Origin of the sequence: Pseudomonas fluorescens, assembly GCF_001902145.1 — a bacterium.
GTDB classification, from domain to species: Bacteria; Pseudomonadota; Gammaproteobacteria; order Pseudomonadales; family Pseudomonadaceae; genus Aquipseudomonas; species Aquipseudomonas fluorescens_BV.
Map to the genome: position 1 here is coordinate 337,205 of NZ_MRST01000027.1, position 111,441 is coordinate 448,645.

Annotated in this window: 105 protein-coding genes, 1 tRNA gene and 6 pseudogenes (2 of these 112 only partly in view); 41 read left to right on the plus strand and 71 right to left on the minus strand. The window is 60.2% G+C overall.

Features of this window, described 5'->3' with window-relative positions:
- The 7 genes from BUE92_RS24465 to BUE92_RS24495 form a co-directional block, all read left to right on the plus strand.
- On the plus strand, window positions 1-483 hold the final stretch of the coding sequence (locus BUE92_RS24465) for a branched-chain amino acid ABC transporter permease (RefSeq protein WP_073526791.1). The gene continues 528 nt to the left of window position 1, outside the view; only the last 483 of its 1,011 coding nucleotides appear in the window; the start codon falls outside the window, past its left edge; it ends in the stop codon at window positions 481-483.
- The gene (locus BUE92_RS24470; protein WP_073526793.1) at window positions 480-1,229 is read left to right on the plus strand and encodes an ABC transporter ATP-binding protein; all 750 of its coding nucleotides are present in this window, start codon (window positions 480-482) and stop codon (window positions 1,227-1,229) included. Before BUE92_RS24465 ends, BUE92_RS24470 begins: the two co-directional genes overlap by 4 nt.
- Window positions 1,229-1,924: an ABC transporter ATP-binding protein gene (locus tag BUE92_RS24475; protein ID WP_073526794.1), complete on the plus strand. Its 696-nt coding sequence runs from the start codon at window positions 1,229-1,231 to the stop codon at window positions 1,922-1,924. The genes BUE92_RS24470 and BUE92_RS24475 overlap by 1 nt, the downstream gene beginning before the upstream one ends.
- A gap of 13 nt (window positions 1,925-1,937) precedes the next feature.
- Window positions 1,938-3,206 (plus strand): Zn-dependent hydrolase, encoded by a 1,269-nt coding sequence (locus BUE92_RS24480; protein ID WP_073526795.1) that lies wholly within the window; start codon window positions 1,938-1,940, stop codon window positions 3,204-3,206.
- On the plus strand, window positions 3,203-4,606 hold the full coding sequence (locus BUE92_RS24485) for an amidase (protein ID WP_073526796.1): 1,404 nt from the start codon (window positions 3,203-3,205) through the stop codon (window positions 4,604-4,606). The genes BUE92_RS24480 and BUE92_RS24485 overlap by 4 nt, the downstream gene beginning before the upstream one ends.
- Before the next feature lie 868 nt (window positions 4,607-5,474).
- Window positions 5,475-6,338, plus strand: coding sequence for a LysR family transcriptional regulator (locus BUE92_RS24490; RefSeq protein WP_073526797.1), 864 nt, complete (start codon window positions 5,475-5,477; stop codon window positions 6,336-6,338).
- A gap of 58 nt (window positions 6,339-6,396) precedes the next feature.
- A complete protein-coding gene (locus BUE92_RS24495; RefSeq protein ID WP_073526798.1) occupies window positions 6,397-7,401 on the plus strand; it encodes a LacI family DNA-binding transcriptional regulator in 1,005 nt (334 codons plus the stop codon).
- Here the strand turns inward: BUE92_RS24495 and BUE92_RS24500 are convergent.
- The 6 genes from BUE92_RS24500 to BUE92_RS24525 form a co-directional block, all read right to left on the minus strand.
- Window positions 7,398-8,123 (minus strand): SDR family oxidoreductase, encoded by a 726-nt coding sequence (locus BUE92_RS24500; protein WP_073526799.1) that lies wholly within the window; start codon window positions 8,121-8,123, stop codon window positions 7,398-7,400. The two genes, BUE92_RS24495 and BUE92_RS24500, sit on opposite strands and share 4 nt — an antisense overlap.
- 139 nt (window positions 8,124-8,262) lie before the next feature.
- Complete coding sequence (locus tag BUE92_RS24505; protein WP_073526800.1) at window positions 8,263-9,795, minus strand: FGGY-family carbohydrate kinase; 1,533 nt, start codon at window positions 9,793-9,795, stop codon at window positions 8,263-8,265.
- Window position 9,796: 1 nt separating this feature from the next.
- Complete coding sequence (locus BUE92_RS24510) at window positions 9,797-10,876, minus strand: alcohol dehydrogenase catalytic domain-containing protein (RefSeq protein WP_073526801.1); 1,080 nt, start codon at window positions 10,874-10,876, stop codon at window positions 9,797-9,799.
- A gap of 25 nt (window positions 10,877-10,901) precedes the next feature.
- On the minus strand, window positions 10,902-11,894 hold the full coding sequence (locus tag BUE92_RS24515; RefSeq protein WP_073526802.1) for an ABC transporter permease: 993 nt from the start codon (window positions 11,892-11,894) through the stop codon (window positions 10,902-10,904).
- Window positions 11,860-13,368, minus strand: coding sequence for a sugar ABC transporter ATP-binding protein (locus BUE92_RS24520; RefSeq protein WP_073526803.1), 1,509 nt, complete (start codon window positions 13,366-13,368; stop codon window positions 11,860-11,862). Before BUE92_RS24520 ends, BUE92_RS24515 begins: the two co-directional genes overlap by 35 nt.
- 63 nt (window positions 13,369-13,431) lie before the next feature.
- Entirely contained in the window at window positions 13,432-14,355 is a 924-nt protein-coding gene (locus tag BUE92_RS24525) for a substrate-binding domain-containing protein (protein WP_014719049.1), read from the minus strand.
- A 328-nt stretch (window positions 14,356-14,683) separates the two neighbouring features.
- Between BUE92_RS24525 and BUE92_RS24530 the strand changes: the two genes are divergently transcribed.
- Window positions 14,684-15,388 carry a sterol desaturase family protein gene (locus BUE92_RS24530; protein WP_073526804.1) on the plus strand — a complete coding sequence of 235 codons (705 nt, stop codon included), beginning with the start codon at window positions 14,684-14,686 and terminating at the stop codon, window positions 15,386-15,388.
- A 5-nt stretch (window positions 15,389-15,393) separates the two neighbouring features.
- On the opposite strand, the gene BUE92_RS24535 is transcribed toward BUE92_RS24530, so the two are convergent.
- The 4 genes from BUE92_RS24535 to BUE92_RS24550 form a co-directional block, all read right to left on the minus strand.
- On the minus strand, window positions 15,394-16,839 hold the full coding sequence (locus tag BUE92_RS24535; RefSeq protein ID WP_073526805.1) for a hypothetical protein: 1,446 nt from the start codon (window positions 16,837-16,839) through the stop codon (window positions 15,394-15,396).
- 167 nt (window positions 16,840-17,006) lie between these two features.
- On the minus strand, window positions 17,007-18,071 hold the full coding sequence (locus tag BUE92_RS24540) for a lipocalin-like domain-containing protein (RefSeq protein WP_073526806.1): 1,065 nt from the start codon (window positions 18,069-18,071) through the stop codon (window positions 17,007-17,009).
- Window positions 18,061-20,523, minus strand: coding sequence for an ABC transporter permease (locus BUE92_RS24545; protein ID WP_073526807.1), 2,463 nt, complete (start codon window positions 20,521-20,523; stop codon window positions 18,061-18,063). The genes BUE92_RS24540 and BUE92_RS24545 overlap by 11 nt, the downstream gene beginning before the upstream one ends.
- A 1-nt stretch (window position 20,524) precedes the next feature.
- Window positions 20,525-21,193 (minus strand): ABC transporter ATP-binding protein, encoded by a 669-nt coding sequence (locus BUE92_RS24550; protein ID WP_073526808.1) that lies wholly within the window; start codon window positions 21,191-21,193, stop codon window positions 20,525-20,527.
- A 274-nt stretch (window positions 21,194-21,467) separates the two neighbouring features.
- Here BUE92_RS24550 and BUE92_RS24555 point away from each other — a divergent pair, with 274 nt between their 5' ends.
- The 3 genes from BUE92_RS24555 to BUE92_RS24565 all read left to right on the plus strand — a co-directional run bounded on the left by BUE92_RS24555 (window position 21,468) and on the right by BUE92_RS24565 (window position 25,531).
- On the plus strand, window positions 21,468-22,148 hold the full coding sequence (locus tag BUE92_RS24555) for a histidine phosphatase family protein (protein ID WP_073527214.1): 681 nt from the start codon (window positions 21,468-21,470) through the stop codon (window positions 22,146-22,148).
- Window positions 22,149-22,329: 181 nt separating this feature from the next.
- Window positions 22,330-23,985, plus strand: coding sequence for a lipid IV(A) 4-amino-4-deoxy-L-arabinosyltransferase (gene arnT, locus BUE92_RS24560; protein ID WP_073526809.1), 1,656 nt, complete (start codon window positions 22,330-22,332; stop codon window positions 23,983-23,985).
- A gap of 28 nt (window positions 23,986-24,013) precedes the next feature.
- Complete coding sequence (locus tag BUE92_RS24565) at window positions 24,014-25,531, plus strand: ArnT family glycosyltransferase (RefSeq protein ID WP_073526810.1); 1,518 nt, start codon at window positions 24,014-24,016, stop codon at window positions 25,529-25,531.
- 56 nt (window positions 25,532-25,587) lie between these two features.
- Here BUE92_RS24565 and BUE92_RS24570 read toward each other — a convergent pair whose 3' ends face one another.
- A complete protein-coding gene (locus tag BUE92_RS24570) occupies window positions 25,588-26,496 on the minus strand; it encodes a LysR substrate-binding domain-containing protein (protein ID WP_073526811.1) in 909 nt (302 codons plus the stop codon).
- Window positions 26,496-27,344 carry an EamA family transporter gene (locus BUE92_RS24575; RefSeq protein WP_073526812.1) on the minus strand — a complete coding sequence of 283 codons (849 nt, stop codon included), beginning with the start codon at window positions 27,342-27,344 and terminating at the stop codon, window positions 26,496-26,498. Before BUE92_RS24575 ends, BUE92_RS24570 begins: the two co-directional genes overlap by 1 nt.
- A 374-nt stretch (window positions 27,345-27,718) precedes the next feature.
- Between BUE92_RS24575 and BUE92_RS24580 the strand changes: the two genes are divergently transcribed.
- A complete protein-coding gene (locus BUE92_RS24580; protein WP_073526813.1) occupies window positions 27,719-28,030 on the plus strand; it encodes a DUF6124 family protein in 312 nt (103 codons plus the stop codon).
- A gap of 384 nt (window positions 28,031-28,414) precedes the next feature.
- Here BUE92_RS24580 and BUE92_RS24585 read toward each other — a convergent pair whose 3' ends face one another.
- Entirely contained in the window at window positions 28,415-29,128 is a 714-nt protein-coding gene (locus BUE92_RS24585) for an ATP-binding cassette domain-containing protein (RefSeq protein ID WP_073526814.1), read from the minus strand.
- Complete coding sequence (locus BUE92_RS24590; protein ID WP_073526815.1) at window positions 29,128-29,871, minus strand: ABC transporter permease; 744 nt, start codon at window positions 29,869-29,871, stop codon at window positions 29,128-29,130. Before BUE92_RS24590 ends, BUE92_RS24585 begins: the two co-directional genes overlap by 1 nt.
- Window positions 29,872-30,322: 451 nt before the next feature.
- On the opposite strand from BUE92_RS24590, the pseudogene BUE92_RS24595 reads away from it, so the two are divergent.
- Window positions 30,323-30,560: pseudogene (locus BUE92_RS24595) on the plus strand (DUF6124 family protein).
- A gap of 245 nt (window positions 30,561-30,805) precedes the next feature.
- Here BUE92_RS24595 and BUE92_RS24600 read toward each other — a convergent pair.
- Window positions 30,806-37,075 (minus strand): non-ribosomal peptide synthetase, encoded by a 6,270-nt coding sequence (locus BUE92_RS24600; RefSeq protein WP_073526816.1) that lies wholly within the window; start codon window positions 37,073-37,075, stop codon window positions 30,806-30,808.
- Window positions 37,076-37,565: 490 nt separating this feature from the next.
- Between BUE92_RS24600 and BUE92_RS24605 the strand changes: the two genes are divergently transcribed.
- Together BUE92_RS24605 and BUE92_RS24610 are read left to right on the plus strand one after the other, a co-directional pair.
- Window positions 37,566-38,360: a helix-turn-helix transcriptional regulator gene (locus tag BUE92_RS24605; RefSeq protein WP_034128181.1), complete on the plus strand. Its 795-nt coding sequence runs from the start codon at window positions 37,566-37,568 to the stop codon at window positions 38,358-38,360.
- On the plus strand, window positions 38,360-39,829 hold the full coding sequence (locus BUE92_RS24610; protein WP_143170027.1) for an efflux transporter outer membrane subunit: 1,470 nt from the start codon (window positions 38,360-38,362) through the stop codon (window positions 39,827-39,829). Before BUE92_RS24605 ends, BUE92_RS24610 begins: the two co-directional genes overlap by 1 nt.
- On the opposite strand, the pseudogene BUE92_RS24615 reads toward BUE92_RS24610, so the two are convergent.
- Window positions 39,756-39,950, minus strand: a pseudogene (locus BUE92_RS24615) (helix-turn-helix domain-containing protein); the annotation flags it as partial. The gene BUE92_RS24610 and the pseudogene BUE92_RS24615 overlap by 74 nt on opposite strands.
- On the opposite strand from BUE92_RS24615, the pseudogene BUE92_RS24620 reads away from it, so the two are divergent.
- Window positions 39,940-40,659: pseudogene (locus tag BUE92_RS24620) on the plus strand (aldehyde dehydrogenase family protein); the annotation flags it as partial. The pseudogenes BUE92_RS24615 and BUE92_RS24620 overlap by 11 nt on opposite strands.
- Before the next feature lie 111 nt (window positions 40,660-40,770).
- Here BUE92_RS24620 and BUE92_RS24625 read toward each other — a convergent pair.
- Window positions 40,771-41,175, minus strand: a complete 405-nt coding sequence (locus BUE92_RS24625; RefSeq protein WP_073526818.1) for a RidA family protein — start codon at window positions 41,173-41,175, stop codon at window positions 40,771-40,773.
- 574 nt (window positions 41,176-41,749) lie between these two features.
- Here BUE92_RS24625 and BUE92_RS24635 point away from each other — a divergent pair.
- Window positions 41,750-42,025, plus strand: coding sequence for a DUF6124 family protein (locus tag BUE92_RS24635; protein ID WP_073526820.1), 276 nt, complete (start codon window positions 41,750-41,752; stop codon window positions 42,023-42,025).
- A gap of 180 nt (window positions 42,026-42,205) precedes the next feature.
- Entirely contained in the window at window positions 42,206-42,733 is a 528-nt protein-coding gene (locus tag BUE92_RS24640) for an Sbal_3080 family lipoprotein (protein ID WP_256674002.1), read from the plus strand.
- A 178-nt stretch (window positions 42,734-42,911) separates the two neighbouring features.
- Here the strand turns inward: BUE92_RS24640 and BUE92_RS24645 are convergent, their stop codons facing one another.
- The 4 genes from BUE92_RS24645 to BUE92_RS24660 form a co-directional block, all read right to left on the minus strand.
- On the minus strand, window positions 42,912-43,844 hold the full coding sequence (locus tag BUE92_RS24645; protein ID WP_073526822.1) for a pyridoxamine 5'-phosphate oxidase family protein: 933 nt from the start codon (window positions 43,842-43,844) through the stop codon (window positions 42,912-42,914).
- 79 nt (window positions 43,845-43,923) lie between these two features.
- Entirely contained in the window at window positions 43,924-44,808 is an 885-nt protein-coding gene (locus BUE92_RS24650) for a LysR family transcriptional regulator (RefSeq protein WP_073526823.1), read from the minus strand.
- A complete protein-coding gene (locus BUE92_RS24655) occupies window positions 44,808-45,728 on the minus strand; it encodes a LysR family transcriptional regulator (protein WP_073526824.1) in 921 nt (306 codons plus the stop codon). The genes BUE92_RS24650 and BUE92_RS24655 overlap by 1 nt, the downstream gene beginning before the upstream one ends.
- 16 nt (window positions 45,729-45,744) lie before the next feature.
- The gene (locus BUE92_RS24660; protein WP_073526825.1) at window positions 45,745-46,377 is read right to left on the minus strand and encodes a glutathione S-transferase family protein; all 633 of its coding nucleotides are present in this window, start codon (window positions 46,375-46,377) and stop codon (window positions 45,745-45,747) included.
- Between the two features lie 215 nt (window positions 46,378-46,592).
- Here BUE92_RS24660 and BUE92_RS24665 point away from each other — a divergent pair, with 215 nt between their 5' ends.
- A complete protein-coding gene (locus BUE92_RS24665; protein WP_073526826.1) occupies window positions 46,593-47,669 on the plus strand; it encodes an aldo/keto reductase in 1,077 nt (358 codons plus the stop codon).
- 351 nt (window positions 47,670-48,020) lie between these two features.
- The gene (locus tag BUE92_RS24670) at window positions 48,021-49,226 is read left to right on the plus strand and encodes a DUF1835 domain-containing protein (RefSeq protein WP_073526827.1); all 1,206 of its coding nucleotides are present in this window, start codon (window positions 48,021-48,023) and stop codon (window positions 49,224-49,226) included.
- Between the two features lie 3 nt (window positions 49,227-49,229).
- Here BUE92_RS24670 and BUE92_RS24675 read toward each other — a convergent pair whose 3' ends face one another.
- A complete protein-coding gene (locus BUE92_RS24675) occupies window positions 49,230-49,649 on the minus strand; it encodes a chemotaxis protein CheY (protein WP_073526828.1) in 420 nt (139 codons plus the stop codon).
- 171 nt (window positions 49,650-49,820) lie between these two features.
- On the opposite strand from BUE92_RS24675, the gene BUE92_RS24680 reads away from it, so the two are divergent.
- The gene (locus BUE92_RS24680) at window positions 49,821-50,657 is read left to right on the plus strand and encodes a 5'-nucleotidase, lipoprotein e(P4) family (protein ID WP_073526829.1); all 837 of its coding nucleotides are present in this window, start codon (window positions 49,821-49,823) and stop codon (window positions 50,655-50,657) included.
- A gap of 87 nt (window positions 50,658-50,744) precedes the next feature.
- A complete protein-coding gene (locus tag BUE92_RS24685) occupies window positions 50,745-51,527 on the plus strand; it encodes a hypothetical protein (RefSeq protein WP_073526830.1) in 783 nt (260 codons plus the stop codon).
- A gap of 3 nt (window positions 51,528-51,530) precedes the next feature.
- Here BUE92_RS24685 and BUE92_RS24690 read toward each other — a convergent pair whose 3' ends face one another.
- The 18 genes from BUE92_RS24690 to BUE92_RS24780 form a co-directional block, all read right to left on the minus strand.
- Complete coding sequence (locus BUE92_RS24690) at window positions 51,531-51,953, minus strand: RidA family protein (RefSeq protein WP_073526831.1); 423 nt, start codon at window positions 51,951-51,953, stop codon at window positions 51,531-51,533.
- 11 nt (window positions 51,954-51,964) lie between these two features.
- Window positions 51,965-53,548, minus strand: coding sequence for a flavin monoamine oxidase family protein (locus BUE92_RS24695; protein ID WP_073526832.1), 1,584 nt, complete (start codon window positions 53,546-53,548; stop codon window positions 51,965-51,967).
- 10 nt (window positions 53,549-53,558) lie between these two features.
- Entirely contained in the window at window positions 53,559-54,482 is a 924-nt protein-coding gene (locus BUE92_RS24700; protein ID WP_073526833.1) for an ABC transporter substrate-binding protein, read from the minus strand.
- 18 nt (window positions 54,483-54,500) lie between these two features.
- Window positions 54,501-55,274 (minus strand): amino acid ABC transporter ATP-binding protein, encoded by a 774-nt coding sequence (locus BUE92_RS24705; protein WP_073526834.1) that lies wholly within the window; start codon window positions 55,272-55,274, stop codon window positions 54,501-54,503.
- On the minus strand, window positions 55,267-56,238 hold the full coding sequence (locus BUE92_RS24710) for an amino acid ABC transporter permease (RefSeq protein ID WP_073526835.1): 972 nt from the start codon (window positions 56,236-56,238) through the stop codon (window positions 55,267-55,269). The genes BUE92_RS24705 and BUE92_RS24710 overlap by 8 nt, the downstream gene beginning before the upstream one ends.
- A gap of 19 nt (window positions 56,239-56,257) precedes the next feature.
- Window positions 56,258-58,651 carry a TonB-dependent receptor plug domain-containing protein gene (locus tag BUE92_RS24715; RefSeq protein WP_073527215.1) on the minus strand — a complete coding sequence of 798 codons (2,394 nt, stop codon included), beginning with the start codon at window positions 58,649-58,651 and terminating at the stop codon, window positions 56,258-56,260.
- 910 nt (window positions 58,652-59,561) lie between these two features.
- Window positions 59,562-61,688 (minus strand): type II secretion system secretin GspD, encoded by a 2,127-nt coding sequence (gene gspD / locus BUE92_RS24725; protein WP_073526836.1) that lies wholly within the window; start codon window positions 61,686-61,688, stop codon window positions 59,562-59,564.
- Window positions 61,689-61,693: 5 nt separating this feature from the next.
- A complete protein-coding gene (locus tag BUE92_RS24730) occupies window positions 61,694-62,194 on the minus strand; it encodes a general secretion pathway protein GspN (protein ID WP_073526837.1) in 501 nt (166 codons plus the stop codon).
- On the minus strand, window positions 62,191-62,793 hold the full coding sequence (gene gspM / locus BUE92_RS24735; RefSeq protein ID WP_073526838.1) for a type II secretion system protein GspM: 603 nt from the start codon (window positions 62,791-62,793) through the stop codon (window positions 62,191-62,193). Before gspM ends, BUE92_RS24730 begins: the two co-directional genes overlap by 4 nt.
- Window positions 62,768-63,760, minus strand: a complete 993-nt coding sequence (locus BUE92_RS24740; RefSeq protein WP_073526839.1) for a type II secretion system protein GspL — start codon at window positions 63,758-63,760, stop codon at window positions 62,768-62,770. The genes gspM and BUE92_RS24740 overlap by 26 nt, the downstream gene beginning before the upstream one ends.
- A complete protein-coding gene (locus tag BUE92_RS24745) occupies window positions 63,757-64,458 on the minus strand; it encodes a general secretion pathway protein GspK (RefSeq protein ID WP_073526840.1) in 702 nt (233 codons plus the stop codon). The genes BUE92_RS24740 and BUE92_RS24745 overlap by 4 nt, the downstream gene beginning before the upstream one ends.
- A complete protein-coding gene (locus BUE92_RS24750; RefSeq protein ID WP_073526841.1) occupies window positions 64,455-65,063 on the minus strand; it encodes a prepilin-type N-terminal cleavage/methylation domain-containing protein in 609 nt (202 codons plus the stop codon). The genes BUE92_RS24745 and BUE92_RS24750 overlap by 4 nt, the downstream gene beginning before the upstream one ends.
- Window positions 65,060-65,392, minus strand: coding sequence for a type II secretion system protein (locus tag BUE92_RS24755; RefSeq protein ID WP_073526842.1), 333 nt, complete (start codon window positions 65,390-65,392; stop codon window positions 65,060-65,062). The genes BUE92_RS24750 and BUE92_RS24755 overlap by 4 nt, the downstream gene beginning before the upstream one ends.
- The gene (locus BUE92_RS24760; RefSeq protein ID WP_073526843.1) at window positions 65,389-65,814 is read right to left on the minus strand and encodes a prepilin-type N-terminal cleavage/methylation domain-containing protein; all 426 of its coding nucleotides are present in this window, start codon (window positions 65,812-65,814) and stop codon (window positions 65,389-65,391) included. Before BUE92_RS24760 ends, BUE92_RS24755 begins: the two co-directional genes overlap by 4 nt.
- Before the next feature lie 7 nt (window positions 65,815-65,821).
- Window positions 65,822-66,232 (minus strand): type II secretion system major pseudopilin GspG, encoded by a 411-nt coding sequence (gene gspG / locus BUE92_RS24765; RefSeq protein ID WP_143170029.1) that lies wholly within the window; start codon window positions 66,230-66,232, stop codon window positions 65,822-65,824.
- Between the two features lie 20 nt (window positions 66,233-66,252).
- On the minus strand, window positions 66,253-67,449 hold the full coding sequence (gene gspF, locus BUE92_RS24770) for a type II secretion system inner membrane protein GspF (protein WP_073526845.1): 1,197 nt from the start codon (window positions 67,447-67,449) through the stop codon (window positions 66,253-66,255).
- The gene (locus BUE92_RS24775) at window positions 67,446-69,113 is read right to left on the minus strand and encodes a GspE/PulE family protein (protein WP_256674003.1); all 1,668 of its coding nucleotides are present in this window, start codon (window positions 69,111-69,113) and stop codon (window positions 67,446-67,448) included. Before BUE92_RS24775 ends, gspF begins: the two co-directional genes overlap by 4 nt.
- A gap of 256 nt (window positions 69,114-69,369) precedes the next feature.
- Window positions 69,370-70,410, minus strand: coding sequence for a LacI family DNA-binding transcriptional regulator (locus tag BUE92_RS24780; protein ID WP_073526846.1), 1,041 nt, complete (start codon window positions 70,408-70,410; stop codon window positions 69,370-69,372).
- A 199-nt stretch (window positions 70,411-70,609) separates the two neighbouring features.
- Between BUE92_RS24780 and BUE92_RS24785 the strand changes: the two genes are divergently transcribed.
- Complete coding sequence (locus BUE92_RS24785) at window positions 70,610-72,802, plus strand: TonB-dependent receptor (protein WP_073526847.1); 2,193 nt, start codon at window positions 70,610-70,612, stop codon at window positions 72,800-72,802.
- Between the two features lies 1 nt (window position 72,803).
- Complete coding sequence (locus tag BUE92_RS24790; RefSeq protein ID WP_073526848.1) at window positions 72,804-74,129, plus strand: LLM class flavin-dependent oxidoreductase; 1,326 nt, start codon at window positions 72,804-72,806, stop codon at window positions 74,127-74,129.
- A 170-nt stretch (window positions 74,130-74,299) separates the two neighbouring features.
- Here BUE92_RS24790 and BUE92_RS24795 read toward each other — a convergent pair whose 3' ends face one another.
- From BUE92_RS24795 to BUE92_RS24805, 3 genes are all read right to left on the minus strand, one after another.
- Window positions 74,300-75,682 (minus strand): MFS transporter, encoded by a 1,383-nt coding sequence (locus tag BUE92_RS24795; protein ID WP_073526849.1) that lies wholly within the window; start codon window positions 75,680-75,682, stop codon window positions 74,300-74,302.
- 89 nt (window positions 75,683-75,771) lie between these two features.
- A complete protein-coding gene (locus BUE92_RS24800; protein ID WP_073526850.1) occupies window positions 75,772-77,352 on the minus strand; it encodes an aldehyde dehydrogenase (NADP(+)) in 1,581 nt (526 codons plus the stop codon).
- Between the two features lie 126 nt (window positions 77,353-77,478).
- The gene (locus BUE92_RS24805) at window positions 77,479-78,429 is read right to left on the minus strand and encodes a LysR family transcriptional regulator (RefSeq protein ID WP_073526851.1); all 951 of its coding nucleotides are present in this window, start codon (window positions 78,427-78,429) and stop codon (window positions 77,479-77,481) included.
- A 115-nt stretch (window positions 78,430-78,544) separates the two neighbouring features.
- Between BUE92_RS24805 and BUE92_RS24810 the strand changes: the two genes are divergently transcribed.
- From BUE92_RS24810 to chrA, 4 genes are all read left to right on the plus strand, one after another.
- Entirely contained in the window at window positions 78,545-79,726 is a 1,182-nt protein-coding gene (locus BUE92_RS24810; protein WP_073526852.1) for a fumarylacetoacetate hydrolase family protein, read from the plus strand.
- A gap of 50 nt (window positions 79,727-79,776) precedes the next feature.
- On the plus strand, window positions 79,777-81,561 hold the full coding sequence (locus BUE92_RS24815) for an IlvD/Edd family dehydratase (RefSeq protein ID WP_073526853.1): 1,785 nt from the start codon (window positions 79,777-79,779) through the stop codon (window positions 81,559-81,561).
- Window positions 81,562-81,855: 294 nt separating this feature from the next.
- Window positions 81,856-82,800 carry a chromate resistance protein ChrB domain-containing protein gene (locus BUE92_RS24820; RefSeq protein WP_073526854.1) on the plus strand — a complete coding sequence of 315 codons (945 nt, stop codon included), beginning with the start codon at window positions 81,856-81,858 and terminating at the stop codon, window positions 82,798-82,800.
- Window positions 82,793-84,151, plus strand: coding sequence for a chromate efflux transporter (gene chrA, locus BUE92_RS24825; protein ID WP_073526855.1), 1,359 nt, complete (start codon window positions 82,793-82,795; stop codon window positions 84,149-84,151). Before BUE92_RS24820 ends, chrA begins: the two co-directional genes overlap by 8 nt.
- A 14-nt stretch (window positions 84,152-84,165) precedes the next feature.
- Here the strand turns inward: chrA and BUE92_RS24830 are convergent, their stop codons facing one another.
- On the minus strand, window positions 84,166-85,035 hold the full coding sequence (locus tag BUE92_RS24830; protein WP_073526856.1) for a nickel/cobalt efflux protein RcnA: 870 nt from the start codon (window positions 85,033-85,035) through the stop codon (window positions 84,166-84,168).
- Window positions 85,036-85,041: 6 nt separating this feature from the next.
- Window positions 85,042-85,341: pseudogene (locus BUE92_RS24835) on the minus strand (metal-sensing transcriptional repressor).
- 274 nt (window positions 85,342-85,615) lie between these two features.
- Here BUE92_RS24835 and BUE92_RS24840 point away from each other — a divergent pair.
- Window positions 85,616-87,109: a trypsin-like serine peptidase gene (locus tag BUE92_RS24840; RefSeq protein ID WP_073526857.1), complete on the plus strand. Its 1,494-nt coding sequence runs from the start codon at window positions 85,616-85,618 to the stop codon at window positions 87,107-87,109.
- 147 nt (window positions 87,110-87,256) lie between these two features.
- Here the strand turns inward: BUE92_RS24840 and BUE92_RS24845 are convergent, their stop codons facing one another.
- From BUE92_RS24845 to BUE92_RS24855, 3 genes are all read right to left on the minus strand, one after another.
- On the minus strand, window positions 87,257-87,817 hold the full coding sequence (locus BUE92_RS24845; protein ID WP_073526858.1) for an HNH endonuclease: 561 nt from the start codon (window positions 87,815-87,817) through the stop codon (window positions 87,257-87,259).
- Window positions 87,818-87,991: 174 nt separating this feature from the next.
- The gene (locus BUE92_RS24850) at window positions 87,992-88,255 is read right to left on the minus strand and encodes a hypothetical protein (RefSeq protein ID WP_073526859.1); all 264 of its coding nucleotides are present in this window, start codon (window positions 88,253-88,255) and stop codon (window positions 87,992-87,994) included.
- A 240-nt stretch (window positions 88,256-88,495) separates the two neighbouring features.
- Window positions 88,496-88,732 carry a transcriptional regulator gene (locus BUE92_RS24855; RefSeq protein ID WP_073526860.1) on the minus strand — a complete coding sequence of 79 codons (237 nt, stop codon included), beginning with the start codon at window positions 88,730-88,732 and terminating at the stop codon, window positions 88,496-88,498.
- 97 nt (window positions 88,733-88,829) lie between these two features.
- Between BUE92_RS24855 and BUE92_RS24860 the strand changes: the two genes are divergently transcribed.
- The 3 genes from BUE92_RS24860 to BUE92_RS24870 all read left to right on the plus strand — a co-directional run bounded on the left by BUE92_RS24860 (window position 88,830) and on the right by BUE92_RS24870 (window position 90,378).
- The gene (locus BUE92_RS24860; RefSeq protein WP_073527217.1) at window positions 88,830-89,228 is read left to right on the plus strand and encodes a hypothetical protein; all 399 of its coding nucleotides are present in this window, start codon (window positions 88,830-88,832) and stop codon (window positions 89,226-89,228) included.
- Between the two features lie 585 nt (window positions 89,229-89,813).
- Window positions 89,814-90,101, plus strand: coding sequence for a type II toxin-antitoxin system Phd/YefM family antitoxin (locus BUE92_RS24865; RefSeq protein ID WP_073526861.1), 288 nt, complete (start codon window positions 89,814-89,816; stop codon window positions 90,099-90,101).
- Window positions 90,091-90,378 (plus strand): type II toxin-antitoxin system RelE family toxin, encoded by a 288-nt coding sequence (locus BUE92_RS24870; RefSeq protein ID WP_073526862.1) that lies wholly within the window; start codon window positions 90,091-90,093, stop codon window positions 90,376-90,378. The genes BUE92_RS24865 and BUE92_RS24870 overlap by 11 nt, the downstream gene beginning before the upstream one ends.
- Window positions 90,379-90,429: 51 nt before the next feature.
- On the opposite strand, the gene BUE92_RS24875 is transcribed toward BUE92_RS24870, so the two are convergent.
- On the minus strand, window positions 90,430-90,663 hold the full coding sequence (locus tag BUE92_RS24875; RefSeq protein WP_073526863.1) for a hypothetical protein: 234 nt from the start codon (window positions 90,661-90,663) through the stop codon (window positions 90,430-90,432).
- A gap of 61 nt (window positions 90,664-90,724) precedes the next feature.
- On the opposite strand from BUE92_RS24875, the pseudogene BUE92_RS29095 reads away from it, so the two are divergent.
- Window positions 90,725-90,874: pseudogene (locus BUE92_RS29095) on the plus strand (tyrosine-type recombinase/integrase); the annotation flags it as partial.
- A gap of 318 nt (window positions 90,875-91,192) precedes the next feature.
- On the plus strand, window positions 91,193-91,546 hold the full coding sequence (locus tag BUE92_RS24885; RefSeq protein ID WP_073526865.1) for a hypothetical protein: 354 nt from the start codon (window positions 91,193-91,195) through the stop codon (window positions 91,544-91,546).
- On the opposite strand, the gene BUE92_RS24890 is transcribed toward BUE92_RS24885, so the two are convergent.
- Window positions 91,538-91,747: a hypothetical protein gene (locus tag BUE92_RS24890; RefSeq protein ID WP_073526866.1), complete on the minus strand. Its 210-nt coding sequence runs from the start codon at window positions 91,745-91,747 to the stop codon at window positions 91,538-91,540. The genes BUE92_RS24885 and BUE92_RS24890 overlap by 9 nt on opposite strands.
- A gap of 83 nt (window positions 91,748-91,830) precedes the next feature.
- Between BUE92_RS24890 and BUE92_RS24895 the strand changes: the two genes are divergently transcribed.
- Both BUE92_RS24895 and BUE92_RS24900 read left to right on the plus strand, forming a co-directional pair.
- Window positions 91,831-92,511 carry an SOS response-associated peptidase family protein gene (locus BUE92_RS24895; protein ID WP_073527218.1) on the plus strand — a complete coding sequence of 227 codons (681 nt, stop codon included), beginning with the start codon at window positions 91,831-91,833 and terminating at the stop codon, window positions 92,509-92,511.
- Window positions 92,512-92,595: 84 nt separating this feature from the next.
- Window positions 92,596-93,153 carry a hypothetical protein gene (locus BUE92_RS24900; protein ID WP_073526867.1) on the plus strand — a complete coding sequence of 186 codons (558 nt, stop codon included), beginning with the start codon at window positions 92,596-92,598 and terminating at the stop codon, window positions 93,151-93,153.
- A gap of 8 nt (window positions 93,154-93,161) precedes the next feature.
- Here the strand turns inward: BUE92_RS24900 and BUE92_RS24905 are convergent, their stop codons facing one another.
- The 7 genes from BUE92_RS24905 to BUE92_RS24935 form a co-directional block, all read right to left on the minus strand.
- Entirely contained in the window at window positions 93,162-93,710 is a 549-nt protein-coding gene (locus tag BUE92_RS24905) for a lysis system i-spanin subunit Rz (RefSeq protein ID WP_073526868.1), read from the minus strand.
- Window positions 93,710-94,135 (minus strand): cell wall hydrolase, encoded by a 426-nt coding sequence (locus BUE92_RS24910; protein WP_073526869.1) that lies wholly within the window; start codon window positions 94,133-94,135, stop codon window positions 93,710-93,712. The genes BUE92_RS24905 and BUE92_RS24910 overlap by 1 nt, the downstream gene beginning before the upstream one ends.
- A gap of 59 nt (window positions 94,136-94,194) precedes the next feature.
- The gene (locus tag BUE92_RS29195; protein ID WP_073526870.1) at window positions 94,195-94,755 is read right to left on the minus strand and encodes a tail fiber assembly protein; all 561 of its coding nucleotides are present in this window, start codon (window positions 94,753-94,755) and stop codon (window positions 94,195-94,197) included.
- Between the two features lie 2 nt (window positions 94,756-94,757).
- Window positions 94,758-94,895, minus strand: a complete 138-nt coding sequence (locus BUE92_RS28570) for a hypothetical protein (RefSeq protein WP_178380747.1) — start codon at window positions 94,893-94,895, stop codon at window positions 94,758-94,760.
- Complete coding sequence (locus BUE92_RS28575; protein ID WP_178380748.1) at window positions 94,895-95,512, minus strand: hypothetical protein; 618 nt, start codon at window positions 95,510-95,512, stop codon at window positions 94,895-94,897. Before BUE92_RS28575 ends, BUE92_RS28570 begins: the two co-directional genes overlap by 1 nt.
- 46 nt (window positions 95,513-95,558) lie before the next feature.
- Window positions 95,559-96,239 (minus strand): hypothetical protein, encoded by a 681-nt coding sequence (locus BUE92_RS24925; RefSeq protein WP_073526872.1) that lies wholly within the window; start codon window positions 96,237-96,239, stop codon window positions 95,559-95,561.
- A gap of 340 nt (window positions 96,240-96,579) precedes the next feature.
- Window positions 96,580-97,017 carry a phage tail tip fiber protein gene (locus BUE92_RS24935; protein ID WP_256674004.1) on the minus strand — a complete coding sequence of 146 codons (438 nt, stop codon included), beginning with the start codon at window positions 97,015-97,017 and terminating at the stop codon, window positions 96,580-96,582.
- Between the two features lie 209 nt (window positions 97,018-97,226).
- Here BUE92_RS24935 and BUE92_RS24940 point away from each other — a divergent pair, with 209 nt between their 5' ends.
- The gene (locus tag BUE92_RS24940; RefSeq protein WP_073526874.1) at window positions 97,227-98,102 is read left to right on the plus strand and encodes a hypothetical protein; all 876 of its coding nucleotides are present in this window, start codon (window positions 97,227-97,229) and stop codon (window positions 98,100-98,102) included.
- 327 nt (window positions 98,103-98,429) lie between these two features.
- On the plus strand, window positions 98,430-98,837 hold the full coding sequence (locus tag BUE92_RS24945; RefSeq protein ID WP_073526875.1) for a hypothetical protein: 408 nt from the start codon (window positions 98,430-98,432) through the stop codon (window positions 98,835-98,837).
- Between the two features lie 117 nt (window positions 98,838-98,954).
- Here BUE92_RS24945 and BUE92_RS29105 read toward each other — a convergent pair whose 3' ends face one another.
- Both BUE92_RS29105 and BUE92_RS24955 read right to left on the minus strand, forming a co-directional pair.
- Window positions 98,955-99,245, minus strand: coding sequence for a hypothetical protein (locus BUE92_RS29105; protein ID WP_256674005.1), 291 nt, complete (start codon window positions 99,243-99,245; stop codon window positions 98,955-98,957).
- A gap of 254 nt (window positions 99,246-99,499) precedes the next feature.
- The gene (locus BUE92_RS24955; protein ID WP_256674006.1) at window positions 99,500-99,904 is read right to left on the minus strand and encodes a hypothetical protein; all 405 of its coding nucleotides are present in this window, start codon (window positions 99,902-99,904) and stop codon (window positions 99,500-99,502) included.
- 646 nt (window positions 99,905-100,550) lie between these two features.
- Between BUE92_RS24955 and BUE92_RS24960 the strand changes: the two genes are divergently transcribed.
- Window positions 100,551-100,787 (plus strand): hypothetical protein, encoded by a 237-nt coding sequence (locus BUE92_RS24960; RefSeq protein ID WP_073526878.1) that lies wholly within the window; start codon window positions 100,551-100,553, stop codon window positions 100,785-100,787.
- A gap of 10 nt (window positions 100,788-100,797) precedes the next feature.
- Here the strand turns inward: BUE92_RS24960 and BUE92_RS24965 are convergent, their stop codons facing one another.
- From BUE92_RS24965 to BUE92_RS24975, 3 genes and pseudogenes are all read right to left on the minus strand, one after another.
- Window positions 100,798-101,037, minus strand: a complete 240-nt coding sequence (locus tag BUE92_RS24965) for a hypothetical protein (RefSeq protein ID WP_073526879.1) — start codon at window positions 101,035-101,037, stop codon at window positions 100,798-100,800.
- A 25-nt stretch (window positions 101,038-101,062) separates the two neighbouring features.
- A complete protein-coding gene (locus BUE92_RS24970) occupies window positions 101,063-101,827 on the minus strand; it encodes a C40 family peptidase (RefSeq protein ID WP_073526880.1) in 765 nt (254 codons plus the stop codon).
- A 2-nt stretch (window positions 101,828-101,829) separates the two neighbouring features.
- Window positions 101,830-102,495 (minus strand): annotated as a pseudogene (locus tag BUE92_RS24975) (phage minor tail protein L); the annotation flags it as partial.
- On the opposite strand from BUE92_RS24975, the gene BUE92_RS29110 reads away from it, so the two are divergent.
- Together BUE92_RS29110 and BUE92_RS24980 are read left to right on the plus strand one after the other, a co-directional pair.
- The gene (locus BUE92_RS29110; RefSeq protein WP_232458773.1) at window positions 102,495-102,881 is read left to right on the plus strand and encodes a hypothetical protein; all 387 of its coding nucleotides are present in this window, start codon (window positions 102,495-102,497) and stop codon (window positions 102,879-102,881) included. The pseudogene BUE92_RS24975 and the gene BUE92_RS29110 overlap by 1 nt on opposite strands.
- Complete coding sequence (locus tag BUE92_RS24980) at window positions 102,767-103,930, plus strand: tyrosine-type recombinase/integrase (RefSeq protein ID WP_256674012.1); 1,164 nt, start codon at window positions 102,767-102,769, stop codon at window positions 103,928-103,930. The genes BUE92_RS29110 and BUE92_RS24980 overlap by 115 nt, the downstream gene beginning before the upstream one ends.
- Before the next feature lie 79 nt (window positions 103,931-104,009).
- Here the strand turns inward: BUE92_RS24980 and BUE92_RS24985 are convergent.
- The 9 genes from BUE92_RS24985 to thrS all read right to left on the minus strand — a co-directional run.
- Window positions 104,010-104,086, minus strand: a tRNA-Pro gene (locus BUE92_RS24985).
- 90 nt (window positions 104,087-104,176) lie between these two features.
- Window positions 104,177-104,533 (minus strand): MerR family transcriptional regulator, encoded by a 357-nt coding sequence (locus BUE92_RS24990; RefSeq protein WP_003174972.1) that lies wholly within the window; start codon window positions 104,531-104,533, stop codon window positions 104,177-104,179.
- Entirely contained in the window at window positions 104,514-104,816 is a 303-nt protein-coding gene (gene ihfA / locus BUE92_RS24995) for an integration host factor subunit alpha (protein WP_002553164.1), read from the minus strand. The genes BUE92_RS24990 and ihfA overlap by 20 nt, the downstream gene beginning before the upstream one ends.
- A gap of 3 nt (window positions 104,817-104,819) precedes the next feature.
- Entirely contained in the window at window positions 104,820-107,198 is a 2,379-nt protein-coding gene (gene pheT / locus BUE92_RS25000; protein ID WP_073526882.1) for a phenylalanine--tRNA ligase subunit beta, read from the minus strand.
- 26 nt (window positions 107,199-107,224) lie between these two features.
- Window positions 107,225-108,241, minus strand: a complete 1,017-nt coding sequence (gene pheS / locus BUE92_RS25005; RefSeq protein WP_073526883.1) for a phenylalanine--tRNA ligase subunit alpha — start codon at window positions 108,239-108,241, stop codon at window positions 107,225-107,227.
- Between the two features lie 109 nt (window positions 108,242-108,350).
- A complete protein-coding gene (gene rplT, locus BUE92_RS25010; RefSeq protein ID WP_003192488.1) occupies window positions 108,351-108,707 on the minus strand; it encodes a 50S ribosomal protein L20 in 357 nt (118 codons plus the stop codon).
- Between the two features lie 29 nt (window positions 108,708-108,736).
- Window positions 108,737-108,931 (minus strand): 50S ribosomal protein L35, encoded by a 195-nt coding sequence (gene rpmI, locus BUE92_RS25015; RefSeq protein ID WP_002553160.1) that lies wholly within the window; start codon window positions 108,929-108,931, stop codon window positions 108,737-108,739.
- 59 nt (window positions 108,932-108,990) lie between these two features.
- Complete coding sequence (gene infC / locus BUE92_RS25020) at window positions 108,991-109,542, minus strand: translation initiation factor IF-3 (RefSeq protein WP_015884933.1); 552 nt, start codon at window positions 109,540-109,542, stop codon at window positions 108,991-108,993.
- Window positions 109,542-111,441: the 3' portion of a threonine--tRNA ligase gene (gene thrS, locus BUE92_RS25025; protein ID WP_073526884.1), read on the minus strand. The gene runs 23 nt beyond the window's last position; 1,900 of the gene's 1,923 nt are visible here — the last part of the coding sequence; its start codon lies beyond the right edge, outside the window; it ends in the stop codon at window positions 109,542-109,544. The genes infC and thrS overlap by 1 nt, the downstream gene beginning before the upstream one ends.

The window sequence follows — 111,441 nt, forward strand, 5'->3', positions numbered from 1 at the left end:
TTCCTGCTGATCTTCATCGGCGCACGCCGGGTGATCGCCTCACCGTTTGGCAGCACGCTGATGGCGATTCGCGAAAATGAAACCCGCGCCTCGGCCATCGGCTACGACACGCGCCACTTCAAGATCCTGGTGTTCGTGCTGTCCGGCGCGGTCACGGGGATTGCCGGGGCGCTGTACGCCATGCTGCTGCACTTTGTGCCGCTGTCGAATATCGACCTGGCGATGTCCGAGAACATACTGATCATGACCATCGTCGGCGGCACCGGCTCGCTGTTCGGCTCTCTGCTGGGCGCCGGCTCCATCGTGCTGCTGGGCGACTTCCTTTCCGACCTGTGGCCGCGCTGGCTGATGCTGCTGGGGGTAATCCTGATCCTGGTGGTGATCTTCATGCGCGGCGGTTTGTGGGGCGGCCTCGCATCGCTGTTCGAGAAGCTGCGCGGCACGCGCAAAACCGCAGTCGTCGCCAAGGAGGACGGGCTATGAGTATCCTGCTGGAAACCACAAACCTGGAGCTGGCCTACGGCGCGTTCCATGCGGTCAATGGCGTCAACCTCAAGGTCGAAGCCGGCACCATCCACACCATCATCGGTCCCAACGGCGCGGGCAAGACCAGCCTGTTCCACTGCCTCACGGGTGAACGCCAGGCCACCGCCGGGGCGATCCATTTCGACGGCAAGAACCTGATGCGCAAGCCCGCCCACGGCCGCGTCGGCCTGGGCATGGCGCGCTCGTTCCAGCTCACCAGCCTGTTCCAGAACCTCAGCGTGCGCGAAAACCTGCGCCTGGCCGCCCAGGGCCGCGATGGCTCGCGTGCCTTGAACTTCTGGCGTCGGGTGGACAGCAAGCGCGAACACCTGGAGATGGCCGACCAGGTGCTGGAACGCCTGCAACTCATGGCCCGCGCCGACACCCTGGCCGGTGAGTTGTCCCACGGCCAGCAACGGGTGCTGGAGGTGGGCATGTCGATCTGCTCCAAACCCAAACTGTTGATGCTCGACGAGCCCACCTCGGGCATGGGCATCGACGATATCCCGATCATGACCCAACTGATCAGCGACCTTGGCCGCGACCATACGGTGCTGTTGATCGAACACAACATGAGCATCGTCATGTCCATCAGCCAACGCATCACGGTGATGAGCCATGGGCAGATCCTGGTGGAAGGCACGCCGGAGTTCGTGCGCGCCGATGAACGTGTGCGCACTGCCTATCTTGGGGAGGCTGCCTGATGCTGATCGTCGAGAATATCCATTCCTACTACGACAAAAGCCATGTGCTGGAGGGCGTGTCGCTGAGCGTCAACCCTGGCGAACTGGTGACCCTGCTCGGCCGTAACGGTGCCGGCAAGACCACCACCCTGCGCAGCATCCTCGGCATCATCTGCCCGCGCCAGGGCCAGATCCACTTCAACGGCCAGGCGTTGGTGGGGCAAAAGATCTTTGAAATTGCGCGCCAGGGCTTGGCGCTGGTGCCGGAAAACCGCGGGATTTTCCGCCTGCTGACGGTGGAGGAAAACTTGCGCATCGCCGCCCGCAAGCACAGCCGCTGGCAACTGGAAGACGTGTACGCCATGTTCCCGCGCCTCAAGGAGCGGCGCAAAAACGCCGGCCATGCGTTGTCCGGCGGCGAACAGCAGATGCTCGCCATCGCCCGCGCCCTGCTTAACGACCCCAAGCTGCTGATCCTCGACGAACCCACTGAAGGCCTGGCCCCGGTGATCGTCGACGAGCTGGTGAAGATCCTGCGCAAGGTCAAGGACGAGGGCCTGCCGGTGTTGCTGGTGGAACAGAACCTGATGGTCTGCGACAAGCTCGCCGACCGCCATTACGTGCTCGAACAGGGCCGCGTGGTGTACGAAGGCAGCGCCGCTGACTTGCGCGCCGACCCGACGATCAAAAACCGTTACCTGGCCTTGAGTGCCTGAGTGGAGATTCCTGATGAATAGTCTTGCGCAACCGCTCCAGAGCAACGCCCCGCTGATCAACCGCGACCGCTTGTGGCAGTCATTGATGGACCTGGCCCAGCTCGGCGCCACGGCCAAGGGCGGCGTGTGTCGCCTGGCCCTCACCGACCTGGACCGCCAGGCCCGCGACCTGTTCGTGCAGTGGTGCGAAGCCGCCGGGTGCAGCGTCAGCGTGGATGCCATCGGCAATATTTTCGCGCGGCGCCCTGGGCGCAACCCCGCCCTGCCCCCGGTCATGACCGGCAGCCATATCGACACCCAGCCCACCGGCGGCAAGTTCGACGGCTGCTACGGGGTAATGGCCGGGCTGGAAGTGATCCGCACGCTCAATGACTTGCAGATCGAAACCCAGGCCCCCATCGAAGTGGTGGTGTGGACCAACGAAGAAGGCTCGCGCTTCCCGCCGTGCATGATGGGCTCCGGGGTATTTGCCGGGAAGTTCGACTTGCAGGACACCCTCGACAAGCGCGACGACCAGGGCCTGTCGGTGGGCAGCGAATTGCAGCGCATCGGCTATGCCGGTTCGCGTGCGGTGCTGGGCCATCCGGTGGGCGCTTATTTCGAAGCGCATATCGAGCAAGGCCCGGTGTTGGAGGACCAGGCGATTACCCTGGGCGTGGTGATGGGCTGCCTGGGCCAGAAATGGTTCGACCTGACCCTCACCGGCGTAGAGGCGCATGCGGGCCCTACGCCCATGCACCTGCGCAAGGATGCCTTGGTGGGCGCTGCCGAGGTGGTCAGCGCAGTCAACCGTATCGCCCATCAGCATCAGCCTCACGCCTGCGGCACCGTCGGCTGCCTTAACCTGCACCCTGGCTCGCGCAACGTGATCCCCGGCCAGGTGCACATGACCATCGACCTGCGTCACCTGCACGCCGACGAGCTGCAATCCATGGTCGATGAAGTGAGCGCAGTGATCGAAGACGCGGCCGCCCGTCACGGCTTGACGTTTGAACTGACGCCCACCGCCGACTTCCCGCCGCTGGACTTCCACCCGGCCTGCGTCAACGCCGTGCGTGAAGGTGCCAAGGCACTGGGCTTGAGCCATATGGACATCGTCAGTGGCGCCGGGCATGACGCGATTTTCGTCGCTGAACTGGGCCCGGCCGGGATGATCTTCGTGCCTTGCGAAGGCGGCATCAGCCATAACGAAATTGAAAACGCCGCGCCGGATGATCTGGCCGCAGGCTGCGCGGTGTTGCTGCGTGCCATGGTCAACGCGGCGCAGGGAGTTCAAGCATGAGTGAGATCGGCCAATTGACGGCGGTGCAACTGCTGCAGCATTTTCGCGACAAGACCTTATCGCCCGTGGAGGTCACCGAAGACGCGTTGCTGCGCATCGAACGCTATAACCCGGTGGTGAATGCCTACTGCCATGTCGACCTGCAAGGCGCACTGGACGCTGCGCGGGCGTCGGAACAACGCTGGCTCAAGGGCGAACCTTGCGGCGCGCTGGATGGCGTGCCGGCGTCGATCAAAGACCTCACGTTGACAGTCGGTATGCCCACGCGCAAAGGCTCGCGCACCTCATCCGCCGAGGGCCCATGGAACGTAGACGCGCCATTCTCGGCCTTCGTGCGCAAGGCCGGCGCGGTGCTGCTGGGCAAGACCACCACCCCGGAATTCGGCTGGAAAGGCGTCACCGACAACCCGCTGTACGGCATCACCCGCAACCCGTGGGACACGCGCACTACCGCCGGTGGTTCGTCCGGGGGCGCCGGTGCGGCAGCGGCGTTGAACCTGGGCGTGCTGCACCAGGGCAGCGACGCCGGCGGCTCGATCCGTATTCCCTGTGCGTTTACCGGCACCTTCGGGATCAAGCCGACCTTCGGCTATGTGCCGCAATGGCCGGCCAGCTCCATGACGATCCTGTCGCACCTGGGTCCGATGACGCGCACCGTGGAAGACAGTGTGCTGATGCTGCAAGCCGTGGCGCGGCCGGATGCACGGGACGGCTTGATCGGCGCGCCGCGAACCACGCCCTGGCTCGCTCCAGGGGCAGACTTGAAAGGGCTGCGTGTCGCCTACAGCCCCACGTTCGGCTATGTGAAAGTCGACCCGCAAGTCGCCCAGGTAGTGGATCAGGCTGTGCAGGGCCTGGTGCAACTGGGCGCCCATGTCGAACAAATCGACCCCGGCTTCAGCGACCCGCTGGACGTCTTCAGCACCTTGTGGGCCGCCGGTGCCGCTCGCCTGACCGGTGCCATGAGCGAAGCGCAAAAGCAACAGCTCGACCCCGGATTGCTGCGCATTGCGCAACGGGGCGAGCGTTTGAGTCTGGATGATTTCAATGCGGCCCTGGAAGCGCGAGCGGCGCTGGTCGCGCGGATGGCAGCGTTCCATGAGCATTACGATGTGCTGGTGTCGCCGATGATGCCGATCACCGCGTTCGAAGCCGGGCACAACGTACCGCCAGGTTCGGGAATGGCTGAATGGATGGAGTGGACGCCGTTCACCTACCCGTTCAACCTCACCCAGCAACCGGCCGCCTCGGTGCCGTGTGGGTCGGCGACGAATGGCTTGCCGGTGGGCTTGCATGTGGTGGGTGCGCGGTTTGCCGATGAGCAGGTGTTGAGGGTGTGTCACGCGTACGCACAGGCATTCCCCACAGAGCACTTGCACACACCGAGAAACCCGACCTGAAATACACATAACTGTGGGAGCTGGCTTGCCTGCGATGGCGGCGGTTCAATCGACAAAGATGCCGAACGTTCCGCCCCAGGTAACCACGATGCGAAGCGAGCCGCTCTTGATCTTGATCTGCTTTTGATCTCAGGCGCCCCGTTAAACCACGCTGGCCGGAATTCGACAGGGATTTGGGGGGTAAACCGGCAGGGACGCCGGTTTAGCCGCCCCGCGCCATGGATGGCGCGTGGCGGCGGCCCCCCAAATCACTGGCGGATTACGGGCACACCGAGCCTAGGCGAGGTGCCGAGTGGTGGGGCAAGAGCCCTTTGGTTACTTTGGGGCTTTTCCAAAGTGACCCGCCGTCAGGGCGGAACCCTAAGTGGCCGTTACCGCAGAAATGGATATGTACTCGGTATAACAGTGTCGCCTGTCAGGTCGTCATCGCAGGCAAGCCAGCTCCCACATTTGGACCGCGGGGCGTCAGGTCGATAGAGGTCGGCTGTCAGGCCGTCTTCGCAGGCAAGCCAGCTCCCACATTTGGACCGCGGGGCGTCAGGTCGATAGAGGTCGGCTGTCAGGCCGCCTTCGCAGGCAAGCCAGCTCCCACATTTGGACCGCGGGGCGTCAGGTCGATAGAGGTCGGCTGTCAGGCCGCCTTCGCAGGCAAGCCAGCTCCCACATTTGGACCGCGGGGCGTCAGGTCGATAGAGGTCGGCTGTCAGGCCGCCTTCGCAGGCAAGCCAGCTCCCACATTTGGACCGCGGGGCGTCAGGTCGATAGAGGTCGGCTGTCAGGCCGTCTTCGCAGGCAAGCCAGCTCCCACATGGATCGCATTCCAATCCTGCATCGCTCTACAATACCCCCATTCATCCCCGGGGGCTTCATGGACATCGAACTGGCACGCACCTTCCTCGAAATCACCCGCTGCGGCAGCCTGGCCGCAGCGGCCGAGAAACTGCACGTCACCCAGACCGCTATCACCGCTCGTGTCAAAAACCTCGAGAACCAACTCGGCTGCACGCTGTTCGTGCGCAACCGTGCCGGTGCGCGGCTGACCGCCGACGGCGAGGCCTTCGTGGTGTACGCCAACCAGTTGCTGCAAACCTGGGAAGCCGCCCGCCGTGACCTGCCATTGCCGGACGGCTATCGCAATGTCCTGCATATCGGCGGGGAGGTCAGCCTGTGCAACCCGTTGATGCTCGGCTGGGCCAAGGCGCTGCGCGAGCAGATACCGGGGCACGCGCTGCGTACCGAAGTGCGTGAAGGCGAGTACCTGCTGCGCCAACTGGAGCTGGGTGTGCTGGATGCCGCCTTGGTGTTCCAGCCGCAATACTGGCCGGGCTTGCAGGTGGAGCAGGTGCTGGAAGAAAAACTGATTCTGGTGCAACTGGCGAGCAAACCCTCGCCCTACGTGTATATCGACTGGGGCCAGGGTTTTCGCCAGCAACACGACGCCGCCCTGCCCGACCGTGCGCGTGCCGCGCTGAGTTTCAACCTGGGGCCGCTGGCGTTGCAGTACATCCTGGAGAATGGCGGGGCTGGCTACTTCCGCACGCGGGTGGTGCAGAGCTACCTGGACAGCGGCGTGATGCAGCGCGTGCCCAAGGCGCCGGAATTCAGCTTTCCGACCTACCTGGTGTATTCGCGGGCGCGGGATTCAGCGGTGTTGCAACAGGCCCTAGAGCTGCTGCGCGAGGTGGTGAAGGCCGAAGGCGACTGGTCGCAACGCTGGGACCCGCTGATTTGAATCACTCTACGCCTGCGCGCATGCTAGCCTGCTGGTGTTTCCCCTCGCAGCCTTACCGATGAACAAGAAAAAGTCCGTCACCATCAGCGACATTGCCAAACGGGTCGGCATGACCACCATTACAGTGTCCAGGGCCTTGAGCAAACCCGACCTGGTCAAACCCGCCACCCTGGCGCGCATCCTGGAAGTGGCACGCGAGCTGGACTACGTGCCCAACGCCTTCGCCCGTGGGCTCAAGCGCAGTGAAAGCCTGATCATCGGGGTCATCACCGCATCGGTAGACAACCCGTTCTACAGCGAGATGATCAAGGCGATTTCCCGCGAGGCGAAAAAGCACGGCTACACCATCATGCTGGTGGACACCGATGAGCTGGAAGAACTGGAAAGCAAGGCGGTCGATACTCTGCTGGGCTATCGCGTGGCCGGGATCATCCTGTCGCCGGTCTCCGACGAGCCGAGCTACCAGCCCGACTACCTGGAGCGCCTGGGCAACGGCAAGACCCCGGTGGTGCTGCTCGATCGCACGATCCACGACAGCCCGTTCAGCCGCGTGGTGCTCGACAACTACCACAGCGGCCTGCAAGCCGCGCACTACCTGTTACGCCAGACGCCGAACCTCAAGCGTCTGCTGGTACTGACCGGCCCCGAGCACTCGCGCATCAGCGTGGAGCGCCTCAAGGGCCTGCGGGAAGTGCTGGCAGAACATCCCGACATTCAGGTCCAAGTGCAGGCTGGCGACTACACGCTGATGCCGGCTTACCTGCATACCCTCGATTACCTGGCCGCACACTCGGCACCGGACGCGATCATGGGTTTCAACCAGTTGATTACCCTGGGCGCCCTGCGTGCGTTGCGCATGCACAACATCGCCCATGACAGCCTGACCATCTGCGGCATCGACCGCCTGCCCTTCGCCGATATCTTTGGCGTGCCCATCGCCTGCGTGGCCCATGACGCGTCCCTGGCCGGCAGCAGTGCCGTACGCCTGCTGCTCGACCGCCTGCAAGACCCGCACAAGCCACGGGACAAGGTGGTCATCGCCGGGCAGTTGGAGAACGGCTAGCGGCTGGTGTAGCCGCCGTCCACCGGCAGGCTGACGCCACTGATCATGCTCGCCGCATCGCTAAGCAAGAACAGCACCGGCAGCGCCACTTCCGCCGGTTGCGCAAAACGCCCCAACGGAATCGCAGCCAGCGCCGGGTCGCGCTTGGCCGGGTCGGACCAGGCCATGGCTGCCATCGGCGTCAAGGTCACGGTGGGGTTGACGCTGTTGACGCGTATGCCAAAACGGCCCCACTCGGCGCATTGCACGCGGGTGATCGCATCCAGTGCAGCCTTGGAGGCGCAGTAGCTCAGGTGATCGTCCAGCGCCACCAACGACGCCTGGCTGGAGACGTTGACGATGCTGCCGGCCATGTTCGCCTCGATCATCTTTGCCGCGACCCGGCTGGCCACTTGCGCAGCGGCGCGGGCGTTGACGCTCATGACCTGGTCGAAGGCGTTGGCGCTGATGGCAGCGGCGGGCTCCAGGCGTGAGATACCGGCGCAGTTGACCAGGCCGTGCAAGGGCGGCAAGTCTTGCAGGGCTTTGTCGAGCGCGATGCTGTCAGCGATGTCCACGCACAAGGTGTGGCAACCCAATGCCGCCAACGCCTGGGCGTCGCGACCGAGAGCGAAGACTTCAGCGCCGCTGGTGATCAGTTGCTGGGCAATTTCGCGACCGATGCCGCTGCTGGCACCGGTGACGAGGATGCGCTGGTGCGAGAAGTCGAAGGTGGTAGTCATAAATAAAGATCTCAAAACCAATGAAGACCCACTGTGGGAGCTGGCTTGCCTGCGATAGCGGAGTGCCAGTCTCCTTATCGGGTGCTGATACACCGCTATCGCAGGCAAGCCAGCTCCCACAGTTTTGGACAGTGTTGAATCAGGTAGCTTGCAGGTTGTGCATGACCGGTTTCAGAGCCGGGTACAGCTTCAGGTACTCGGCAAACGCTCGGTCATAGGTCATGACATTCTCCCGCTTGGGCTGCGCCCGCAATTGCAACTGCACCCAGCCGGTGTCCATCTGCCCATCACTCACCAACCCCACCGTATGTGCCGCCAGCAACGCCGCGCCCAGGGCCGCCTCCACCTCCTGCACAATGGTGTAGACCGGGTAGCGCGTGACATCGGCAATGATCTGCATCCACAGGTCCGAATGGCTCGCCCCGCCCACCACAATCAGGCGCGGGTCCAGGGAATGCGCGCCCTGGGTGCCCGCTTCGATATTGTGGCGCAGGGCAAAACTCACACCCTCCAGCACTGCGCGGTACAGGTGAACGCGACTGTGGTACAGGTTGAGCCCGACAAAACTGCCGCTGGCGCGGTCATCCCATACCGGGCTGCGCTCGCCCATCAGGTAAGGCAAAAACACCACGCCTTCGCTGCCTGCCGGAACCTTCATCGCGCTCTGCTCCAACAGTGCCAGGCTGTCTTGCCCCGTGGCCTGGGCCTGCTGTTCTTCGGCCTGGCAGAACTGCTCGCGAAACCAGCTGACCGAGGCCCCGGCGGTGATCGCACCGCCGAAGATGTACAGGTCGCGGTGGCCGTTGTACACGTGGGGCATGCTCACCAAACCGTGGCGTGCATCCACCTGTTGGTTCAGATAGCCCCAGCACATGCTGGTACCGATCATCGCCACATGGTTGCCCGGTTGGGTGACACCCGCGGCCAAGGTCGCCATGGCCGCGTCCACGCCACCGGCCAGGATGGGCGTGCCCGCCTGCAAGCCCAGGCGTGCGGCCCAATCTGCGCGCAAACCACCCACTACCTCACCGGAATACACCAACCGCTCGGGCATCATCGACTGCGCGATACCCAGCGCATCCAGCATCTCGCCTGACCAGTTGCGCGCCGCCACGTCGTACACACCGCCGATATTGCCGGCGCTGCTGTGGTCCACCGCCAACTCGCCGGTCAGGCACCAATTGATGTAGCTATTGGGCGGCAGCAGGTAGCGGGTATTCGCCCACACCTGGGGCTGGTGCTGCTTGAGCCAGAGCATCTTGGTGAAGCCGTAGTAGCTGTCCACCGAGTTGCCGGTGATGGCGAACAAGCGCTCCAGGTCCACCTGTTCACGCACCCAGGCCACCTGCTCGCCAGCGCGCCGGTCCATCCAGATCAGGCACGGGTGCAGCGGCGTCATCTGCGCATCCACGGCGATGCCCGAACCACCGTACAAACTGCTGATGCACAGCGCCTTGACCTGCGGCGCCGGCACCGCAGCCTTGGCCATGCACTGGGCCACGCAGGTCTGGACGGCATCCAGCCACACCTGCGGCCACTGCTCGGCCCAGCGCACTTTCGGGGTGCCCACCCGGTAGCCGTGGCTGTGCTGGGCGATGATCGTGCCCTGGGCATCCACCAGCAGCGCCTTGGTGCTCTGGGTGCCAATGTCTACACCGATGACGTAGTCCATCTCAGAGCACCGGCTTCAACAGCACCTTGATCGACTTGGTCGAATTGGCCAGTTCAAAAGCCTCGGCCCAGTCGTCCAGCGGGAAATCATGGGTGACGATGCCTTTGGAAGTGACCAGGCCACGCTCGAACAGGTCGATGGCGATCGGGTAGCAATACGGGCCCAGGTGCGCGCCGCGCACGTCGAGTTCCTTGCGGTCGCCGATGATCGACCAGTCCACGCTGGTCTCGGCGCCAAACACGCTGAACTCGACAAAGCGCCCCAGCTTGCGGATCAGGTCCAGGCCCTGGGTGACGCCGGCCGGTACGCCGGTGGTTTCGATATAGACGTCACAGCCGTAGTTGTCCGTCAGCCCGTTGATGATCTCGCGAGCGTTGTCACGGGCGGGGTTGATCACCACATCGGCGCCGAACTTTTTCGCCAGTTCCAGGCGCTCGTCGACCATGTCGATCACCACCAGTTTTTTCGGGGTCTTCAGCGCGGCGACCTGGACCATGCACAGGCCCAGGGTACCCGCGCCGGCAATCACCACCACGTCGTCGAGCTGGATATCGCCACGGTTGACGGTATGGATCGAGCAGGCCATCGGCTCCACCAGCGCCGAGTCTTCCAGGGACACCGACTCAGGGATCTTGTGCACGATGGCGGTCTTGGGAATGCGCATGTACTGGGCCATGCCGCCTTCGGCCACTTCGCGCTGGAAGCCGAAGATGTTGTGCACTTCGCACATCCAGTATTTGCCCGATTTGCAGAAGCGGCACTTGCCACACGGCACGATCTGTTCGGCGATGACCTTGTCACCCACCTTGACCTCAAAGTGCTCCTCGGCGCCCTCGCCGGCTTCGACCACGTAGCCGAAAAATTCGTGGCCCGGTACTACCGGCGCCTTGACCCAGGGGTTGTCGCCGCCCCAGAACATCGCCGCGCCCGAGTGGCACTTGCAGTCACTGGCGCAGATGCCGCAGGCGGCGATACGGATCACCAGCTCATTGGCACGCGCCTGGGGTTTGCCGATGCGCTCCAGGCGGTAATCTTTCGGGCCGTGGCAGACGACGGCTTGCATGTGAGTGTGCTTGTCCATGTGTTCGGTCCTGTGTGGTGAGGTATTAACGATGGCGCTGACGGCTGATGAAAATCGCCAGCAAGATGATCCCGCCCTTGATCACGCTCTGCACGTAAGGCGACACGCCAAGCATGTTCAAACCGTTGTTCAACACGCCCAGCAGCATGGCGCCGAGCAAGGTGCCGATGATCACTCCGCGGCCGCCGGCAATCGACGCGCCACCCAGTACCACGGCGGCAATCGCATCCAGCTCGAACGACACACCGGCATTCGGCTGGCCGCTCATCAAGCGCGAGGTGAGCACCAGCCCGGCAATCGCGGCGGTGAAGCCGCTGATGCCATACACCAGCAGCTTGAAACGCGCCGCTCGCACACCGGACAAGCGCACCGCTTCTTCATTGCCGCCGATGGCGTAGATGTAGCGGCCGATACGCGTGTGCTGCAGCAGCACATAGGCCGCGAGATAAGTGACCAGCATGATCAGGATCGGCACCTGCAGGCCAAACACACTGGCGCGACCGAAGAACGCGAACCACTCTGGCAAGCCGGAAATCGGGTAGCCGTCGGTGTACATCAGCCCGAACCCGCGCGCGATGCCCATGGTCGCCAGGGTCACGATGATCGGCGGCATATGCAGGTACGCCACGAACAGCCCGTTGCCGATGCCGAAGGCCACGCCCACCAGCAGCCCGGCGCCAATTGCCAGGCCCGGCGGCAACCCGGCGACCATCAGCCCGGCGGTCAAGGTGCCGGACAACGCCATCACCGGCCCCACCGACAAGTCGATGCCACCGGTGAGAATCACGCAGGTCATGCCCACCGCGATGATCGCGTTGATCGACACCTGGCGGGCGATGTTGGAGAGATTGCTGGCAGTGAGGAAGGTGTCACTGGCGAGGATCATCACCAGGGTCACCACCACCAGCCCGACAAAGGGATAAAACGCCGGCGAACGCAGCAGTCGCGCCAGGTTCAGGCGCAACCGGCCGGTGCCGGCGGTGTTAATGGACGTATTCACTTGAGCCCCCTGTTGCATGGCGCATGACCTCTTGAGGATTGACGGCGGACGCTTCCAGTACCTTGACGATCGCGCCCTTGTGGAACACGGCGACGCGGTCGCACATGCCGATGACTTCGGGCAGCTCGGAGGAAATCATGATGATGGCGTAGCCCTGTTCGGTGAGGCTGCGCATCAACGCGTAGATCTGCGCCTTGGCACCGACGTCGATGCCACGTGTGGGTTCGTCGAACACCAGCACGTCGCAGTGGTGGTTGATCCAGCGGGCGATCACAACTTTTTGCTGGTTGCCGCCGCTGAGGTTCACCACAAGGCTTTCGCCGCTGGGCGCCTTGATCGACAGCTGGCGCATCAGGGCTTCGACGCTGGCGCACTCGCGGGCCTTGTCAATCAGGCCCGAGGCGTTCTGATACTTGGGCAGGTTGTTCAGGGAGATGTTTTCGCGAATGCTGAAGGCGGTGATCAGCCCTTCGCTCTTGCGGCTTTCCGGAAGCAGGCCGATGCCGTGGGCCAGGGCTTGGGCCGGATCATCGAGGCTGACTTTTTCCCCGCGCAGCCACACGTCTTTGCTCACCGTGGGCAGCGCGCCCATCATGCCCAGGGCCAGTTCGGTGCGGCCCGAACCCACCAGGCCGGCGAAGCCCAGGATCTCGCCTTTGTGCAAACTGAAACGGTTGTGGGGGCCATTGCGCACCAGCTGGATGTCCTTGACCTCCAACAGCAAGGGGCCGCGTGCGGTAGTGGGTTTAGGCGGAAAACTGCACTCCAGGCGGCGGCCGACCATCATCTCGACCAGGTGATCGATATCGCTGTCAGCCACCTCGGTGACGCCTGCATTGCCGCCGTCGCGCAGTACGCTGATGCGGTCGCAGACCTGGAAAATCTCCTCCAGGTGGTGCGAGATAAAAATCACCGCCACGCCCTGGCGCTTGAGTTCGCGCATGATGTCGAACAGCAACTCGGCTTCACTGGGGGTCAGTGTCGCGGTCGGCTCATCGAGCACCAGCAGGCGTGCATCCAGGGCCAGGGCCTTGGCGATTTCGACAAACTGCTGCTCGGCCACGCTCAGGTGCTTGACCGCGCAGTGCAGGTCGATGCTGACCCCGAGGCGCTCGAACAACGCCTGCGCGGCCTCGGCCATTTCGTGCTTGCGCAACAGGCCGAAGCGGTTGCTCAGCTCATGGCCGAGGAAGATATTTTCTACCGCCGTGAGGTAGGGAATCAGGCTGAATTCCTGGAACACAATGCCAATCCCGGCGGCAATCGCATCCCGATAGGTCGCAAACTGTCGAGCCTGGCCATCAATCAAAATCTGCCCTTCGTCCTGATGTTCGACGCCACCGAGGATTTTCATCAGGGTCGATTTTCCCGCGCCATTTTCCCCGAGCAACGCGTGGATTTCGCCGCGCTCCACTTGCAGGTTGATGGCCTTGAGGGCCTGTACCCCCGGGTAACGCTTACAGATGTTTTCCAGCTTCAGAAGACTGCTCATACCGCCGACCTCACGCTCAGAAGGAAGACCTGGGCCCCACGAACTGCGTGGGGCCTGGGGGGTTTACCAGCTGAAATCCTTGGCCTTGGCCTGGTCGATCAGGGTGATGTCGACCGGCACGCTGGCCGGTACTTGGGCGCCCCACTTCTTGGCCAGGGCAATGCCCAGGGCGAGGCGGATCTGATCGCGGGGGTATTGGGCCGAGGTGGCGATGAAATGGCTGCCGGGTTTCTGGATCGCCTTGATCGCTTCCGGCGCGCCGTCGACGCTGACCAGCTTCACGTCCATGCCGCTGGCTTCGATGGCCGACAGTGCGCCGAGGGAGCCGTTGTCATTCACGCTGAAAATACCCTTGAGGGTGGGCTGGGCCTGCAACATGTTTTCGGTGACGGTCAGGGCCTGGTCACGCTCCTGCTTGCCGTTCTGGATGCTGACAATCTTGATGTCCGGGTGCTTGGCCACCGCCTCTTTGCAGCCGCGCACACGTTCGAGGATCGGCACCACGGCGATGCCGTCGAGGATGGCGATATTGCCTTTGTCACCAATGGTTTTTGCCAGGTACTCACAGGCCTGGAAACCGGCGTCGAAGTTCTTCGACCCCACGAACGAATCCAACGGACCATCCGCCTGGGCATCCACCGCCACCACTACGACGCCGGCAGCATGGGCTGACTTGACGGCCGATTGCACGCCGACCGAATCAGTGGGGTTGATCAGCAGGATATCGATGCCTTTTTGCAGCATGTCTTCGACGTCACTGACCTGCTTGGACACGTCGTGGCGGGCGTCGGTGATGATCAGCTTCGCACCGATGGTCGCGCCGGCTTCTTCCAGGGCGTTTTTCATGGTGACGAAATACGGGTTGTTGATTTCCTGGAACGAGGCGCCGATACGGATGGGCTTGGCAGCGTCGGCAAACGCGGGGGTCGCGCTGCCCAGGGTGATGCTTGCGGCCAGTAAACACAGGGTTTTTGGGAGCATTTTCATGGCGTGGGTCTCTGTTTTGTTTTTATTTTTAGAGCAAATGTTATCGTTAACATTTTGCCAGAAACTAACAAGTAATTCAGACCTGTGCAAGCCTCCACTGGTCGGTCTCGGGTAAAAATGTGGGAGCTGGCTTGCCCTCCTGCTGTAGGAGCGAGCTTGCTCGCGAAAAACTCACAGGCGCCGCGTTTATTCAGGAAGCCCGCGTTATCGTTGACATTTTCGCGAGCAAGCTCGCTCCTACAGGGGGCAAGGGTTGCCAGTAAAACTCGCACATCCGCCTAAGCCAACTAAGCTCAGCCTCAAATAAAAACACAGCGAGCAGCCGGCCATGTCCCATCCCACCGAGACCTTCCGCGCCCGTTACCGCGCGGGCGTCAACCGGCATTACAACCCCTGGCTGCACGCAGCGTTCGTGCTTGGCTATGGGATTGTCTGCATCACGCTGGCCTGGTCCTCCACCGCCGATATCACCGCCCTGCAGTGGCTGACTGTGCCCCTGACCCTGCTGTTCTTCAACCTGTGCATCTACCTCGTGCACCGCCACCTGGGCCATCACAAACATGCATTCGCCCGGCTGTTCTACGCACGCCACACTGGCGATCACCACAGCTTCTTCACCCCAGGTCACATGACCTACGACAGCCCCCGGGACTGGCGCGTCATCCTGTTTCCGGCCTGGCTGATCGTGCTGCACAGCCTGGCCATCACCCTCCCCGCCTGGTGGCTGCTCAGCCAACTGAGCCCCAACGTTGCCGGGCTGTTTGCCGGGTGCATGATCCTCGGCTACATGCTCTACGAAGTGTTCCACGCCTGTGAACATCTGCCTGCCGGACACCCGGTGGCGCGCCTGCCGTGGATTCGCCAGATGCACCGCCTGCATGCCTTGCATCACCGTCGCGAGCTGATGCAGGGGCGTAATTTCAATATCGTGCTGCCGCTGATGGACTATCTGTTTGGCACCTTGCATTGGGAGCCGGCGTCATCCCAAAAAAAGGGGCAGCCCAATGGACTGCCCCCTGCTTCACTCAAGTAAATCTATCAGCGCACGATGCGTTGGCTGCAGATATGACCCATGCTGACGGTCTGCACGATGTTGCCGCCTACCCCAACGCCCGGGAACTCTTTGAGCTCAATGCGCCAGCCCCCTTCGTTGAACCAGGTCTCCCAGTTGTAGGTCTGGCCCGACCCACTGTCCGGGTAGACCACACGGTAATCACCAGAGCAGGTGCCCAGGTCGACGTTACCCGAAGCTGCACCAGTGATGCCGGTCCTGGCCTCGTAGTTGGTGAAGTTGTAGGGGCCATTGAAGTGCTTATCGACCCTGAGGACCGGAGTGACACCCCGCAACGGCTCGCCTGTGCTGTCGGACCACTGGGTGCTCCAGCTCAGGCTCCGGGCCGCCTGGGTGGCCAGCTGCGCGATTGAACTGGGAATGCGCACCACGTTGTCGCCGTTCACGTTGTGCTGGTTCAGCCGTGGTGCCGAGCCCAGGGTCAACTTGTATTGCGCCTGGGGGTTGAGCGCCACGTCCGGGTTGGCACGCACGCGGACCTTGACGGTATAGCCTGGAGTCAGGCTTGGGTAAGTAGACGTCGTTTGCGGCGGGATCACTACCCATTTGGTGCCATCGAAGCGCTCGAAGATCCACTGGTTGCGCGTGCCCTCTTCGTCATCGCCGAGGAACATGCCCACCCCTTGACCACGCAACGAAGTGAAAGCGAAGTAATCGACATCATTGACAGTGTCGAGATTACCGGCCACCTGATTCAGCGCATCCGGCAGCACAAACGCGGTTTGCTCAGTGTCGTTGGGCTCGTAGGCATCAATGTTGCTATCCACCGCCACGCCGAAACTGAACTGCGCATTACTCGCGGTATTGGCCACCATGAACCAGTAGTAGTCACCCGCCGGCAACACGCCGTTGAGGTATTCATCGGCACTGCCAGGGTTATCAGAAGTGCCCAGTGGCGTCAGGTTACCCTGGCCGTCGTCGTGGAACAGGGTCAACGACATGTCCGTACCGGCGCTCTGGTTCAGCAGCTGCACCTGGATTCGCGAGTTTTTCGGCAGGTTGAAGTGATAAGCGATTTGCGCGCCGGTCTCCACCCCGGTAAGGGTGTAAAGGGTATTGATATCCAGGGTCGGAAACAGCGGCGTGAATGCAGCAATTGCAGACTGCTTCGCTTGCGCCGGATCAGGTTTTTGCAACGCCTGGACCTTAGTGTCAATCGCCACGTTGCTGGCGACTGCTTTGCTCTTGACGACTTTGGGCTGGCCGCCCTTGGCCGCATTGAGCTTTTGCTTGAGCGCGTCCGAAACGGTGGCCGTCTCCAGCGTGCCGCCAGGTTTCAACGCTTTATCCACGGCCTGCTTGACCGTCTGCGCGCTGAGTTTTGCCGGGGTTTGCTCGGCCAGGGCAAAGGCCGAAACGAAGCAAGAGGCCGTCATGGCCGCGCCCAGAATGAAGGCTTTTTTCGATTTCATTTTTTATCCATCCATAGTTAAAAAATTGAAGCTCAGGTAACCGGTGACATCCGGTCACCTGGGATGGACTGTAGGACAAGACTGTATGCATGTACAGTTCTTTTTGAAGAATCTGTGGGAGTATTACCCGGCGAGTCGTAGGACAAAATTAACTTAGCTGTAGTCTCCTAGTACCCCGTCATCTCCAAATACCCCACCCCACCCTCAAACCGCACGGGCCCTTCCCAGTAGGGAATACCCAGGTCCATCCACGCCTTCGGATTGACGGCCTCGGTGGTGATATCCAGGTGTTTGCCGGGAATTTTCAGCGACCAGCGTGTGGGAATGCTGCGCCCGTCGATGGCCGTGGTGGTCAGTGGTGTCAGTTGGATGTCGCTGTTGTGCAGGGTCTCGGTGTCGCCTTGGGCGTCGATCCAGGTGCCGGTGAGGTAACCGTCGCTGTCTTTCTGCCGCACGCGAAACAGCATCAGCTGCGCGCCGCGGTCCAGGTGCAGGGAGAACCAGTCCCAGCCGGTCTGGCTGGCGGCCAGGGGTTGGCTGCTCCACTCGCGGTCGAGCCAGGCTGGCCCGCTGACCTGGTAGGTGTGGCCGTCGAGGCTGACGCTGCCGCTGGCGGTGAAAAACGGCTGGCTGTAGTAGTACGACGCCTGGCCCTGGTCGGATTTGCGGCTGTAGCCATGGTCGCCTTGCAGCACCAGCGGGCGGCTGGAGGTCAGGTGCAGATCGTAGGCAAATTGCGCGCCACTGGCTTTGAGTTGCATGTCGGCCAAGGGGCTGGCGGCGCCGGGGCGGCTGGCGAAGTTCCAGTCGTCGATCCAGGCATTGAACGGCAGCGCCTGGGCTCCGGCCTGGCCGACGCCCCCCCGGGCCAAACGTTCGGCGGCGTAGTGGCGGCTGGCCGAGGTGACGGCGGCGTGCCCGAGCCACACGGTTGAATCGCGCCAGCCCGGTTCAACAGGGCCAGCCTTCAACGCGTTGCGAAACAGCGTCCATTGCACGCCAAAGACATTGCCCTGGGCATCCTTGAGGTTGGCCGTGACGTACCACCATTCGATACGAAAGCCGTCATGGGGCCCGTGATCCTCGGGGAAGTTGAAGACTTTGCCGGGCACCACCTGGGCAAAGTCCGCCGCATCGCTGCCCAGCCCGGCGAAACTGTCCTCGGGTGCGGGCGCCTGGTCGCACCCGCTCAACAGTAACCAGGCGATGCACGCCAATGCCTTAATCTTCATGGGCGAACGTCCTCAACAAATCCGCCGGGCGGCTGCGGTACAACTGCCATAAGGGCCAGGCCGACGCCAGCAACGTGGCAAGCATCGCCAGCCCCAGCAATTGCGCAAGCTGCCCGGGGAATACCTGCAGCGGCAGGCGCCAGCCGAAGGCCTGCACGTTGATCACCGCATCCAGGCACCACGCCAGCAGCAGCCCCAGCGGCAACGCCAGGATCAACGTGAGTACCGCCAGCAGCCAGGTCTGGCCGAGGTTGAGCAGCATCAATTGTCGGCGCGTCACGCCCAGCGCCCACAACGGCGCGAGTTGGCCGAGGCGGCTTTGGCTCTGGGTCAGCAGGCTGATGAACAACGCCACGCCGGCGACGCCAAGGGTCAGGCTGTTCAACGCGGCGGTGGCAGCGAAGGTGCGTTCGAAGACCTGGCTGGACCAGCCCTTGAGTTGCTGTTGGTCGACGATGCGGCTGTCTTCCAGGGCGAACTCACGCTGCACTTCACGTATCAGCGGCGGCACGTCGGCTGGCGCCACCCGCAGGTTGAAGCGTGCCGGTGAGAGCGTCGGCCAATGCGCCAACAGATGCCGGGCATTGACCAGCAGATGGCCCTTGGGGTTGCCGTAATCGGCATAGATGCCGACGATCTTTGGCGCCCAGGTGCCCTGCGGGGTGGGGATGGAAACCGTATCGCCCAGTTGCACCTTCAGGCGGCGCGCCAGTTGTTCGCTGAGCATCAGGCTGTCGTCTTGCAGCAAGCGGTCCCAGGGTGCGCTTGTCGCTTCCAGCAGCGGCCAATGCTGGCGATAAGTAGGGTCGTCGACCACGCCGAACACCTCTGCGGGCCAGCCTTGCAGTTGCACCGACACCTGCCAGGCGGGCAATACGGCCTGCACCAGGGGTTGGCGGGTCAACCATGCTTTCAGTTGCTCGGCCTGCTGCGGATTTTGCGGGTTGAGGTACAGCTCGGCGGTGAGGCGTTGCTCCAGCCAATGGGTGAAGGTCTGGCGAAAGCCCGAGGTCATGGAGCCGGCGCCGATATTCGCCGCCAGGGCCAACAGCAACGCCATCAGCGCCAGGCTCAAGGCCGGCAGTTGCTGGCGGCAATCGGCCAGGAACCACTGGCCCAGCACCGAGCGACTACGCCCCAGCACCGCTTTCAATAACCCGTTGAGCAGCACCGGTAACGCCAACGCCGCGCCCAACAGCAAGGCCGCCATCAGCACAAACCCGGCGGCCAGGCTATCGCCCAGCCACAGCGCCAGCACCGCGATCGCCAGGGCCGCGGACGCCACCCACCCCTGGCGCCGCAGCCAGCGCCCATGGGCTTGATGCCAGGCCTGGGCGTTGGCCAGCGCCAGTAACGGCAAACGCGCTGCGCGCCACAGGCTGCTGGCCCCGGCGAGCAACGCGCCGAGCAGGCTCACACCCAGGCCGGCCAACCACCACCAGGGGCTCAAGTTCAATTGGCCGGCGACTTCAGCGCCGTACAGGCCGCGCAAACTGGCGGCGACATCCGGCAGCAACAGGCTGGCCAGCAGGTAACCGCTGGCAATACCGAGCACACCGCTCAACACCGCCAAAGCGCCCAATTCGAGGCCCAGGCTCAGGATCAACATGCGTGCGCTGACCCCACAGGCGCGCAAGGTTCGCAGCAGGCCACGGCGCTGTTCCAGGGCCAGGCCGATGGCCGCATGCACGATAAACAGCCCCACCACAAAGGATAAAAAACCTACCGCATCCAGGTTCAGGTGAAAGCTTTCGGTGAGGCGTGACAGGCTGCTGTCCTCGCCCTGCTTGAGTTGCAACGCGGCGGGTGGCGTGGGGTGGCGGGCGGCGAAGGTGTTGTCCAACAGTAGGCGCGACAGGCGCCCGGGCATGTTGAGCAGGGGTTGGGCAAAACCGATATCGGTCAGCAGCAGGCCGGGCGCCATATCGGCCTGTACCTGCAACGGTGGCAGGCGTTGCCCGGTGGACGTCAGCGGCTGCTCGCCCGCCTGCAACCCCAGCGCCTCTAACGTTTGCGCAGCGACCCAGGTACGCCCCGGCGGCTCGAAAAACGCCAGCATCTGCGCCTGGCTCAAGCGTTGCCCCGCCACGCTGCCGCTGCCAGGCAACGACACCGGGTCGATGCCCATCAGTTGCAGACGCTGTTGCTCACGCCCCTGGAGCACTACCCGCCCCTGCACCACCGGGGATACCGGCCAGCCGGCGCGGCGCAGCTCGGCAAACAGTGCCTGGGGGAAACTGGCGGCGTCCGGAGCAACCAGGCTGGCTTGGGGTTCGCCACCGATCAATTGGCTGGCGCGTGCGTAGCTGTCCCGCGCCTGGCTGTTGAGGGCCTGCACACCGGTCAGGAGCGCGGTGGCCAGCCACAGGCCGGTGAGCACGCTGAAAAACTGCACCGGATGACGCCGCCAGTGGCTCAGCAACGCGCGCAGCGTCCAGTAGAACAGCGCCATCTCAGCGAGCGTCCATCGGTACGACACGCCCACGGTGCAGCACCACTTGCCGGTCAAGCCGTGTGGCCAGGCGCGGGCTGTGGGTGACCATCAGCAGGCTGGTGGGGCTGTCCCGCAGCAGGTCCAACAGCAGTTGCAGCACTTCATCGCTGGTGGCTTCGTCGAGGTTGCCGGTGGGTTCATCGGCCAGTAACAAACCCGGTCGAGAGGCCAGCGCCCGCCCGACGGCAACGCGTTGCTGCTGGCCACCGGAGAGTTGCTCGGGGTAACGCCGGAGCAAGTCGCCCAACCCCAGGCGCTCCACCAATTGCGCTTGCCAGTGCGGGTCGAAACGCCCCGCCAGCCGCGCCTGGAACGCCAGGTTGTCTTCTACGCGCAAGCTGCCGATGAGGTTGAACTGCTGGAAGACCAGACCGATTTGCGTGCGGCGCCAATGGGCCAGTTGCCCTTCGTTGAGTTGGTCAAGGCGCTGCTCGCCGATGCGGATGCTGCCGCCGTCCACTCGGTCCAGCCCGGCCACCAGGTGCAGCAAGGTGCTTTTGCCGCTGCCCGATTCGCCCATCAGCGCCAGGCTGCTGCGCTCACCCAGGTGCAGGTCGACGCCGGCCAGGACGGTCAGCGGGCCTTGCGGGGTCGCGTAGTTTTTAACAACACCTTGCACCTGCAACATAAGAACGCTCATCTGAAGGACCAGCAATGAGAATAACGGCTGACGCTCCTGCCCACGCAAATTTTTCACATGGATTTCACCGTCTGCCCATCCACCGAACTTTAAAGTGCCCGCCAACTCGTGGTAACTCACAACTTATTAGTTAATCCAAGTGACACTCTTAACATGCAAGTGTTCAGCGAAAAGACAGCAGTGCTGTGACAGTCTCCTGCCTCACCAAGGGCAACTGCCCAGTCGTGCAGCCTTTTTATAAACACAATAAACAGTGCCGAGGATAAACCGCATGGCAGACATGATCCTGGCCAACCCCCAACCCAAAAGGTCAAGGTTAAAACGCCTGCGAAAATACCGCCTGCACCTGCTTGGCATCAGCGTTACCGCCTTGTTGTTGGCGGGCTTTTTATTCTGGCCCAGCTCGCCCCTGGACCTGGGCGTGGGCAATCGCCTGGTGACCTCCGGGGTGCTCGCCAGTTGGCGCCAGGGTGAGCTGGTGGTGCTGGTGCGCCATGAAGAGCGCTGCGACCGCTCGACCAACCCCTGCTTCGGCCCTGCCGATGGCCTGACCATCAACGGCACTGAACGCGCCGTCGAACTGGGCAAAGCCTTTGATTCATTGGGCATGGCTCTGACCGACGTGCTCAGCAGCCCCACCACGCGAACCGCCCAGACCTCACTGTTCATGTTCGGCAAGACCGAGCTGTCCCCCGGCCCGCTGGCCATTTGCGGCGACGCCATGGGCGATGAAATCCTCGGCCACAAACAGCCGGGGCGCAACTTGATGCTGATCACCCACAGCGCCTGCATGAGCGACTTCCAGACCAGCCTGGGCTTCCCTCACGCAGCCGCTGCAGAGTACGGCAGCGCACTGTTCGTCAAGGTGCTGCCCAATGGCACCTTCAAGGCCATGGGCACAATGAACAGCGAAGAGTGGAGCGCCGCACTCAAACAACTTTAATTACACTTGTTTACATATTGAGCCGTGAGACGTTCAGCAAAACGACAGCCCCACTCTGGCATGTTTAGCCGCGCCTGTTAGTTATGCTCCCCTACAACAACTTAGTGACCCTTACGATGCTTCGCCCTATTAACTTAATACCGCCACTGCCCGTACTTGAACGTTATGGAGCGATGTGCGCATGACCCGCATAAATCCTTTGTCCTGGCTATTGCTGGGCATTGCCGTGTTCTTTCTGTTGCCCCTGGGCTTTCACGGTTTATGGACGCCGGACGAAACCCGCTACGCCCAGGTCAGCCAGGAAATGCTGATGAGCGGTAACTGGGTGGCGCCGCACTTCATGGGCGTGCGTTATTTCGAGAAGCCCGCCGCCGGCTATTGGCTGATCGCCCTCGGCCAGGCGGTGTTCGGTGAAAACCTGTTCGGTGTGCGCATCGCCTCGGTCCTGAGCACAGGCCTGAGCGTGGTGCTGGCCTACCTGCTCGCCCGTCGTTTGTGGAGCGACCCACGCAAGAGCTTTGCCTGCGCCCTGCTCTACATGAGCTTCGGCCTGGTGGCCGGGCAAGCCGGGTATGCCAACCTCGACCCGCAATTCACCCTGTGGGTGAACCTGAGCCTGGTGGCGTTGTGGTTTGCCCTGGACTGCCGCACGTCATGGGAACGCCTGGGTGCCTGGGCAGTGTTGGGCGTGGCCTGCGCCATGGGGTTCATGACCAAGGGGTTCCTGGCCTGGCTGTTGCCGGTCTTGATCGCCGTGCCCTACCTGGTCTGGCAGCGTCGCGTCGGTGAGTTGATGCGCTACGGGCCGCTGGCGGTGCTGGTTGCCGTGCTGGTGTGCCTGCCATGGGCCCTGGCGATCCACCTGCGGGAACCGGATTACTGGCCTTTCTTTTTCTGGCATGAGCACATCCGCCGCTTTGCCGCCGACAACGCACAACATGCGCGGCCGCTGTGGTTCTTCCTGCCAATCATGGTGGTGGCGTGCCTGCCATGGGCTGCCTTGTTACCTGGCACCCTGCTCAAGACCTGGCAGGAAAAGCGCCAACCGGCGATTGCCTTTCTCGCCCTGTGGCTGCTGCTACCCCTGGGCTTTTTCAGCCTGAGCAAAGGCAAATTGCCGACCTACATCATGCCGTGCCTGTTGCCCCTGGCCTTGTTGATGGGCCACGGTTTGATCGACCTGATCAAGCAAGGCAAGGCGCGCACGCTAGTCGTCAACGGCGCGCTCAATTTCGTACTTGGCATGACGGCCATGGTGGCGCTGATCTACCTGCAAATCACCCGCCCGCTGTACGGCAATAGCCATGCGCAGATGTTCAACCTGTCGCTGACGTTTATCGTGCTGCTGGGCTGGATCCTCGCCAACCTGCTGCAAGCGGTGCGCCCGCTGACGTTGTGGGCGATGCCCGCCCTGGGCATTGGCTTGCTGGTGGCACTGCTGCCGGCGGGCATGCCGGCCCTGATCGAAGATAACGAGATGCCCGACCAGTTCGTGCTGGAACATCTGGACGAACTGCAACCTACCCGTGCTTTGCTGAGCAATGACCTGGGCCTGGCATCGGCCTTGACCTGGCGCCTGCGCCGGCCCGACGTGGCGTTTTATAACACCCAGGGCGAGCTGCGCTACGGCTTGAACTACGAAGACGCGGCACAGCGCAAGATCACGCCGGACAGCGTCCAGGCCTGGCTGGCCGAGGCCCGCCAACACGGGTCGGTCGGCGTGCTGATGCAGGTCAAGAGCACCAGCGAACACCGCGAAGAAGGGCAACTGCCTCCCGGCGGCAAACGCTATCGCAAGGGCAATCTGGTGCTGACAATTTACCCCCGACAACCTTGAATGCAGCGCCTGCCACAGGGACCATCCCATGAGCTTCTGGAAAACCGAACGCGGCGCCCTGGTGTTACTGCTGGGCACCTCGGCCTTGCTGCTCTTGCTGGGCCTGGGCAGCCGCGACCTGTGGGGGCCGGAAACGCGCTGGGCGAATATCGCCTTGCAGATGCTGCAAAGCGGTGACTATTTCGACCCGTATCTCAAAGGCACGCCGTATTACGACAAACCCCTGCCCTCCTACTGGCTGATCACCGGGTTTGCCCACCTGCTGGGCGGCCTTGGCCCGTGGTCGCTGCGCCTGTCCTCGGTGATAGCCGCGTGGTTGAGCATCTGGCTGGTGTACCTGATCGGTGAACGCCTGTTTCGCAAAGGCACCGGGCTGATCGCCGGGTGGATGCTCGCCACCACCTTCTACTTCCTGTTCTGGGCCCGCGTGGCCACCGCCGATGTCCTCACCGTGTGCGGCGTGCTGGCGGCGGTGTGGTGGTATTGGCGCGGGCCGGATGACATGCGGTTGGGGCGCTACACGGTGTTTTTCCTGTTGCTGGCCGCCACCTCGCTGTTCAAGGGGTTGATCGGTGTGGTGCTGCCGGGCCTGGTGCTGTTGCCACACTTGCTCAGCGAACACCGCTACAAGCGCCACCTCAACCTGCGTCTGGTGCTGGCCCTGCTCATCGCAGGCATCGTGTACGCGATTCCCTTTGTGCTGCCACACCGCTACGGCGCCCCCACTTACGGCGAGAGCGGCCTGGCATTGGTGTTCCGGGAAAACGTGGTGCGCTTCTTCGACCCGTTCGACCATATGGGGCCGATCTATACCTACCTGATCTACCTGCCGGTCTACACCCTGCCCTGGACACCGTGCTGGATACTTGGCCTGTGGCTGGCCGTGCGCAACTGGCGCAGGGCGCCGCCCAACGTACGCTGGCTGGTGTGGGGCCTGGGCCTGTTGTTTGTATTCTTCACCGCCAGCGGCAGCCGCCGCAGCTACTACGTGTTGCCGCTGGTGCCCTTTGCCCAACTGCTCGCCGCCTGGTGGCTGGGTGAACGCCTGCGCAAAAAATCTTCGAGCTGGCCGCGCTGGCAAACAGGCTTTGGCCTCAGCGCAGGCCTGCTCTTGCTGGTGCTGGGCGTGATCTACCCCTGGACCAACGGCAACGGCGGCGTCACCCGCTTCGCCGCCGACCTGCAAGCCCAGGCAGAAAAAAGCGCGCCCTGGAACCAATGGCAACTGGTGCTGGTAGAGGTCGACAACAAACTGCCCATGTCCCTGCAAAACCACGGCAAACCTTTCTACTACGTCAGCGAAAGCCAGGACTTCCCGCGCCAGGGCAACAGCGCCGCGTTCATGGCCTGGCTGGAAAAAACCAGCGGCCAGGGGTTTGATCCGCAACGCACGATTATCGTCACGCAGTATTCCAAGGACGAGCCGACACCGTTGGCGTTTCTGGGGGTGGATCATCAGGTGGTGACAAGCCAGCCGGATAATGGGGAGCGGTTGTTCAAGAAGCGTGAGGGAGGGAGTGTGGCGTTTGTTCCGGGGATACGCTGAGGCGAAGCAGCAACTCGGCTTGCGTAGGCTGGCGAGCAAGGACAATGGGGCGGCAGTTAAACTTCATGCACAAATTCATCAGCCTGTGCCTTGAGCCATTCAAACAACCGAGCGATATTCGGCTCCGTCTGACGTCCACTTCGGCAAATCATGTAATAGGCGGCGGGCGACATCATCACCGGAGCTTTCAATGCAACCAAGTCGCCCGCCTTCAAAGCGTCGTCTACCAGAGCGGTCCTGCCCAAGGCAATGCCCCCGCCCTTCACCGCCAGGCTTATCGCCAAACTGGAATCGGGAAAGCGTGGGCCATGGTGATACGGCGGTGCTGCCAGCCCTTGGAACGCAAACCAGCTCTCCCACCCCGGACACACCTGATCATCCACACGATGGATCAACGGGTATCGGGCGATATCTGCCCAGTCAATATCGCCGTGTAACTGCTGAAAAGCTGGCGAGCACACAGGAAATACCGCATCGCGCATCAGCAGCTCGACATGGTGGTCGGGGTAGTCGCCGTACCCCATCACCACCGCGACGTCGTATTGATGGGCACCTAAGCTGGCGTTGCTCATATCCGCGCTGGTCAACACCAGATCCAGATTGAACGAGGCTTGTGCGTGAGAGCCATGCATCCGGGGAATCAGCCAGGTTGAACACAGCGAGGACGTGCAAGAGAGGTACAGCGGCTGAGATTTACCAGGGTTGAGCGAATGCAGCACAGCCTCCAGCTCTTTGAAAAAACCTTCAGCAACCGGCAACAGCGCCTGCGCCGCCGCCGTGAGTTTGACACCGCGTGAATGGCGCTCGAACAACTGCACCCCCCACCACTCCTCCAGGCCTGCAATTTGATGACTGATAGCGCTGGCGGTGAGGTTCAACTCGGAGGCGGCGCGCGCAAAGCTGCCGGTTTGCGCGGCACTGACAAAGGCTTGAAGCATAGGGGTGGGGGGCGGACGTTGGGCCATCAGTTGCTCACTTTGATCAGGACGATCCCGCCAACAATGACGAATGCCGAAAGCATTCGCCGCCAGCCAAACCGCTCATGAAAGAACAGCGCGGCAATAATGGCGCCGATAATAACACTGGTTTCCCGCAGGGCAGATACCTTGGCGACCGCATCCAGCGACAGCGCAAACAACACCAGGCCGTAGGACGCCAGGTAAAACACCCCGCCCAACATACCCACTCGCCAATGGCTGCGGATAGCCTGTGTCAGTTCCGAGCGCTCCTTGAAAAACGCCAGCAACGGGATCGGAATACTCTGAAATACCGTCAGGTAAATGATGTATTGCAACACCGTCTCACTGGCTCTCACGCCTTTGGCATCCACCACCGTGTAAGAAGCAATGAACGCTCCCGCACACACCGCCATCAAGATCGGCTTGAACAGGTGCGCTGTCATCCTGCGCACAACCGTCAAGCTGATAATCCCCACACAAATCATCAGCACACCCGCCATTGCCTGGAATGACAATTGCTCATGCAGCAAAAAGTAGGAAAACAATGCCACCAATACCGGCGGCACGCCGCGCATTATCGGGTAAACCTGGCCGAACTCCCCGGTCTCGTAAGCCTTGATCAGAAACAGTCGATAGATCGTATTAAGCACCACCGAGACCAGCACATACCCCCACACCTCCAGACTCGGCACGTGGACCAAAGGTAGAGCGGCCAGGCAGATCAGCAATGCGGTGCCATCGACCATTGCCAAGGTCATGAACCGGCTGCTGCCGGCGCGTACGACGGCATTCCAAGTGGCGTGCATGAAGGCTGAGATCAACACGAGGGTGATGGCGATATCGGAGTTGTCCATGGGGCTCGACTGTGCAGAAAAACAGGACTGTATTTAACGCGGCCCAGCTCAGGGGGCAGAAGCGAAAGCTCATCAGCACTGCCGTGAATATTCGTCATGGTTTGTAAAGGGCCAGCAAGCCGTGTCCCTTTAAATTGCAGGACGTTTTCCGAGACAATCCCCGCCGCCTTGTGCCGGTTGGAATCGGTTGCTAGTCTGCGGCCCGTCACTGCTCATCAGTGATCGGGTTTAGTCGCTCGTATCTTCCAACACGGCATGGTCCTCCATGAGTTTTATGGTGGCTGTGCGTAGGGCACCTTCGGGTGCGCCGGATGTTTCGTGTTGGCCGGTCGACTAACCTGCGTACAGCCGCCACCCTCGTTTAGTCGCGACGGGTGTCGTCTCCTAATCCAACGCGGAGCTACACCAAGAATAAAGTCCTACCCGATCCACCCCTCGATCCTGCAAAAGACCGTGCTGCATTCAACCGCGCCATCGACCATTACCTACCCATCCAGGGTTTCCACAACGTCAACGACGATCTGAGTTTTGAAGATGCCTTGCTCTACACCGCCAGCTTGCTCGACAGCGCTTCGGCAACGGCGCTCGACTGTGGCGAGTTGTTGGATAGCCCAGGGTGGGCGAAGATTCTGGCGGTGTGGCATTTGCTGGAGATGGCCAAGACGACGGTAGATCGCTCTCTGTAGGAGCGAGCTTGCTCGCGAAAAACTCACAGGCGCTGCGTTTATTCAGGAGGCGCGCGTTATCGTTGAGGTTTTTCGCGAGCAAGCTCGCTCCTACCTTGGTATGGATGCAAGTACCTTGGTAGTTCAGGTGAACCGAGTCGATGCCATCGCAGGCAAGCCAGCTCCCACATGGGTTCGCAGGGCATCAGTTGAATCAAGGTCGGCTGTCAGGCCGTCACGGGAGCAAGCTCCCTCGCCACAGGTTACTGGTTCAGTCTCAACTGACAGGCGTCAGGCTTGCCCGCGATGGTGATATCTCCATCGAGGCATTCGGTTGCTGATACATCACTATCGCGCAGAACCTCGTTCCCATCTCGCAAGCGCTCAGACACAGCTACCAGCATCTCAAGTTCTGGGCAGACTCGCCGCGTGAATAAATGCCTCATCCAAAGTACTGCCGCCATACCTGCTCAAAAAACCCTCGGCATTGGAAAAACGATTAAAGCGTTGTTGGCTCAGCATGTAAAAGTCATCGCAGTGAGTGACGATCTCATCGATGTTATGCGACGACACGAGTATCGCCACACCTTCCGCCGCCGCTCCCTCCAGACACCGCCAAATGTGGTACCGGAATTCCGGGTCAACCCCCGCAGTGGGCTCATCCAAAATCACAAGGTCTGCGTTAACGGACAATAACGACAAGGTGAAAAACCAACGCTTTTCGCCATAGCTGCAAAGGGATGATTTCTTCTTCCAGATTTCGCAATAGCGTTCAGCAATACCAGGGCTCCACTTTTCAATTTTTTCCAAGGCGTGCTGCTGGGTAACGCGCGTATCGGAGCAAAAAAGCATCATCATGTTAAAAACATCGACCATTCGAAATACTGGAGGCGTTGCGATGATCTGTGATAGGTAAAGTAGCTTGGAAAATGAATGTTGCACTTCACCGCCATTCAATTTCTTCAGGCCACAGATCACGTCAAAAAACGTAGTTTTTCCGGAACCATTAGGCCCCAACAAACCTATCATTGTGCCGGCCTCGACTTCCAATGAGGCACTCTTGAATAAAATGTGCTGACCGTACCTAACGTCCAGTGCATCCACGATTAACCGTTTCATCAGTACCGACTCCAAACGGGGTTGATGAGTAAAAAACGGAACACAAACCACCCTGTGACAATGATCATTCCTAAAATCGACGCTACCAATGTAGCGGACCCGGTCACCCCCACCAACATCAGGCGATTGGCCCACCCCATCGGATTAAAAAGATCGATTACGTTAAATAGTGAATACGATGTGCTAAGGCTACCGATACCCAGCGCCAACATAGAGACTGATAATATGGAAAAAAGAGTATTAGTATTTTGAAAGCCTATGGGCACCAGCGTCAACAATAAGGATGGAGTAGAGAAAAGCAAAAAACACATATAGAAACGACCAACAATAACCAACCACTCTTCCAAGGCCATCAAACCAAAATAGCCCCGCGTCAGCACATAAAATACCGAACAATAAATCAGCGACATAAATGAGTACGCTAAAAACTGCCCAGCGAGAAAGGTGATCTTAGTACGCTTTGTATACACAAAGGAACGCAAAAAACCGCTTTCTCTTCGCCCTACTATATAAAACGCCAAACCAAAAAGTGCCACGCTTGAAGAAATGAAAGCGTAAAACCATGAAGTGGCAGATGCGTAGTCACGCAAAGATTCTCCGCCAGTGTACCCAGCGTAAGTAATCAAGTAGAAGGTTACCACTGGGAATATTACGATCCACAACAGGGCGACCGGCTCTTTCAATTGTTCCTTGATAAAAAGCTTTGCCAGCAAGAAAGGTTTAGATAATGGGTAGATACGCATAGTTCACCTTATGAAATGGCACCATTTTATCCAAGCGAGACGAAAACAAAAAATGCGAACTGAAGTACCACCCATAACCTAGTAGACAAAGAGAAACATGCAACAAAAACAATTTACCCCTGTAGGAATTCAGTTACACCTGATTAAGAAATTTCACTCATTAAAATCAGAAAACCAATAATTGCCAGAAAGGAGGCACAATAAATGAACTTTCACACACCAAATTATTTCCTCATAAAATAACAACTTAGAAGTTGCCAACTCCGAAACTCAACAACCCTTCCCTGGCGAGTTCTCCATAGGAAGCGACGTAAAATTACAAATAAAAGGTAATAAAACCGACAAGTGGTCCGCCGAGTTAGCGCCTTCAAACACTTTTAAAAGGCCAGCAAGCCGTGTCCCTCGTTTAGACGCGGCGGGTGTCGTCTCCTATCCAAAGCGGAGCTACAACATGAATAAAGTCCTACCCGATCCACCCCTCGATCCCGCAAAAGAACGTGCCACATTCAACCGCGCCATCGACGGCCTGGTTTGAAGATGCCTTGCTCTACACCGCCAGCTTGCTCGACAGCGCTTCGGCCACGGCGCTCGATTGTGGCGAGTTGTTGGATAGCCCAGGGCGGGCGAAGATGCTGGCCGTGTGGCATTTGTTGGCGATTGCCAAGACTACGGTGGATCGCTCTCTGTAGGAGCGAGCTTGCTCGCGAAAACTCACAGGCGCTGCGTTTATTCAGGAGGCGCGCGTTATCGTTGAGGTTTTTCGCGAGCAAGCTCGCTCCTACAGTGGTATTGATGCAAATACCTTGGTAGTTCAGGTGAACCGAGTCGATGCCATCGCAGGCAAGCCAGCTCCCACATGGGTTCGCAGGGCATCAGTTGAATCAAGGTCGGATGTCAGGCCGTCACGGGAGCAAGCTCCCTCGCCACAAGTCAGCTAAATCCGCCGGCGGCGGTTGAGTTGGGGGATGGCGGTTTGTGGTGCTTCTACGCGCGGGGCCTGCGCCACTGTTTTTGCGGCCAGTTGCGCCAGCGTGGGCTGGCTGAACAAGGTGCGTGCGTCCACGTCCAACCCGGCCTTGCGCAGGCGGGCTACGAGGTTCACTGCCAACAGGGAGTGCCCGCCCAGTTCAAAGAAGTGGTCATGGCGCCCTACCCGTTCGAGTTTCAACACGTCGGCCCAGACCCCGGCCATCAGGGTTTCCACCTCGCCCACTGGCGCTTCGTAAGCTCGGCTAAGCACGGCCTCCAGCCCTGGCGCCGGCAGGGCCTTGCGGTCGAGTTTGCCGGCGGGGTTGAGGGGCAGTGCGTCGAGTTGCACGAAGGCGGCCGGCACCATGTATTCCGGCAGGTGCTCCAGCACATGGTCACGCAAGGCTTGCAGGCTCGGCGCCTGGCCGCGCAGGGTGAAGTAGGCCACCAGGCGCTCATCACGAATCAATACCGCCACCTCGTGCAACTCCGGGTGGGCGGCCAGGCGTGCTTCGATCTCGCCCAGTTCCAGGCGCACGCCGCGCAGTTTGACTTGGAAGTCGTTGCGCCCAAGGAATTCAAGATTGCCGTCGGGCAGGTAGCGCACCAGGTCACCGGTGCGATACAGACGGTCACCGGGCACGAAGGGGCTGTCGATAAAGCGTTCGGCAGTCAGCTGTTCCAAGCCCAGGTAACCACGGGCAACGCCGACGCCGCCGATGTGCAGTTGGCCGCTGATGCCCATGGGCACCGGCGCATCATGGACGTCCAGCACGTACAGGCGGGTGTTGTTGATGGGGCGGCCAATCGGCAGTTGCAGGGTGGGCACCGGCGCGCCGGGTTCGAGGGTCCAGGCGCTGCTGTCCACCGTGGCTTCGGTGGGGCCGTACACGTTATGCAAACGCACCCTGGGCAAGCGTGCCTGTACGCCACGGGCCAGGGCGGCGGTAAGTTCACCCCCGCCGCACAGCACGTCGGTGAGGCTGGTGCACAGGGCCGATTCGTCCAGGTCGAGAAACTGCTGCAGCATGGCGGGCACGAACTTGATCACGCTGATCTGCTGCGCGCGAATCACCTGAGCCAGGTACGCCGGCTCACGATGCCCATCGGGGCGCGCCAACACCAGGCGCATGCCGTTGCTCAACGGCCAGAACAGCTCCCACACAGAACCGTCGAAGCTGAACGGCGCACGCTGCAACAAGGCGCCGCCTTCGGCGTTCGGGCACAGGTGCGAGCCCCACTGCAGCAGATTGCCCAGGCCGCGGTGCTCGATCATCACGCCCTTGGGCGTGCCGGTGGAGCCCGAGGTGTACATCACATAGGCGAGGTTGGCGACGCTCAAGCCGGGCACGATTGGGTTGTCGATCGGTGCCTGGCGCCAGGTGCAGCGGTCAAAGTCGATCAGTGGGATCGAGACATCGCCCACCACTTTGCGGGTGGCGGCCTGTACCAGCAACGCCACCGGCTGGCTGTCGGCGAGCATGTAGGCCAAGCGCTCACGTGGGTAACCGGGGTCGAGGGGCACATAGGCACCGCCTGCCTTGAGAATGCCCAGCAAGCCCACCACCAAATCCAATCCTCGCTCCACACACAACGCAACCCGCGAGTCGGGCTGTACGCCATGCTCGCGCAAGTGGAAGGCCAGTTGGTTGGCGCGTTCGTTGAGCTGCCGGTAGGTCAATGCCTGCTCATCCGTCTGCACCGCGATGGCATCGGGGATTCGCCGCGCATGGGCTTCAAACAGCGCTTGCACGGTCAACGTGTGGGGGTAGTCGGTGGCGGTCGCGTTGAAGTCCACCAGCAATCTGCGCAGTTCGCTGGCGGGCAACACTGGCACTTCGCGCAACGGCATTTTCGGCGTGTTTTCCAGTGCGGCCACCAGGCCGTTCAGCGTGGTGTCCAAGTAGTCCAAGACCCGTTCAGCGCCGACTGCGCGTGGCGTTTTAGCCTTGAGCCGCAAGCCACTGCCCAGGTCGTCCACCGTGAGCATCAACGGGTAACTGAGGATGTCTTCACTGCTGAGCAAGGCAATGCCCGGCACCAGGTTCAGCTCGGGGTCGGCCGAGGTGTGACGGTAGTTGAGCAGACTGTTGAACAGCCCGGTCACCCCACTGCAGCGCTGGGCCAATGCCAGCGACGCCTGTTCATGGGCGAGCAAGGCACTCAGTTGCGCGTGGGTGTCGTGCAGCGCCTGCGCCACGTTTTGCCCGGCCAGGCACAGGCGCAGCGGCAAGGTGTTGATGAACATGCCCAAGGCCCGCTCGGCGCCCTCGCCGGCTTGCAAGCGGCCGAGCAGCACCGTGCCGAACACCACGTCTTCGCGGCCCGCGACACAGCTGAGCACCTGGGCCCAGGCCAGGTGAAACAGGCTCGCAGCACTCACCCCCAGGGCTCGGGCCTGGCTGCGCAGGCGCAGATTGAGCGTGTCGCTGAGCGCGCGCTGCGCCTCTTCGGTCTCGGCACGATTGGCCTGGCGCTCCTGCAGGCCGAACGCCAAGGTCGGCTCATCGACATCGCCCAAACGCGCTCGAAAGAACGCTTCGTGCGCCGCCTGGCGCACGCTCGAACGGGCGTGCGCGACCATGTTGCGATAAGGCACGGGCGCGGGCAGTTGCGCCTGTTGGCCCAGCAGATGGGCGCGAATATCGTCCACCAGCAGCGTGGTCGACGTGGCATCGTTGACCAGATGATGAAAGCGCAGCCTGGCGACCCAGCGCTGGTGCTGGGGCTCCTCGGCGTAATCCAGGGCCATCAGCGGCGCCTGGCGCAAGTCCAGGGGTTGCGCCGGTTCGCGCAGCGCTTCGACCCGCAGCTGCGCCTGGCGCCACACCACCTGCATCGGTTGTTCCAGGGCATCCCACACCAGGCTGGTGCGCAAAATATCGTGGCGATCGATCACCTGTTGCAGGGCATTGGCGAAGGCATCCAGTTGCTCGCGGCGCGCAAAGCTGAACAGCGCTTGTTGCTGGTACGGGTCGTGCGCATCGGTGAGGTGGTGATAGAGCAACCCTTCCTGCAACGGCGCCAGCGGGTAAATGTCCTGCACGTTGGCGGCGCCACCAGGGATGCTGGCGACGATGCGGTCGAGGCTGGTTTGGTCAAGTTCGGCCAGGGCGAGCAGATCCTTGGTGATATGGGTGCAACCGGCCGGGATTCGATTGGCCGGCACCACCTGTTCGTGACCGGCACATGCCGCCGCCAGCGCCGCCACGGTGGGCTGGCCGAACAGCACCTGCACATCGGCGCGCAGGCCGGCCTGGCGCATGCGCTGCACCAGTTGCACCGCTAACAGCGAATGCCCGCCCAGCTCGAAGAAATGGTCATGGCGGCCCACTGGCTGCACGTGCAGCAACTCGGCCCAGATCTGCGCCAGTGTGGTTTCCACGCCCTCCTGTGGCGCTTCGAAGCAGCGGGTGATAAAGGCTTCCTGGGTCGGCGACGGCAAGGCTCGGCGGTCGAGCTTGCCGTTGCCGGTGAGGGGCAACGCGTCGAGGCGCACGTAAGCCGCCGGCAGCATGTAGTCCGCCAGCGTGGCTTGCAGATGAGTGCGCAGTGCTTCGATTTTCACAGGCTGACGTGGCACAAACCATGCCCATAATTGCCCGTCGCGAAACTGCACCACCGCGTCCTGAAGCGCCGGATGGCTGGCCAGGGCCGACTCGATTTCCCCCAGTTCGATGCGCACACCACGGATTTTTACCTGGTCGTCATTACGCCCCAGGTAGTCGAGATTGCCGTCTGGCAGCCAGCGCGCCAAGTCGCCGGTGCGGTACATGCGACCGCCGTTGAAAGGGTCGTCGATAAACCGTTCGGCACTCAACTCAGCACGGTTCAGGTACCCCCGCGCCACGCCCTTGCCGCCGACATACAACTCCCCCGCCACGCCAATCGGTACCGGGCGTTGCTGCGCGTCCAGCAGGTAGACCCGGGCATTGGCGACCGGCGCGCCGATATGCAACGGCTGGCCCACCTCAACGCGCCCCGAGGTCGCCACTACGGTGGCTTCGGTGGGGCCATAGTTGTTCACCACCGCAAATGTCTGCGCCTGGGGGAAGGTGCGCAGGCGGTCGCCGCCGATCAGCAAGGTGCGCAAGGTAGGATGCCCCAGCCCCTGGCTGAACGCATATTCGGCGACAGGCGTGGGCAGGAAACACACATCCAACGGTTGCGAGCGCCACCAGCCGAGCAACGCGTCGATATCTTCCGCGCCTTCATGGGCCGGTGGAAGGTGCAAGGTCGCACCCACGCACAACGCCGGCCAGACCTCCCAGGCCATGGCATCAAAACCGAAGCCGGCGACGCTGGCGGTGTGGCTGCCCGCGTGCAGGTCGAACGCCTGGCAATGCCAGTCCACCAGGTTCGACACGCTGTGATGTTCGACCATCACGCCCTTGGGCAACCCGGTGGAACCCGAGGTGTAAATCACATAGGCCAGGTTCGACGGCGTGACCGCAACCTGAGGGTTGCTGTCGATGGATGCGCTGCCAGGCTCCAGCGCGATCACAGGTACCGTCGAGACGGGCAGACGCTGGCGTAAATCGTGCTGGGTCAGGATGGCAACGGGCGCGCTGTCGTGCAGCAGGTACTCCAGGCGGTCGCCGGGATGGGCCGGATCCAGCGGAACGTAGCAGGCGCCGGACTTGAGGATCGCCAACAGCCCCGCCAGGGTGTCGAGGCCACGCCGGGCCAGGATCGCGACGCGATCATCGGGCTGTACGCCGAGCGCCACTAGTTGATGGGCCAGTGCATTGGCCTGGCGGTTGAGTTGGGTGTAGCTCAGTGAGCGGTCCTGATACACCGCCGCAATAGCGTGAGGCGTGCGGGCGGCCTGGGCCTCGATGCGCTGGTGCAGGGTTTGCGGCGTGGCGTTGGGCTGCGCAGTGGCGTTCCAGTGCAGCAGTCGGGCCTGCTCCTCGGGCTGCAGCATGCAAAACTCGCCGATGGGCAGCGCAGTGTTCTCCAACCCCTGCTCCAGCAGCCCGATGAAACGCTGGGCCAGCGCCTGCACGTCGCCCGCCTGGAAATAAGCCTCGTTGTAGACGCAATGCAGCCACGCATCGTCCTGGTAACGGTTGCTGCGCAGGTGAAGGGCGAGCGGTAGCGCTTCATGGTGATTGGAGACCTTGATCGCGCGGGCCTGAACCTGACCGAAGCGCAGGTCGTGGTCGTCCTGCTCGAACGATACCGACACGTCGAAGAGTTGCCCGCGATCTGTTCGGCGCAAGCCCAGCTCGCGGTTCATCTCACTCAACGGGAAGCGCTGATGACGAAAATCCTGCTTGAGCTGATCACGGATGCCACGTACCAGGGCACCGAAAGACACGCCCTCGCTGAACGCAAAACGTACCGCGCTGACCTGGGTGAACAGGCCCACGGTGGCGCGAAAACGCGCGTTGGAGCGGTTGAGAATCGGCAGGCCCACCCCCCATTCCTGCCGTTGGCTGGTGCGGGTGAAATACACATACATCGCCGCCAGCAACACATGAAAGGCCGACGCCTGGTAGTGGTTGGCAACCTGCTCCATGCGGTTGAGCAACTGCACCGGGAAGCCTTGCACCCAGGTGTTGCTCGACGTCTTGGCGTTGTGCCTGGGGGTGAGCAGCGGCTCGGGCAGCACCTGGTATTTGCCCAGCCAATAGTCGCGGTCGCGGGCGTAGCGGGCCGATTGCAGGTAGCGTTGGTCGGTGTCGATAAAGTCGATGTAGGACGGCGCCAGTGGCTCGGTGGCCCGCCCCTGCTCCAGGGCGCTGTAGAGCTGCGCGAGGGATTGCAGCATCTGGCCGAAGCCCCAGCCATCGAGGATCAGATGATGAGCCTGGGTGCCGAGGCGGTAGTGATCATCATCAAGTTTGACCAGGAAAAAACGGCACAGTGGCTCGCCGCCAAGGGCGTAGGGCCGAGCCATTTGCGCCTGCATCAAGGCTTGGGTCGCTGCAGGCGGGTCGGGCAGCGCGGAGAAGTCATGCAGCGCCATCTCCACCTTCAACTCAGGGGCGAATGTTTGCCCAGGCAGGCCATTGGCGTCGGTGTGCAGTTGGGTGCGTAGTGCATCGTGACGGGCCACCAGCAGTTCCACAGCATGCTGCATGCGTTCGGGCTCGACGGTGCCGGCAAAATCCAGGTAGCCGCCAATGTTGTACAGCGGCGAATCACCCACGCGCAGTTGGTCAAGCCAAATGTCTTGTTGGGCGCCAGTGAGGGGAAAGCGGGCCGGCTGGCTGGAGGAATGCTGCATAAGATCCTTCTCATGGGGGTCAGGCACTGGCCGCGCAGAGGTGGCCCATTACGCCGAAGTTGCCAGATTGGAGCATGGGCGCCGGGGGGTGTCTGACACCCGAAACCCGGACATTCAAATGGATGGAAATGGCTTGGCCAAAGGTTCATGGCTGAAACGATTAAATCGCTGTAGGACATTGGCTATAGCTGATTTATACCGGGCTTTGTGACCAACGCTGGATTTTATAAAATCCTCATATACATCAATACGTTAAAAGCCCCTAAAAATAACTTACGTCTGTACGTAGCCGGCTGTATTCGTGAGAAGCGTCGGATTAATGGCGCAATTTTTATGGCAGCTTGTGTCCCTCGTTTCCGCTACATACGTAGGACAAATCCCTATGGCTAAATAAAATCTCGAACGCCGAGTTACGTTCAAGCAGTACGGAGCGCCCTGCACAGGCCCTGGGCAACCGTTGACGGTTTTCGACATCAAGGATGAGATGGTTATGAGTCTGACCCCAAGTATTGGCGACACCTGCGGCCCGCATTTTTATGCCGAAATGGGCGAGTTGATTTCAAACAGCGGCGACGAACACTTCGCCGCCACGATGTTGCAGCTGGTGGGCAAGTGGGTACCGATTCACCTGGTAGACCTCAGCGAATGGACCCTGGATGAACTGCGCGACCGCGTGCTGGACATCAAGTTACTGGGCAGCGCCGGGGTAAAAAAGGATTTGTCGGTGCCCCAGACCTTGCATGCGCTGAACGACCACCCGTTGCTGCAGCAGATGCTGCACATGCAAGACCCGCTGCTGATCCAGATGAACGCCAAGGCCAACAGCGCGCATCCGCGCGGCACCTCGCACCAGTGCAATCTGGTATCGCGCCAGGGCAATCGACGCTGTGTGATTTCGTTCTACCGCCCGCCGACCCAGCAGGGGTTTTCCCTGGCTGAGTTGTCGTTTCTCAAGTGCCTGTCGGACACGCTATTGCCATTGATGGAACGGCACGCCCAGAGCCTGCGCCAGGCGCCGCACGCCGAGACTGAGCCGGCCCATACCCTGCTGGAACAATCGCAGTTGCAACGTGAGTTCTACAAACGCTTGTCTTTGAGCGACATCACCCTTTCGGCGCGGGAGCAGGAGGTGTGCCTGGGCCTGCTGACCGGCGGCACCGTACCGCAAATCGCGGAGAAACTCAGTGTCAAAAACAGCTCGATCGAGACCTACCTCAAGCGTGCCGCCGCCAAGCTGGGCGTAAGCGGCCGGCATGGCCTGGCCAAATGGATGGTGGGCGCTTGATGAGCACACGGACGCTGTGCACCGTTGGCATGGCCTGGATGCTCGGCGGTTGCTCGCTGATTCCCGAGTACCAGCGACCAGCCGCGCCGACGCCTGCGCAGTACCCCCAAGGCGGCGTGTACCGCCTGGCACAGGCCGGCACCCAGGCGCAAAACCCGGACTGGCAGCAGCTGTTCCGCGACCCGGCGCTGCAACAGCTGATTAATGATGCGCTGGTCAACAACCGCGACCTGCGAGTGGCGGCCCTGAATGTGCAGGCGTTCCAGGCGCAGTACCGTATCCAACGCGCGGACCTCTTCCCGGCACTCTCTGCCACAGGCGCCGGCAAGCGCCAGAAGGTGCCAGGGAGCGTGACCGGCACCGGCAAGTCAGCGATAACCTCCAGCTATTCCGCCACCTTGGGCCTGAGTGCCTATGAGCTGGACCTGTTCGGCCGCGTGCGCAGCCTCAGCGAACAGGCGCTGCTCACTTACCTGGGCACCGAACAAGCGCGGCGCAGCACGCAATTGAGCCTGGTGGCCAACGTCGCCAATGCCTACCTGACCTGGCGGGCCGATCAGGAACTGCTGGCCCTGGCCGAGCAAACCCTGGTCGCCAACGACCACAGCTGGCAATTGACCCACCGCAGCAAAAGCGCAGGCAAAGCCTCGGCGCTGGACGTGGTGCAAGCGCGCACAGCGGTAGAAAGTACTCGCGCCAGCGTAGCCCGCTATGAACGCCAGGTGGCCCAGGACCTCAACAACCTCACGCTGCTGGTGGGCGGCCCGGTGGATGAACACTTGCCCGCGCGACCGCTGGCCGACGATCTGGTCGCCCGCGTGCCCGCCGGCTTACCCTCCGACCTGCTGCAACGCCGCCCGGATATCCTCCAGGCCGAATACCAGCTGCAGGCGGCCAACGCCAATATCGGTGCGGCCCGTGCCGCGTTCTTTCCTTCCGTGACCCTGACGGCAAACGCCGGCAGCACCAGCAAGGAGCTGTCGGGACTGTTCAAGGGCGGCTCGGGCAGCTGGACCTTCCAGCCGCAGATCAACCTGCCGATTTTCAACGCCGGCAGCCTGCGCGCAAGCCTCGATTACGCCAGGCTGCAGAAGGACATCACGGTGGCCCAGTACGAAAAATCCATCCAGGGCGCCTTCCAGGAAGTTGCCGACGGCCTCGCCGCACGCCAGACCTTCAACGACCAACTGGCGGCGCAACGGGATTTCGTCGCCGCCAACCAGAACTACTATGACCTGGCCGAACACCGTTACCGCAGCGGCGTGGACAGCAACCTGACGTTCCTCGATGCGCAGCGTTCGCTGTTCAGCGCGCAACAGGCGCTGATTGTGGACCGGCTGGCGCAGTTGGTCGCCGAGGTGAATTTGTATACCGCACTGGGTGGCGCCTGGGATATCAGCGCAACCCCGACTGCCGCAGCCGGTACTCCTCCGGTGTCATCTGTGCATACCGCAAAAAAAACCGGCTGAAATACGCAGGGTCCTTGAACCCCAACTGATAGCAGATTTCATTCGCGGAACTACCGGTAAACAACAGCAGGCGCTTGGCCTCTTGCATCAGCCGCTCAAGGATCAGGCGCTTGGACGGCAAGGGGCTGGTGGAACACCCCGGCACGCACAAGGTGTCCTTCACCGGCTCAGTGCCCACCGGTATTGCGGTGGGCCGCAGTGCCATGGGCGCCGGGCTGACCCGCGCGACCCTGGAACTGGGTGGCAAGAACGCCGCCGGCTTCCTGCGCGACATGGATGTAGACAAAGCGGTGGATGGCATTATCGAAGCGGGCTTCCTGCACTCGGGGCAAATCTGCGCGGCGGCCGAGCGTTTCTTCGTGCAGCGCTCGCAGATCGACGCCGTGCTGGAAAAACTCAAGGCACTCATCAGCCACCTGACCATCGGCTCGCCCCTGGACGAACACACCGACTTCGGCCCCGTGACCCACCAGCAACACCAACACAAACTGCTCGGCTACTTCAACCAGGCCCGCGCCGAAAACAACACGATCATCCACGGCGGCCACCCCATCGCCACCTTCCTGCCCTACGACGATGAAGACGAACTGCTGGCCATGATGAACCACGGGCCCTACGGCTTGAGCGCCAGCCTGTGGACCAATGACCTGGGCAAGGCCCTGCGCATGATCCCGGCGATCAAGGCGGGGACTCTGTGGGTGAACATGCACACCTTGCTCGACCCGGCAGTGCCGTTTGGGGGCAGCCGGTCTTCGGGATTAGGGCGGGAGTTTGGCAGTGCGTTTATTGAGGATTACACCGAACTTAAATCGGTGATGATTCGGTATTGAATGGCTGTAGGAGCGAGCTTGCTCGCGAAAAACGTCAACGATAACGCGTGCATCCTGAATAAATGCGGCGGCTATGGTTTTTTCGCGAGCAAGCTCGCTCCTACAAAAGCCCTAACTGAACGGAACCACCGCCTCCGCCTCAACCTCGATCAACCATTCCGGCAACGACAACCCACTGACGATAATCCACGAAGACGGCGGCGGGTTGTGCGTGAAGCGCTGGCGCAGCGCCTCGGCAATCGGCTCCTGCTGATCCCGGGCAGACTCGACGATATACAGCCGCAGCATGATCACATGAGACAGGTCGCCACCGACCTCGGCCAGCACCTTTTCGATATTATCCAGAGCAGCGGCGGTCTGTTCGGCGATGCCGAGGCCCACTGTACGCTCTTGAGCATCCACCCCCACTTGCCCGGACAGCATGATCCGTCGCCCCTGCGGCACTTCCATGGCCTGGCTGAAACCGTATTGCAGCGAATTGAATACCGTCGTGGGATTAATGACCTTTCGTTGCATGACCAATCCTTGTTTGTCAGTAGGAAAACAAGGCTAACCCAAAGGAACCGCTCAGGATGATGGTTCAACATCCAGCAACATGTTCGTGGGTGAAGCGCTGAACCTTGAGTGCCCCGTGGCCTGATGAAAACGCGCAAACCCAACAGGCAATCACATCCCCCTGTAGGAGCGAGCTTGCTCGCGAAAAACCCGCAGGCGCCGCGCTTACTCAGGAAGCCCGCGTTATCGTTGACGTTTTTCGCGAGCAAGCTCGCTCCTACATGGGTTATTCAGCGTACCCGCAATGGCGCGGTTGTCGGACCGCTCTTACGCAACTTTCGGGTTGCGTCCGATGAGCCTCGCCGCTAACCTTCGCGGGTCGCTGCAAAATCAGCGAATGGGTGTGGTAGCCCAGTTCTTTCATAGACCCCAAAAACGCTCAAGGGCGTTTTTTTATGCGGGCTGCTTTGTGGCGGCTGTGCATGGGAGGCTTCGGCCTGCCGGGTTTCTATGACCGGTCTACCACCCCGTGTACAGTCGCCTCCTTACTTCGTGTGGTAGCGAAATGGAGGTGCTCATTCATAGGAGCTTCGCCATGAAAAAAGTCACACCCAATCCCCCGCCCTCCCCCTCGGATGACAACCCGCAACTGCCTCCCGATGTCATCTTCACTGTCCGCCCCGGACTCAGCACTGAAGCCGCCTTGAGCAATGCCAGCGAAATGCTGGAGTCCGCGACTGTCTGCGCCTACGACTGTGCCGAACAGCTTGACGGTCACCCCCGCAAGCAGGTGCTGGCGGTGGTGCAGATGATCGAGATTGCGCAGTTGCTGGTAGATGAAGCGCTGAACCGTGAGTGCCCGGCGGCCTGATGAAAACGCGCAAACCCAACAGGCAATGACATTCCCTGTGGGAGCCGTCGAGCTTTAGCGAGGCCGCGATGGCGGTGGGTCAGGCAATGAATATTGTTGACCGGGCCGCCGCCATCGCAGCCTCGCTAAAGCTCGACAGCTCCCACATTGGATCGGCTGCGTCTCAGTAGATAGTGATCCATGCTGGAACTTCACTGCTATCATCCAGCCACTACTTATGACATGGAGGTCGCTATGCACCAGGTAACAACCCTCGCTTGCTTACTGGTATGCGGCGCCCTTACCGGCTGCAGCATCACGCAAACCGTCACCCCCGTTCCCTCCTCAACTATTCACTCGCCCGAAATCTGCATGATTCCCGCCGCAGGCCTGCGCGAGGGTTTCAACACCACCTACACAGCTCAACTGCGCAGCAAAGGCTTTCAGACCCGCGAGTTGCAGCCAGGTAGTCCGCCCGCCAATTGCGCGCTATCGACCACTTACATTGGCACATGGAGCTGGGACATGGCGCTGTACATGAGCTTCGCCGATATTCAGGTGTTCGAAAACGGCCGAAGGGTCGGACAGGCGCTGTATGACTCAACCTCAGGCGGCGCCCGTATGGGCAAGTTCATTGATGCACAAAGCAAAATCATCGAGATGACCAATCAGCTGTTTCCCAATGCTGATTACGGCATGACTCGACGTCTGGCTGACCGTCTTCCCTAGAGCGAGCTCATCCACCAGCCTGCGCCACCCTCGAAAATGTGGGAGTTTCACATCTCATTCTGTAGGAGCGAGCTTGCTCGCGAAAAACCCACAGGCACCGCGCTTACTCAGGAAGCCCGCGTTATGGTTGACGTTTTTCGCGAGCAAGCTCGCTCCTACATGGCATTATCGTGCCAGGCTACCAGGTGCCCATCGCTAGGCTGTGCGGCGAAAACTCCTCGAACTGCCACCGCAACGCCAATGCTGCCGGGCGGCTGACCCCATGTTCCACCGTCACCGTCCACAAGCGCTGCGCGCCTTCGAACTCAGCCACTTGCGGCCCGCCCAGGATCAACGAAGTACGCCCGGCCACTTGCAGCACGTCGCCGGTCTCAAAATCCACAAACAACAACCCCGCCACCGGGTTGGCGTGCAGGTTGCCGAGCGTGTTGAAAAACAGGTTGCCGGCAAAGTCCGGGATGGTCAGCACGTTGCCTTCCACGCGTACAAATCCTGTATTGCCACCTCGGTGGGAGACGTCCACCGAGCGTTCGCCGTGCAGGTCGACGTAGCTGGCGACGAAGAAGGTGTCGGCGTGGCGGATCAGTGCTTGTGCGGCGTCGTCCAGGCGGTTGCTGCGCTGGGCCAGGTTGCCGGGTTTGCGCGCAATGCCAGCGACGGGGCGCAGTTGGATGTACTTGGGGCAATTGCCGAAGGTGTGCACTACGTCCACCGCAAAGCCCTCATCCTCATGCGATCCGATCCGGCCATTCATGCGATTACGGCGGCGGGTGTTGAGGTCGATGCCCAGCAGGCCGATCGCCGCGCCGTCCGTTATCCCAGCCCAGGCGGGATCGCTTTTGGCGGGCAGGCTGTCGATCTGCAGCGTGTGTGGGTCCGGTGAATGCGCAAATCCTGGTGCGCCTTCCAGCATCGTCGCCCAGGGGATGCCTTGTTCGTCCACCACACCCGCGATCAAGTACGGCAGCAGCGGATAGAAATCGCGGTGCTGCTCAGGCAAATGATCACGAATGACCTTGGGCCCGATCATCGCCATGCGTTCAGAAACGCCGGCACTTTCCTGCATGTGTCGTTCGCCGACATGCCAAGGGGTTGGTTCAATCGAGTGCATGGCGCTCACCTCCGGTTAGATACCAGCATGCTGCGCCCAGGCCGTGATGGAGAGAATGCCCACCCAGGGCAATCCACTATTACGCCAACTGAAACGCCGGATGCTCGCGCAACGCGCTGACGCAGTAGTCGACAAAGCTGCGCATGCGCATCGACGCATGACGGCCTTCGCGGTAGACCACATGCACCGGCTGGGGCGGCAACTCGAAGGTAGGCAACAGGCGCTGCAACTGGCCGCTCGCCAGGTGTTCGTGCAGCGGGTAACTCAAGGCTCGAATCACGCCCGCCCCCTGCACCGCCGCATTGATCGCGCCTTGGACAGTGGCGCAACTCAGTCGGGCGCGTGCCTTGAGGGTGTAATGCGGGAAATCCCAGTGCACCGGGTCGGCGCTGGCAATCAGATGATGCTGCTTGAGTTCAGCCGGATGCCGGGGTTCGCCCCGGGTCGCCAAGTAAGCGGGGCTGGCGCAAAGGACAGTGCCCACCTGCCCGACCTGCCGCGCAATCAGCGAAGAGCTGGGCAATTCGCCGACCAGCACCGCCACGTCCAGCCCTTCTGCGTGCAGGTTAGGGAAATAGTCGTGGTAGTGCGCAATGACACGCACCGCCGGGTAGCGATCCGCATAGCCGGCCAACAACGGCGCCATGACATAGCGGCTGAACAGTAACGGCAGGAATATCCGCAGGTCGCCCTGGGCCTGCACATGCAAACCGTTGGCCGAGGCCTCGGCCGCGTCCACCGCTGCCAGCAGGCGTACACAGTCGGCAAGGTAAGCCTGGCCCGCGTCGGTGAGGCTGACCCCGCGTGTACTACGTTGCAGCAACACCACCCGCAGGCGTGCCTCCAGGCGCGCAACCGCACGGACCAGGGTCGGGCCGGAGACCAAGGCACGGCGTGCCGCCGAGGCCAGGCTGGGTTGCCCGGCCAGCGCGGCAAACAACTGCATATCGCGAAAGCGCTCCATCAAACGCGCCGCTTCGTCGCTGGATTGAGGGCCGCGTCCTGTCCGAGGCGCTGGCTTAAGAAATCCACAAAGGTGTTGACCTTGGCCGGTATGCGGCCGTTTTGCTGGAACACCACGTGGATCGGCAGCGGTGCCGGTTCGAAAGCCTCCAGCACCAGCTCCAGCTCACCCGCCGCCACCGCTGCCGCCACCTGATAGGACAGCACACGCGTCATGCCCCAGCCCAGGCGCGTCAGGTTGATTGCGGCATTGTTCGCCGTAACGCTCAGACGCGGCTCAATGGCTATCTTCAGCGGCCGCCCGGCGTCGACGAACGTCCACTCACTGACCAGTTGGCTGGACGATGAGGTGACAATCTTGGCTTCCCGCAATTGCTCAGGCCGCTGCGGGCGCCCATGTTGGTCCAGATGAGCCGGCGATGCGCACACCACCCGGCGCACTTCGCCGACCTTGATCGCCTGCTGCCCGGGTTCGTGCAGATGGCCGATACGCACCGCCACATCGACGCCTTCATCGGCCATGTTGACCACACGGTCGACCAGCAAGGCACTGATGTTCACCAGGGGGAACTGGTCGAGGTACTCCCCCAGCACAGGCGCCACATACAGCTCGCCAAACAGCACCGGTGCGGTCACTGTCAGGTGGCCGCCAGGGATGGAGTAACTGCCCGCTGCCGCCTCCTCGGCCTCTTCCAGTTCGGCGAGAATGCGTCGGCAATCTTCCAGGTAACGCTGGCCGGCATCGGTCAGGTGCAGGCTGCGCGTGGTGCGCGACAGCAGTTGCGTACCGATGCGCTGCTCCATGGCAGCAATGGCGCGGGTCACGCTGGGTGGCGAGGTTTTCAGGCGGCGCGCCGCAGCCGCAAACCCCTCCTCCTCGGCCACCGCCAGGAACACCTGCATTTCATGAAATCGGTCCATCGGCGCCTCTTGATCGTTACTGTGATTGCAGCCCCACCGCCGTGCGCGGCATAGCGACAAACCCCGGCAAGGCTTCGATGCTGGCAAGCCACGCACGCACCTCAGGGTAGTCGGCCAGCGATACGTTGCCTTCCGGCGCATGGGCCACGTAGGTGTAGAACGCGATATCGGCAATGCTTGGCTGATCACCGGCCAGAAAGCGGCTCTCGCCCAGTTGCTGCTCCACCACGTTCAGCAGTGCATGGGCTCGGTTGATTGCGCTGACAGTGTCCACCTCGGCGCCAAACACCGTGGCCAAGCGCGCCGTAGCGGGCCCGGCATGGAGTTGACCGGCGGCGGCCGAGAGCCAGCGTTGTATCCGCGCTTGGCCGATGGGATCGCTTGGCAGCCACTGCCCTTTGCCATAGGTACTGGCAAGGTAGACCAGAATCGCGTTGGAGTCGGCCAACACAGTGCCGCCGTCGTCGATCACCGGTACCTGGCCGAAGTGGTTGAGGTTGGCGATGAATTCGGGCGTTTTATGCGCACCTTGTTTGAGGTCCACCAGGATAAATTCAGTGGGCAGGCCCAGCAGGGATAGCATCAGCTCGACCCGGTGGGAGTGGCCGGATAAGGGAAAACCATACAGTTTGATTGCAGGCTGGGTCATGAAAGGCTCCAAAAGAATGGGTATCGACGCCAGGCATATTCCACTGCCGCCTCAGTCGGCGGAATGACCAGGATTTACAATCCAGCATTTCATTAGGCGAAACAATCACCTGTCCGAAACTCTCGGCGCCGGCGTCGCAATTTCATGAAAAAAATTCAAACTATCGCCCTCCCCATCGTTCACACCTTCACGTGCAACGTTAAGTAGGAGGCAACATGCAGTACCGACAACTGGGTCATTCCGGCCTGCTGGTCTCGGAAATCATCCTGGGCACCGTGCCCTTTGGCGGTCGCGCAGAGTTTGAAAAATGCGGTGCGGTGGACGTGCCCCTGGCCAAGCGCATGTTCGATATGGCGTTCGACGCCGGAGTGAATATGGTCGACACCGCCGACCTCTATTCCCACGGCCTGGCCGAAGAAGTGGTGGGCAAGGCGCTGGGCGACAAGCGCAACGACATTCTGCTGGCCACCAAAGGCCGCAGCCCGGTGGACGACAACCCCAACAACTCCGGCTCGTCGCGCTACCACTTGATCCGCGCCTGCGAAGCCAGCCTCAAGCGCCTGGGCACCGACCACATTGACTTGTACCAACTGCACAACTGGGACGGCATGACGCCAATCGAAGAGACCCTGGAAGCCCTGCGCCTGTTGGTCGGCTCAGGCAAGATCCGCTACTTCGGCACCAGCAATTTCACCGCCTGGCAGATGATGAAAACCCTGGGCAAGGCTGAACTGCACGGCATGCTCAAGCCGATTACCCAGCAGATCTACTACACCCCGGAATCTCGCGAGGCCGAGTACGAGTTGCTGCCGTTGGCCCTGGACCAGCAGGTTGGCACTTTGGTGTGGGGCCCGATGGGCGAAGGCTTGCTGACCGGCACGACCCGACGCGGGCACAAGCCGCCCGCCAATACCCGCCAGGGCAGCGGTTGGCCGGAACCCTACGTCCACGACCAGGAACGTGCACTGGACATTATCGAGACCCTCGCCGCCGTCGGTGATGAACACGGCGTCTCGGTAGCCCGCACCTGCCTGGCCTGGCTCAAGGATCGCCCGGGGATCACCTCGCTGATTATCGGCGCCCGTACGGAAGCACACCTGCGCGATAACCTGGCGGCCACCGAGCTGAAACTCACCGAAGAGCAGTCGGCGCGCATCGAAGCCATCACTCGCCGTCAGCCGTTGTACCCCTACTGGCACCGCTTCACCGCCGGGATTGATCGTTTTGATCCAGCGGAGCAACCCTTCCTGGCCGAACATCAAAAAACACTGGAGGCGCGCCAGGACAAATAAAACAGCACCCGCCCCAATGCCGATGAATTAAGCGAACGCAATGCTCAAAGCAACGAAGATCCACTGTGGGAGCGGGTTTGCCTGCGAAAGCGGTGATGCAGTAACAGGTAGCGACTGACACACCGCCTTCGCGAGCAAGCCCGCTCCCACAAGGGAACTGCGCTTAAGTGACTGGGGTTGGGACAAGCCCACATTTTTGGGTTGCACGCGATGGCAATGCTGCCTATATTTCCCGCCTGGCGCTCTCTACGCCACCTTCCGCGGAAAGGGCTGCGCCCAAGACATCCCAGCTCTACCTCATTTCTACGACTCCCAACCTTGAAGCGGAAAAGGTTTGTACAAGGAGCTCGTATGTCGCAACGCCCTTTAGCCTCCACTACCAACGGCCGTCTCAACCTTGAGCAGCAGCGCAAACGTGCCAAGGAACTGTTGCCGCAGCTGAAAAACCGAGACCCCAGCGCCACGTTGGCCCAGGCCCAGTGGCAGGTCGCCAAGCAATTGGGCTTTGCCAGTTGGCCCAAGCTCAAGGCGCATATCGATGCCCTGGACTTTGCTGCACGCCACCAAGGTTTCGAGGCCAGCGACGAGGCACGCACCCGCCATTGGCGCTGTGGCAATGACATTGCCCACAGCTTGCAGGTGGCTGGGTTCAAGGGCCGCTTCCAGATGCTCAGCGACCCGCTGTGCATGGGCCCCGTACGCGATCTTCCCAGCGCCGAATTCCGCCGCCTGCGCAGCGCTTTTATCAGCCAGGCCTTTGCCCTGGCCCCTGCTGATGTAAACCTGCGCGTTGACGATGAATACACCCAATTGGACTCACTGGCCGGCGCCGAACATAGCGTGCTGTGGTGTGAAGCGGACGCCTATGACCAACTGTTCCTGATACGCGCACTCTCAAGCCTTGAACGTGCGCCAAAAAAGCTTGAGCTGATCGAGGTCGACCGCATACCGGGCGTCGAACGGTTTATCGGCATCGGGCAACTGGCGCCCGACGTGCTTGCCTGGCTGTGGCCTCAGCGACGCTTGATCGACGACGCGGCCGTGCACCTGGCCAAACAAGCCTGGTCGGCTTACTGCGATCCCTCGCCGATCAAGCTGGCAGAACTGGCCCGTACCGCTCACCCGAGCCTGCCGCTTCTTGCACCGGCGCTACGCCGCCAATTGCAGGAGTTGCCAGGGATTGAGGATGGCCTCTCACTGACCGAGCGCTTGGCGCTGAGGTATATCGCCGAAAGCGGGCCAGTGGCGTTTGCCCGGGTCTTCGCGGAGTTGATGGCCAAGCGCGAACCACTGCCGTTTCTCGGCGATCTGATGTTTCATGCGCTGATGCGGCCGTTGATGGATGGCGAGCAGCCATTGGTGGTGGAAACAGAGAGGGATCAACCCTGGCCTCAGCGCTACTTGGCGTTGACATCATTGGGACAGGCAGTCGCAAATGGCGACGCCAATTGGATGGACCACGTCAGCCATGAGCGTTGGGTCGGCGGTGTGTGCCTCAGGCCTCGGCAGCCCCATTGGCGAATGGGCAATCACCACCTGCCCACCTGGGGGCGCTGACGCTCAACGCTTGGGCGACATCCCGGCGACGCGCGTCATCGCCGCCGGGTCGAGCATTTCCAGGCAACGGCACAGGGAATTGAAATCCGGTGATTGCGACAAGGACAGATGCAAGGTCTGGCTGGCCGACACTGGCACCACCGACCGCTGCGCGCACTGCCCGTCATAGATCAGCGCGTGCCGGATCATCGGGTTTTCACGGCAGAACTTCAGCAGGTCGACCTGGCGCGAACGCACCAGCGCGGTGTTGATGATCAACAGGTCGAACATCACGCCGTTCGAGCACGTCAGCGCCTGAACTTCGTCGAATGAGCTCAAGGGGGCGATACGGTAATAGCCCAACTGGTTGAGCATTTTCTCGATCTTGACCCGCTGCAGATGCTCCCCGTCGGCGATCAGAAAACGTAACGTTTTATTGGACATAGGCAAACCAGGCAGGTGGGCAGCGACGACGATCCTTCAACGCTCGCTACATTACCCGCCAAGGGTGAAGCCTGGCTTTAAGACGATTCCGAAACAGCACCGAGCCGCGAGCCTCGCAAATGATTAGACTGGCGCGCCGACCACGCCACCACGTTCCTCGAGACCCAGCCCATGCGCAACCTGTTCTTCGCCAGCCTCTGCTTGCTCACCACCGCCCTCGCGGGCTGCCAGCAACACCCGCCGGCCAATGACCAACTCGACGCCGTGCTCTGGACCCAGACCTCCATCGAGCACGAGCTGATCTACCGCCAGCTCTTCGCCAATGCCACCCGCCAACTGGATGTCGCCCTGGCCGACCCGAGCTGGGACGCCCTGCCCTTTGCCCCACGCAACCTGGCCGGCTTGCCCCCGGCAGTGGTGGTGGACATCGACGAAACCCTGCTGGACAACGTGCCCCTCAACGCCCGCGACATTATCAATAATCAGGTCTATTCCTATGATCGCTGGAACACCTGGGTCGACCAGGCCAAGGCCCAGGCACTGCCAGGCTCGGTAGCGTTCCTGCAGGCGGCCAGGCAAAAAGGCATCCAGGTTTACTACCTCACCAACCGCGAACACAGCCAGGTCGCGGCCACCGCCAAAAACCTGCGTTTGCGCGGCTTTCCGATTGAGAGCGACGCACAGATCCTGGCCGCCAGCACCCCCACCGGCCACTGCGAAAGCGCGGGATACGGCAAGCAGTGCCGCCGCCAGTGGGTCGCCAGCCATGCCCGCGTGCTGTTGATGGCCGGTGACTCGCTGGGAGATTTCGTGCAAGCCGAACACAACACCCTGGATGCACAACGCAAGGCCGTCAAACCCTATGTGAATTGGCTAGGCCAGCGTTGGTTCCTGCTGCCCAACCCTAGCTACGGCAACTGGTACAGCGCGCCGTATGGGGATGATGAAACACTGCCGTTTGCGCAGAAACGCAGGCTCAAGCAGAGCGCACTGCTCATGCAAGAGTAGCCTTGGTAGCATAAGAACGTTTTTGAGTGACTGCTCACGAGCAACGCACCAGCAAGAACACTTTTACTTGACAGGAAGTCCACCAAAATGACCATCACAATTATCAGCATGCTGATACTTTCGTTTGTTGCATTCGCTTTTCTCAGCAGAGTGGCGATCGTCCAATTACGCAAAGAATATGGTGATGATCTAAGAGTCACCTTCTATCTATTTTCCCTAACGATGGTCATTACCCTCGCGTTAGCGACGTACGCATTCATAACGGGCGCAATCGGCAATGGAACATTCCAAGGACCGATTGGATCATTCCTCAGTCGCCTATTGACTGTAATGCTTGACCTTGAAAAGGACTTGATGATCTTGCTGGTGATCGTAGGCATCATCTTAATACCCCAAGTGCTGAACTACATAATCTGTGGATTCATAGGCTGCGCGTCTCCGGTGATTTTTATTGAAGGTAGCCTGACATTTCTGATATGGGGCGTCATCAAAGCTTTTTCCGTGTCCGCGGCCATATTTGCTTCGCTATTCATTCTTTATGCAGGCAGTGTCCTTAAAACCAACGGACATGAAATGCTTGGAACGCTGTACATGGCGTCAATGTCGCTGTCCTTTTCACTTACCACACTTATGCTTTATAGGGACTCGCATGGCGCGGTTGTCGCACTTCAGACGAAATTTCCAAAACTCATGAACAAACTCGCCAGCCTGCATGCATTGGCTGCCCGACATGAGCAAAGCTCTGCTTCAAATAAGAAAATCAAGCTTGCGGAGCAGAGCAAGCAATCTACAGCGCATTTATCATCCAAAAGAACGACTGATGACACACATGCGCAGACCTCATCGAGCCCCCAAGAAGCACAGTCTTAAGGATCAAAGGTTCCTTGCCGCAATTGCCTCCACCTCCACCAACGCCCCCGGCAACGGCAGCGCCACTACTTGCAACGCGGTGCGCGCCGGTTTGTTTGGCTGTTCGGGCGTGCCAAAGAACTGGGTATAGCCGCGCTGCAACCCGGCAAAATCCAGCTTGCCACCGGTCTCTTCGGCGCCGACCAGAAACACCCGTAACTGCACGATGTCGCCCAGGTCCAGGTCGTGTTGGCGCAGGATCTGGCGCAGTTTGTTGAACACTGAAACGCTCTGCACTTCGGTGTCGCCATACACCCCAGGCACCTTCGGGTCGGCGGAGTCCGGCAGCGTGCCGCTGACAAACACCAGGCTGGCCGAGGCCGGCACGGTGACGGTTTGCGAGATGGGGAATTCGCCGACGCTGGTGCGTTGGATACTGTCGCTCATGGTGCTGCTCCTCAGGATGCGGCCAACGCCGCGAGTTGGTGTTGTTGGGTGATGCGCTCGGCCAGTTGCGCGACCACATGGCGCGCCGAGTTGGCTGCCGATTCCTGCCAGATACCCACGCCGCTCTGCACCAGGCCATCGCCGGCGAAGTACACCCGGCCATGGGGCTGTTCAAGCAAGGCGTGGGCCTGGGCGGGGAAGTTTTCGCGTTGCAACCACGGGCCTTCGCTGTAGGGGATCTGCTCCCAGGACACCGCCAGTGGATGGCGCAAATGCCTGGAACAATCTGGATGCAACAGCTCCACGGCTTGCCGGGAAGCGGCGTACTGCTGATCGAGGGGCTGGCCGCCAAACACGTCGGCGCCCTCGCCGGTCACGTAACCGGCCACCAGCACGCCTTCGCGGGTGTTGAGGTCGTTGCTGGGGTACCACAGCAGGCGCGCCGGGTGCTCGATCCACGACAAGCCGCCGTAGGTACGGTAGTCGGTCTCCCAAAAGCGCGGGGATTGCCAGGCCACCTTGGTCGCCTGGTCGCTGCGGGTGCTGAGCAAGGCCGCCTTGACCGGCGCGCTGAAGTCGGTATCGAGCTTGGCCAGCAGGGGCAGCGGCAAGGTAGAGACCAGAAAGTCGCCACGCACCACCTGTTCACGGCCACTGTGCTGGTCGTGGTAGGTCACGGCCACGCCGTCCTCCAGCTGGCGGATCTGCCGCACCTGGGCGCCCAGTTGCACCTGCTCCTGCACGCGCCGGTAGAAGGCTTCGGTGATGCGGTCCATGCCGCCCACCGGCTGGAACATGGTGGCCGAAAATTCCGGGAACTCGGTGTGCAGTAAAGCCCCCCAGAGTTCCGGGTGCAGCAACCGCTCTAACGTCAACGGGCTGCGGCGGTCGGGCAAGGCGCCAGGGTGGGCGGCGGATTCAAGGTGCCCCGAACGCAGGGTGCCCTCGAACGCCAACGCCTGGGACAGGTCGCCATAGACCTGCAAAAAGGCCAGCAGGCGCGTGCGCTCTTCGCCACTCAGCACATCGTCAAGGGCATCGCGTTGCACCGCCTTGGCCAACAAGCCGGATAAATGCCCCCGCGTATCGTTGAGCGCCTGGCCGACGCTGAACGCTGCCTGGCTCAGGTCCGGTCGCACCTGAGCACCATGACTGCTGTTGACCAGCACTTCCAGGGGCACGCCCAGTTCACTGCAATAGTCGAGGATCGTGCGGTGCTGGCTGGGGATGCGCGCCGGGCCGGCGTTGAAATACTGGCCTGGGTCAAACCCCACCGTTTGCGAGCGACCGTCCTTATAGTCCACGCGGTCGCCGTTACGCAGGGTCCAGGTGCGTCCACCCACGCGCTCACGGGCCTCCAGCACCTGCACACTGAAGCCGGCGCGCGTCAATTCCAGCGCAGTGACCAGCCCGGCAATCCCGGCGCCCAGCACCAGAACCCGAATGCCCTGCCCCAGGTCGTCCTTGAGTTTCAGCGGTTGCGGTCGGCGGTGTGACGATGGGCCCAGGCCCAACACCGCCAATGCGTCCTTGACCGCCTTCTCACCGCCGACTGCGGCAATACTCGATAGCGCTTCACGTCGTGTCAGTCCCATGTCGATGCTCCTAGTCCGGCAGGCCCGGTGGGTTGATCAGCGACTTGTCGACGCGCTCGACATCCAGGCCCCAACGTTGGAGCACCTGCTCGTATTGGCCGCCGGCAATCGCACCCTGCAGTGCCGTGTGGATCGGCTGCACCAGGCCGTTGTCCTTGCGCGTGGTCACCGCGATATCCGCCTGCAACGGCCAGCCACCATTAACGGTGCCCACACGCTTGATGCCGCCGGTGATCGCTGCCGAATAGGCATACACCGAGTTCGGCCCGAACAGTGCGTCGCTGCGCCCAGACTGCACCGCCAGTTGTGCGGCGGCCTGGTCGTCGAAGTACTGCAACAGCGCAGGTTTGAGGCCGGCTTTCTCATTGGCCTCGTTCCAGGCCAGCAGGACTTTTTCCTGGTTGGTGCCGGAGCCGACGATGATCTTCAGCCCGGCAATGTCCGCCGCCTGCTTGATCTCACTGATCTTGCTGGTGCTCTTGACGTAAAACCCGAGCACATCCTGGCGGTAGGTGGCGAAGTCGAAACGCTTTTTGCGCGCCTCGGTCACAGTGACGTTGCTGATCACCGCGTCGTACTTGCCCGAGCTGACGCCCAGGGGCCAGTCTTCCCAGCTGGTCTGCACCACATTGAGTTGCAGGCCAAGGCTGTCGGCCACCAATTGGGCGGTGTCGGCCTCGCTGCCGATGGTGGTTTTGTCGTCACTGGCCAGCAGCGCCAGCGGTGGCCCGGCTACGCCTGATACGGCCACGGTGAACTTGCCCGGCTGGGCGAATTTGAAGCCTGGCGGGATCTGCGCGATGGCCGCTTCATTGCGTGGCGCATGGATGCGCGGGCGATCGGGGCTGAGGTCGACCTGTTGCACGGCAAATGCGCTGTGGGCACCGGCCCCGGCAATTGCCAACAGGACGACACGGGCAGTGGTGATAAACATGGGCAGTCACTCCTTGAACTAAAGCACTTTGCCGAGAAAGGCCTGGGTGCGGGGATGTCGGGGTTGGCGCAGGATCTGTTCGGGCGGGCCTTCTTCGATCAGTTGGCCGTCGCAGAGGAACACCACGTGGTCGGCCACTTCGCGGGCAAAGCCGATCTCATGGGTGACGATCACCAGGGTCACGCCCAGTTGGGTCAGGCCCTTGATCACGTCGAGCACCTCACCCACCAGTTCCGGGTCGAGGGCCGAGGTGGGCTCGTCGAACAGCAGCACTTTGGGGTCGAGCGCCAAGGCCCGGGCGATGGCGACGCGTTGCTGTTGGCCGCCGGAGAGCTGGCGCGGGTAGGCGTCGGCCTTGTCCGCCAGGCCGACCTTGGCGAGTAATTCATCGGCCTTGTCACGGGCCTGCAGCCGGCTCCAGCGCTTGTGCGCCAGGGGCGCTTCGGCGATGTTTTCCCAGGCGGTGAGGTGGGGAAACAGGTTGAAGTTCTGGAACACGAAGCCCACGTCGATGCGGCGCTTGAGGACCTCGCGCTCGGTGAGTTCATAAAGCAGGTCGCCTTTGCGCCGATAACCGACGTATTCACCGTCGATGGTGATGTGCCCGCTGTCGATCTTCTCCAAGTGGTTGATGGTGCGCAGCAAGGTGGACTTGCCCGACCCGGACGGCCCGAGGATCACCGTGACCTTGCCAGGGTCAATGCTCAGGTCGATATGATCGAGTACCTGCTGATTGCCAAAGCGCTTGCCCACGCCCTGGATCTGGATGCGCCCGGCGCGTGCTTCAGGCATGGGCCTTCTCCTTGAACCAGCGGCGCACGCGCTGCAACGGCGTGGGTGGCAGCACCCGCGCGGTGCCCCGGGCGAAGTGGCGCTCGACGTAGTACTGGGCGCTGGTGAGCACGGTGGTGATGATCAGGTACCAGACCGTGGCGACGATCAGCAACGGGATCACCGCCTGGGTGCGGTTGTAGATGACCTGCACGGTGTAGAACAGCTCGGGCAAGGCCAGTACGTAGACAATCGAGGTGCCCTTGACCAGGCCGATGATTTCGTTGAACCCCGACGGCAAGATCGAGCGCAGCGCCTGGGGCAGGATGATCCGGAAGATGCGTCGAGAGGCCGGCAGCCCCAAGGCCGCCGCCGCTTCATGCTGGCCGGCATCCACGCCGATCAGCCCACCGCGAACGATCTCCGCCGCGTAGGCCGCCTGCATCAGGCTCAAGCCCAGGACGGCCACGGTAAATTGGCTGAGCACATCCACCGTCGACCATTCGGCGAACACCAGGTCGGTGAACGGCACGCCTAACACGATGTGGTCGTACAGGTAGGCAAAGTTGTAGAGGATGATCAGCACCAGCAGTGCCGGCATCGACCGGAAAAACCAGATATAGCCCCAGGCCAACGCCGCCAGCAACGGCGAACCCGACAGCCGCGCCAGGGCCAGCGCGGTACCCAGCAAAATGCTGAACACTGTGCTCAGCAGCGTCAGCAGCAACGTCTGGCCCAAGCCGCGCAGCACCGAGGGCGAGAAGAACCACTGGCCGAACACGCCCCATTCCCAGCGCGGGTTGGTGGCCAGGGAGTGCACGATGGCGAGTAATACCAGCGCGGCGAAAATCGACCCGGCCCAGCGCCAGGGGTGCCGGGCCGGCACCACGCGCAACGTCTTGATCGGCGTGGCGACATGGCGCTGGCGCAGCGGTTGGGCGCTGACTTCATCCAGCAGGTCATAGGGTTTGGCGACAATGGGCATGTTCTTTTCCTCGCAGGCCTCAGAAGGCGTAAGTCAGCCGGGTGTAGTAATACCCACCGGTAAAACCGTAGGGCGAATAGGTGCCGTAGCTGGCAACCATGGTGCTGCTCGGCACTCCTTGTTTCTTGGGATAGAGGTCGAACAGGTTCTTGGCGCCGATGGCGATGTTCAGGTCTTTGGTGAGGCTGTAGCCCAGGTCGAGGTCGGTGATCCAGCGGGCGTTGTAGACCCGGTCCAGGTCACGATTGGCCGATGAGTTCACTTCCTTGTACGAGCCGTAGCGGGTCAGGGCCAGGTTGAGGTTGAAACGTTCGATACTCCAGTCACCGCCCAGGATCAGCTTGGTGTTGGGTTGCACGCCGGTGATCAGGTTGCGCGCCTGGCGGTCCATCAGGTCGTAGGACGTACCAAGAATGTGGGTGGATTCCTTGTAGTTGAGGATCTGGGTCTGGTTCCAGTTGAACGCGGCGGTCCACTTCAGCGCGCCGAACGCGCCCAGGTCCTGGTTGTAGCTGCTGACCAGGTCCAGACCCTTGGTGCGAGTGTCGGCGCCGTTGATAAAGTACTGGCCGCCGGAGGTGGAGTTGATGCCGTTGTTCTGCAGCACCTGGGTGACTTCCGGGCCCAGCAAGGTGCCGGTAAGGGTGATGCGGTCACGCAGGTTGATCACGTAGGCATCGGCGGTGAAGCTCAGGCGGTCGGTGGGCGTGAGCGTGAAACCAAGGCTGAAGTTGGTGGATCGCTCGGGCTTCAACGCCTGCGCGCCTAGCGCCTGGGCCGCCGCCGAGCCCACGGGGAGCACGCCATAGTTGATCGACTGATACACGCCATCGACGACGCCATAGGTGGTGGAGCGCGCACTGAACAGACTGTTGGCCAGGGACGGCGCACGAAAGCCATTGCTCACCGTGGCGCGCACTGCGAACTGCGGGGTGAAGTCGTAGCGGGTGGTCAGCTTGCCGCTGCGGGTGGCGCCCACGCCCTCGTTGTAATGCTCATAACGCACCGCCGTGCCGACGTACCAGTCCGGCAAGGGGTTGAAACCCACATCCACATAACCGGCCAGGCTGTTGCGTGACGTACTGCTTTCTTCGTCCGGTGAAATACCGTTGGTGACCTGTGCCCCGGACGATGCGCAGTTACCCGGCGCCACGCAGTAACCGCCATTGGCATAGGACGCGTAATCGCCGGCTTGCACCTCGTAAGTGTCGCGCCGATGCTCGAAGCCGTAGGACAGGTCCAAGGGCTTTTGCAGGCCGATATCGAAGCCACGCTTGAAGTCCAGGTTGGTGGTCAGCTCGGTGGAAATCCAGGTGCCGGAGGTGAAGCTGTTGGGCGTGGCTTCGCCCAGGGAAGGGTTCTGGTTGTGGGTGGTGCCCTGCTCCGCTTCGTTGCGCCCGTAGGTGGTGGACAGGTCCCAATCCCACTCGCCCACAGTGCCCTTGCCACCGAACGCCGCCTGGAAGTCGTCTTCGTCGATGTACCAGGTCGGGGTGTACCCGGCCGGGTAACCGTTGGGCCCGGTGGTGATGGTGTTGGTGATGGTCGGCAGACGGTAGTTCTGCCCCTGCTCGGCCTTGCGTCGCGAGTAGGTGGTAAAGGAGTAGAGGCTGAGGCTGTCGTCGATCGGCAGCTCGGCGTTGTAGCCCAGGGTCAGCAGGTTGGTCTTGGGCGTGCCGTAGCCGCCATAGGTGGACTTGCCCGCCAGGCCATAGGCTTGCTCATAGGTGTAGCCGTTGGCGCTGGCCTTGTTGTCATCGTTCTGGCTGCGCGCATCCAGGGCCAGTTGCACGATGCCGCCGTTGCCGATTTCGAAGCCCTTGTTGAGGCTTTGCTGCACGGTCTGTTTCTTGCCGTCGTAGCCAAGGCCCGCGTGGGTCACCGAGGTACCGCGGGTGTCGGCCTTGAGGATCACGTTGATCACCCCGGCGATGGCGTCGGACCCGTATTGGGCAGCCGCACCATCGCGCAGCACTTCGACATGGTCGATGGCGCTGATGGGGATCAGGTCCAGGTCAGCCGGCGCCGCGCCGGTGTTGATGCCGTTGATATTCAAGGTGGCACTGGTGTGGCGGCGCTTGCCGTTGACCAGCACCAACACTTCGGCGGCGCTCAAGCCCCGCAGGTTCGGTGCCCGGGCAATGCCGCTGGCGTCCCAACCGGTTTTTTCCGGCAGGGTCAGCGAGGGGATTACCGCGCTCAAAGCCTCCATCAACCCGGGCTTGCCGGTGTTTTGCAATTGCTGGGCGCTGACCACGTCAATCGGCACCGGGCTGCTGGTGACCGTGCGCTGCTCGGCGCCACGGTTGCCGGTCACGACGACCGTCGACAAGGTGCTGTCATCCTGGGCCTGTGCCGCTGCGGCGAACAGCGACAGGGTCAGGGCAGCAGTAGGTTGCAGAATTTGCTTCATATCCATTCCCAGCTTTTTCCAAAGCGCAAAGTCGGGCAGGCACGCGCCTGGCGCGGCGTGGCCGGTATTCAAAGGGGCGATGCGGCTTGGGCTAGGTGTGGGGCAAGCGAGGGGTTTGAAGTGGCAACATACGTTGAGCTCCCGTCCAACGACTCTGCTGCGGCGGGATGATTACCCGGTCAGGCGCGCAGAATCTGAATCACGCTGGGTACCATCCGAGGTCAGGGGTAGGCTGTTGGGATCAAACATAACGGAATGGATTTTAAAAATATAATGCTATTTGGGCATAAGCTAATATTCCCTACTTTCATTATTTCTAAAAATAATTATTCATAAAAATGATTTTTCATCTGAGCGCGCAGAGCGCTCAAAGTGTGGCAGGGGGCTTGCTCCCGATGACTGTGGGCCAGTCAAAATGCATTTACTGACACGCCCCCATCGCAACGGTAGCTAACGACGGTAACCACGATGCGAAGCGAGCCGCTCTTGATCTTGATCTCAGGCGCCCCGTTAAACCACGCTGGCCGAACGCAGGCTTGAATTCGTGGGTAACCCGGCAGGACGCCGGGTTAGCCGCCCCGCGCCATGGATGGCGCGTGGCGGCGGCCCACGGATTCAAGACTGTGTTCGGGCACACCGAGCCTAGGCGAGGTGCCGAGTGGTGGGGCAAGAGCCCTTTGGTTACTTTGGGGCTCTTTTCCAAAGTGACCCGCCGTCAGGCGGAACCCTAAGTGGCCGTTACCGCAGCAATGGATATGTACTCGGTATAACTGCATCAGCTGTCAGGCCGCTTTCGCGAGCAAGCCCGCTCCCACAGTTTGATTGCGGGGTGTCAGGTAGATAGGCGTCGGCTGGCAGGCCGTCATCGCAGGCAAGCCAGCTCCCACATTGGTACTCGGTGCAGCCGGGTTTATTGAGCCGGGCGCAACAGCTGCATCTGCTGGCGATAATCATCCGTCACCTGCCGCGCCTGGCTGCTGCTGGTGATCACCCTCGGCGTAATCAGCACAATCAGCTCCGTGCGGTCCTTGGATTTGCCGGTATTGCCAAACAACCAGCGCAACCCCGGGATCTTCCCCAGATAAGGTACGGCGCTGACACTCTCAGCGTTGTCCTGCTTGATCAACCCACCGAGCAGCACAGTCTGGCCACTCTGCACCGCCACCTGGGTCGATACCGAACGCGTGGAAATACGCGGGTTCACCGGCGTCTCACTGCTGCCCGCCGGGTTCTGGGCATCACTGACCTGTTGCTGGATATCCATGTACACCAGCCCACCCGGGTTGATACGCGGCACCACATCCAGAATCACCCCCGTCTGCACATATTCCACACTGCTCAAGGTGGTGTCGGCGTCCCCGGTATTGACGGTGGTCTGGCTGATAGGAATGTTGTCCCCCACCTGGATCTGCGCCGGCTGGTTGTTCATCACCACCAGCGATGGCGCCGACAGCACCTGGGTGCGCCCGTTGGTTTCCAGGGCGTGCAGGGCCACTTGCAGGTTGGAGCTGACGAAAGAGTAGAACAACGAGTCCGCCGCGCCCAGCCCTGCCCCGCCACCGCCGAGGGCGCCTTGGCTGCCGGAGGCGTTGGCCACCGTGGTGCTGGTGGAATTACCGGCCAGGCGGCCCAGGTACCACTGCACGCCCAGGTCCAGTTCACCGGTGAGCTTGACCTCCAGAATGCGGGTCTCGATCTGCACTTGCAGCGGTGGGTTGTCGAGGCGTTTGATCGCCGCTTCGATTTCCTTCCATTGCGCCGGGCGGGTGCGCACCAGCAGTTGGTTGCTGCTTTTTTGCGCGGTGATGCGCGTGCCGGCTTCGAGGGCGCTGGTGGGCAATGCCTGGGTGTTTTCGGCAGGCTCGGATTCAGGTTCTTCGGCTGCGGGCACCGGGGCGCTCGCCTGCAAACCGGCACTGGTGGACGAGGACAAAGTGGTGGTACGCAAGCCCGGCGCTACTTTCGCCGGGGCGTCATCCTTGATCGCGCCGTTGCCGTAGATCTGCCGCAGGTACTTGGCGAGGTCGGCGGCCTTCATATTGCGCACGTCGTACACATACATCTGCGGCTCGTTGCCGCCGCCCTCGTCGATGGTGCGGATCCAGTCGCCCACTTCGCTGAGGTACTGGGGCTGGGAAGAAATCGCCACCACCGAGTTGGTGCGCTCGACCGGCAAGAACCGCAGCATGCCGGCCAGGGGTGTGCCACTGTCCGCGCCGAACATGGCTTGCAGCTCGGGCATCAGCTCGGCCACCGAGGCGCGTTGCAGGCCGAACACCGCCACCGACATGCCCTTGAGCCAGTCCACGTCGAAGGTGTCGATGGTGTCCTGGTAGTTGGCCAGTTCGTCGGGCGTGCCGGCCAGGCTCAGGACATTGCGCGCCGGGTCTACCAGCAAAAAAGCGTTTTCACGGGCGAAGGGCTTGAGCAGTTTCTGCATCTCGGTGGCCGAGATATAGCGCAGTGAAAACAGACGTGCCGAGAGGCCGCTGGCCGGTTGCGCCACGCGCATCTGCGGCACCAGCTTGCCCGCCACTGCCTGGTTGGCCGGCAGGATCACATAGCGGTTGCCCTGCTTGATCATGGCGTTGTCGGTCCAGGACAGCAAGGTTTCGAGAATCGACAGCGCCTGCTGTTTGTCCACGGGCTTGGAGGTGGAGAAGCTGACAGTGCCCTTCACGCCCTCGGCGATGCTGTAGTTCTCGTGCAGCAGGTCGCCCATCACGCTGTTGATCACGGCCTCGATGGGCTGATCGGCGAAGTTGAACACGATGTCGCCGCCCTGCTCCGGCACGTTTACAGGCGCCTTGGGCTGGCGCACAAACGCTTGATTGCCACGAATCAGCTGGCGCTGCGGCGGAGCCTGGGTGGCAGGTGGAGGGCTTTCGGCCACAGGCGCCTGAAGCGGCGGGCGTTGTGCGCCGGTGCCCTGCAGGGCCTCGTGCAGCAGGTCGTTGTCCGGGTCGAGGGTGTCGGGAAAAGATCCACAGCCGCCCAAGGAGACGGCGGTAGCCAGGCAAAACAGCGAAGTGCGCATATCGATCAAGGGAGAGACTCGCGGGGAAGTGAGATCAGGGGTAACCGCTTACCGTAGAGGCTCAGGGTCTGGGTGCGCCCGTTGAGGGCGAAACGGGCGTATTGCGGGGTCAGGTGTTCCAGGCGCCAGCCGTTGGGTAACGCCTGGCCCAAGCGCACCGTGAGCGTTGGGCCACCGGCTTGCTTGAGCATGGCCATTTGCAGGTTGCCGGTGATCATGATGCCGCTGAGGGTCAGGTTGGCCAGGCTCGCCACCTGGGCTTTGCCCACCTCCCGGTCCGGGCGGCGATCCGGGCTGAACAGCGGCGCTTGCCAAGTGCCGGCAAGGTCTTGCAACGCTGGCGTGGGAGCGGCCTGCACCTGGAACGAGGGTGGCGCGTGCACCGGCGCATCGGGTAACCACCGCGGAGCATCGCCGATGCTGCTGAGGATCATCGCCATCAACAGCCCCAAGAGCCCGGCCACGCCGAGCCAGCCCCATTCAAGAGGACGCAATGGGCCAATCATGGTGCCACCCGCGCCGGTTGCAGGTAGCCGCGCACCAGCAGTTGCACCGCCAGCTTGCCTGCCCCGCCACTGGCTGGCGCCTGTTTGTCGCGACGGATATGCAGCTCATCGACGAACAGAAAAGGCGGTTGATATTCCAGCCCATGCAGGATCGCGGTCAGCGGTTCGATGGCGCAATTGAGCGTGAGGCTGACCTTGACCTGGCGATAGGGCTCGCTGTCATCCTGTTCGGGCGTGATCGGCTTGCGCTGGGTCAGGTTGCAGCCGCCGCCGAGGTTGGCGTGGCTGTTGATCAGGTCGGCGAGACGCTGCATCAGGTCGGCGGCGACCACATCCGGGTCGTCCCCCGGCAACAGGCTGGCGCTGCTGGCCGGGTCTTGCTGTGCTTGCGCCAGCTGTTCGCGCAAGGCATCGCCCTGGCGTATGACGCTGGCATAGCGCTGCTGCTGTTCACGCAACTGTTCGGCCTGTTCACCCATGGCCCGCAGCGGCCCGGCGAACCAGCTGTCGATCAACAGCCAATAGGCCGCGCCGAGCACCAAAGCCAGGATCAACAAGGCGGCGCCGCGGCGTTCACGGGGTGTGAGGGGTCGGCGCATCGGCGGCCTCCTGGCGTAAGTGGGCACGCAAGGCAAACTGGTCCTTGCCGGTGCGTGCGTCGGGTTGAATCACCCCTTCGAACTGCGCGTTGTCCAACCGCTGGCAGCCTTTGATGCGGCTGATCAGGCCACTGGCCTTGGCGCTCTGGCCGGAGAAACTCACCTCGCCGTCCTTGACGTCCAATTGGTCGAGCCAGGTGTCGGCGGGCAGGCAGTTGGTCAAGTCATTCAGCAACGCGGCCAGGGGGGGTTGCGCCTGTTTGCGCCGGGACAGGTACTGCGCCGCGCCACGGGTGTTGAGCAGTTGCTGGCGCAGGGCGTGCACCTGGGCGACCTCGGCTTTTTGCTGCTGGACAGTGGCGTGCATGCTGTCGAGTACCCGCTGGCGGTCGTTGAGCCACAACAGCATCGCCGCAATCAGCAACGCGCCGCACAACCACGGCAGGCTGCGCTGCAATTGCTTGCCGGCAGGCCGCGAACGCGGGCGTAACGGCGCGGGCAGCAGGTCGATACCCAGGCCCGCCACATCCACGCGGTGTGGGTACAGGCCGAGGGCGGCGCAGTCAGTGAGGACTTGGTCAAGGCGCTCGCGTAGGATCGTCACCACCCTCACCTCCAGGTGGCTGGGTGTGCGCCGCTCCTGACGGGCGACAAAGTAGAGCTGCTCGGCGTTGAACGGGGTGTAGCGGTCCAGTTCATAGCCAACCACCTCCACGAGGTTGCGCGCGGCAGCCAGAGGCAGTTGCACGCTTTGCTGCAACACGGCATCAGGAGCAAGCATCAGCACCTGGCGCGCATTGCCTGGCACCACCGGTGCCGTCAGCGGCCAGTGATGAACGTGCTCGGGCGGTTCCTGGAACGCCAGCCACTTCGGCATACAGCCGCGTAACTCCGTGAGCCACAGGCGCCAGCCTTGTTGCAGCAGGCTGCCGCGCCAATAGCGGGCAATCGGTTCGAGTTGAATCATTCTTGCCACCGCACCACCCGATAGGGCTGTGCGCTGTCCTCCGCAGGGCTCAATAAAAGGGTCAGTCGCAGGCGTGCCTGATAGCCGCCGGGGCGCTCAGCGCGGCTGTCGATTTCCACGACCTGGCCGGGGTCGACACCCTCGGCGTTCTGGCGTGGCAGGTTCAACGCCTTGCGCATCAAGGGGCTGGCGAATGCCGGAGCGGGCCGGTCGAGGTCGCTCCACAAGGTGATGTGCGGCAGTAGTTGGCTGTAGAGCGCCTGGGTCATGCCGGGGAGTTGACGTACCTCCTCCAGCACCCGAAACGGCGCCAGGCCCTGATGGCGGCGAGTCTCAAGGGCCTTGGCCAATTGCTGGGCCTGAACCGGTGTAGCGCCGCAGGCCAGGGCCAGGCGCGTGAGGTCTTGGGGGGCGGCGTTGACCAGGTACAGCTTGCCGCGCTCACTGCGCACACTGACCTGCAAGCGGGCGTCGTCGAAGGTCAGCGCAGTAGAACGCCCGTCCGCCACCCACTGCCCTTGCGCCATGACCTGTGCGATACCGGCCTGGGCGGCCAACAGTGTCTGAGTGTGCTGACGCAGCCACAGCGCCTGGCGACTTTGCAGTTGCACCCACCCGGCCAGGCCACCCAGCAATACGCTGAGCAAGGCCAGCACCCACAACACCAGCAACAGGGCCGCACCGCGTTGGCGCTTCATTCTTCGCTGCTCGCGCTGGACAGGTTCAGGCGCAGCGCAACCACCAGGGTGACCCACGACACCGGCCCGTCGACGGTGGCGTCGATACGCACCGCTGTGGGCAGGCGCCGGGGCCAGGGCCACGGGCTCAACCAGTCGGTGGGCTGGCCCAGTGGCGAGACACCGCGATAGCTGAACTGCAGCGCCTCGACGTCATGCAAAAGCACCTGCGGCTCATCGCGCTGCGCGTTGGCGTGGGAGGCCCTCTGCGAAAAAGCCACCTGCAGATCCTGCCCGACCCGTTGCAGGGTAAAGCGCTGGATACCCCCGCCCAATACACCGGGCAAGGTCGCCACAAACTGCAGACGTTCAGGCGTGCCGATAAAAAAACCTTCGGCCTGGCTGTCATCGTCAGTGAGCTTCAGCGGCAGCGCCTCGCTGATCGAGGTGCGCAAAAACTGTTGGGCGGCGCGCATTTCATCCAGGCTGACGGTGTAGGCCTGGGCCTTGGCCACCGCCCGATTGGCCCCCAGCAACGCTGCGCTCACCAGCAGCAACAATACCGACAGCAAGCTGAGCACCACGAGCACTTCCAGCAACGTGAAGCCCTGCTCACGGCGCTTCACAGGCGCGCCTTCAAGGTGCTGAAGTGCGCCTGATGCGCGCCTTCACGCACGTTCAGGTCGAGACGAAACAGGTGCGGCTGTTGGCGGGTACTGGTCAGTTGCCAATGGATACCCTCGAGTTCGCCTTGGCGGGTTCCCTCCGTCAGCGGGCCGGCGGCTTCCTGGTCCAGCAGCGTGAGCGCGGCATGGCTGAGGCGGTCGCTGTGGGCCACCTGGGACAAGGCGCGCGCACTCTGGCCGAAGGCAACCAGTAACACGCTGCTGCACACAGCCATCAACGTCAGGGCGGCGAGCATTTCCAGCAAGGTGAAACCGGCCTGATGCTTCATGGCAGCGCCTTGGACTGCACACTGCCGGTAAGCCAGCCAATGTCGATGCGCCAACGACGGCTGCCGTTGGCCAGCAGCAGGTTACCGCCGGTAGAACTGCCGTCGGGATAGAACACCACGGCGGACCCTGCCTGCTCGGCACTGTGCAAGGTCACTTGCACCTGCGCTGGCCACTGCTGTGACGCACGCCCTGGCGCCTGGAATGTGCGGCCCTGGAGGTCAAATTGAGTGTGCGCCGCCTCGCCGCTGACGATCGCGCTCGCCCGCGTGGCGCGCAGCGCCTCGACCATCTGCGCGACCACCCGCCGCTCCTTGGCCACCTGCAGCCCTTGCCGTACACCCAGCCCCAACAACCCCGCCGCAATGCCGATCAATAGGATGACCACCAGCATCTCCAGCAGGGTAAAGCCTCGCTGGGCCACGGGCGGGTTATTCCCAGTTGCCCAGGTCGGCACTGTAGCCCTCGCCGCCGGGTTGGCCGTCCTGGCCGTAGAAGATCAGGTCGAAGGCGCCGTGTTCACCAGGGAAGCGATAGCCGAACCCATGGCCGAACGGGTCTTTCAACTCCGAAGGCTTGGCGTAGGGGCCGGTCCAGTTGGAAGCACTGGCCGGCTTGTCGAGCAGCTGTTGCAGGTTGTTGGGTGGCGCCCCCACGTCCAGAGCGTAGCTGTCGATCTTCATGCTCAAACTGGCCAGTTGCGCCTTGCCCGCGCCGTATTTGCCTTTATCCACATTGCCACCGACCTGGCGCACCACAATGGTCGCGACAATGCCGAGCAGCACGATCACCGCCAGCATTTCCAGAAGGGTGAAGCCGCCTTGGCGGTGTCGGGTTTTCATCGGTTCTGCTCCTTGAAAGTTCATATATGGCTGGTGAGGCTCATCAGCGGCAGCATGATCGCAAGCATGATCACCGCCACCAGCACCGCCATGACCACGGTCAGGGTCGGCACCATTGCCGCGAGCAAGCGTTCGATGGCGCGCTTGGCCTCGACGTCGAAGATGTCGGCGACCTTGAGCAGCATGCTGTCCAGTTCACCGGCCTGTTCACCGACTTCAATCATGTGCAGCGCCAGCTCCGGTAGCAGCGGCTGGCGGCCGAACGCATCGGCCAGGGTGCCGCCGCCCTTGACCCGTTGCGCTGCCAGCGCCACTTGCGCCTGGAGTGCACGGTTGCTGCAGACTTGCCGGGCGATCACCAGCGCGGGCAGCAGCGCCACGCCATTGCTGAGCAACGTGCCGAGGGTGCGGGTCAGACGGGCGGCTTGCACCTGTTGCAGCAGCGGGCCGATCACGCGGATGCCCAGCAGGTGACGGTCGTGACGCTCACGGCGCAGGGGGTCACGCAGGCGCGCCGCCAGGATCCATCCACTGATCGACAACCCGGCCAGCACCGCCAGGCCATAGGCGCCGAGGAACTCGCCGAGCGCCAGGATCACCTGGGTGATCAGTGGGATCGGTACGCCAAGGTCCTGAAAAATCGGTACGAATTGCGGCACCACATAGGCCAGCAACAGCGCGAGGGAACCCAGTACACCCACCACCAGGAACGCCGGGTAGATCAGCGCATTGATCACCTCGCCGCGCAGCAACTGGCTGCGTTCCAGATAGTCGCTGAGCTGGCGCAGGGTGCCTTCCAGCGCCCCGCCGGCTTCACCGGCGCGCACCATGCTCAGGTACAGCGGGGAAAACGTGCCGCCCTCCTCCTCCAGCGCCGCCGACAGCGGTTTGCCGGCCTTGACCTGGTCGCGAATGCGCTCGATCAAGGCCCGCACCTGAGGATGGCGGGCTTGCTTGAGCAACAGGTTTAAAGCGCGTTCGAGGGGCTGGCCGGCGCCCAATAACGTGGCCAATAGCTGGGTGAAACTCACCAGCGCTGCGCCCTTCAAGTGCCCGCGTGCCTGGCGCAACAAGGGGCTACTGGCCGTTTCGATGTGCAGCAGCAACCAGCCACGCTGATGCAAGACGGCGACGGCAGCGGCCTGGTCAATAGCTTGCAGCGTGCCGCTCTGGGCCACGCCCTGGCTATCCAGGGCGCGGAACTTGAACAGGCTCACGCGTCATCTCCACGGGTGACGCGCAGCACTTCTTCCAGGGACGTCACACCGGCCAGGGCCTGGCGCAAACCGTCTTCATACAAGGTGCGCAAACCGGCGCGGCGGGCGGCGTGCTCGAGGCTGGCGGCGTCGGCGTGGCCCATCAGCAGGCCACGCAACTCGTCGTTCATCACCAACAACTCAGTGAGGGCGCTGCGGCCGTGATAGTCACCGCGGTAAAGCAGGATCGGGCGCTGCTCGGTCAGGCGATCCAGGCCGTGCTCCTTGATCAATTCCGGCGGGGCCTGGAAGGCCACGCGCGTGGCAGGGTCCAGGCGCCGCACCAGGCGCTGGGCGAGAATACCGCTGACCGTGGAGGCAATCAGGTAGCTCTCCACGCCCATGTCCAGCAAGCGCGTGATGCTCGCAGCGGCGCTGTTGGTGTGCAGGGTCGAGAGCACCAAGTGACCCGTGAGGGAGGACTGCACGGCGATACGGCAGGTCTCAAGGTCGCGGATTTCGCCGATCATGATCACGTCCGGGTCCTGGCGCACGATGGCGCGCAGCGCTCCGGCAAAGTCCAGGCCGATGGCCGGCTTGACCTGGATCTGGTTAATCCCTTCAAGCTGATATTCCACCGGGTCTTCCACGGTGATGATCTTGCGTTCAGCCGTGTTGAGCTGCGACAACGCGGTATAGAGCGTGGTGGTTTTGCCCGAGCCCGTGGGCCCGGTGACCAACAGGATGCCGTGGGGCCGCGCCAATAGATCCTGGAAGGCCGCCAGGCGCGGGCCATCAAAGCCCAGGCTGGGGAAATCGAACTGCACGGTCTGCCGGTCCAACAGGCGCATCACCACCGATTCGCCAAAGCTGGTGGGCACCGTGGACACCCGCAAGTCCAGCGCCTTGCCCTGGATACGCAGCATGATGCGCCCGTCCTGGGGCAGGCGTCGTTCGGCAATGTCCAGGCGCGCCATGATCTTCACCCGCGAGATCACCGCCGCCGACGAACTGGCGGGCGGCGCTTCGGCGTCGTGCAGCACGCCGTCGATGCGGTAGCGCACCTTGAGTTGGTGTTCGAAGGGTTCGATATGGATATCCGAGGCGCGCTGTTCCACCGCGCGCTGCAGGATCAGATTGACCAGGCGAATCACTGGCGCTTCGGAGGCCATATCCTTGAGGTGTTCGATGTCTTCCTGCACGCCGCCCTGCTCATCGAGGTTTTCGATCAGGCTGCCCATGGCGGAACGGCCCTGGCCGTAATAGCGCTCGATCAGCGTGTCGACTTCATTACGCGAACCGACGGCCAGCCAGACCGGCACCTCACAGGCATACGCCAGGGCCTGGAACGGATACCACTGCGCCGGGTTGGCGGCCATTACGCGCAACCCGCCCTGATGCCAACCCATCGGCACGACCTGGTAATGACGCATAAAGCGCTCGGTGAGCACGGGGAGCGGGTCGAGCAACGGCGGCGCGGCGTCGGCCAACAGCAGTGGCGCATTCAGCAAATCCGCCCAGGCGCGAGCCAGTTCGACTTCGGACACCAGGCCCAGGCGCGTGAGTAAACCGAGCAAGTCGCCAGGCTCAGTGGATAAACGCTGGGCGCGTTCCAGATCAGCGATTTTGAGCCCGGCGTGCTGCATCAGCCACGCGCACACCTGGTCGGTATGCGGGATCTGCATCTTGCAAGCATCGATGGGCGCTGACGACATCATTGAGGAATATCTAACGTTGCGAAAAGTATGGCTATTTAGAACTACCGAACAATGCCATTAGTTCGCCATAGCCCAGGCAGGCGTTAGCCGGGTGTATCGACTGGAAGTTATAGCCCTAGTTCCGGATGAGGGGGTAATTAAATACAAAACATTGCCAAATGCACTGATTTAGAGCGCTGGCAGCCAATAGCCACTAGTTGCAATTAGCCATATTCAAGGTTGTTCAGGTGCTCTCTCGTTCAATTAACTGACAGTGCAAAAGATTCAAGCGTTTAACTTCCTCATTGGTGGCTAATGCACCCAGACTTTGCAGGACGCGTGTGGCGGCGAGCACACCGATCTCCAACGCGGGTGGCTGGAGGGTGCTGAGGCTGGGCAGCAACATGTGGGCAAACGGGTAGTCGCCAAATCCCAATACGGCGCAGTCCTGGGGGATGCTCAGCCCGGCGCGTTGACCGGCCAGCAAACCGCCGGCGGCGAGGTTGTCATTGGCGAAGAAAATCGCGTCGGGCGTGATGGCCTGCCCCATCAGCGCTTCCATGGCCTGCTTGCCCGCTTCAAAGGGTGCACGGTCGGCGTCGGGCACAAAGACCCAGGGCTGCACACCCAACTCGCAGAGGGTCGCGCAAAACCCATCGCGCCGCTCCAATGCGCTGAAGTCGCCCACCGCACTGTTCTGTACAAAGGCGATGCGCCGATAGCCCTTGCCATGCAAATAGCGCGCAGCGGTGACGCCCACTTCATAATGGGAAAACCCCACTTGCAACGGCGTGCGTTCAGGCACGTAGTCCCAGGTTTCGACGATCGGTATATCTGCCTCGGCGATCATCTTCTCGGTGCCAGGGCTGTGAAAGCGGCTAGTCAGCACCAGCGCTGCCGGCGACCAGCCGAGAAAGGCACGCACCGCGCTTTCCTCCTGCTCGATGCTGAAATAGCTGGAGGCCAGCAACAGCTGGTAGCCGTGACGACTGAGGGTGTCGCTGAAGCCTTGCAGCGTATTGGCAAAAATCGGCCCCGAGATATTCGGAGTCACCATCGCAACGATTTTGCCGCGCGCGGAGGCCAACCCGCCGGCCACCAGGTTCGGCACATACCCCAACTGCGCGACCACCTGGGCGATACGTTCACGGCGCTCGGGTGAAACCTGTTCAGGTTGGTTGAAGTAACGCGACACCGTAATGGCCGACACCCCGGCCTGGCGCGCCACGGTGTTCAGGGTGACGCGGCCGGCGCCCCGGCGCTTGCGCGGTGTGTGTTCGTCCACGGCAAAACCTCAAAAAAGGAATATAAAACTAATTTTTTAGTATTTGACGCTCTAAACGGCCCGCTTCAATAATGCCGATGTTAGCGCTAACAAAGCGCGCTGTCTGCTACTCGCTCGAGCGAATGCCCAAGACATTTTCACAGGCGCTGACGGTCGCAGAACCGCAGCGGACCAGGGTATTTTTTCGAGCGGGCACAGCATGCATAACTTTCCACGACACTCCCATTTATTGCTTCTGGCTGGCCTCAGTGCCCTGCCCGTCTGTGGCGCTGTTGCGGCTGACGAGCAGGAACCCACGCTCCAATCCGTGACAGTCACCGCTACCCGCCGCGAAGAATCGCTGCAAAAAGTCCCGGTGGCCGTCTCGGTGCTCGATGGCGAGCAACTGGAGCGTGACAATCGCAACGGGGTGGCGAGCATCGCGCAGCAAGTACCGTCGCTGAACTTTCGCACCGGCGCGTCGAACAAGGACACGTCATTGTTCGTGCGCGGCGTGGGCACCATTTCAACCTCGCCGGGCGTTGAGCCAACGGTGGCTACGGTGATCGATGGCGTGGTCTATGCACGCCCCGGCCAGGCCACGCTAGACCTGCTGGATTTGGAGCGCATCGAGGTGCTGCGTGGCCCACAAGGCACGTTGTTCGGTAAGAACGCGTCGGCCGGTGTGCTGAATATCACCAGTAAGGCGCCGACCGCCCAGACCCACGGTTTTATCGACCAGTCGTTCTACAGCGGCAATGAAAGCCGCACGCGCTTCGGCATCGGCGGCAGCCTGGTGCCGGAGGTGCTCAAGGGCTCGATCAGCACGTTGTTCGGCAGCTACGACGGTAACGTCGATAACCGCCACAACGGTCAGGAGGTCAACGGTTACAACCACAAGGGCATTCGCGGCAAGCTGGAATTCACGCCCAACGATGACGTGAGACTGACCCTGATCGCCGACTACATGCAGTCCCACGATGACGCGCCCAATGGCGTGGTCAGCAAGTCCCTGAGCCCGGCGTTCAGCAATGCGCTGGGCCCGGTGCAGGCATCCCGCGACAACCGCGATATCAATACCGATACCCGCAGCCATGTGGAAGACACCAACAAGGGCTTGTCGGCGCAGTTGGACTGGAACCTGGGCGACTACACCCTCACCTCGATCACCGCCTGGCGTGGCTGGGACAATACCCAATATCAGGATGGCGACCGTCTCGGCACGGTCACCGCCGTGTTCCCCGGCACCGCCGACAAAGGCGACCTGGCGTTCGACCAGTACTCCCAGGAGCTGCGCCTGGCCTCGCCCAAAGGTGAGTTCCTTGAGTACGTCGGCGGCCTGTTCTACATGCATGGCAAGGATGAGGAAACCTACCAGCGCACCCTCACCACCACGGCGCGGGTCGATAGAGGCGTTGCCGACTACAGCACCACCAGCGACAGCTACGCGGCGTTCGGCGAGACCACGCTCAACTTCACCTCGCGCTTTCGTGGTATCGCCGGGTTGCGTTACACCCATGACGACTTGAAGTACGACCATCGCCGCGTGTCCACCTCCCCCACGACCGTCAGCGGCATCCAACCGGCAACATCAAGTTCGGGTTCGGTGGACGAGGACGGCTGGTCCGGTCGGCTGGGTGTGCAGTACGACCTCAGCGACAACATCACCAGCTACCTCACCTACTCGCGTGGCTACAAAGGACCTGCCTACAACGTGTTCTTCAACATGCAGCCGCGCGACACCGACGCGCTCAAGCCGGAGACCTCCAATACCTGGGAAGCCGGGATCAAGGCCACTGCCTGGAACAACCGCCTGACCACCAACCTGGCGGTGTTCCACAGTGACTACGACAACTACCAGGCCAACTTTTTCGACACCGTCGCCGGCCAAGTCGTGACGCGCCTGATCAACGCTGGCAGCGTCAGCACCGAAGGCGTCGAACTCGATTACGCGTTGCAAGCCACCCAGCGACTCAAGCTCTCCGGTGCCCTGGCCTATACCCGGGCACGCATCGATGAGTTCACCTGCCCGCCAGGCGCTGCGGCAACGTGCAACGTCAATGGCAAGCCACTGCCGTTCAGCCCGGACTGGAAAAGCTACGTGCGCGCCGACTACAGCATCCCTCTGGATAACGGCCTGGATATCGAACTGGGCACTGACTACAGCTGGCAGAGCGAAGTGCAGTACGACATCAGCCAGAACCTGGACACAAAGCAAGGCGCGTACGGCATCTGGAACGCCAGCGTGGCGGTGGCTGACTACACCAATGGTTGGCGCGTTGCGCTGTTGGCGAAGAATCTCGCCGACAAATCCTACTCACCGCTGCTGGCCAGCGGCGGCAACTACATCTACCGCGCCGTGCCTCGTGACGATGAGCGTTACTTCGGCGTGCAACTGCGCAAGGATTTCTAGCATGAGCCGTCAACTCAAACTCGGCGCCTTCCTGATGGCTACCGGGCACCACGTGGCCGCCTGGCGCCACCCCGATGTACCGGCAAATGCCGGGCTGGACTTCGCCCACTACAAGCATTTGGCACGGGTGGCGGAAGCGGCGAAGTTCGACGCACTGTTCGTAGCCGACAGCATCGCCGCCGCCACTGGTGAGGTCGCCAGCCAGATGGCGCGTTCGGATCATTTCGAGCCGCTCACCCTGCTCTCGGCCCTCAGTGCCGTGACCGAGCATATCGGCCTGATCGCCACCGCTACCACCAGCTACAACGAGCCGTACCACGTGGCGCGCAAATTCGCCTCGCTGGATCACCTCTCCGGCGGTCGCGCAGGCTGGAACCTGGTGACCTCGGACAACGCGGCCGAGGCGCTGAATTTTGGTCGTGACGAGCACCTGGGTCACGCCGAACGCTACAGCCGCGCACGGGAATTTCATCAGGTGGTGACGGGGCTGTGGGACAGCTGGGACGACGACGCCTTCGTGCGCGACAAGGCCAGCGGGCGCTATTACGAGCCGAGTAAACGCCATGTGTTGGACCATGTGGGCGAACACTTCCAGGTCCAAGGCCCCCTGAACGTGGCGCGCTCGCCCCAGGGCCAGCCAGTGATCGTGCAGGCCGGCTCCTCGGAAACCGGCCGTGAACTGGCCGCGCAGACCGCCGAAGTGGTGTTTACCGCGCAGACCTCACTGGCCGACGCGCAGGCCTTCTATAGCGACCTCAAAGGGCGCCTGGGCCAATACGGGCGCGAGGCCGACTCGCTGAAAATCATGCCGGGCGTGTTTGTGGTGGTGGGGCAAACCGAAGCCTTGGCCCAGGCCAAATTCGAAGCGTTCCAGGCGCTGGTCGAACCCGAGGTGGGGGTGGCGTTGCTGGGGCGCATGCTGGGCAATTTCGACCTGTCCAGCTACCCGCTGGATGGGCCGCTGCCGCAGCTACCCTTGACCGACAGCGGACAGCGCAGCCGTCAGCAACTGCTGAGTGACCTGGCCCAACGCGAACAACTGACGCTGGCGCAACTGGGCCGACGCATTGCCGGTGGGCGAGGTCATTACAGTCTGATCGGCACGCCGGTGCAGATCGCCGATGAACTGCAGCGCTGGTTCGAAGAGGGTGCGGCGGATGGCTTCAATATTCTGGTACCGCACCTGCCGGGCGGGCTGGAGGACTTTGCCCGCCTGGTCGTTCCCGAGTTACAGCGGCGCGGCTTGTTTCGTCGCGAATACACCGGCACCACACTGCGCGAAAACCTTGGTTTGGCGCGCCCGGGTAACCATTTCAAGGACACTTGATCCTGATGAGAAGAACTCGGCGGCGAGACGTTTTGTCATCAGGAAACGCCTTGAAGTAAGGTCAAAGAGTTGGAGCCTAACAACCGGGTACGGCGGCTGGATGTGGAAAATTTCCTTGGCGCATGTCACTGATGGACACGCGCCAACCACGCACGCTACCAGGCGCATGCCTATGCGGTTTCCAGCGCCACTGAGGTGGTTGCCGCTTTCGGCGCCCTGCCGAGCATGGACACGGGAATGGCCAGAATCAGCCCACCACTGACGAACAGACACAGGGCCAATACATAGGTGCCGTTGTTGATGTTGCCGGTGAGGTTCTCAGCCACCGCTGTGATCATCGCCCCCGTGAACCCCGACAGGTTGCCGATGGCGTTGATCATGCCAATGCCGGCTGCGGCCGCGACGCCCGACAACAAGGTCCCCGGCAGGGTCCAGAAAATCGGCATCAGGCTCAGAATCCCGGAGGCGGCGACGCTCAGGAAGATTACCGACAACACCAGGTTGTCGGCGAAGAAGGCACTGAAGATCAAGCCGACCCCACCGATGAAGGCGGGAATGGCCGCGTGCAGGCGCCGCTCGCCGGTACGGTTGGAGTGTCGTGCGTTGAGCAGCATCACCACAGTGGCGATGGCGTAGGGTATGGCGGTCAGGAAGCCGATGTGCAAACTGTTGGTGATACCGCTGCTTTTGATAATCGAGGGCATCCAGAACGCCAGGCCGTAGAAGCCCGTGTTGAAGGTCAGCAAGATCAGCACCAGCAACCATACCTTCGGGTTGAAGAACACCTCACTCAAGCGCGTCGCCTTGCCGTGATTATCGGTTTGCAGATTGGCTTTGAGCAGGTTTTTTTCCGCCGTTGAAAGCCATTTGGCCTTGTCGATGTTGTCGGCCAGGCAAACGATTACGATCACAGCCATGATGATCGACGGAACGCCTTCGATGATCAGCATCCACTGCCAGCCCGACAGGCCGTGCACGCCCTGCATGCTGTTCATCAGCCACCCGGAGAGCATCCCGCCCAGTGTCAGGCTGATCGGCATGGCCATCAGGAAGCCGGACATCACACGGCTTTGCCGATGCGTTGGAAACCAGTAATTGAGGTACAGGATGACGCCAGGGAAGAAGCCGGCTTCACACACCCCCAGCAGAAAGCGCAACACATAAAACATGCTGTTTGACTGGATACCGAAGAACCCCGCCAGTGGCACGGTGTATGCCACTGCCATGGAGATCACTGCCCAACTGAGCATGATCCGGGCGATCCAGAACCGTGCCCCGAAGCGATGCAGCAGCAGGTTGCTGGGGACTTCGAAGAGGAAATACCCCCAGAAAAACATACTGGCGCCCAACGCATAGACCGTGTTGCTAAATTGCAGCTCATTGAGCATATCCAACTTGGCAAAGCCTATGTTGACCCGGTCCAGGTAGGCCGCCATGTAACACAAGAGCAGCACGGGAAGGATGCGCCAGATGACTTTGCGGTAGGTCTGGTTTTCGAAATCAAGTTCGCGAGATTGCGCCTGCGCGGGCAAGTGCTCGGAGATGGTTTGCATGAGGTAACCCCTGGGCATATGGATATGCCTGATTATTTTTATCGAATGGGTCAAACCGGATGAGTACTCATCCGGCGGTACAGCGGTCATTACAGTGGCTGGGCCGTGTGCTCTCCATTGACCAGGCGCATCAGCCCCAAGGGATTGCTGTTCTTCAACGCATCGGGAAGCAAGGTATCGGGGACGTTCTGGTAGCACACCGGTCGCAGGAACCGATCGATAGCCAAGGTGCCTACCGAGGTGCCACGGGCATCGGACGTCGCCGGCCAGGGGCCGCCATGGACCATGGCATCGCAGACTTCTACCCCGGTCGGGTAGCCGTTGATCAGCACGCGTCCGACTTTTTGCTCAAGTACGCCCACCAGGTCGGCGCATTGTTCAAGTTCAGCCGGTTCACCGATCAGGGTGGCTGTCAGTTGACCGCGCAATCCCTGCAAGGCCGCCAATAGCTCGGCCCGATCAGCCACCTCCACCACCACCGTGGCCGGGCCGAAAATCTCTTCCTGCAGCAAAACACTGCCTGTCAGAAGCAGCTCGACGTCAGCCTGGAACAACTGCGCGCGCGCCTGGTTACCCGGCTGTGAGTGCCCGGCCAAATGGGTGATCTGCGGGTGCCCCAGCAAGGCTTCACAGCCCTGGACATAGCTGCGCAGGCCGTTGGCATTGAGCATCGTTTGCCCCGGCTGATCGGCCAGCAAGGTACTGAGCGTTTGCACGAAGCGGCTGAACGCCGCTGAGCGAATGCCAATGACCAAGCCAGGACTGGTGCAGAACTGCCCTGCCCCCATGACCACCGAAGCCGCCAGTTCGGTCGCCACACGCTCGCCCCGTACCTGCAAGGCTTCTGGCAATACCAGTACCGGATTGATGCTGCTCATCTCGGCAAACACCGGGATCGGTTGCGGACGCGCAGCGGCCATGTCACACAGCGCCCTGCCGCCCTTGAGTGACCCGGTGAAGCCGACGGCTTGAATCATGGGGTGCTTGACCAAGGCTTCACCCACACCGGCACCGAAGACCATGTTGAACACGCCTTTGGGCATGTCGGTCTGCTCAGCGGCCCGAATGATGGCTTCGGCCACCCGCTCAGCGGTCGCCATGTGCCCGCTGTGGGCCTTGAACACGACCGGGCAGCCAGCGGCGAGCGCAGCAGCGGTATCACCGCCTGCGGTGGAGAATGCCAGCGGAAAATTGCTGGCGCCGAACACCGCTACCGGGCCGAGGCCCAGGCGGCATTGGCGCAGATCGGCCCGAGGCAAGGGTTGGCGAGCGGGCAGCGGCAAGTCGATACGCGCCCCGTAAAAGTCGCCGCGACGCAGGGCCTGGGCGAACAGGCGCATCTGGCCACTGGTGCGGGATCGTTCGCCCTGTATACGTGCCGCCGGCAAGGCAGTCTCCTGGCAGACGAGGGCCACGAAGTCATCGCCCAAGGCGTCCAGTTCACTAGCGATGGCCTCCAGAAATTGCGCTCGGCGCACGGCCGACAGGTTGCGATAAGCGGGATAGGCTTGGCCGGCAGCCGTGGCAGCGGCATGCACTTCCTCGACCGTAGCCTGGACGAAAGCTGTGGGCAGTGGTTGCCCGGTTGTAGCATCCACGCTGTGCAGTAGCACCGACCCGGCAGCGCTGCGGCCACCGGCGATAAAGTTGTGTCCGGACAGTTGGGGCATGACAGTCTCCTGACCCAGATAGGAATCTGGTCGGTACTCTACTGCCGCCAATCGATTCTTTCCCAATGGCATTTGTTGATTATCCGATAACGATCCGTTATCGCAGCAGTCGCAGATTTTCTGCCTTTAGCCCGGCTGATCCCTGGCCAGGCGTGCGTTTTCCTTGAGTATTTCGGCAAACTCCAGCGCCGCCCCGATCAGTGGTTCGCCTTTGCGCGTGAGGATGCCGTAATCCTGTGGCACCAAGTGCAGCGGGGTATCGAGCGTTTTGAGTTGGCCGCTTTCGAGCAGCGGGTTGACCATGGCGCTGGGCAGCATCCCGATCATCGGCCCGCGCTGCAAAACCTGAAGAAAGGTCTGCATGGAAATGGTGTCGATGGTGTTGCGTGGCATCCCGACCCCGGCTTCGGCAAAGGCGTGTTCCATGCGGCCACGAATCGGCGTGCCGACCGGGTAGAGAATCCACGGCAAGTCCACCAATTGTTGCAATGAGAGAGGGCCGGCATCTGCCAGCGGGTGACGGCCGTTGACCACGATAGAAAACGGTTCGGGGGCCAAGGGCTCGAAGTCATAACGGCGCTGCTGGCTTTGATCGGTAAACCGGGCCACTGCCAGGTCCAGCTGCTTCTCTTCGAGCATTTCCATCAGGCGATTACTGGTCTGCTCCACCACTTCAATCGAGAGCAACGGCCAGCGCTGCTTGATCTGCAGGACCGCTTCGGGCAAAGCCGCCGCCGTGGCGGCAAAAATCCCACCGACCTTGAGGGAGCCATGACCGCCCTCACGCAGGCTGCTGATTTGCTCGACAAACGAACGTGCGTCGTTCAAGGCGATCTGCGCATACCGCAGCACATGCTCGCCCAGGGCCGTCGGCGGCATGCTGCGCGGCAATCGTTCGAACAGGGCGAAGCCGAGCAGGCTTTCGATTTCCTTGAGCATCTTGCTAATGGCCGGCTGACTGAGGTTCATCTGCTGCGCCGCCAAGTGCATGTTGCGCGTGCGCCCCAGCGTATCGATCAACACCAGGTGACGGAATTTCAGCCAGCCGCAGAAACTGGAGAAGGACAGATCGGACATGGATATTCCCTGGGCAAGCAATAACCTGACGTTATCAAATATTGAATATATCTCATTGGAGTTTATCGCCTCGCCGCCCTAGCGTGAAGGCTTTAACACACCAGGAAACTACGCCATGTCGTTATTGCTGACCCCCGAAAATACCCTGCCGGTTGATGGCATGGCTGCCACCTTGATCGGCCGCGCCTGGGTGCCAGGCAGTATCGCAGGCCCTTCGCCGATAGTGCTGCGCAGCGACGGCGTGTTTGATCTGTCGGCGCATTTTTCGACCCTGAGCGAGCTGCTGGAAACGCAGTCTCCACTGGCAGCCGTAAGGCAGACGCCCGGTACCTTCGTCACCAGTGTCCAGGCGCTACTCGCCAACACCGGCCCCGATCCCGATCCGTCCCGACCCTACTTGCTGCCGCCCCTGGACTTGCAAGTGATCAAGGCCGCAGGGGTCACGTTCGCAGCCAGCATGATCGAGCGCGTGATCGAAGAGCAGGCCGGCGGTGATGTGGCAAAAGCCGACGCTGTGCGCGCCACCGTTCAGAGCGTAATTGGCGACAACCTGCGCTCGATCGTACCGGGCTCGGAGCAAGCCATGCGCCTCAAAGCCTTGCTGATCGAACGGGGGATGTGGTCGCAATACCTGGAAGTCGGCATTGGCCCGGATGCAGAAATCTTCACCAAGGCGCCTATCCTCGCGGCGGTGGGAAGCGGCAGCCACATCGGCATTCATCCCGGCTCGCAATGGAACAACCCGGAACCCGAAGTGGTGCTGGCGGTGAACAGCCGTGGCCAGATCCACGGCGCCACCCTGGGCAACGACGTCAACCTGCGCGATTTCGAAGGCCGCAGCGCGCTGTTGTTGAGCAAAGCCAAGGACAATAATGCGTCGTGCGCCATTGGGCCGTTTATTCGTCTGTTTGACGAACACTTCGGCCTGGATGATGTGCGGGACTGCGTGGTCAATCTCGAAGTACACGGCGAAGATGGTTATCGGCTGCAAGGCTCAAGCTCCATGAGTCAGATCAGCCGCGACCCACAGGACCTGGTGGGTCAGACACTCAACGCCAGTCACCAGTACCCGGATGGTTTTCTGCTGTTTCTCGGTACGCTGTTCGCCCCCACTGAAGACCGTGATCAAGCCGGCAGCGGTTTCACCCACAAGCTGGGTGACCGCGTCCGTATCAGCAGCCCGTTGCTCGGCAGCCTGCATAACCAGGTGACCCACAGCTCTGTCGCCACCCCCTGGACGTTCGGGGTGGGCGCCTTGTTGCGCAATCTGGCGTCCCGTGGCCTGCTCACCCGCTGAATCCCAACCGATTGTCGATTCAGCCAATAATGACAAGAGAGAAATGAATCATGAGTGAAATGCCAAAACGTCGCCTGCGCAGCGAGCAATGGTTCAATGACCCTGCCCACGCGGACATGACTGCCCTGTATGTCGAACGCTACATGAACTACGGGATGACCCGCGAAGAACTGCAATCGGGCCGCCCGATCATCGGCATCGCCCAGACCGGCAGCGACCTGACCCCCTGCAACCGTCATCATCTGGAGTTGGCGCAACGCGTCAAGGCCGGTATTCGGGATGCCGGTGGCATCCCCATGGAGTTCCCGGTGCATCCGATCGCCGAGCAATCGCGTCGGCCAACGGCGGCACTGGACCGTAACCTGGCGTATCTGGGGTTGGTGGAGATCCTCCACGGTTACCCTTTGGACGGCGTAGTCCTTACCACTGGTTGCGACAAGACCACCCCCGCCTGCCTGATGGCTGCCGCAACCACCGACCTGCCCGCCATTGTCCTGTCCGGCGGCCCGATGCTCGACGGTCACCACAAGGGTGAATTGATCGGCTCTGGTACCGTGCTGTGGCATGCACGCAACCTGATGGCCGCAGGAGAGATTGATTACGAAGGTTTCATGGAGATGACCACCGCGGCCTCGCCGTCCGTGGGGCACTGCAACACCATGGGCACCGCGCTGTCGATGAATGCGCTGGCCGAAGCCCTGGGGATGTCGTTGCCGGGCTGTGCGAGCATTCCGGCGCCCTACCGTGAACGCGGGCAGATGGCTTATGCCACCGGCAAGCGCATTTGCGAGCTGGTCATGCAAGACATACGGCCGTCGCAGATCATGACGCGCGAAGCCTTCGAGAACGCGATCGCCGTCGCCTCGGCACTCGGTGCATCCAGCAATTGCCCTCCGCACCTGATTGCGATCGCCCGGCACATGGGCGTCGAGCTGAGCCTGGATGACTGGCAACGCATTGGCGAGGACGTCCCGCTGCTGGTCAATTGCATGCCGGCGGGCAAGTACCTCGGCGAAGGCTTCCACCGCGCCGGCGGCGTGCCGGCCGTGATGCACGAACTGCAAAAAGCCGGGCGCCTGCATCAAGATTGCGCGACGGTCAGCGGCAATACCATCGGCGAAATCGTCAGCAGTACCCTGACCAGTAACGCCGATGTGATCTACCCCTTTGAAACCCCGCTCAAACACCGCGCCGGGTTCATCGTGCTCAGCGGCAACTTCTTCGACAGCGCCATCATGAAAATGTCGGTGGTGGGCGAAGCGTTTCGCAAGACCTACCTGTCTGAACCCGGCGCAGAAAACAGCTTCGAGGCCCGGGCGATCGTGTTCGAAGGGCCAGAGGACTATCACGCCCGCATCGACGACCCGGCGCTGGATATCGACGAGCGCTGCATCCTGGTCATCCGCGGCGTGGGCACCGTGGGCTACCCCGGCAGTGCAGAAGTGGTGAACATGGCGCCTCCCGCCGCCCTGATCAAACAAGGCATCGACTCCCTGCCCTGCCTGGGCGATGGGCGCCAAAGCGGCACGTCGGCAAGCCCGTCAATTCTCAACATGTCCCCCGAAGCAGCGGTAGGCGGTGGCTTGGCGTTGCTCAAAACCAACGACCGCCTGAAGGTCGACCTGAACACACGCACGGTCAACCTGCTGATAGACGAGGCCGAGATGAGCCGGCGTCGACTCGAGTGGACGCCGAACATCCCGCCCTCCCAGACACCCTGGCAGGAACTGTACCGGCAGTTGGTGGGGCAGCTTTCAACAGGTGGGTGCCTGGAGCCTGCGACGCTGCATCTGCGCGTGATTGCCCGCAGTGGTGAGCCGCGGCATTCGCATTGACAAGCGAGCAAGGGCATAGCCGCCCCGCGTGAGATCAGTTAAACGCAGATCCCCTGTGGGAGCGGGCTTGCCCGCGAAGGCGGTGTGTCAATCACTGCATCTGTTACTGCACTACCGCTTTCGCAGGCAAGCCAGCTCCCACCTTTGATCTTCGTTGCTTTGAGCATGCGTTCGCTTGACTGAAAGACATCAGGCACCGGGCCGCGCTTTTACTGGTTGCTCAATATTAGGCTTCTCAGACGGAGAAAACAGGAATACAGTCGCGACACCTACATAAAAAGTAACTATCGCTACATGAACAACTGGATTGCTCTGATTCTCGGTTTACCCACCGCCCACGCCACCGAGCGCATGCGAGCCTGGCGCGCCTTGAAAGCTTCAGGTGCGGCGGTACTGCGTGACGGTGCTTATCTACTGCCCGATACCCGTGCTTGTCGAGAAGCTTTGAATGCAGTCGAGCGAGATATTCTGGCAATCAATGGAACCGCTTACCTCCTGCCTGTAGCCGACCCTGACGGTGAGCGATTTATCGGACTTTTCGACCGCCACGATGACTACAACAAGCTTCACGCAGAGATCGAAGCATACCGTGCGCAGCTGAATGCCGAAAATGCGCTGGCGACGGCCAGACACATTCGTAAGCTGCGCAAAATCTACGATCAGGTAGTCAGCATTGATTACTTCCCAGGCAGGCCAAAGCAGCAGATCGATTTGGCGTTACAGGAGCTAGAGACGGCAGTCAGCAGAGCCCTGTCCCCAGATGAGCCGCACAGCAGTAACCAACCAATAACGGCACTCGATCTTGCCCAATATCAAGGGCGTACCTGGGCAACGCGCAAACGTCCCTGGGTCGACCGTCTGGCCTGTGCCTGGTTGATTCGGCGTTTCATTGACCCGCAAGCTCAGATCCTCTGGCTGAACGCTCCACAGGACTGCCCAGTCGATGCCTTGGGTTTTGACTTTGATGACGCAGCCTTCAGCCATGTGGGTAACCGCGTTACCTTCGAAACCCTCCAAGCCAGTTTTCAGATCCAGAAACCCGGTCTAGGGCGCATGGCTGCCCTTGTGCATTACCTCGATGTCGGCGGTATCCAGCCGGTGGAGGCTGCCGGCATCGAACGTGTACTGGCAGGGCTGCGAGACACCCTTACCAACGACGACCAACTACTGGCTGCCGCAAGCGCTATCTTCGATGGCCTGCTCGCCGGGTTCGTGAAAGAGGAGCAACCCAATGAGTAAGGCTCTGGCACCCCCGGCCCAGGCGGATCTTTCGAGGCCTGAAGAGATCAGCCTGCGTGAGGCGTTCTGGTTCTGGTTGAAACTCGGTTTCATCAGCTTCGGCGGGCCAGCAGGCCAGATTTCGATCATGCACCAGGAGCTTGTTGAGCGCCGACGCTGGATGTCAGAGCGCAGATTTCTGCATGCCCTCAATTACTGCATGTTGTTGCCTGGGCCAGAAGCCCAACAGTTGGCGACCTATATTGGCTGGCTGATGCACCGGACCTGGGGAGGCGTGATCGCCGGGGCGCTTTTTGTGCTGCCATCACTGTTCATCCTGATCGCGCTGTCGTGGATGTACATCGCGTTTGGCGAAGTACCCGTGGTCGCCGGGCTCTTTTATGGAATCAAGCCCGCCGTGACGGCCATCGTTGTGCAAGCCGCGCACAGGATCGGCTCTCGGGCATTGAAGAACAATTGGCTGTGGGCGATAGCGGCGGCCTCATTTACCGCGATATTTGCGTTCAATGTTCCGTTCCCCCTGATCGTCTTGGGGGCAGCATCGATTGGCTATTTCGGGGGGCGACTGGCGCCTGAGAAATTCAGGACCGGGGGCCATAGCGCTTCCACAAAGTCTTTCGGCCCGGCCTTGATCGATGACGACACCCCTTCTGCGGAACATACCCGTTTCAGCTGGTTGAAACTGGCTTCGCTCGCAATGATCGGCGCGGTGCTATGGGCCTTGCCGATGGGCGTTTTGACCGCGCTTTTTGGTTGGGAAGGCACCCTGACTCAGATGAGTTGGTTTTTCACCAAGGCGGCGCTATTGACCTTTGGCGGGGCTTACGCCGTGTTGCCGTATGTCTACCAAGGCGCAGTCGGTCACTATGGCTGGCTAACACCTACACAGATGATCGACGGGCTTGCGCTGGGGGAAACCACGCCTGGGCCGCTGATCATGGTGGTGGCATTCGTCGGTTTTGTCGGTGCGTATGTCTTGCAAGTGTTCGGCGCAGATCAGGCATTTCTCACGGGCGCTGTGGCCGCCGCCCTCGTGACCTGGTTCACCTTCTTACCATCGTTTCTTTTCATCCTGGCAGGCGGCCCGCTGGTGGAGTCGACCCACAATGAACTCAAGTTCACAGCGCCGCTTACCGCAATCACTGCCGCCGTCGTTGGGGTGATTCTCAATCTGGCGTGTTTCTTTGGCTATCACGTGCTTTGGCCAAAAGGTTTCAGCGGTCACCTCGACTGGCCGTCTGCGCTCATTGCCATTACCGCGGCGATAGCCTTGTTCCGCTTCAAGCGCAGCGTCATTCAGGTACTGTTTGCCTGCGCGCTTGCCGGCCTGGCAGTACATCTGCTGCGCTAGCTTGCACGCGCGGATTAAAGAACATTCGCTGGGCGTCCGGCTCTCCAGGACACTGAATATGCGTTCAGGCCGATCCAGCCATGGAAGCCGACATACAGACCAACACCAATGATCAGTACGCTGGACAGGTACGGAGCGCGGCGCGCCACCGTGCCCAACCAGGGCCAACGATTGGACGCCTGTTTAGCACCTATCGCTGCAGCAGCGCCGACAGTGACCAAAGTAAGCGCCAGGCCGATGCTGAAACACAGGACGAGCATGCCTCCAAGCGCAACTTCTTTAACCTGAAGACATAGCAGCAGAACGGTGATGGCAGCTGGACAGGGAATCAGGCCGCCAGTCAGACCGAACAGGATGATCTGGCCCGTGGTGACTTCGCGGTTAGTAAAGCGTTTACGGATATCGTTGGCATGAGCGCGTTCGTGCGCATCCTGATAGCCGTCAATCGATAGCTCCAGGCTTTTCAGTTCGCAATCATGATGATCGTGGTCGTGTTCACCGTGGTGGTGGTCATCACCCTGCTCGAACTTGAACATCTGCTCACCGCGCCAGGTACGCCACAGCATCCACAGTGCAATCAGGATGATCAGTGCGGCAGACGCGAGCTGGAAGTACGGCTCGGTGGTTTGCGCGTCCAGGCCTTTGCCCAGGTACATGCCACCGATTGCGACCAACCAGACCACTGCGGTGTGCGACAGCGTCGCCGCCAGTCCCAACAATACAGCCTGCTTGACCGACCCACGGATGGCCACAATGAACGCAGCCATCATGGTTTTCGAGTGTCCCGGTTCCAGGCCATGCAAAGCACCCAGCAAGATAGCGCTCGGGAAATACAGCCAGGCGTTAGCCCCGCCTTGTTGCAGCAGTTCAGCGAAGTTCGGCATATCGACCTAGAGGTACTTTGTGATTTGTTTGAACGCTTCAAGCGGCGCGCGCTCGCCATTGCCTAACGCCGAAACGGTGTCCTCCCAGGCAGTGATCGATATGATCCTGAATGAGCGTACGTTTGGCTTGGCAAACTGCCTTTTCAACCGCATGAAGCTGCTGGGCGATATCCACGCACTGACGCCCCTCCTCGATCATGGTGATGATGCCGCGTAAATGCCCATCTGCCCGCTTGAGGCGTTTGATGATCGCCTCGTGACTCTGGTGGGTGTGGGGTGGCGGTGTTCGTGTTCATGCTCACTCATGACTTGAGCCTCAGGCCTCAATGGATTACGCCAGCATCGCATCCCCCCATGGGGGGATCCGGTCAAATCGCATAAAAGCCCTGAAAGCGAGTTGAAACACTAACGCCGTGTTCAGCAAAACACTGACAACGACGGGGGTCATCGCGCTTGCTCTCGCCATGTTTGTGGCACCAAGGATCCCGCCGAGGGGCTCACGCGATATCCCTGTATGTCATCTGCCTTGGCCTGATTGGGTAGCTTCAACCCATCAATGACTCTCTCGTCGAGGCCCCTTATGTCGCCTGCTCACACCGCTTCTGTCGTTTTGTATTTGCTGCTGCTCAGCGTTGTCTGGCCCAGCCACGCCAGAGACCTGGCCGAGGGCCTTACCGAACAGTCACCTTCCGTGGCACTTGAAAATAAAAACCAACGGTACCCGCAGTGGACCGGCATCGGTTCACTCAAAAACGCCTTGGGTCAGACCTGCAATGCCGTTCTGCTCGACACGCGCAACCGCCAGGGTAAGGCCGTGGGCCCGGCTTATGTGCTGACCGCCGGGCATTGTGTGTTCTACAGCTACGGTACGGCGCGCGTCCGCCAGGCATTCACCGCCGATGTGACCTTCAATTACTTTCATGACACACCCGAACAGCGCGTCACTTACCCCGTCAAGACCGCACATTGGAGCAGCATGGCGGGCACTGACCTGGCCGTGCTCGAACTGGATACATCACTGGGCGTGCTGGTGGCCGGCGCGATCATGCCACTCAAGCTGGCCTCCCATCGGCAGACGTCGGATCGAGAAGTGATCAACGTGGGAGCGCCGACCGGCTTTCTGAAAAAGGGCCTGCGCATGAGCGCCTGCGTGGAGTCGACCCTCAACAGTTTTGCCGAGCATCCTGGCGTGTTCCCCAGCGCCTTGCGCAATCGCTGCAACGGCCTGCGCCCAGGCAGCTCCGGCAGCCCGATGCTGGACCGTAACACCAATGAAATCACCAGCATCATCAGCAAGGTCGCGTCTGCCATTCAGAAAGACATTCTCAATAGCTGCCAGAACAACTCGGCATGCGAAGCCGCCAAATTCAACTACAGCTATCCCGCCAACGACCTGTACTACTGCTTTGTAGACGGCGTTTTCCGTAACGACACCCCGAACTGCCAGCTCAAGGCCGTTGACATCACGCTGGACGAGCCGTGGAACCTGAAACCCTATGTGCATTTACAACGTGACGCCGACAAAATTACCCGTCCGACCTGGAACCTGAGGTTTTCGATCCAGGAACCGTTCTACCGATTCAAGGCCGTGAATGACATCAGCGATTGCGCACGCACGCACGGCTACCAAGTGGCTGCCGCCTCTGACGAGGCCTACATCAACCAGCCCCTCGGCCCGGTGCTGGGGCCGCATGTGCTGTGCATCCTCGGGGTGCAAAAGGCCGAGCAGCCGCTGACCGAAGCACTGCTGCGCAATGTGTTCACCCATTCGGTATTCCTGACCAACCCGGCACCGGCACCGCAGCTCAAGCACCGCTATCACGTCGCCTGGGAAAACCAGCACAACGGCTTTAGCCAGCATTACTACTACAGCGTGAATGCGGCGGTCAGCACCACCTGTGGCGATATTGACGATGATCGCTACACCCTGGCCCTGGACGGCATTTTCATTGACAGAGCAGAGCTGCCGATCACGCTATGCAGCTATGCACGCAACAACGCTGGGCAACCGTCGGCCATTCGCGCAGATGTGATCAGAGGCGCTACGGTTCGCTCGCAACGTCATGCCAGGTGATGCAGCAATGTTTTCCAGCAACTTTTGGTGTGTAGGGAGGCTTTAGCATGGCAGCCACAGCCAAGCTGGTTGCACTTCGCGCAATGCGGCATAGCTGGCGCAACATTAAAAAAGACCCGCCTAAGCGGGTCATGTCGTTCAAGTCAGTTATGTTTCAGCAGGACCGAGACGTGCTCGATCAATGGCCTCGTCCAGAACCATCTCGAGACGCGCCATCTTGGTGCTGATCGAATAGTTAGCGCCGTGGGTGGTTGCGCGACCACTAAAGTCGAGATTCGCTGCCTGCATAGATTCAACTAACCCCTTCGCCTGCTCAGGCTCCTGTTGGCAGAACTCGATGACCCTCAGGTTAATTTTCTTGAATGTTTCGGCCAAGACACGACTGAATCTGCCCGCATTCTCGTTGGTAAATGCCACAAAGTATTTGGCGCTACTACAATCGGGGGAGTTGAGATGGCACTCAGCGCACAGGAGAAAGCAATTGAATGGCAAATGTGTACCGCCCAGGGAGTGCGCAATTATGTGCGCTACTTCCTGGTAACCCGTAACGCCACAGCACCAGCAAATACGCAAATCTTCGTGATCGTCCTCGATGGCCTCTCGGACATATTCACAAAAGCCATAGTCGTCTACCCACTGCAAATTCTGCAGCCATGCATTACGCACCGTAGTGCGAGTGACCGCCCGACGCTTTGATGGAAGCTCCATTAGCTACTTTCCTGCCACCCGACTCAGATGCGTCGATCATCGCAAACCTGCCCTTCCAAAAGCCAGTGGTGCCAAATCTTTCAACTGTACCCAGGCAAGTTGCGCGACGTTGCGATCAAGCCGCTGGTCTCGCTGTCCAGCGTGGCCACCCACTGGACTTCATCGACGATACCGCTACTCAGGCGCACCCGCCATGGCGATCAACTCACGCAACCGGGAATCCTTAGGCTCAAACACATCAAGGAGCCCGATCGCCTTTAGAGCGGGTAAAGATTGAATAATCTCTCGCTCGGCTAGCAGTTGATCATCCATGCTCGCGTCCGAATCACTCCAAACCCATACGTTTGCCAAAAAGGCACCCACCGTCCCCTTACGTACGGTCACTCCTTCGAATGTTGCTTCGTTTGTGTCGTCGGCGAGAATGTCTTCGGCACGCATATAGGCGCCGCCGGCCAACAACACACCGGCAAACGCAACCAGTTGCCTGATGATTTGTTGGGTGGAACTGCAAATGACGATCAGTGACCACGCGTGAGGCCAGCGTTTCCAGAAGCATACAAGCCCTCCCGCCCATGCCCAGGCGTGGCAGGGACGGGTCGCTATCGACGAATGACACGAAGTTTCTCCGGGCTCAGGGTGAAGATATGCGCCCTCGATCAGGGCTTCTTTTAATCGGGATTAAAGATTTGGCTCTTGGCCTGAATTGCGCAGATAGGCCCAGTGGACATCGGGCCGAAGCTCTTCACAGGTCACCGCCCTGCTCGACTCTCGTTCGAGATTGATGGCGAGGCCTGGGCCTGCCCGGCGAAAGCCATGGACGATCTGTTTAAGGTTCCCGGCACTGATGCCGCTGCGCTTGGCCAACGACTCCACCGAAGGTGCGTCGAGGGACCGGATGAGTTCGAGTAGCGTCATGTTTGTCTCCGAAAGAAGCTCGGATTACATTTTGCTAATCCTAATAGAGATATCTTTAATAATTTACCGTTTGCTAACGCAGGGACACTATTCGCCTATGGATATCAAAACTCTTCGGGTCGACGCGCTGCGGCGCGTCATCGGCCCACTCAGCCAGAAAGACTTCGCCGACCAGCACGATCTGGACGCTTCGTATTTGTCACAGATACTCAATGGGCACCGCTCATTGGGTGAGAAAGCGGCGCTCAACCTCGAGAAGAAAATCGGGCTCGCGCCTGGTGTGCTGGTCAACCCGAATGGGCACGGGCCGGCATTGATCGAGGGTGAGTACACTCGTCAGGATGTGGTGCGAGAGGCCGCGTCTGCCTACCAGGCCCTTCAGGACAAGGCTACGCCGCGGGCAGTTGCGGTTATCGATAAACTCGCCAGGGCCGCGGCAAAGGGAAGACTCAAGGAGTCGGACTTGGTTCTGCTTGAGGGCATAACAACGCTGTGAGACTTGGCCATAGCAGCGCAGAGGTTCATCTATCCGACCTTGGTCTTGAATCGATACCTGCTAAAGACCTGAACGAAATTCATGAATCCTTCAGCGAGATGCTAGCCGAGGCTGGTTATGGATTTGAGTGGGATGGCGGCGAATCGCTTTGGATTGACTTTGAAGATCGGGGTAATACCGCCCATCAAGATAACTCGGTTGAAAAACCAATGGTCTCAATTAGCATCAAAAAGCACACTGCATAGCACCTCATCGGGAGCCCTATGCTGAACATAGCCCTAACTTTAAGCGAGGGCGTTAAGAAAAGGGTACTGCCACTCCCTCCCCCCAAGCCCGGCCTGTCGGGCTTTTTCTTGCCTGTACAAATCGAGTAGAGCAGCGTTGTGGATGCAGCACAGCCACGCCTAGCGAAAGTTGTCTTCTGGGAAATCGAAGTATGCATGACCATCGTGCGCCTCTCGGAGCTTCTGTAGTTACGATGGTTTCCAATTATTCACACAAAACCAGCAATTGGAAGCATATGGCAGGCGCTTGCCATACCACGACAAAAAGACCAGAATAAAGACCTATATAGGAGTCTTATCTATGCAAAATATTCTGGCTGACGTGGCAGTGAGCGTTTCCGAACTCAAGAAGAACCCCTCCTCCGTCTTGAGCGGTGCCAACGGCCTGCCCGTGGCCGTGCTGAACCACAACCGCGTTATGGGCTACATGGTCCCCGCCAACGTCTACGAGGCAATGGTTGAGCGCCTGGACGAGCTGGAACTGGTCCAACTGGTCAAGGCTCGGCTCGATGCTAAAGAAACACCTGTTCGAGTATCCCTCGACGATCTGATTGGCGAAGCCGAGGCAGATATCGCCAATGGCCACTGAGTACGAAGTTGAGTGGGATCCGAAGGCGCTGAAGGAATTGCGTAAACTCGACGGCGCAATCCGTCTCCAGTTTTTGAAAAAGCTTCAGGAGCGGCAAACCGGGCCTCGAGTGCCAGGCGATGCGCTTCATGGCATGAAGGATTGCTACAAGATTAAATTGCGCGGAGCCGGCTACCGTCTTGTATACCGCGTCGAGGATGAGCGAATTGTCATCCTGGTGCTGGCCGTCGGTAAGCGCGAGCGAAGCTCCGTGTACGAGCAGGCTGCGAAACGGTAGGTTCAACGAAAAAGCCCGCACATCGGCGGGCTATAAACGTTTGCTGCTGGATCAATCCGGCTCTTGAGCTCTCAACCTGGCCAAGCCTTGCTTGATGTACCCAGCGTTCTCGCCGATCGTCTCCAGGGCACCACGCACGTTGCCGCCAGCCTCGACGCTGCCTTCGCGCTCGACGAGCAATGTCAGCTCCATCAGTGTCGCTTCCAAAGCAAGCTGGTTCTCGTAGATTCGTTCAAGCGTATCAGGGAGTGAGTATTGCGGGGGCGGGCATGGCTTCGACTCCATTCGAGGGCATAGAAAAATGCAGCTTAGGTAAATACTGGCGTGATTGGCAAACTCCAGGCAAAGAAAAGCCCGCGATGGGGATAAGAACGGCAGCATCACCAGCCACTATTCTACCCCGGAGCTGCAGCATCTGATTGAGGCTGCGAACAAAGTATCGGCAACTGACTCTCGTGGGCCAGCGCTAACCATCTTGAGGAGGAAATTGGGATGATCCCCCGCAAAAGTCCCTACGCATGAAAAAGCCGAACTGGTTAGAGTTCGGCTAAGTCATTGAATAATATGGTCGGGACGGAGTGATTCGAACACTCGACCCCTAGCACCCCATGCACGCAGTACATCTGTAAAACCTTGTTAAGTAGCTGTTTTTATTGGCGCTCGCTGCAATCGACTGCCCACAAGAGCTTACAAGCGCGTGAGAGAGTCACGCAAATGTCACGCACCCGCCCCGGCGTCCTGCCGACGAACACCACTCCCCAAACCTGCACCACCTCGATTACTGTACGCACATACAGTATTTGAGATTCACGCTATGAACGTTGACATGGACACCGATGATTGGCTCGGTTGCCCCACTCCCCTTGAGATGTATCAGCACCAATGCTCAATCCTCGTAGATGAGCTGGTGGAGACCGAGCGCATGCTGCGTCGAGCACGGGCGAATATCGCCGGCCTGGTGCAGATGAATGACCTGCTGATGACGGGAAAGGCTGAGACAGAGGAGAAGCTCGCCGAGGCGCTTGAGAAAATAAGCAAGCTGGAAAAGCAGTACTCGTTTGCCTCAGTGCAAAGCGTGAAGATCATCACCGGGCAGCGCGACCATTTGCTCAGGGAGAATCAGCGCCTGCTGGTCGAGCTTAGCGTTTACAAGCAGCCATTAGACTAACTCGTCGGCATAGGCCGCTACAGCTTCCTCAGTCAGTTCCCGCCACTCACCTTCGCTGATCAGCCCCTGTTGCTTGAGGTCGTCAGCCAGGGCCAATCGCGTTTCGTAGCGCTCCTCAGGCGTGGCCGATATGAAGGCTGGATCATTGCGTAGAGCAAACCACGCCTCCATTGCGTTCACCTGATCAATGTTGATCGCCATGACGAATACCTCGAGCCAGTGTCTACAGTGTAGAGATTGGCCGGGGACCGGCTGTTCATCGGGGGCGACGAGCGGAGATGCTTATGTGCGGGAGACTTTCGCAGTACCGGGGAATCCACGATTTCGTTGCAGCGCTGAGCATGCCCAATGCTCTGGCGAACTCCGTGGGCGATCAGCCAATTGAGCGGTACAACGTGGCGCCATCAACTGCGGTTGCACTGCTGCACCTGCAGGGCGACCTGCTACATGCTGACCCGGTGCGCTGGGGATGGCGCCCGCACTGGGCGAAAGACCGGGCGGCACCTATTAACGCACGCGTAGAGAAAGTCGCCCACGGCCCTTTCTTCCGGGCCATCTGGCCGCACCGTGCAATCACGCCTATCGACAACTGGTTTGAGTGGGTAGATGAAGGTGGGCCCAAGAAGCAGCCCTACCTAATCCGCCGGCGGGATGGTGCACCGATATTCTGCGCTGCGATTGGCCAATTACCGGATGCTGATGAAGGCCCGGGCGAGCATGACGGCTTCGTGATAATCACCGCCGACAGCGCCGGCGGCATGGTAGACATTCATGACCGCCGTCCAGTGGTGCTGACGCCGGACTTGGCCCGGGAATGGTTGGACCCTGGCACACCCAAGGAGCGTGCCGAGCAGATGGTGCTGCACCAGGGCGAGCCCGCAGAAATCTTCGAATGGTTTAGAGTGAGCATGGCGGTAGGGAACATTCGAAATCAAGCTGCTAACATAATCAAAGTAGCGCCCTAATGAGGAATCATATAGGGTAAAATATGTTGAGCGCATCACAATTCAAAAACAATCATAGCACTTAACATCAAAAAGAATCATAAAATGTCCAAGCTCGAAGATATATACATACTGGCACTACAATACGCAGAAAACAAAGAGTCTTTCAACCTGGGAGAGCTGGCCACTGCACTTAATTTAACGCCAAACCAAAAAAATATATTAGCATTGCAAATAGACAGAAAAGAAATTTTTCTCCACAATCAAGTTGTATACTTTAAACATACACAGCGAGATTTCATAGAACTATTCTTTACAGTTTCAGACAAGTTTAGACTGCTAAGCCATGCCGAACTAGAGGAAGCTCGACTATCGGCAAACTCCGCCTCTAAATACGCAACTTACGCCCTGATAATTTCAATAGCAGCCGCAATGGTTAGCTCAGTTCTTTCCTTGATACAAATCAAGTCAGACATCTCACTACCAGAGCACACAACAAAAACACTTGAGAATATAAACCAGTCCCTATTACCCATAAACCAAAACATAAACAAAATCATCGAACAAACAGAAGCACCCACAAAAATCCAGCAATACTTCATCATTCAAAACACACTACCCTACTTTCCCACACAAGCTATCAATTCAAGTAAAAACCCGTAATCACAATTTTATTTTTTAGAGCCGCAGTAACTCAATTTATAAATAGCCCTAACATACGCTTGGCACGCCCGTAGCGCGATCAATCCTTGGTCGCCGGCATCGGTGACGGCGATAATTCGTTGCGCATGCGCTGGGTCAAGTTGGGCTCGACGGGCTGCATGAACCACGCCGACGGCGCCGGGGGCGGCAGGCACGTTGCAGCCACTGGCTGAATCCTCAATGAGGACTGACAGCCGGACATCAGCAGTAGCAAGCTGGTCACGCAGGCGAGCCTGGTTGCGCTGGGCATCGGATAATTCCTTGGTGTGTTGTTGGTCCTGGAGCGCGAGCTGTTGTTCGGTGGCCACGCGCTTATCCAGTTCGGCCGACTGCTGGCGCCAGGCCTCGCCAGTGATTGCATCCAGTTCCTGTTGGTGGCGGGCGCCCTGCTCCGCGATACGCTCAGACATCCTCTTGCCCAGGCGCCACTCCTGAACCTGCCACCCACCGCCAAAGCCGATGGCCAGCGCCAGCAGAATTGCCAGCCCCAGGCCGATCAGCTTCTGTACCGGCGTCATCACGGCACATCCTTGAAGAATATGTGGTGACCAAGGCGCAGCGTCTGCTTGGCCTTTGCCGCCCAGACCGGGGCCTTTGGCATCGTGGTCGCGTAGTAATGCGTGGCGCCGCCGGTTGGATCAGGCACGGCGCCGGACATCACCTGGTCAGCCGCACGCTGGGCCTGGGCGAACTGGGCTGCCGGGATCTGCTTGGCACCGCTCAGGTAGGCGTAGTTCGGGTCGTTCTGGTTCCAGCAGCTGAACTGCCATGGCTTCAGGCACACGCCGGCGTATCCCTCCCCCCACCAGGACTTGGCCTTTCCATCGAACACACGGTTGCGAATGGTCCAGGCCACGGCAATTTGACCATCCATCCCTTCGCCGCGGGCCTCGCCCCACAGGGTGCGCGCCAGGATGTCCCGGTCTTTCTCGGTTGCGTTCATGCTTTTCTCCAGGCAATAAAAAACCCGCTCAGTGGCGGGTATCAGTCAGACGGCGGCAGTTACGCTGGGGCGACGGGCCATTCAATAGCGTCCGGATACTGCTCTTGGTCCGGTACACGGCTTAGTGACACACGGTATTTCTTCCATTCCTTTAGCAAGGCGATCTCCGCATCCGTGGCTTCGTCGACATCTACAGCATCTTGAAGCGGCGCTACTGCATAGTCGGCAATGGCGCGTAGGCGGACAATCTCAGCCTGGGCGGCCTCGAACGGGTCAACAACAATCGGCGGAGGCTCCGGCACTTGCTCCAGCGGGATATCGGGCACAACGATGTGAAGCGTGATCATTGTTTTTAGGTCGTAGGGCTCACCGCCCATAGTGACCGTCACAGTCAGAAGATCATCAGCGAAGGTAATTTCAACCTTGGCTGTGTTCTCCGAAGGATGCAGCGAGTAACCCCAGCCCTGGTCTACAGGCGGGAAAGGCACCATGCCCTGGGTGCCGGTGACGCAATACACGCCCACACCGGAACGGTAACTGTCGATGTCCTTGCCACCGAGCGATGTGATGTCAAACAGAGAGCCGGTCTCGCCCACGATATTGATTGCTGCTCTTGCCATGGTCAGATCGCCTTAAGGGTGCCGTCTTGGGCACGGGTGGTATTGCCAGTGGTATAGATTTCAAGCGGTGCATACCAGGGAGCGCCAGCCGAACTGGAGCTATAGCGGAAGTAGAGCTTCGGACTCCAGGGTTGGGCCATTAGCTCAAATCCCTGATTAAGGCCGGCCCCAAAACTGTACTTAATGGAGAACTTCCCGTTCGCTTGCGAAGCCCCGCCAGATTGGTCGTCGTAGTAGTTGAAACCGCTGCCAATACTTGAGCTATCGGGGTTTGTGGTGACATAGCGCGATGCCCCCCAAGGCCGTAAGCACCAACCGGCATAACGTTGCCGGCCGCTGTGCCAACCGTTGCAGTGGCAGCAGTACCAAGACCAAGATTCACTCGGGCCTGCGCTGCCGCAGTCGCACCGGTACCACCCTTGGTCACAGGCACTACGTTCTCCGTGGAAACAGAACCCAGGCCAGCGAGAGTCGCGCCCCACTGCTGGACCATCAGATTGACCGCATCAGCCAAAGCCTTTGGATAGCCGTTCACTGGCACGATGCCGTAAGCAGCGCCCGCTGAGGTGGCGCCACGGTAGGCTGGCGAGATAGAGACGGACGTGTCGCTGGATGGGTTGATCACCTGATAGATGCCGTTATCTGGACCGACAAACATGTCGCCAGATCGGCAGTTAGAAAACTTCGTACCGACGCCAATTACAACGGCATTGCCGTTCGTAACAGTAACGGTTCCTTCTGAAAACCAAGAAGCCATGTTTTTCTCCAATCAAAATTTATAACAGCAGGATTAACCTCAAGAGTCACGCTTGCATTTTCGCGAACACAGCGGGTATATAAAGAGTGTTTTGTGGTGTTACCCCTATAGTAATCGCCCATAACCGATTCGCGGGAAAATCCCACCAACAATACAAAGCTGAAGCCCGAAATGAACTCCCGGCGACATCCATACCGAAGTTATTAATCAGCATATACTCATTACTAGAGAAGACAAAAGGGACACTAAAATAAACCATGGTCTGGCCTTGCGCGTCACTTCCTGATGTCACGTAACTCCAAGAGGCCAAAGATTTGCTGAACACTGCGCTGGGAGTTCCCGTGTCAAAAATCAAAGACTCATTCTGATCGTAAAGCCGGCCTCCCCATAGAGCTGTAGGGCTTGCTGAGAATGCTGCTGCAAAGTAGTTACCCCTGGGCTGAGCCGTGTTCACGTCATATGCTCGAACGTAAAAGCCTGTCCAGTTGCCCGGCGACCCAAGTATGAGGACCCTGCAGAGACCAGCAATTATTCCAATATTGTCAGGTTTGACAAATACCAACGGCGGTTCTTGGGTGGTTATAACTCTCTCAAAGTTTGTCGACGAGCCAAGACCAGACTCTTGTGTAGGGACAAAACGCCCTTTAGAGAGAATTGAAAGACGCGCATATTCAGAATCGAGAATAACGACATCGTCATTATTCTTAAACTCAAACCCCCAGCTCATTATTTGTACCTCGACACTATAAGGCGCTGGGTCCCAGTCCCAAACCTTCCATCAACAGCGGTCCTGTGCCCCCTCCACACCCTAATTTGATCCGTAAGTATTTCAGGTTCGTATTGAACTACTGTGTGTAACCCGGTTGTATATGGCCCAATCGGCACAACGATAGCGATGCAGTTTAGTGGGGTCACCCCTGGCACAGAGAAGACCTGCGCAGCGCCGGCGCCAGTGACCGGTCCAGAGAAGGTGACCAGCGTTGAGAAAACGGTGCGTAGCGTGAAAGATGCGGGGCCAAGTTGTTGAACTTCGTTCTCGTCCCAGGTAGCTAGGCCATATTCATCCATCAGGTAAGCCTCCCGAACTTGCCTCGACGCTTCTCGTTCGCATCGAAAACCGAGAGACCGCTGTTATCGAACAAGCTCGAACCGTCGGTGCCTTCGCCACGCACAGTCATCGTGCCCGCCGGAATGTTGATTTCCAGCAGTGGACGGCCTTTCGAGTCCACCGTCGGCGAGCGAAGTACCATGCCAAGGATGATTTCCTGAATGATCGCCTTGCTAATGATCGCCGTGTTGAACACCGCTTGGCCGTTCTCAATGACGAACATTGGGTCGATCTTTCCGTCTATCTCGTTAACGACGCCGAACCTTTGAGCGAAGATCAGAAATTCCGACTGCTCTCCGTTCGAACCAAAGGCCAAGCCCGATACAACCCTTTGGCCATTTACGATGGTTTGAGCCTTCATAGTGGTCTGGGCCAGTACCTTGCCGTCAAACTCCACGCCCATTCTGTCCCAGATGCAAAAAGCCCTGCGCGGGGCTGGGCAATTCCAAGGACAGCTGTCTGTCGAGGGCGAACTCAGACGTGTTCATGAGCGCGCTATTGCCTATTTTCGGGAGTACTAAATACAGCAAGATGCTCGCGATTGTTCCTGACAAGCACCACAGCTATGATTGCTAGCTATTTTTAGGGGCAGGTCAAGGAGGAGCGATGGCAGTCTGGGAGCCGATTAACGGCGTGTATATGGCTTCGACGCCATTTCTTGCAAGCCTAGGGTGGCTTGAAAAATGGTTAAATTCGCAGCTTAGTTCGGCTGTTATCGGTGGCATGATTGGTGCTGGTTTCGGGGCCTGGGCCGCAGGGATGATCGCAAAGAGGAGCAAACGATTCGATTCCGTTAATGAGGAAATTCGGGCTTGCAACTTGGCAATGCTGCTGGCCCAACAAGCCTTGAATCTTACCGTAGCGCTAAAGATTGATGCGGTAAAACCCATGACAGATTCCTATAACAAAGCTCGTAGTGAGTCTCTTGATCCTAAGGTTGGCACTATCTCAGAGATGCAAAACCTGCAAAAAATCAGCCCGATAAACCCACCGCTCGACGAGTTACGCACCATAGCCCTAGAACGTATCACTTTGCGAGGCCCCGCCACTCGTGCGGTATTGCAGGTAGTCGAATCAGTGAATTGCCTCAACCGAGCGCTTACAACCCGCAACGAGATGACAGATACCTTTTTACACCAGCAGTTTCCGCCAGGCATGGATTTCCACCACATGTATTTCGGAATACAGAAGGAGGGTTACTGTCACGCCGGCTACATGGACTGTATGAGGAACATGGCTAGGTACACTGATGAAGCGGTGTTTTTCACCATGACTCTGTGCCAGATGCTGGATGAACAAGGGCTGTTGCTGCGGAAAGAGCGTAAAAAGATAGCACGGGGCAAAGTGTCCCTTATTCGTTTCCGTTTGGCTGCCAACATTCCCGATGGAATCATCCCAGACGCTGAGAACTACGCGACATGGTTCGCTGGCTATGAAGTGAAGACCAATAATAGAAAATGGTGGCAGTGGGGAAAAAAATAAGACTGGTCCCCACACTCTAATGACGCTGTCGTAGCACCCCTATGCTCCAACGAGCACGGACCTTTTTGCGCAATAAATTAGTCGCACATGGTCGTCAGATAGATGAATGCCGCTTAGGTGATAGTTAACCGGTAGCTTTGGGTCGAAAGCGGACGTCACCAATTTCGTCTGCTTGGCCAAGTGCCCCCTACCCTTGCTACATTCCCGCAACGCCTTGCAGAAGATTCAAATGCTGCTCTCTTTGGTTTGGCGGGACTGTAGCACTGAGGGGTAGGATGCAAAAAGCATCGCGCAAAACCTCAGCGTTTTTTAACCGAGCAACGGAACATGACTGAAACTTTCGAAATGGAAATCAACGGTACACCTCCGGACCTATCCGGCCTGATATGCGACTCCTTCATCTGCGAATCATTTGCCTGTGACGGAAAAGTGATCGCCCCGGCGAACGTGAGTCACATCAGTTTCGGAGGTCAGTTGTACAGAGCCTATTTTGATTGCGGCATTATATTCTGGAGATCCTCCTCAACACCACCGCAACCCTGGAGCGATTCGGAAGAAGGCTGGAATTGCCCACATATCGATGTTGGTGCGCTCGCAGGCGTTGTGGGCGTAGCGTTATGCGGATACGTCATGGCACCAACCGTCACCGGAAGCGTCATAGCATTTCATTTCGAAAATGGGGTGCAGATCAAGCTAGAGGATGTGAACGATGAAACCCATTTCAGCATCCTGTGAACGCTGTTCGCCGATTCAGGCTAATCACACTGAAAACGCGAGTCTGGCCTGGCATCCACTTCACTTAGAGGCGGATGCAAAAAAGTCCAGCGCGGGGCTTGGTTTGTTTCGTGCCTGTTAAGAACGCTCGGGCTTTGCTGCAACGTACCCATTGACCTCGTTATGGCAATCAACCGTCAGATCATTCAGAAAAGGGCTTATCTCCGGATGCTCCATCAGCCCGAGCAGATCAGTGGCTGAATCACGGATGGGCTGCCAATCTTGATGATCGAATATCAACCGGTCGCCGCAGTGAAATGAGTCTTCAGTCAGGCCATTGCATAGCTGCCAGATACGGTGCAAACCGCTTCTAACTTCGTCTGGCAATGCGCTGCCACACGCGGTAAGCGTATCGTTCAACGGCAGCATTGCTATAGACCACGCTTCGCATGCAGGGCAGTCCGGAATTGTTTCTCGCTGCTCATCTGCACTCGTCGCCAAGAACTCCAGAGCAGGAAACGCTTCACAAGCGGCGAGTACCCGTCTGTACTCCCCCTGCCCATACCACTCCCAGAGTGTTGCTGCGAACCCCATCTTAACGCTCCGAAACTGCCACCGCAGCTATCAAAATCCGTATGTCGCTCCCTCTTTGGTTTAGCGGGACTGTAACACTGGATCAAGCTTCATGGAGCTGTGCCAGTGATCAGCCTGTGCCAGGCTTCCTTGGCCTCTTCATAGGATGCAAGTACTTGTATTTTGGGAAGCCAAAACTGTCCCTCATTCACGACACATTCCAAAGTAGAGTCTTGAAAAGTAAAGACATAGTGGACAAGATCGCTTAAAAAACGCTTTCGATCGTGTCTTGGATGAATAGAGTTTTGCCGCTCGAGCTCTTCAATCCAAGGCGAATTATCTATGCGATGCACTTGGTACTGCCTGAGGCCAAACGCAGTCAGAGGATGACCTCCCAGCGCCTCATCGTTTGGTGAACCAAATTGAAATTTCTTGACTAACGAAAACTGGATTACAGCGGTTTCATCGTAGTCAGTGCCGTACCGCAGGAACAACAGTGTGTCTGTGGCAAACACGATTGGCTCAGGAGATGTACTTGGCTGTGGCCAAGAATTGAGTAGCACTACAATCGGAGATGGCATAAGGAAGCCTAACGAAAAACAGAGGCCGGAATAGGGTGATCAGTCAGATATATCACAACCCATAAGGTGCATGATCCATTTTACGGCACGGCCCACTGTAGGACGCCGCCAGATGCAGAAAGCCCAGCGCGGGGCCAGGCCACCGCCGCTGGCTAAGCAGGCAAACGTCTAAGCACATGACCAATATGATCCCCAAAGTTGACAGCCCAGCTATCACCCAAAGGTGCCAAATAACCTATACGTGATCCATCGGTATCGAAGAGAACGCCGTCCCTAACTTGAAACACCCCCTCTCCCTGCCTAACAGGCTCTCCGACTCCGTCGATCAAATGGCCAATAGGACTGCCCGGCCCTCGATCCTTGAATACACCCCAGCGGCCTTCTTCATACGACTTGCTCGGCATAAATCCTCCTATCCGTGTTGCTGGCTAAATATCCGGAGAGCTTGCCTTATTAGCGATGCCGGTTCCAACCTCTTGCGCTATTCTTGTCCAGGCATCCAGCGTGGATGGAATGCCAGTGGCGCGGCCATTCTTTCTGGTAGTAGCCTCAGACCTTCAATCTTAACCAAGGAAAGGTCATGTCAATTCGAAGCATTGCGCAAAACCTACCCAAAGATCCGGATAACAAGGGCTGGGTTCTTGGCTGGGCGGTCTTCAAAGATAGGCCCAATAACTGGCACCTGGTCGATGTGTTCCCTAGTAAAGCTGTGGCTGAGGCGGAAGCAGAAAGGCTGAATGACGGTTACTTAGTGGAGTATGGATCCCATAAGCTCGGCTCTGACGATTTCGTAAGCGGACTCACGCCTCCGGAGTAAAACCTCCAGCCTAAACCACCTCGAAGTCAATACGACCGGGGCCTGACATGATATTGGCGCTCAGCCCTGGCTTGCCGTAGTAGCTTCGGCAGTAGCCACCTTTGCTCTGGCATTTGCCGGAGAATTTCACGCGATCAACCTCGACGCCACAATCCAAAATGGCGACCTCGGCTTCGGCGCCGCAGATTCCGCCTTCGGTAGCGGTCAAAAGGTCGTGGATGGTCAGATTGTAGCGTTGCGCGGTTTGCATGCCATTCTCCTGCGGCTATGCCGCATCATGTTGGTTGTCTTGCATCTTTGTGCCTGAGGATCAGGCGCGTTCGGTCGTGCCAGGGGCCGCCGTAGACGATGATTTCCGACGGCCTACCGTACAGGTGGTGCAGCAGGAATGGGCCGGGGCCGACTGCGCCCGCCTCCTCGCCTAGTAGTGCTGGATCGGCGCCCAGGTAAATCCCAGCGTGGTTTGGATGCACAGTGCGCCCAACCTGCATGACGATCATGTCACCACGCTGTGGGCGGTCGACACGCACGAAACCTGCAGCCTCGTAGTTCGCCTCGTACAGGCTGGCGTTCTCCGCACTCTCCCACCAGCCATCGGTGCGCTGGAAGGATTCAAACTCAATCCCCCATTCGCGCTGGTACCAATCTGCGCAGACCTGCCAGCAGTCCCAGGCGCCATGTACGAACGGGCGCTTGAGCAGCGGCGTGCTGCCGGTCGGCGTGATCGTTCGCAGGTCGCCCTCGGGCCAGGAGAGAATGTGCCAGGGCAACGCAGTGGATTCGCACATGGCCAGGTCGTGCGGTGAGGGCCGGCTGGTGGCGTCCGGGTGAGAGTGGACGATGCCGATCACCTCGCCCAGGTCTTCCGCAGCGGCGTAGCCCTCTGGATCAAGCCTGAACTCTTCGTTCGGCTCCGTGGCGATGTTCGTGCAGGGGAAGTACTTCTGCGCTCGGCCCATGGCAAGCAACAGACCGCAGCACTCTTTCGGGTACTCGGCCGCCGCGTGCGCCTGGATTGCCGCAACGATGTGTTTTCGCATGGTCAGCTCCGGGCAATCAGGGAAACGGCGGGGAATCCGCCGAAGGACAGCTCGTTGTTCTCGCCGAAGCGCAACTTGCAGGACGACAGACAGCCCTTGCACTGGTCTAGGGCCGGGTCATCCGTGGGGTTATCCTCATCGTCGAACATGACCGCGCCGGTGTAACCACAGTCCGGCCCACGGTATCCGTTGGTCATAGCCCAGTGGCAGAACGTCGTCATCTGGCGCCCGGGAAGCCCATGGTTGTCGATCTCGCCCGGGGACGAAAGCTCCCAGACTACTGCCTCACCGTCTTCGCTGGTTTTCTGGTCGATGTACCAGATCTCCAATGCTTCCTGGGTAGGGTCAGCAGTTGGGTTGCCTTCGGGAAAGTTAACCGCATCCAAGTACTGGGCCAGGGTCTCGCGAACCGTCAGCTTGAACTTCAGCAGGTCCTCGAAAGCCAAGCACAGGGCAGTCACTCGGCCATTAATGTTGCCGGCGGCGAAAGTCGGGCGAGAGGCGGTGCCGTCGCTACTGGAAGAAATCCCTTCGATCTGGACCGGCCAGGCCGCGTACTCGGCGCCCTGCCACCAAATCGACTTGGCGGGCAGATCCTCTTCCGAGCCCTCATAGGCCAGCAGTTCCTCGGGCGTATGCGGAATGGCGTGCCCATGGAAGCGCAGGTATGGGCGCGCAACAACTGATACCGCGGTTCATTCGAGCAAAGGAAGCGCCCGGATACCTGGGCATGTGCCGGGCAATTTTCGACGAGACCGTCAGGCCCTTCGTCAGCGAGTTCCCGATCGGCGGGCGCGGCGTTGGCTTTGATCGACAGGAGCTGGACGACTGGGCCACGGCGTACGTCGAGGCAAAGGCGATTGATAAAAAAGGCGCAACGGAGCAACAATCGCCCCGCAGCGAGCGCCAGAAAGGAGATAAATCATGGCGCGAAAATCGATCACAGGCCTCTCCCAAAGGAAAGGCATCTGGCATATCGACAAGAAAATCAACGGAGAACGACTTTACGAAAGCACTGGAACTGGTGACCGGGAAGAAGCGGAGCGCTACCTGATCTTCAGGCTGGAGCAGATCCGGCAGCAGAAGGTATACGGCGTGAAGAAGGTTAGGACCTGGCGGGAGGCGGCGACTCGCTTCCTGCTGGAATTCAAGGATCAGCCTTCAATCAAGCTATCCGCGCACCATCTTTCACAGCTCGACCCATTCATTGGCGACATGCCGCTGACCCACATAGATGACCATGCCCTGGTGCCATTCATCAAGGACAGGTTGGCGACGAAAAGGCTTGAAGATGGGAAGGTAAAGAAAGGTGTCAGCAACAGAACGGTGAATATCTCGATCGAGCGTGTGGTTCGGGTTTTGTCGTTGTGTGCCAGGAAGTGGCGAGACGATGAGCGCAGGCCGTGGCTGGATAGCGTGCCGATGCTCACGAAGCTGGAAGAGAAGAAGTCGAGCCGCAAGCCGTACCCAATGTCGTGGCCGGAGCAGTCGATTCTTTTTGGAGAGTTGCCGGCTCACCTGCAAACGATGGCGCTGTTCAAGGTGAACACCGGTACTCGGGAGCAGGAGGTCTGCAAGCTGAGGTGGGATTGGGAGATCGCGGTACCGGAACTGGGCACCAGCGTTTTTCTGATACCCGCCGACTTTGGTGGCAGGCATGAGCGCTCTGGCGTGAAGAACGGTGACGAGAGGCTGGTGGTGCTGAACAGCGTGGCCAGGTCGATCATTGAGAAGCAACGCGGCATCAGCAAGGAATGGGTTTTCCCATACAACGGCACCGCGATGCACCGAATGAACGACTCGGCCTGGAAGAAGGCACGGGTGAGAGCGGCGAAACTCTGGCAGGAGGAAAACCTTCGCCCCGCTCACCCTGGGTATGCATCCATCAGGATCCATGACCTTAAACACACGTTTGGTCGTCGGCTACGCGCAGCAGGCGTAACCGAGGAAGATCGCAAGGCCCTTCTGGGGCACAAGAACGGCAGCATCACCAGTCACTACTCGGGCGCCGAGCTCGGGCATCTGATTGAAGCTGCGAACATGGTATCAGCAACCGATTCTCGCGGACCGGTGCTGACAATCTTGAAGAGGAAGCAGGCGTGAAAAAACGACAAGTCACGCAAATGTCACGCGCATGAAAAAGGCCAATGCTGTGAACATTGGCCTAAGTCATTGAATAATATGGTCGGGACGGAGTGATTCGAACACTCGACCCCTAGCACCCCATGCTAGTGCGCTACCGGACTGCGCTACGCCCCGACTAGGCGTGTTACTGGGTTCGCTTCTTAACGAAGCGAACCGGAATATACCGCAAGCTTTTGAAATGTGGAAGTATTTTTAAAGCTTGAATCATTTTTTCAGCACCACCAGTACATCTTCCAATTCGGAGATCATCTGGCGGATCAGTTGCTTGTACTGGGTGGTGTCGTCTTTGGCTTCATCACCGGACATACGCTGGCGTGCGCCGCTGATGGTGAACCCCTGGTCGTACAGCAACGCGCGGATCTGTCGGATCATCAGCACGTCCTGGCGCTGATAATACCGACGGTTCCCGGTGCGTTTAACGGGGTTGAGTTGAGGAAACTCCTGCTCCCAATAGCGCAGCACGTGCGGTTTTACCGCACACAGCTCGCTGACTTCACCGATGGTGAAGTAGCGCTTGCCTGGGATGACGGGTAGCTCGTCGTTATGACTTGGTTCCAGCATAAGCCTCAACTCGGGCCTTCAACTTCTGCCCTGGACGAAAGGTGACCACACGGCGAGCCGTGATCGGGATTTCTTCTCCCGTTTTTGGATTGCGGCCAGGCCGCTGGCGTTTGTCTCGCAGGTCAAAATTGCCGAAACCGGACAATTTGACCTGTTCGTTGTCTTCCAGAGCGTGTCTGATCTCTTCAAAAAACAGCTCGACCAATTCCTTGGCCTCGCGCTTGTTCAGACCCAACTCTTCGTACAGACGTTCCGCCATCTCAGCTTTCGTCAAAGCCCCCATACGTCACTTCCTTAACGTGGCGTTCAACCTTTGTTCGAGCGAGGTGAGGATATTTTGCGTCGTGGTATTCACCTCATCGTCATTAAGAGTGCGCGATGGATGCTGCCAGGTCAAGCCAACTGCAAGGCTTTTTCTATGCGGATCAATGCCTTTACCCTGATAGACGTCAAATAGCCTGAGGTCTGTCAGCCATTCCCCTGCATTTTCACGGATTACATCCAGAACCGCAGTGGCAGCGACTTCACGGTCGGCGATCAGGGCCAGGTCGCGACGCACTTCAGGGAAGCGCGACAACTCGCTGAATTTAGGCATTTTGCCCGACGCAACTTCAGCCAAGACTAGCTCAAATACGAAGACTGGACGGTCCAGCCCCAAGGTTTTCGACAGTTCTGGGTGAATGGCGCCCACGAAGCCCACCAAGCGACCTTCACGCTCGATACGTGCAGTCTGGCCTGGATGCAAGGCTGGGTGGCTACCCGGCACGAACGTAAAGGCGTCCAACGCACCGGCAAAGCCGAGCACCGCCTCCACGTCTGCCTTGACGTCGAAGAAGTCCACGACCTCACGGCCTTGCGCCCAGCCTTCCGGCAGACGGCTGCCGCAGACGACGCCCGCCAGCATCGGCTCTTGCTTCAAGCCATCAAGCTGGCCGACGAAACGCAAGCCGCTTTCGAACAGACGCACGCGGTCTTGCTGGCGGTTCAGGTTGTGGGAAAGTGCCTTCACCAGGCCCGGCCACAGCGACGAACGCATGGCAGCCATATCGTTGGAGATCGGGTTGGCCAACAACAGCGGTTCAACACCGGGGCTGAACAACTCGAACTGCTTTGGATCGATGAAGCTATAGGTCACAGCTTCCTGATAACCACGGGCCACCAGCAGGCGGCGCAGTTCAGGCAGGTGCGCACGCGCTTCAGCCTTGGGTTGCGGTGCCAGGCGTGCTTGCGGATAGCGAACCGGCAGGCGGTTGTAACCGTACAGGCGCGCCAGCTCTTCGATCAGGTCGACTTCCAGGCTGATGTCGAAGCGATGGCTAGGTACTGCAACTTGCCACTGCCCTTCCCCGCCCGCGGAAATACCCAGGCCGAGCGCGGAGAGCAGTTGCTCGATTTCAGCCGGTTCGATGACCAGGCCGAGCATTTGCTCAACGCTTTTGGCACGCAAGGTGATCGGTGCAATCGACGGCAGGTACTGTTCGTTGACGGTTTCGGTAATCGGGCCGGCTTCACCACCGGTGATTTCCAGCAGCAGGCCGGTAGCGCGCTCCATGGCTTCACGGGCGAGTTTCCAGTCCACGCCACGCTCGTAGCGGTGCGACGCATCGGTGTGCAGGCCGTAGGAACGAGCCTTGCCAGCGATCGCGATCTGGTCGAAGAACGCGCTTTCAAGGAATACGTCACGAGTGGTCGCGGATACACCGCTGTGCTCGCCACCCATCACGCCGGCAATTGCCAGGGCGCGAGCGTGGTCGGCGATAACCAGGGTGTCGGCACGCAGGCTGACTTCCTGGCCATCGAGCAGCACCAGCTTCTCGCCTTCTTCGGCCATACGCACGCGGATGCCGCCATTGATTTCGGCAAGATCAAACGCATGCAACGGCTGGCCAAGTTCCAGCATCACGTAGTTGGTGATGTCGACGGCGGCGTCGATGCTACGCACGTCGGCACGACGCAGGCGCTCGACCATCCACAGAGGGGTTGGCTTGGACAGGTCGACGTTACGGATCACACGCCCCAGATAACGCGGGCAGGCGTTTGGCGCCAGTACCTCAATCGAGCGTACTTCGTCGTGTGCCGCCGGTACGGCAGCGACCACTGGGCGGGTGACAGGTGCGTTGTACAGCGCGCCCACTTCACGGGCCAGGCCAGCCAGGGACAGGCAGTCGCCGCGGTTGGGGGTCAGGTCGACCTCGATGATGGCGTCTTCCAGCTCCAGGTAAACACGGATGTCCTGACCCACTGGCGCGTCGGCCGGCAGCTCCATCAGGCCATCATTGCCCTCACCCACTTGCAGCTCGGCCTGGGAGCACAGCATGCCGTTGGATTCAACGCCACGCAGCTTGGCCTTCTTGATCTTGAAGTCGCCCGGCAGCTCGGCACCGATCATGGCGAACGGGATCTTCAGGCCCGGGCGCACATTAGGCGCTCCGCACACGACCTGAAAGGTTTGCGAACCGTTGCTGACCTGACACACACGCAATTTGTCGGCATCCGGGTGCTGCTCGGTGCTCAACACCTCGCCCACCACCACGCCACTGAAAACACCGGCGGCCGGCGTAACGCTATCGACCTCAAGACCGGCCATCGACAGGCGAGCAACCAGCTCGTCGCGATCTACCTGCGGGCTTACCCAGCCACGCAGCCATTGTTCACTGAATTTCATCCTGCTCTCCTAAAGATTCGTTACGACTAGCGAAATTGCGCGAGGAACCGCAAGTCGTTGTCGAAGAACAGACGCAAGTCGTTCACGCCGTAACGCAGCATGGCCAGACGCTCAACGCCCATGCCGAAGGCAAAACCCGAGAACTCTTCCGGGTCGATCCCGGACATGCGCAGCACGTTGGGGTGAACCATGCCGCAGCCCATCACTTCCAGCCAGCCGGTCTGCTTGCACACACGGCAGCCTTTACCGCTGCACATCACGCATTCCATGTCGACTTCAGCGGATGGCTCGGTGAACGGGAAGAACGAAGGACGGAAACGTACCGCCAACTCTTTTTCGAAGAACACCCGCAGGAATTCTTCGATGGTGCCTTTGAGGTCGGCGAAATTGATATCGCGATCAACCAGCAGGCCTTCGACCTGGTGGAACATAGGCGAATGGGTGATATCCGAGTCGCTACGGTACACACGGCCTGGGCAGACAATACGGATCGGCGGCTTGTTCGCTTCCATGGTGCGGACCTGTACCGGCGAGGTATGGGTGCGCAGCAGCATGTTGGCGTTGAAATAGAAGGTGTCGTGCATCGACCGGGCCGGGTGATGGCCTGGGATGTTGAGCGCCTCGAAGTTGTGGTAGTCGTCTTCGACCTCAGGGCCTTCGGCAATGCCGTAGCCGATGTGGGTGAAGAACTGTTCGATACGTTCCAGAGTCCGGGTGATCGGATGCAGACCGCCCGAGGCCTGGCCACGACCAGGCAAGGTCACGTCAATGGCCTCGGCGGCGAGCTTGGCCGCAAGATCGGCCTCCTCGAGCGACGCCTTGCGCGCATTGAGAACCTCTGTGACACGCTCCTTGGCGACGTTGATCAGCGCACCGACTTGCGGACGCTCTTCAGCGGGCAGATTTCCCAGGGTCTTCATCACCTGAGTCAATTCACCCTTCTTGCCAAGGTAGTGAACCCGGATTTGCTCCAGGGCATTTACATCTTCAGCGCTTTGCACAGCCTCAAGGGCTTGGGCGACGAGCGCGTCCAGGTTTTCCATGTACAGACTCCAGATACAAAATAGGGGAAGAGCTTGAAGGCTCTTCCCCTATTTATGACGTTTACCACCTTGGGCCACAGGAGTAGCCCAGGGTGACTGTCGGGGGTACTTAAGCCAAGGAGGCTTTAGCTTTCTCGACAATCGCAGCAAACACCGCTTTTTCGTTCACGGCCAGTTCAGCCAGAACCTTACGGTCGATTTCGATGGACGCTTTTTTCAGGCCAGCGATGAAACGGCTGTAGGACAGACCGTTAACACGTGCACCAGCGTTGATACGAGCGATCCACAGAGCGCGGAACTGACGTTTTTTCTGACGACGGTCGCGGTAGGCGTATTGGCCTGCCTTGATTACCGCTTGCTTGGCAACACGGAATACGCGTGAACGCGCGCCGTAGTAGCCTTTAGCAAGTTTCAGAATTTTTTTGTGACGCTTACGGGCCATGACGCCACGCTTTACACGAGCCATGAGTTACTTCCTCTATTCTTGAACCAAAATTAACGAAGGCGCAGCATGCGCTCGACTTTTGCCACGTCAGACGGATGCAGCAAGCTGCTACCGCGCAGTTGACGCTTACGCTTGGTCGACATTTTGGTCAGGATGTGGCTCTTGAAAGCGTGCTTGTGCTTGATGCCGTTAGCAGTTTTCAGAAACCGCTTAGCAGCACCACTTTTAGTTTTCATCTTTGGCATGTTCGGTACTCCGCATTCAGTTGATAAACATAATCAGAAGGCCTGCCGTGCCCTGTTGATTACTTCTTCTTTTTCGGGGCGATGACCATAATAAGCTGGCGTCCTTCCATCTTAGGATGCTGTTCGACCGAACCGTACTCCAGCAGGTCAGCTTCAACCCGCTTGAGGAGTTCCATCCCCAGCTCCTGGTGGGCCATCTCACGGCCGCGGAATCGCAAGGATACCTTGGCCCTGTCCCCATCACTCAGGAAACGTACCAGGTTGCGCAGTTTTACCTGGTAATCCCCTTCCTCCGTCCCTGGACGAAACTTGATTTCTTTTACTTGAATCTGCTTCTGGTTCTTCTTCGCTGCGGCAACCTGCTTCTTCTTTTCGAAGATCGATTTGCCGTAGTCCATCACCCGACAAACAGGTGGGATTGCATCGGCGGAGATTTCCACCAGGTCCAGCTTGGACTCTTCTGCAATACGAAGCGCTTCATCAATCGAGACGATGCCAATCTGCTCGCCATCAGCGCCAATTAACCGAACCTCGCGTGCCGAGATATTCTCGTTGATCGGGGCTTTCGGTGCAGCTCGTTTATCTTGTCTCATTTCACGCTTAATAATAATTACTCCGAATCTGGGCGACCACGCCGGGAAACCGCTTGCGCGAGGAACTCAGCGAACTGGGCGACGGGCATCGAGCCCAGGTCAGCACCTTCACGAGTACGCACAGCGACAGTCTGCATCTCGACTTCCCGATCTCCGATAACCAAAAGATAGGGAACCTTGAGCAAAGTATGCTCGCGGATTTTAAAGCCGATCTTTTCATTTCTCAAGTCGGACTTGGCACGAAATCCGCTTTCGTTGAGAGTTTTTTCAACTTCAGCGGCAAAATCTGCCTGTTTATCAGTGATATTCATGATCACTGCCTGGGTCGGAGCCAGCCACGCAGGGAACGCGCCCTCGTAGTGCTCGATCAGGATACCGACGAACCGTTCGAACGAGCCGAGGATCGCCCGGTGCAGCATAACCGGGTGTTTACGGCTGTTGTCTTCGGAGACGTATTCGGCTCCCAGACGGATCGGCAGGTTAAAATCGAGCTGCAGGGTACCACACTGCCAGACACGGCCAAGGCAATCTTTGAGCGAGAACTCGATCTTCGGACCGTAGAAGGCGCCCTCACCCGGCTGCAGATCGTACGCAAGGCCCGCACTGTCCAGCGCAGCGGCCAATGCCGCTTCGGCGCGATCCCATAGTTCGTCGGAACCGACGCGTTTTTCCGGACGAGTGGACAGCTTCATCTCGACTTCGGTAAAGCCGAAATCGCGATAAACGTCCATGGTCAGCTTGATGAACGCTGCGGACTCGGCCTGCATCTGCTCTTCGGTGCAGAAGATGTGGGCGTCGTCCTGGGTGAAGCCACGCACGCGCATGATGCCGTGCAGCGCACCCGATGGCTCGTTACGGTGGCAGGCACCGAACTCGGCCAGGCGCATCGGCAACTCGCGGTAGCTCTTCAGGCCCTGGTTGAATACCTGCACGTGGCATGGGCAGTTCATCGGCTTGATGGCGTAGTCGCGGTTTTCCGACTGGGTGGTGAACATGTTGTCGGCGTAGTTGGCCCAGTGCCCGGATTTCTCCCACAGGCTGCGATCAACCACCTGTGGAGTCTTGATCTCCAGGTAACCGTTTTCGCGCTGCACCTTGCGCATGTACTGCTCAAGCACCTGGTACAGGGTCCAGCCATTCGGGTGCCAGAACACCATGCCTGGCGCTTCTTCCTGAAGGTGGAACAGGTTCAGGCGCTTGCCGATCTTGCGATGGTCGCGTTTTTCAGCTTCTTCGATGCGCTGGATATAGGCGGCCAGCTGCTTCTTGTCAGCCCAGGCCGTGCCGTAGATCCGTTGCAGCTGTTCGTTCTTGGCGTCACCGCGCCAGTAGGCACCGGACAGCTTGGTCAGCTTGAACGATTTGAGAAAGCGCGTGTTCGGCACGTGCGGGCCACGGCACATATCCACGTATTCTTCGTGGTAGTACAGCCCCATGGCCTGCTCGTCCGGCATGTCTTCTACCAGACGCAGCTTGTAGTCCTCGCCACGTGCAGTAAACACGTCGATCACTTCGGCACGTGGGGTGACTTTCTTGATGACGTCGTAATCTTTTTCGATCAGCGCGTGCATGCGCTGCTCGATGGCCGCCAGGTCGTCCGGAGTAAAAGGACGCTCGTAGGCGATGTCGTAATAGAAGCCTTCTTCAATGACCGGGCCGATCACCATCTTGGCGGTTGGATACAGTTGCTTGACCGCATGGCCAATCAAGTGCGCGCAAGAGTGGCGAATGATCTCCAGCCCCTCTTGATCCTTGGGCGTGATGATTTGCAGGCTGGCGTCGCGGGTGATCAGGTCGCTGGCGTCAACCAGCTTGCCGTCGACCTTGCCGGCCACGGTGGCCTTGGCGAGGCCAGCACCAATGGATGCGGCGACCTCGGCTACGGAAACCGGCTGATCGAATGAACGTTGACTGCCG

What these genes read in the sequence shown, in the direction of transcription:
- BUE92_RS24470 (WP_073526793.1), top strand. Translation starts at nt 480, where the DNA reads ATGAGTATCCTGCTGGAAACCACAAACCTGGAGCTGGCCTACGGCGCG.
- BUE92_RS24475 (WP_073526794.1), top strand. Translation starts at nt 1,229, where the DNA reads ATGCTGATCGTCGAGAATATCCATTCCTACTACGACAAAAGCCATGTG.
- BUE92_RS24480 (WP_073526795.1), top strand. Translation starts at nt 1,938, where the DNA reads ATGAATAGTCTTGCGCAACCGCTCCAGAGCAACGCCCCGCTGATCAAC.
- BUE92_RS24485 (WP_073526796.1), top strand. Translation starts at nt 3,203, where the DNA reads ATGAGTGAGATCGGCCAATTGACGGCGGTGCAACTGCTGCAGCATTTT.
- BUE92_RS24490 (WP_073526797.1), top strand. Translation starts at nt 5,475, where the DNA reads ATGGACATCGAACTGGCACGCACCTTCCTCGAAATCACCCGCTGCGGC.
- BUE92_RS24495 (WP_073526798.1), top strand. Translation starts at nt 6,397, where the DNA reads ATGAACAAGAAAAAGTCCGTCACCATCAGCGACATTGCCAAACGGGTC.
- BUE92_RS24500 (WP_073526799.1), bottom strand. Translation starts at nt 8,123, where the DNA reads ATGACTACCACCTTCGACTTCTCGCACCAGCGCATCCTCGTCACCGGT.
- BUE92_RS24505 (WP_073526800.1), bottom strand. Translation starts at nt 9,795, where the DNA reads ATGGACTACGTCATCGGTGTAGACATTGGCACCCAGAGCACCAAGGCG.
- BUE92_RS24510 (WP_073526801.1), bottom strand. Translation starts at nt 10,876, where the DNA reads ATGGACAAGCACACTCACATGCAAGCCGTCGTCTGCCACGGCCCGAAA.
- BUE92_RS24515 (WP_073526802.1), bottom strand. Translation starts at nt 11,894, where the DNA reads ATGCAACAGGGGGCTCAAGTGAATACGTCCATTAACACCGCCGGCACC.
- BUE92_RS24520 (WP_073526803.1), bottom strand. Translation starts at nt 13,368, where the DNA reads ATGAGCAGTCTTCTGAAGCTGGAAAACATCTGTAAGCGTTACCCGGGG.
- BUE92_RS24525 (WP_014719049.1), bottom strand. Translation starts at nt 14,355, where the DNA reads ATGAAAATGCTCCCAAAAACCCTGTGTTTACTGGCCGCAAGCATCACC.
- BUE92_RS24530 (WP_073526804.1), top strand. Translation starts at nt 14,684, where the DNA reads ATGTCCCATCCCACCGAGACCTTCCGCGCCCGTTACCGCGCGGGCGTC.
- BUE92_RS24535 (WP_073526805.1), bottom strand. Translation starts at nt 16,839, where the DNA reads ATGAAATCGAAAAAAGCCTTCATTCTGGGCGCGGCCATGACGGCCTCT.
- BUE92_RS24540 (WP_073526806.1), bottom strand. Translation starts at nt 18,071, where the DNA reads ATGAAGATTAAGGCATTGGCGTGCATCGCCTGGTTACTGTTGAGCGGG.
- BUE92_RS24545 (WP_073526807.1), bottom strand. Translation starts at nt 20,523, where the DNA reads ATGGCGCTGTTCTACTGGACGCTGCGCGCGTTGCTGAGCCACTGGCGG.
- BUE92_RS24550 (WP_073526808.1), bottom strand. Translation starts at nt 21,193, where the DNA reads ATGTTGCAGGTGCAAGGTGTTGTTAAAAACTACGCGACCCCGCAAGGC.
- arnT (WP_073526809.1), top strand. Translation starts at nt 22,330, where the DNA reads ATGACCCGCATAAATCCTTTGTCCTGGCTATTGCTGGGCATTGCCGTG.
- BUE92_RS24565 (WP_073526810.1), top strand. Translation starts at nt 24,014, where the DNA reads ATGAGCTTCTGGAAAACCGAACGCGGCGCCCTGGTGTTACTGCTGGGC.
- BUE92_RS24570 (WP_073526811.1), bottom strand. Translation starts at nt 26,496, where the DNA reads ATGGCCCAACGTCCGCCCCCCACCCCTATGCTTCAAGCCTTTGTCAGT.
- BUE92_RS24575 (WP_073526812.1), bottom strand. Translation starts at nt 27,344, where the DNA reads ATGGACAACTCCGATATCGCCATCACCCTCGTGTTGATCTCAGCCTTC.
- BUE92_RS24585 (WP_073526814.1), bottom strand. Translation starts at nt 29,128, where the DNA reads ATGAAACGGTTAATCGTGGATGCACTGGACGTTAGGTACGGTCAGCAC.
- BUE92_RS24590 (WP_073526815.1), bottom strand. Translation starts at nt 29,871, where the DNA reads ATGCGTATCTACCCATTATCTAAACCTTTCTTGCTGGCAAAGCTTTTT.
- BUE92_RS24600 (WP_073526816.1), bottom strand. Translation starts at nt 37,075, where the DNA reads ATGCAGCATTCCTCCAGCCAGCCGGCCCGCTTTCCCCTCACTGGCGCC.
- BUE92_RS24605 (WP_034128181.1), top strand. Translation starts at nt 37,566, where the DNA reads ATGAGTCTGACCCCAAGTATTGGCGACACCTGCGGCCCGCATTTTTAT.
- BUE92_RS24610 (WP_143170027.1), top strand. Translation starts at nt 38,360, where the DNA reads ATGAGCACACGGACGCTGTGCACCGTTGGCATGGCCTGGATGCTCGGC.
- BUE92_RS24625 (WP_073526818.1), bottom strand. Translation starts at nt 41,175, where the DNA reads ATGCAACGAAAGGTCATTAATCCCACGACGGTATTCAATTCGCTGCAA.
- BUE92_RS24635 (WP_073526820.1), top strand. Translation starts at nt 41,750, where the DNA reads ATGAAAAAAGTCACACCCAATCCCCCGCCCTCCCCCTCGGATGACAAC.
- BUE92_RS24640 (WP_256674002.1), top strand. Translation starts at nt 42,206, where the DNA reads ATGCTGGAACTTCACTGCTATCATCCAGCCACTACTTATGACATGGAG.
- BUE92_RS24645 (WP_073526822.1), bottom strand. Translation starts at nt 43,844, where the DNA reads ATGCACTCGATTGAACCAACCCCTTGGCATGTCGGCGAACGACACATG.
- BUE92_RS24650 (WP_073526823.1), bottom strand. Translation starts at nt 44,808, where the DNA reads ATGGAGCGCTTTCGCGATATGCAGTTGTTTGCCGCGCTGGCCGGGCAA.
- BUE92_RS24655 (WP_073526824.1), bottom strand. Translation starts at nt 45,728, where the DNA reads ATGGACCGATTTCATGAAATGCAGGTGTTCCTGGCGGTGGCCGAGGAG.
- BUE92_RS24660 (WP_073526825.1), bottom strand. Translation starts at nt 46,377, where the DNA reads ATGACCCAGCCTGCAATCAAACTGTATGGTTTTCCCTTATCCGGCCAC.
- BUE92_RS24665 (WP_073526826.1), top strand. Translation starts at nt 46,593, where the DNA reads ATGCAGTACCGACAACTGGGTCATTCCGGCCTGCTGGTCTCGGAAATC.
- BUE92_RS24670 (WP_073526827.1), top strand. Translation starts at nt 48,021, where the DNA reads ATGTCGCAACGCCCTTTAGCCTCCACTACCAACGGCCGTCTCAACCTT.
- BUE92_RS24675 (WP_073526828.1), bottom strand. Translation starts at nt 49,649, where the DNA reads ATGTCCAATAAAACGTTACGTTTTCTGATCGCCGACGGGGAGCATCTG.
- BUE92_RS24680 (WP_073526829.1), top strand. Translation starts at nt 49,821, where the DNA reads ATGCGCAACCTGTTCTTCGCCAGCCTCTGCTTGCTCACCACCGCCCTC.
- BUE92_RS24685 (WP_073526830.1), top strand. Translation starts at nt 50,745, where the DNA reads ATGACCATCACAATTATCAGCATGCTGATACTTTCGTTTGTTGCATTC.
- BUE92_RS24690 (WP_073526831.1), bottom strand. Translation starts at nt 51,953, where the DNA reads ATGAGCGACAGTATCCAACGCACCAGCGTCGGCGAATTCCCCATCTCG.
- BUE92_RS24695 (WP_073526832.1), bottom strand. Translation starts at nt 53,548, where the DNA reads ATGGGACTGACACGACGTGAAGCGCTATCGAGTATTGCCGCAGTCGGC.
- BUE92_RS24700 (WP_073526833.1), bottom strand. Translation starts at nt 54,482, where the DNA reads ATGTTTATCACCACTGCCCGTGTCGTCCTGTTGGCAATTGCCGGGGCC.
- BUE92_RS24705 (WP_073526834.1), bottom strand. Translation starts at nt 55,274, where the DNA reads ATGCCTGAAGCACGCGCCGGGCGCATCCAGATCCAGGGCGTGGGCAAG.
- BUE92_RS24710 (WP_073526835.1), bottom strand. Translation starts at nt 56,238, where the DNA reads ATGCCCATTGTCGCCAAACCCTATGACCTGCTGGATGAAGTCAGCGCC.
- BUE92_RS24715 (WP_073527215.1), bottom strand. Translation starts at nt 58,651, where the DNA reads ATGAAGCAAATTCTGCAACCTACTGCTGCCCTGACCCTGTCGCTGTTC.
- gspD (WP_073526836.1), bottom strand. Translation starts at nt 61,688, where the DNA reads ATGCGCACTTCGCTGTTTTGCCTGGCTACCGCCGTCTCCTTGGGCGGC.
- BUE92_RS24730 (WP_073526837.1), bottom strand. Translation starts at nt 62,194, where the DNA reads ATGATTGGCCCATTGCGTCCTCTTGAATGGGGCTGGCTCGGCGTGGCC.
- gspM (WP_073526838.1), bottom strand. Translation starts at nt 62,793, where the DNA reads ATGCGCCGACCCCTCACACCCCGTGAACGCCGCGGCGCCGCCTTGTTG.
- BUE92_RS24740 (WP_073526839.1), bottom strand. Translation starts at nt 63,760, where the DNA reads ATGATTCAACTCGAACCGATTGCCCGCTATTGGCGCGGCAGCCTGCTG.
- BUE92_RS24745 (WP_073526840.1), bottom strand. Translation starts at nt 64,458, where the DNA reads ATGAAGCGCCAACGCGGTGCGGCCCTGTTGCTGGTGTTGTGGGTGCTG.
- BUE92_RS24755 (WP_073526842.1), bottom strand. Translation starts at nt 65,392, where the DNA reads ATGAAGCATCAGGCCGGTTTCACCTTGCTGGAAATGCTCGCCGCCCTG.
- gspG (WP_143170029.1), bottom strand. Translation starts at nt 66,232, where the DNA reads ATGAAAACCCGACACCGCCAAGGCGGCTTCACCCTTCTGGAAATGCTG.
- BUE92_RS24775 (WP_256674003.1), bottom strand. Translation starts at nt 69,113, where the DNA reads ATGCAGATCCCGCATACCGACCAGGTGTGCGCGTGGCTGATGCAGCAC.
- BUE92_RS24785 (WP_073526847.1), top strand. Translation starts at nt 70,610, where the DNA reads ATGCATAACTTTCCACGACACTCCCATTTATTGCTTCTGGCTGGCCTC.
- BUE92_RS24790 (WP_073526848.1), top strand. Translation starts at nt 72,804, where the DNA reads ATGAGCCGTCAACTCAAACTCGGCGCCTTCCTGATGGCTACCGGGCAC.
- BUE92_RS24795 (WP_073526849.1), bottom strand. Translation starts at nt 75,682, where the DNA reads ATGCAAACCATCTCCGAGCACTTGCCCGCGCAGGCGCAATCTCGCGAA.
- BUE92_RS24800 (WP_073526850.1), bottom strand. Translation starts at nt 77,352, where the DNA reads ATGCCCCAACTGTCCGGACACAACTTTATCGCCGGTGGCCGCAGCGCT.
- BUE92_RS24805 (WP_073526851.1), bottom strand. Translation starts at nt 78,429, where the DNA reads ATGTCCGATCTGTCCTTCTCCAGTTTCTGCGGCTGGCTGAAATTCCGT.
- BUE92_RS24810 (WP_073526852.1), top strand. Translation starts at nt 78,545, where the DNA reads ATGTCGTTATTGCTGACCCCCGAAAATACCCTGCCGGTTGATGGCATG.
- BUE92_RS24815 (WP_073526853.1), top strand. Translation starts at nt 79,777, where the DNA reads ATGAGTGAAATGCCAAAACGTCGCCTGCGCAGCGAGCAATGGTTCAAT.
- BUE92_RS24820 (WP_073526854.1), top strand. Translation starts at nt 81,856, where the DNA reads ATGAACAACTGGATTGCTCTGATTCTCGGTTTACCCACCGCCCACGCC.
- chrA (WP_073526855.1), top strand. Translation starts at nt 82,793, where the DNA reads ATGAGTAAGGCTCTGGCACCCCCGGCCCAGGCGGATCTTTCGAGGCCT.
- BUE92_RS24830 (WP_073526856.1), bottom strand. Translation starts at nt 85,035, where the DNA reads ATGCCGAACTTCGCTGAACTGCTGCAACAAGGCGGGGCTAACGCCTGG.
- BUE92_RS24840 (WP_073526857.1), top strand. Translation starts at nt 85,616, where the DNA reads ATGTCGCCTGCTCACACCGCTTCTGTCGTTTTGTATTTGCTGCTGCTC.
- BUE92_RS24845 (WP_073526858.1), bottom strand. Translation starts at nt 87,817, where the DNA reads ATGGAGCTTCCATCAAAGCGTCGGGCGGTCACTCGCACTACGGTGCGT.
- BUE92_RS24850 (WP_073526859.1), bottom strand. Translation starts at nt 88,255, where the DNA reads ATGCGTGCCGAAGACATTCTCGCCGACGACACAAACGAAGCAACATTC.
- BUE92_RS24855 (WP_073526860.1), bottom strand. Translation starts at nt 88,732, where the DNA reads ATGACGCTACTCGAACTCATCCGGTCCCTCGACGCACCTTCGGTGGAG.
- BUE92_RS24860 (WP_073527217.1), top strand. Translation starts at nt 88,830, where the DNA reads ATGGATATCAAAACTCTTCGGGTCGACGCGCTGCGGCGCGTCATCGGC.
- BUE92_RS24865 (WP_073526861.1), top strand. Translation starts at nt 89,814, where the DNA reads ATGCAAAATATTCTGGCTGACGTGGCAGTGAGCGTTTCCGAACTCAAG.
- BUE92_RS24870 (WP_073526862.1), top strand. Translation starts at nt 90,091, where the DNA reads ATGGCCACTGAGTACGAAGTTGAGTGGGATCCGAAGGCGCTGAAGGAA.
- BUE92_RS24875 (WP_073526863.1), bottom strand. Translation starts at nt 90,663, where the DNA reads ATGGAGTCGAAGCCATGCCCGCCCCCGCAATACTCACTCCCTGATACG.
- BUE92_RS24885 (WP_073526865.1), top strand. Translation starts at nt 91,193, where the DNA reads ATGAACGTTGACATGGACACCGATGATTGGCTCGGTTGCCCCACTCCC.
- BUE92_RS24890 (WP_073526866.1), bottom strand. Translation starts at nt 91,747, where the DNA reads ATGGCGATCAACATTGATCAGGTGAACGCAATGGAGGCGTGGTTTGCT.
- BUE92_RS24895 (WP_073527218.1), top strand. Translation starts at nt 91,831, where the DNA reads ATGTGCGGGAGACTTTCGCAGTACCGGGGAATCCACGATTTCGTTGCA.
- BUE92_RS24900 (WP_073526867.1), top strand. Translation starts at nt 92,596, where the DNA reads ATGTCCAAGCTCGAAGATATATACATACTGGCACTACAATACGCAGAA.
- BUE92_RS24905 (WP_073526868.1), bottom strand. Translation starts at nt 93,710, where the DNA reads ATGACGCCGGTACAGAAGCTGATCGGCCTGGGGCTGGCAATTCTGCTG.
- BUE92_RS24910 (WP_073526869.1), bottom strand. Translation starts at nt 94,135, where the DNA reads ATGAACGCAACCGAGAAAGACCGGGACATCCTGGCGCGCACCCTGTGG.
- BUE92_RS29195 (WP_073526870.1), bottom strand. Translation starts at nt 94,755, where the DNA reads ATGGCAAGAGCAGCAATCAATATCGTGGGCGAGACCGGCTCTCTGTTT.
- BUE92_RS28570 (WP_178380747.1), bottom strand. Translation starts at nt 94,895, where the DNA reads ATGGCCCAACCCTGGAGTCCGAAGCTCTACTTCCGCTATAGCTCCAGT.
- BUE92_RS28575 (WP_178380748.1), bottom strand. Translation starts at nt 95,512, where the DNA reads ATGGCTTCTTGGTTTTCAGAAGGAACCGTTACTGTTACGAACGGCAAT.
- BUE92_RS24925 (WP_073526872.1), bottom strand. Translation starts at nt 96,239, where the DNA reads ATGAGCTGGGGGTTTGAGTTTAAGAATAATGACGATGTCGTTATTCTC.
- BUE92_RS24940 (WP_073526874.1), top strand. Translation starts at nt 97,227, where the DNA reads ATGGCAGTCTGGGAGCCGATTAACGGCGTGTATATGGCTTCGACGCCA.
- BUE92_RS24945 (WP_073526875.1), top strand. Translation starts at nt 98,430, where the DNA reads ATGACTGAAACTTTCGAAATGGAAATCAACGGTACACCTCCGGACCTA.
- BUE92_RS29105 (WP_256674005.1), bottom strand. Translation starts at nt 99,245, where the DNA reads ATGCTGCCGTTGAACGATACGCTTACCGCGTGTGGCAGCGCATTGCCA.
- BUE92_RS24960 (WP_073526878.1), top strand. Translation starts at nt 100,551, where the DNA reads ATGTCAATTCGAAGCATTGCGCAAAACCTACCCAAAGATCCGGATAAC.
- BUE92_RS24965 (WP_073526879.1), bottom strand. Translation starts at nt 101,037, where the DNA reads ATGCAAACCGCGCAACGCTACAATCTGACCATCCACGACCTTTTGACC.
- BUE92_RS24970 (WP_073526880.1), bottom strand. Translation starts at nt 101,827, where the DNA reads ATGCGAAAACACATCGTTGCGGCAATCCAGGCGCACGCGGCGGCCGAG.
- BUE92_RS29110 (WP_232458773.1), top strand. Translation starts at nt 102,495, where the DNA reads ATGGGCGCGCAACAACTGATACCGCGGTTCATTCGAGCAAAGGAAGCG.
- BUE92_RS24990 (WP_003174972.1), bottom strand. Translation starts at nt 104,533, where the DNA reads ATGCTGGAACCAAGTCATAACGACGAGCTACCCGTCATCCCAGGCAAG.
- ihfA (WP_002553164.1), bottom strand. Translation starts at nt 104,816, where the DNA reads ATGGGGGCTTTGACGAAAGCTGAGATGGCGGAACGTCTGTACGAAGAG.
- pheT (WP_073526882.1), bottom strand. Translation starts at nt 107,198, where the DNA reads ATGAAATTCAGTGAACAATGGCTGCGTGGCTGGGTAAGCCCGCAGGTA.
- pheS (WP_073526883.1), bottom strand. Translation starts at nt 108,241, where the DNA reads ATGGAAAACCTGGACGCGCTCGTCGCCCAAGCCCTTGAGGCTGTGCAA.
- rplT (WP_003192488.1), bottom strand. Translation starts at nt 108,707, where the DNA reads ATGGCTCGTGTAAAGCGTGGCGTCATGGCCCGTAAGCGTCACAAAAAA.
- rpmI (WP_002553160.1), bottom strand. Translation starts at nt 108,931, where the DNA reads ATGCCAAAGATGAAAACTAAAAGTGGTGCTGCTAAGCGGTTTCTGAAA.